Raw genomic sequence first — 115,343 nt, 5'->3', positions numbered from 1 at the left:
AGTTGTACGCATAGAGGCATTTGGTTTGTTCAGTTAATATACCAATAAAACCTTAGGTATCCTCATAATACCATCCTGAAAATGGTATTAATATACGTATGAAGTAGCAAAATCGAATGGTTATGTATATTATTTAGTAAAATATACTTGACATAATGGAATGTATATTTTACATTTGATCAAACAAACTAGATATAACCATGAAAAATCAATTTCTTCTTCCTGCAAAGTTTCGCCTTATCGGCTGGATTACATTTTTGCTTTTCTTTGCGTTAGGTATCCTTACGGAATCTTATGGGTACGACATCCCCGGTTTTCAAATCTATTACCCTAAAGAAGGTAGTTTTGCCGGATATAATTTAACTAATGAGTTCGCATTTTTGGGTACCATAATTGGTTTACTTATGATTTCGTTTGCCAGGCATATCAATGAAGATGAGCTGATTAGTAAAATTAGACTAGAGTCATGGAAATGGGCTGTTCTTATAAACTACGCAATTTTATTAATTTTGAATTTTACATCATATGGTCTTGGCTTTGTATTTATAGTTACTTATAATGTTCTTACACTTTTGCTTGTTTACATTATAAGATTCTACTACAGCTTGTATTTGTTGAATAAAAACTTAAAAAATAGTGAAGACTAATAATTAGCTATGAAAAATTCAATACGAGTGCAACGGGCAATAAAAAACATAACTCAAGCCGAATTAGCCGAGCTGGTAAATGTGTCCAGGCAAACTATTAATACCATGGAATCTGGTAAGTATATCCCTTCAACAGTATTGGCCTTGAAGATTGCTGCTATCTTCGGGGTTTCTGTAGAGGCAGTATTTGAATTGGAAGAAGGGGATTAAAATAGCTCATTTATCACTTAAGCTTATTTTAGGTTCGTATCTATTTTTCCAAACGGAGACTTTCCTTATGTATTGCATTCATTATTTCGGTGATGAACTCAGCAGACAAACCCTCTTTTGTTCCTACTGATATTGTTTTGTTCAGGACCTGTTTAAAACGATCTGGCTGTAATGGAGGGATGTTGTTGTTCTTTTTATAGATTCCTATTTCTCTAACAACACGTTGGCGACTGCCTAATACCTCTATAAGTAATTTATCTAAAGAATCTATTTTTTTTCGGCTGCTACTTAATTCGGTGTCAATTGTGGCCTTACTTTTAGTTTGTGAAAAGGCGTATGAACATACACCAAGACTGGTTAGTAAGCCAACTATAAAAGTTTTTTTATGTATCATACTTGTTTAGATGGTTGATAAATAAAAAACGGAATATTTAATTGGTTATTACTCTTCGCACCGGTCAGAGGTCTCTGGAAGTTCTTAAATTATTTCCATTTCCAGTCTAAATGACTTGTTGTATCAATCTTGTAAGCCGAAATCATATCTTTCATTTCAGTATTTAGCTCAGGCGATACTTTGGGAATAATTAGCACCGGTCCTGGACCAATGCGAATAAAATAGTGGTTACCAGTCTCATCAATCTTCCGAATCTCTTGTATTTTAAGTTTACTTTCGCCTGTCCTATCCTCGATATTAATTACCTCCCTATCAATCTCGAAAGTAGCATGCTCAGTGTCACTATCTTTAAAATTGTTCTCCACATGTTTAACATAATGTCGTTTATGCCTCCACCTCAAATACAGCTCACCAAAAAATATAGACAGTAGTGAGCAAAACAATGCATAATAAAAGAGGAAAGTATGCTGCCCCAGGTAACTGATTATCATTAAACAAACCCCAATAATAATCAACGAATAATAACTTCTTTTGCGGGCTTTCTTTTTTAAAGGATTTGTGGAAGCTTCGTACAATTGAAAAGCTATATGATCTTCCTTGGTAATAGTGAGCATATGTTTCATTATTATTGATTCAATGTGAGCGTTCAGGCAATAAATATGCACATAAGCTTTAATAATTGATAACTAAAATATACAATTCACTGCCTTATTTTTACGACACCAATTTTGAATATATAGATTTGCAGGAAAAATTGACCCCAACTACCGACTTTTACTTCTATAATCTATTTAAATATTGCGAGGTGTTAATAGTAACGCTTTACTTTAGTTGTACACTTTTGATCTTTGCCTTGCCATCATTCAAAAATTTAATCTTTAAATTTTTCATTGCTCCCGTATATCCTTTTATATCTGACAGATTGATCCGGTACTTTTTACTTGTGCCATCAGCAGCAATCTTATGCTGTAAGAAAATAGCCGGACTTTCGGGAAAACTTGCTGCTTTTGTTTTCCTTTCATTTTCTACAACATGTTCTCCTTCTGTCCAATTTAACCAATCTGTTAAATCTGATTTACCTGTGGGCTGAATTTCTACTTCTATTAATAATTCTTTATTAAAGGTGTTTATCTCTCCTTCTATTTCTAAATAAGGTGTTTCGGATGCTCTCCAAAAGGTTACAGGGCTTACCAGAGCAGAATTTTTCTTAAATGTAATATCTAATCCTCCTTTTAAAGGAAATCCGGAATCTGTCATATCGCCGTAGTAATACCAATTATCTCTGCTATTTTTAAAGTTCCAATGCGGGTTGGCCGCTATCTGCCAATGTTTTTTTGCATATCCGCGGATATCTTTAAGTGTTCCCAGTATAAATGATGTTTCGTAAGCCCATTTAATGTTATAATCCAGAATTTGTTGTCCAATTGGAGCTATATGACCTGTCTGAACATCTTTTTCACTGCCAAATCCCTTAAGTGAATCATTTGAATGAAATCCACTGTTAAAGGTCATTACCTGCGGTTGAAAAACTCCAATTCCATATCCTTTATCGTCCAGTAATGCTACCCAGTTTTCAGGAGTATAAAAATGCACCCATGGCCAGCCTTTTTTATCCGTTTTATCTACAATAGTTGTTGTCGGCTTTCCTTCAAAAGGTTTATCTCCCAAATAAGACACAATCTTGTACCAATTGCCATTGGTATAAACGGCAGGCATTTCTTGTGGACATGACGCATATTGTGTCTTATCCGACCGGTTATTTATAATAGTAGCTTTCATGGTTACCACATTACCTTTTAAAGTATACAGGCATTCAAAAACGCACTCGCCCGGAACACCTGTTTTATGAGGCCATTGCATTGGGATACTCTTTACCAGCATTGAGTAATTGCCTATTTTTTCAAAAGAAATTATTTTGGACCTATATCCTCCGGCATCACCTGACTGGATCGGATTCCAACCTAAACCCTCCCACTCAGGAGTTGGTTTTTCGCCGTTTGGACCAATATAAGGCCATGGCCCGCTATAATAGGACATTTGAATTTGTCGGCCCCAGTCGAAACTGTTAATCATATTTTTACCACCATTTGCGTGGTCTGACAGATAGGTTACTGCCCCACCTAACGCTAAATCTATTCCCAGTTTTATCCGGTCGTTTGAAATGTAGCGCATAGATGATTCTTCCTTTACGGCATAGCAATCTGCCGTTACAACTAGTGTAATCAAAAATATAAGAGCTGCTAATTTTTTCATATACGTGTTAAATAACACTTTTAATTTACGCTATATTTATAACTTAATCTACCAATTTGACCGTCGGAGCTTATCCCTTCTAATACAACCCGATAATTCCCTGTTTGATCTGAATTGAAAAAGCTGATTTCTGTTTTACCTTCTTTTTGAACAATGATTGATGGGTTCCAGTAAATTGTAGTTCTTAGATCAGCCAAGGGGTCATTTTTTTCGGGCTTATCGTATCTTGGCGAATAAAATTCTTTAACAGCATTGTATCCTTTTGGTTTATATGTTACAACTGAAGGATCTTGAACCTTACGAAAATTTCCACTTTTTGTATAAATTGCCATAACGGCGTTTCCGCCATCTCCTCTTCCAACTACCCCACTCATTAACTTGATACTTATCGCTTTGCTCTCGTGTGAAAAGTATATTTTCTCTACATCTGACGAATTACTTTCGAAAAATGATTGATAATCACACGGGGCAATAGACATATCATCAATTATTACTGCAAACCTTTCCTTTTGGTACATTGGCACCCATAAAGAACCACATTCCGGATCTGCTGTCATTAAAAATCGGACTCTGGAACCTTTCATTTCTTCAATGCACTCCCTCAATGTTTTACAAGGCATTCTGCTATCAGGCCTGAAAACTTCATCAGCCTGACTCTCCTTAATCTTGTTCCCAAAACCCAAGGCTTTGCTTGCTCTTATTTTAACTTCTTGTAATTGTTGAGTACGACTTTGAATGGCATGTTTTTCAAGTTGTTGCTCCTGCTTTCGGCTATTCTCCATTGATACCTTAACCAGGTGTGGAATATCTGAATTCATATCGCCAATATTCAGATTAGAAGTTACCTCTGGTTGAGTCATATTGTCCACCACAATATTTAAACGCTTACTATTTTTTTCATTTCTTCCCTGCAAACTAAATTGCATGCCATTTAATATCATCAGATTTCCAAATTTGAACCTGCCATTTTGATCTGTTATTGTATCTAATATTAGGCCCTGTTTGTTATTTACAAGTTTAACTTTGCCATTTACCACAGGTTTATTATTAAACGTAGTGAGAACCCCTGTGATGTTGTTAACCAACTTTTCGGCTTTATAAGAGGGCTTATTTTGCTTAACATCCAGTATCTGGCTCCAAAGAAATCTCCTATATCCCTGTGTTAACATTAAAATATCCAGATCACTTTTAGTAGTTTGCGAAGGGTTGTGAAAATAGTAATTTGGCTTTTCAATATAGCCTTTAATGTCAGAATTCAGGAGCAGTTGTGAGAAGATAGATCGCTCATTAACCTCATCTGTTGGTGAAGCATCTTCACTGATTACAGACATGGAAAAATTGCCAACAACCGGCTTTCCGCCGGCATCTTTTGCATCCAGTTGGAGAACAACTTTGTCTCGTCGATGATGGGCCTTTTTTTCTATTTCATCTAGTTTAAGCTGCAATTGGTCATTATTTTGTATAAACACAATACGCTCATTAAGAGGAGAGCCAGACGAAGAAAAAAGGGTAAACTGCAATATACCAGATGGAACATCTTTAACGGGTATGTAAATTGAGGTCATAGTTTTATTGACCTGTATATCCATTGCAGCATATATAGTTCCGCCAGCTTGGGCTATAAGACTTATTTGTTGTGTACCTTTTTGTAAGGTTGTCTGGTTTGTATTGATGCGAACCAGAACAGAGTCGGCTTGCAACTGCTTGTCAATACTCTCTAAACTGTTATAAACTGAAAGTACATATCCTTCTGTTTTCTGTTCTGGTAATTTTATTATCATTTCGGAATTAAGGGAATCCCTAATTCTGGCAGTATAGCTGTTTCCAGCCTTAGGTATAAAACTAAAGTAGCCCATTCCCAAATGATTACTTTCTATTTTAGCTACTTCATTTTGTTCATTATCAAATATTACTCCTTTTATTTGCATACCAAGACCATCTGGGCCAACAGCTTTAAAAGCTAACTTGCTCTTAACATTATTTACAAGGCACCCTCCTTCTGGAAAAAATTGCACATCTGGCTGTTTAGTTGTTGGCTTTATGGGAAAGGTTTTTGGCACTATGATATCTTTGGCAGGATTTAATTTTGTTAGCAAGTAAGTACTTTGTGTAGTTGCGGCATTACGCAGAGGAAGATTAACACTAATTTGGCCATATGCATTTGTTTTACCTTGGCCGGAGGTTATTATTTTATAACCCTCCTTTAAATCGTATGTAACCTCTTTATCTGCATATGGAGCACCTTTTTCGTCAGTAAATTTTATAAGTGCTTTGATTTTTTTGTTATCATCACTTTCTGAAAATTCATAAATTATATTGGCAAATACAGTGTTCACTACAGAATTACCTATACTGAAAGTTTGATCATAGAAGTAGTCTGAACCGGTATTTCGCATCCATTGTGTGTATGCTCTAATTCTATAGTTGCCCTCACGGCTTGTACTGTCGTCCAGAACAAAATCTCCCTTAGCCATTCCCGCAGTTAAAGGAAGTTTAAGTGATTTAGTCACTGAATCTTCTTCGTTAATTAGATCGACATAAAGTGCCCCACTTAATGCTGAAAGTTGATGTTTGCTTCCTATGGTTACGTAGGCTTTAAACCATATAGTGTCTCCAACCAGGTAATATGGCCTATCAGTATGCAGGTATACTTTTTCTTGCGGATTAGTCTGTACCCAGCTTTCTAAAGAGGAAATTATCTTCTCAATTGGGCTATCATCTCTGGGGATGAAAGCCAGAAAAATAATCGTAATTACAGATATGAAAATTGCATGAGAGCGCTTCATACTATCAGAGATATTTGATTAATTAAAACTAATGGAAAAACTACGACAAATGTCAAGGTAATGAGTTTGTTACGCTTTGTGGGTACCAATAAGTTACTACTATGTTGGCTTAGGTTTAACTATTGAATTTTAAGTTGTAGATTTAGTTAGTTCATTAAAAATTACATGTGGAAATAAGCCGTTATTATAAGCCTGAATTGGACGTACTTCGTTTTTGTGCATTCCTTTTTGTTTTTTTTGTTCATCGATTAGATTTAGCACCTATTGACGTAAATGAATATTATTGGGGATACCATTTAAGTTTAATTGGCAATTATGGTGTACCTCTTTTTTTCTTTCTAAGCGCATTTTTAATCACAGAATTACTTACACGAGAAGACGTTCATTTTGGAAAGATAAATATCAAATCATTTTATATTAGACGTATTTTACGGATTTGGCCTCTATACTTTACGTTCTTTTTTGGTATGGTATTGCTAACCTCTACTACTGATTTTTTTGGAACCGTTATTCCGGGACAAGCACAATTAGCATTTACGCTATTTTCCGGGAATTGGTATATCACATTTAAGGAGTGGCAATCGTATTGTATTAATCCCTTATGGAGTGTATCTGTAGAGGAACAGCTTTATATTTTGCTTCCATTAGTTTTATTCTTTGCTGGAAAAAAAGGGTTAAAGATTTTCTCAGTTTTTTCAATTGTTATTGCGTATGGTACGATAATTTACTACGCTCAAAGACCAACAAGTGGGTTTAGTGGACAATGGACAAATAGCTTTGTACAATTTCAGTTTTTTGCTGCCGGAATATTGCTCTCAACCTATTTAAAGGGCTGGGAACCTAAATGGAATGCAGCACTGCGTATTGGTTTATTTATTACAGGCATACTCTGCTGGTTAATTGCATCGATGGTTTGCGAAATTAATGCAGATGCCCCCCATCTCGCTACAATCCTACAATCAGTTATTGGATGGTTTTTGATACTTATTGGAGTTATGGCGATGTTTTTATCACTTTATGGGGCACCTGTAAAGTATATGCCTTCTAAATTAGCTTATCTCGGTCGTATATCATATGGTATGTATGTTTTCCATATCACTATGTATTGGATTGTTTTTAGTATTTTCAAAAATGAGTTAGCGACCTTTAGCGAAAGTATAGGTTTATCTGAATGGAAAAACGGAGTGGGAGCTGTAATTGCTTTCATCGCTACAACACTATTAACAATGTTGTCTTACAATTTTTTTGAAAAGCCATTTTTAAAGTTGAAGGGCCGTTTTACTTTAGTACCTTCAAGAGATTAGGTTTGAATAACTCTAATTGATTAACTTTTTAGCGCAATCATCCAATGCCAAATATAAATAGTCGCCTGTTCATCTTTCTTTTGTTATTAGGGTTAGCGAGCTGCAAACCCACATCTTCTGAGCAAAAAACAACAGCTATTGCTAAGTTGACGATTCGCTATATGAATGAAAACAAGCCAGACAGTGTTTATTTACTATTTGGAGAAGCTCTCCGGAAACAAATTCCAGTAGTTAGATGGGCCAGTATTTACAAAAAACAGATCTCTGGATTGCTACCTTTAAGAGATCTAAGTTTGGTAACCTGGAAAGATTCAATCGGGATATACAAAGTGACCGGAAAAATACCTTTGCAGATTATGTTTGGCAACATGGATAAGAACGGCAAGATGAATACATTTGCTGCAGTGCCTTCCACGGAAACTGCAAAGAAAATGTACAAGGTATCTACCGACAATAAACTTATCAACCACTTGGATAGTACAGTTGATAAAGTGGTTTCTGCATACATCCAAACCAAAGGTAATGTTGGGATAAGTACAGCTGTTTTTTATAAAAGGAATAGTTACTTTTATAACTACGGTGAGCGTAAAATAGGCACAAAAAGTCTGCCTGACAATCATACAGTATATGATATTGGTTCCATAACAAAGACCTTTACCTCTACCCTGCTTGCTCTGGCTGTTCATCAGCAAAAGCTAACTTTGGAAACATCAATTACCAAGTTTCTGCCCGATTCTGTGGCTCAAAATCAAGCGTTGAAGAATATCACGTTTAAAGAACTTGCCAATCACACCTCTGGCTTACCGAGGGATGCTGACAACTTGGGATCTACGGTTATTGATGCAAATCAGCCTTATGGTAATTATAGGATTAAGGACTTGTTTTCCCTTTTAAGGCATTTTAAACAAACAACAATGCCTGGCGTAAAGTATGGATATAGCAATATAGGTGTTGGGCTGATGGGTGTATTGTTAGAAAGGGTTTATCAAAGGTCTTATCGGGAACTTCTACAGCAGTATATTACTGCACCACTGGAAATGAATGAAACTGTCTGCTCCATTGACACTACTAAATTTAATAACCTTGCTGAAGGTTATAATAATTTCTATCAACCAGTTGCTTTTTATCACTTGCAGGCAGTTGAGGCGGCGGGTGCAATTAAAAGCTCAACATTTGATCTTATAAATTATGTAAAAGCTCAAATATTAACTTCCGATCCTGATCTTGATTTAGCGATAAAACTAACTCATCAGGTAACTTTTGATAAAAAACCTGATATAGTTGGGTTAGGATGGCATTATTTACCAGACGCTAAGAATGTTATAACCCATTCTGGAGGCACAGGAGGTTATTCCAGCAGTATCTGCATAGATTTAAATAAGCAAATAGCCGTGGTTGTTTTAACAAACAACACAAGTACTGGCTATATTGTGGCTAAAGATTTAATCAATTTAATTCACTAATAATAGCCCCGGATAGATCTACTCCCACGCCTTTTAGTGCAGCATAGGTAAGTTTATCCATTATCGCCCCATCAAAGTGTATGGTTTTTAACTGTCGGTAATATTTATTGGTTAGTGCGTACTGCGCACGGAAAGACACATTTTGTAATGTTGCGCCTTTAAATGACGCACCTGTTAGTGCAGTATTGTGAAATTTTACGCCTTTAAATATTTGCCTGTCAAAACATACACCACTCAGATCGGAATACTTAAAATCTACACCTTCGAAAACACAGTTTTCAAATATTGTTGTTCTAAGATCGGCCTTGGTCAACTTTGCACCGATCAGTTTGGCATCAGTAAACTTTACTCTTTCCAGACTGGACTTGCTGAATTCAGTGCGTGTTAATATTGTTTTATTGAAACTCCCATCCGTCAGATCCAGTGCAGAAAAGGTACAATCGGTAAGGTTGGCACCATTGAAATTGGCTCCACGCAAATCACTGGCAACAAAAAGACTACCTGTTAAATCTGCCTTTGAAAAATCGGAACCGCCCAGGGCACTACCTTTAAATTTCCTTTTATGTGCTATAATGCCTGCAAAATCAGTATCAGGCAGATTACTCCCACTAAAATTGACCAATTCGTTTGCCTCTGATGAGCGGGACGTAATTGAAATTTCGGGTTGTATTACATGGCTGGCAGATTCAAAATCTTCTGAAAAGTAATTCAAGTCTACACCCAAAATCTTTGCCAGCCTGTTAAATGTAATCAGGTCGGGAATCGACTCACCACGCTCCCATTTCCCAACAGCTTGCGGGCTGATAAATAAGCGTTGTGCCAGTTCTGCCTGAGACAGATTTAGTTGTTTTCGTGCTTCGGCAATTTTACTGCCTATCATATTCATTTCCATAACACCGTCTTTTTATTGTTCTTTTCGACAGATCAAAGGTAGTGGGTCGGTTGTCTGGACCATTAAAATTACGGCTACTGTTAGTTGTTTAGATCGCTACTTGTAGTTGTATTAGGCAACTACAAGTAGCGATCTAAACAAGCTACGGCCAGGGAACAGGCTGTTGATTACTTTTTAGTGTTGGCATTTGAGCATCATAGCTCTTAAGTTTTTGCGAAAGTAATAATGAAAGTTGATCAACCTTTCCAGGGTATTTATCAGATAGATCATGTTGTTCACCAATGTCTGTTTTCAGGTTGTATAATTCCTTTGCCTGTGTTTTCATATTATAAATCAACTTCCAATCGCCCTGGCGTATAGCACTTCTGTAGTTTATGCCAAATTCATCTTTCGCGATCCATTTATTTGGGAAGTGCCAGATTAATGGTCTGGTGTAGTTATTTTTCTTATTACTTTTTAAACTACCTACAAAACTTATCCCATCAATTTGCTGTGGTGGTTTATTATTTTTTGCACCTGCTATTTCTAATATTGTTGGAAAAAAATCTTCAATGATCAGATATTGATCAGTTACCGATCCGGCTTTTGTTATACCGGGCCATTTCACCAGCATAGGTACTCTTATGCCTCCTTCATAAACGGAACCCTTCCCTGCTTTAAGCGGGAGGTTTTGAGTGTGGGGTTTTCCACTCCTTGGAGGAGCCTGACTAAAACCACCATTGTCGCTCATAAATAGGATAACTGTGTTTTTATCTATATTCTTTTCTTTCAGGTAATCCATAATATCTCCCAAACTTTTATCCATTCCCTCAAGCAAGGCAGCATATTCTGCTTCTTTTTGAGGAAGACCGGCATCCAGGTACTTTTGAATAAACCGTTTATCGGCCGCATAAGGCACATGCACTGCGTAATGCGACATGTATAAAAAGAATGGTTTGTTATCGGCTACTGGCTTTTTCAATGCTTTTAAAGCTTCTATGGTTAGCGCTTCGGTAAGAAATGTATTGGTACCATAATATGCCTGCAGCCCGGGCACACCCCAGGGTTCTTTCGGCTTGTCTTTTTCGTTGCCATAATTTTCTTCCCCAAGAAAACTTCCCGGGCCACCGGCTGCATGACCAGCGATATTGACGTCGAATCCTATATTAATTGGATCTTCAGCAGGTGTTGAGATTGCTCCAAAATGCGCCTTTCCACAGTGTATAGTGTAATAGCCTGACTGCTTTAGCAATTGAGGAAGTGCTGTAGCATGAACTGCATTTGCAATACCGGCAACAGGCGATAATCCATTTACATTCCACTGTGGTGGTGTTAGTAAAGAATCTGGTGCATCAACACTGGCATCTTTTTGTAATGTCCAGTTTGTTACTTTATGTCGTGCGGCATTCATACCTGTCATCAGACTAATGCGACTTGGGGAACACACTGGTGTAGCATAAGCATTGGTAAATTTCATACCCTCTTTAGCCAATCGTTCCATATTGGGTGTATGGTAGCGTTGGTTAAATGGGGTAGTTTTTGTCCAAAAAGGAACTGAGGTGTCTTGCCAGCCCATATCATCAACCAGAAAAACAATGATATTTGGCTTACTCTGAGCGTAAAGACTCGATTGACCAGTTATGATCAAGAAAAAAACTATTCCTATTTTTTTAAAGAAATATTTCATGCTATTATAAAGTTATTTACTTAGGATTATTTTTGGTGTATCACAACTCTCTCTTCATCATAATATCAACTTGCTCATCGTCTCCCATTTTGAATATATGTTTATCAAAGGCAATAAACCCATTCTTTTCGTAAAATCTTATTGCCCGCGGATTTTTTTCCCATACACCCAGCCATAAATAAGAATTATTTTTTTGCAGAGCCACATCCAGAGCTTTCTCGTAAAGAAGCTGGCCAACTTTTTTACCAAGATGGCTACTTTTCACATAAATACGTTCAATTTCTAATGCTTTTTGATCTTGCAGTTCTGTTTGGGCTATTCCGGTATTTAATTTTAAGTAGCCAACCGGCTTGTCATCTTCCCAGGCAATGTAAAACAATGAATCTGGATTATTCAATTCATCTGTCAACCTACTATCACTAAAGCTGTTTTCAAGATACTTGCTCATATCCTCTTCTGTGTTGCTATCGGCAAATGTTTCAATAAAAGTTTCTCTACCAATATGCTGAACTGTAAATAAGTCGTATGTAGTGGCTTTCTTAATCTGTATGTATTCCATTCAATTTATTTTGGTTTACTAATTTATTAAATAATTCACAGAAGCAGATTCACGGGATCAGCAAGCTTATCTATACTTAGCAAACGCATAGGGTAATCTTTGTATATTTACTTATGAAAAAAATAGGATTTCTATCGTTTGGACATTGGTCTAACCATCCTGCTTATAATACCCGTACAGCAGGCGATACCTTGCTTCAATCAATTGATCTGGCAGTTGCTGCCGAAGAGATTGGCGTAGACGGGGCATATTTTCGGGTACATCATTTTGCTTCCCAGTTAGCATCACCATTTCCCTTACTTTCGGCTATCGGTGCTAAAACAAGTAAAATAGAAATTGGTACTGGTGTAATTGATATGCGTTACGAAAATCCGCTGTATATGGTAGAAGATGCCGGAGCTGCTGATTTAATTTCGGAAGGACGATTGCAGCTGGGCATCAGCAGAGGTTCGCCTGAACAGGTAATTGATGGGTGGCGCTATTTTGGATATGCACCACAGGAAGGGGAAACCGATGCGGAGATGGGCCGCCGAAAAGCACTGGAATTTTTGGATAGGCTAAGTGGTGAAGGGTTTGCAGAGCCGAATCCGTATCCTATGTTCCCTAACCCCCCAGGCTTATTGCATTTGGAACCGCACTCGGAAGGATTGCGGGAACGTATTTGGTGGGGAGCTGCATCCAATGCTACCGCTGTTTGGGCAGCCGAAAATGCAATGCACCTTCAAAGTTCTACACTTAAGTTTGATGAAAGCGGTAAGCCCTTCCATGTACAACAAGCTGAACAGATAAGGCTATACAAAGAAGCATGGAAAAACGCGGGACATGAACGTGAACCCAGGGTATCTGTAAGCCGATCTATTTTTGCATTAGTAAACGATCAGGACCGCCGTTTTTTTGGTCAGGAAGCCAACCGGACTGATCACTTTGGAATGATTGAACCGGGTAAAAACGCCATTTTTGGAAGAAGCTATGCCGCAGAGCCTGATCAACTTATAAAGGAATTGGCTGAAGACGAGGCTATTCAGGAAGCGGACACGCTGCTTTTAACGATACCGAACACATTAGGTGTTGACTATAATGTGCACGTACTCTCTTCTGTAATAGAGCATGTTGCACCCGGCTTAGGCTGGCGTTAAATTTTAACCCCAACCACTTTTGTATTTAAGGCAAAGATAGTTGGGGTTATTACTTTATTTAAAAATTGCCGTTGGAGCCACCCCTGTCCATGATGCAGGAATATCCTTTAAGCCAAATATTTTAGCTAGGACCAAAGAGGTATTTTTATTGCTGTTAAAAAAGCTATTGGTTACACCTAGATTTTTGATTTTTTTACCGGTAATTGCCCAAGGTATTTGCATTTCATTCATACTTACACCACCATGCCCTTTTTTAATGCCACCATGATCTGTAATGAGTAGAAAATAGGTGTCATTATAAAGGTTTTGTTCTTTAAGCTTATCTATAAAACTACCAATTTCAACATCAACCTCTTCTATTGCAGCTATATATTGCGGCGACATCCATCCAAACCCATGACCTGCATGATCTGTATGTACACTGTAAAGAAATACCAATGTAGGATCGTTTCTATTTTGCTCAATAAATTTGAGTGCCTTGGCATAATTTGCCTGATACTGATCTCCTTCTTCAAAAGAAATTTCATTTAAGTATTTTTTATTAATGGGATTAATTAGTTCAGCCCAGTTATAATAAAATGCTGTTTTAGCGCTTGGCTTTTTATCTTTCAGCAATTTGAAGATTGAAGGGCTATAGCCATCCTGATCAATTTCTATTGCTTTTAAGGGGTGATTACTCAAAGTCCAATCGTTAGCTGTTATCCCATGCTCTTCAGGTCCCTGTCCGGTTAAATGGCTTGTCCAGTTCGGCAAAGTTACTGACGGCATTACCGGCCTGTTTGTTAAGGTAATGAGTCCTTTTTCAAAAAGCTTATCTATATTGGGATGCTTTGTTGCTTTAAACCCCTCGGTACTAAAACCATCAAGACCAACTATAACAACCCTTTGGGCATATAAACCTGTGTGTGCTAATACCAGCAGCGATACGATTAAAGCTTTTATTTTCATCTGATTAAGGTGCTGCAGATAGTATAAAAATCCCAGCGCACTAAAATTAAAGATTTATTATTGTTTAGCAAAACTAAACTTTATTTACTAACAATAAAACAACCTGATATTAGGTTATCCCAATCTTCCTACATAAAAAAAGAGAAGCTGAGAGATATCCGCTATACACTTTCAACCAAAAACAATAAAAAATACACCAAAAATAACAATAAAAACAGTACACAAAACTAAAATGACATAAAAAAACTTACATAATATAAGTATTTTAAATAAAAAACGCTAAAAAATAACACAAAATATAATAAAAACAAATAAAATAATCAAAAATATATGATTTATATCATTATATTTGACAATAAACATTAAGAAAACAATAAAATAAACAAAAAAAAGTGTAAAACATAAATATGAATGGATATACGAAAGCAATAACTACAATTATCGGATATTTCATTCTATTTACCTGGACATCTATTAGCACCTCTCCTTACCAATTAAAATACCCTGTCAATTTTGGAAACCGGATCTCTGTTCCAAAAGACAACCCTACAACAAAAGAAGGCGTTTACCTTGGCCGATTACTTTTCTACGAACCTTTGCTTTCAGCAAATAACAAAATATCATGCAACAGCTGCCATGAGCAAAATAGGGCTTTTACAGACAGCGAAGCCTTTAGTATTGGAGTAGATAGAACCTTAACTAATCAAGGCTTTCCTGAGGCTGAAAGAAATTACTTTTTAAATTTAGTTTTCAATAATCTATAAGCACATGAAATGTTTTAAACCAACATTACCCCTTAGCCTGCTGATTGTATTAATAGCCTTTACAAGGCTATCCGCCCAAGATCTGACAAAACAGGCTGCAGCAGCTATTAAAGGTGAGGTTAAGACTGAGCTGATATTGACTGTGACAGATGTAGACAAATTGCCCAAAACTACAATCATCCAAAAAGACCGTGCAGATAAAGAATATACTTATAGCGGTGTTGAACTGGGTATTGTTCTTAAAAATGCAGGTGTTACAATGGCTGAAGAGCTGAAAGGGAAAAACCTTAGTAAATATCTTTTAGTTGAAGCCAGTGATGGATATCAGGTAGTTTTTTCATTAGCAGAGGTGGACCCGTCGTTCACCTCTCGCAAGATTATTCTGGCCAACAGAAAGGATGGCTACTTACTATCACCTGAAGAAGGTCCCTTTCACATTATTATTGAAGGGGAAAAAAGAAAACCTAGAAATGCAAGACAGGTAATTTCGCTGACTATAAAATTTACGGATTAAAACCGGAATAGCATGCTATTCCGGTTTTAATTAAACTAGTTGACTTTAATGGCTTGCAATGCCTTGCCATTTAATGAAACTGTTGCTTTATCAGAGAGGTTGTAATGTGTTTTAGTAACGTTTGGATCCATCAAATCCAGACTTCCTTCGCCAGGAATATTAAAATCTGCAGTATTGATCTGGTTTGCAGAAGAAATGACCAGACTGGCATTGGCCTTATCTTTATTGCCTATCACTGCATTTAACTTGCCCAATTTTAATTTGTCTAAAAACGCTGTCGTATATTTACCCAAATCCAGCTGCATAGCCTCCTGCTCAAAACCGGAAATATTGATGCCACCGGAAATGTGGGCTCTTTTTTCTTCTTCTTTATCTTTATGGTAAGCACGGCTAGTCAGCTTAACAGTACTTGGCATAATCAGGATCAACTCATTGTCCCATATCTGAAAACCGTCGTCTTTTGCTGCCTTTGTCAGGTCAATTTTTATGGTATTTCCATTTTTTGTCCATACCAGATTTCCCTTAAGTCTGTCTTTTAACCATAGGCCCGGGTTTTTCCCCTTCTCAATGCGGATGGTAATTCTATTCGCCGACTGCAAATCTACTTCGTTTACATCTTTAACAGAATTAAACGTAAACCCATAAAACGGATTTTTATAATCTCCTTTTAAAAATGATGCCTTAAGGCTAAAATTATAGGCGGTAAGGCCAATAAATGTGGCAACCACTGCTGCTATTATAAACATTGTACTGGTTTTCATAACTATTTGGTTTGGTAGTTTTGTGCTTTAAAAATTTCAAATCGCTCTGCAATATCTTCTATGCTAATGCCAAGCAGATACATACTTTTGAATAACTCTGGCAGCTCCTGCCCCAGAAAACGCTCCTTGCTATAGTTCTTTACTTTCTGTACTGCATCTCCTGCAATAAAAAAACCTATGCCCCTTTTATTGGCAATTACCTCTTTCCCCTGCAAAAACTCATATGCCCTTACAACAGTTAGCGGGTTCACCTGCAGGTCGGCAGCCAACTCACGTACTGAGGGTAGCTTTTCTTCAGGCAACCATTTTTGCAGCATAATATTTTCAGTTACGTAACCTGCTATCTGCATGTATATCGCTTCGTTCTCTCTAAATTCCATCTTACACTTGTTTTTCTTTTAGCCTGAAATAGGTACTTATCCAAAGGATTACCGAAATCAAAATGGCTATGGTTGCTGCAATAATATAGCTTGTTTGTGTTGGCTCAACATATATATTTTCCTTATTTATGATAAGGCCTACCATGTTAAAGGGAATTCCATTTTCAATCTCGGCCTGAAATATAGTATGAAGTAAAACCGGATTTAACATGCAAAGCGCCATAATAAAAATAAAAAAACTGAATGCCGTTTTAATAAAATGTAGCTTCTCAAAAAATACCGCGCCCAGAAAACAGATGGAATGTAAAATGGCAAATACTAAAAATGATACCCATACTTTTCTATCGGGAGAAAACACATTAATAACCTCTATTTTATCCGGAGAGTTTGCATTCCCAATAGTGATCACCAGGTAATCAATAGCATAAAAGCACCCCAGAAAAACCAATTGAAATATCACATAAGAGTATAACCAGGCCACCAGGTATTTTTCGAAATGAGAAGCCGGGAGAGCTAAAGTAGATATAGATTTCTTTCTATCGCCCAGATCGGTAAAGATCAGACTGGTAAAAATAGTTCCTGCAAAAAACAGGAAATTGACAAACATAGCACCCTGTATAACGGGTCCCATATGTCCGCGGGTATTATAAGATATAAAGCCCAGGATTAAGATTAACACCCCAATTAGTACACCTGTCGATATTAAATACGTTTTATATTGCTCAGCAGTGTGCTTCTTAAATAGATTAAGAAAACGGGTAAAGTTGAAAGTTTCGTTCATGACGGTTTATTTTAAAGGCTCAAGTACTGTAGTATAATCATCTATTATTGCGTTAAAAAGCAGCTCCATATCAACCTTATTATGGTGTCCGTGGTTATTGATGCTAATGGTATTATTACCAATAGCATTAGATGCAGTGTATAATACCCCATCTTTATTGGCATTACCGGAAGTACTGAAAAGTAAGCGCTCGCCAATATCATCCAGACTCTTATTCAGTACAATTTCTTTTTTATGAAGGACAAGTAAGGTATCAATCAAACTGTCGAGATCCCTTACCTGATGCGTAGATATGATCATACAGCGGTCTTCTGTAATTGAAGAAGCCATAATTCTTCTGAACTGGACTTTTGAAGGAATATCAAGTCCGTTTGTAGGCTCATCCATAATCAGCAATGAGGTATTGGAGGCCAGACCAAAAGTGATCATTACTTTTTTCTGCTGTCCAAACGACAACTGGTTTAAATTAGCATCAGGGCTAACATCAAACTCAGCCAGTACTTTATAGAATTGGGCATGATCAAATTTTGGGTAAAAATGAGCAGTGCGGCGAACAAATTCTTTACCCGAAAGCGATGGCAATTCCATCTCTTCCGGAATAAAAAACAATTCTTGTAAAAATGAAGGTAAGCGCTTTGCCGCATTATGGCCATTTACCTTGCAGACACCTTCTGTTGGAAATACCAGACCCGCAATGTTTTTAAGTAAGGTTGATTTACCAGCTCCATTTTTCCCTAACAAGCCATAGATATGGCCAGCTTCCAGATTAAGGTTAAGATTCCAAAATAATAGAGGCTTTTTACTGTATCCAAAACTAAGATTTGTTAATTCGATCATAGCGTTATAAATTAAGTAGTACTGTATTACATGTGTAGTACAGTGCAAATGTAAATATAGTATTTACATTTCCAAATTAATTCGAAATAATTTTCAATCGGATAATTCATGTAATTAGCCATTTAGTCTATTTCTTATATTAGCTACCTAACTTAATTTAGCTATTTAAAAATCATAAAACAGATAATGTAAAACTTATGAAGAAGCATATAATTATAACTTTTTTAATGACTTTGGCTTTTAATTGCTGTATTGCCCAGCTATTGATTCCGTCTACAAAGCCCAATTCGGCTCAGCAGGCTATGATTAAAAGAGGTTACGGTATGTTTATCCATTTTGGTATTAATACTTTTAACAACACTGAATGGTCTGATGGAACTTTGCCACTAGAGAGTTATAACCCTACAAATCTTGACCCTGACCAATGGGTACTTACTGCAAAAAAGGCCGGGTTTAGATATGTATTGCTGGTTACCAAGCATCATGATGGCTTCTGTTTATGGGATAGTAAGTATACAACTTACGATGTGGCTTCATCACCGGTAAAAATGGATATTGTAAAAGCTGTATCGGATGCCTGCAAAAAATATGGAATCCAGTTTGCTGTTTATTATTCATTATGGGACAGGAAAGAGCCATCATATAAGGATAAAGACCCTCAAAAATACATTGACTATATGCTTAACCAGTTAACCGAATTGTTTACTAATTATGGTTCAATTGGTGAATTATGGCTGGATGGCGGATGGGATAAAAAGCCATCAGACTGGGGTATTGATCAGGTTTATGGTTTGGTTAAAAGATATAATCCTAATTGTGCTGTGAGTGTAAACCATACCATAGTAAATGAGGAGGGAAAACGTAACTATACCCCTCCGGCAAATATGACTGTTGACAATAAGTTTTTCTTTCAATATTTCCCTTCTGATTTTCGTTTGTGGGATCCGGAATTAGCTGCAAAATCAGATAAGAAACAATACCTGCACAATGGTAAATCATACTACCTTCCTTTTGAGCATACCATTTGCATTAGTAAAAGATTGAATTGGTTTGAAAAATCGGAGCCATTGCCAACCAGAGATCTAGATGAATTGGAAGAATTGTTTTACTGGAGCACAGACAATGATAATTGCCTGGTAATGAATGTACCTCCTGACCAAACCGGACGCATACGAGAGTATGTGGCCAACACTGCAATAAACCTGGGTAAAAGACTTGGCTTATCTTTAAATAAACCTCTACCTCGGAACGGTAAATTTATTTCGGTGGATAAGCCTGTTTCTGCAAATAGTGTTTGGGATGATAAAAACAACCAATATGCGGGCAATGCGATTAATGATGGCAAAATGAATAGTCGCTGGGCAGCTAAAGATACATTGGCTGCTATTGAAATGGAGCTAAATCCCTCCGAATCATTTAATAAAATCAGCATTTTTGAATATCAGGACACTAAAAGGTTGCCCGATGGTTTTTCTCAGATAAGAGTTCCGCGCATACAAAAATATAGCATTGATATTATGCAGAATGGACAATGGCAAACCATTTACCTTTCTGATGAGCCTATGGGAGATTGTAAGGTGATTAGATTGCCTTTGAGCTATAATACCGGCAAACTGCGGCTTAAGGTGCTAAAAGCTACTGCCCCACCCTCAATTTATGAATTGAGTGTAATTAATATGCCCGCAAAAATTTAATAAAAAAATTCATCAGATTGTCTTGTACTAAAAATGGTTATTTTCAGTACAAGACAATTTAGACTCTACTTATTGTAAATATCTATTGCATTTTCCAACTTCTGTTTCGCTGAGTGAGTTTTTAGGTAACCCCCTGTTATTAATCCTAACCCCAAGGCCCCTAAACCAACCCCTATAGTAAAACTAGATGTCGAGTAAGCATTTTTTTTACCCATGTAAACAGCAAATGCCCCTGCAATAGACGCAGCCCCGGCCACATAAAGGGATGTGGATACAATTTTACTTCTTCTGTAAGCAGCAAGCATATCCATACTCTGCGGATTATTGGCCATATCTCTGTTCAGATTAGCATAATTTAATTTCTTCAAATCGGCATAGCCTATATTGTAATACATGTTGGTGTTAATTGATTGCGTGGGTGCATAATATGTTTCTGGGACATGGTACGGATCGTAGGCAAAGGGAGGATACGATAGTGGTCTTTCCTGAAAAACATTGATCCGTCCTTCAATAATTCGCTCTGCAAATTCTCCTGTACGCATAATTCCCATTTTTCTGGTGTTCGCAAAAAAACCATCTCTACTATTAAAAAATTTCACTTGCCCTATTGGAACACTTCTGGAGTCGACTAGAATTCGTAAGTTCCCTGAAAAGTCGGGCCGTAGTTTAATGTCTTTGGCATAAATAATAGAGTCAGAATAGAGGTATAAAAAGTTCCTGGATTCGCGCATCTGTGCACGAGCGCTCAGGCCATAGCAAGCCATTGCGATAATAAGTAATTTTTTCATATCGGTTAAATTTGTGTGTACCTAATATTACACAAATTCTGGCCCAAAATTGAATTGTAAACAACAAAATACACGAATAAATTAGTGCTCGTTTTTTGCTCTGATGAGTATAAATTATACTATCTTACTCCGGTTTTTTTAACGCTTAATTATGAAACGTACCCTTACCCTACTCCTACTATCCAGCATCAATTTTCTGGCTATAGCACAAGAGAATAATAAACCTGTAGATGCCCGTTTACAGGGCATTGACACCTTACTAAATAAAGTTTTAAAAGATCAGAATATAGCAGGCTTTTCCGTAGCAGTTGTAGATGGCGATAAGGTAATTTACAGCAAAGGTTTTGGCTACCGGGATGTAGAGAACAAAAAGCCGGTAACGCCAAATACTCTTTTTTCGATAGGCTCTAGCAGTAAAGCATTTACTTCGGCATTATTAGGGATATTGCAAAAGGAAGGAAAACTTTCTCTTGATGGTAATGCGGTATCATACCTGCCACAGTTACGTTTCTTTAATGACAATATGAATAACCAGATTACCGTGCGGGACATGATGACTCATAGAACGGGCTTGTCTCGTTATGACGCCTCGTGGTATATATTTAACACCAGTAATCGTGATAGTATTATTAACAGAGTGAGGTACATGGAACCAAATGCCGGACTGCGCGAGAAGTGGCAGTACAACAATTATATGTTTTTGGCGCAAGGTATGATCGCAGAAAAGCTGACCGGTAAAACCTGGGAACAGAACATAAAGGAAAGGTTCTTTTTACCTTTAGATATGAAACGTTCAAATACTTCAATAACCGAATTCCAAAAGGATCCTGATGCCTCCCTTCCCTATCAGCTGGATGGAGATGTTATTAAAAAAATGGACTATTATAATATTGATGGCATGGGGCCGGCTGGCAGCATAAATAGTAGTGCAAATGACATAGCAAACTGGATAAAAGTATGGATATCTGGCGGGCATTATAACGGAAAAGAAATTATATCTTCTGATTATATCGCCCAGGCGGCAAGTCCACAGATGGTTATGGGTGGTGGGCTACCTGGATCAGAAACTGACATTTACATGTCCAGCTACGGCTTAGGCTGGATGATTAGCTCGTACAGAGGACATTACATGGTTGAGCATGGAGGAAATATTGATGGTTTTAGTGCGAGTGTTTCCTTTTTTCCGACAGATAAGCTTGGGGTTGTTGTATTAACAAATCAAAACACGTCTGCAGTTCCATCTATTGTGTTAAATAGTATTGCCGATAGGTTGTTTAAATTAAAGCCTATCGACTGGAACAATAAGACAATGGAAGCCAGAAGAATAGCTAAAGAGAAAAGTGCCGGCATTAAAAAAGAGGCCGATTTAAAACAAATTCTAAATACAAAACCATCTCATTCATTAAAAGAATACACTGGGGCGTTTACTAATCCCGGATACGGATTATTGGATATTTTCGGTAAAAATGACTCCCTATTTGTAAAAGCCGGAAAGTATACTGCATGGTTAAAGCATTATCATTATGATGTGTTTGAGTGGAGGGAGATTAACAAGGATGGGAAACCAGACACCTCCAGAAGTAACATTAAATTTAATTTTCTGACCAGTACTGATGGCAAAATAGAAAGTTTATCCGCCTCGTTCGAACCTGGCATGAAACCGCCGGTTTTTACCTTAAAACCTAAAGTGGTTAATGTAGACATGAAAACGCTTGAGCAGTATGTTGGCGAGTATACTCTTGGAACTATGCAGGTTAAGGTATCAGTTAGAAATAAGGTATTGTATGTATTTGTACCTGGCCAACAGGATTACGAAACAGTTGCTCTAGATGATTACAACTTTAACTTAAAAGCTCTGAATGGCTATAGTGTTAGATTTGAGGTAAAAGGCAAGGAAAAGGCTGAAAGTGTGCTGTTCATCCAGCCTAATGGAACTTTTAAAGCGAGCAGAAAAAACAAATAGATTTCAATGAGATGAAGCCCTCCATTTCTGAGGCGTTACATTGTACTCCTGCTTAAATACTCTTGCAAAATAGCCAGGATCCTCATAGCCACAATCCATAGCAACTGACGCAATGCTATTTGAAGGATCCTGCAATAATTCTTTTGCTTTTTTAAGTCTGATCATCCTAATAAATTTATTAGGAGAACATCCTGTAAGTGCATCGAGTTTTCGGTGCAGCTGCGAGTGGCTCATAAAAACAAGCTTACTTAACTTTTCAACCGTAAAACTTACATCTGTTAAGTTTTGCTCTACAGATTCCCTAACTCTTTTTACAAAGCCATCTTCTATTGCTTGTCCGTGTACTTTATCAGGCATAATCATGTACTCCATCAGCGTACCTACATGTATTCCGGCTTTCCTGAGGTAATGCTGTTGCAGATTTTTACGCATTTCCAGAAGCTTTTTTATTCTTACCAATAATTCCTTTTTATTGAATGGCTTTTCCAGATATACATCTGCACCATGCTGCAAGCCATCTATTTTACTGCCAATATCGGCTTTTGCTGTTAGCATAATGATAGGGATATGGCTGGTATTTTCGGTGTAACGTAATTTGGCGGTGAGCTCAAAGCCATCCATAATTGGCATCATAACATCGGTAATAATTAAATCGGGAGTCATTTCTGTAGCAATATCAAAACCTTCTCCCCCATCTTTGCCTACAACCAGCCTATATTCAGACAGGCAAGATGCGGTATAAGCAACTACGTCGGCATTGTCTTCAACCAATAGTATTAAAGGAACATTTGTATGATTTTCTTCATCAACTATTACAGGTAGGGCAATACTTGGTACCGGATCGGTTGAGGAGATTTGGTAATCATTATCAACATTAAATACATCTTCAGTTATGGTATCCACTTTCTTTAAAGGAAGCGACACGGTAAACTCACTACCTGTGAGTGCCCCTTTAGGTGGGCTTTTTACAGTAATATCTCCACCCATAAGCTTAACCAGTTCTTTAGTTAGAGCCAGGCCAATACCAGTACCTTCCATTTTACGGGTATGACTGTTGTCTAACTGATAGAAACGATCAAAAACATATTGTAATTGATCTGCAGGAATACCAATACCTGTATCTTTTACCTTAATAATTAGCGCAGAGCTGCCAATATTGGCTACTTGCATATTTTCGGCTACACTGATATAAATATTTCCTTTTTCGGGAGTGAACTTAATGGCATTCGAGAGCAGATTGGAAACAATCTGTCTTAATTTCTCCAGGTCATTCTCCATGTACAGTGTATCAATATCCGTTAGAAAATGTAGTTGCTTTTGCTGACTCTCTGCCAACGAATGAAAGGATTCCACTACATACCGTAAAAAATGAATAACATCACCATTTGACAATTGTAACTTCATTTTTCCGGTTTCAAGCTTAGAGAGATCCAGCATTTGATTTACCAGGTTCAGCAAACTGCGACCATTACGCACAATCATATCCATACGGTTCTCGAAAAGTTCCCCGGGTTTTTCTATTACCTGCTGGGCCATCCCAAGTATAACGGTAATTGGTGTGCGAAATTCATGAGTAATATTGGTATATAATTGCGTTTTAATAGAGTCTAACTCTTTCATTCTTTTGGCTTCCAACTGCTCGTAGTTTAATTGCGATTGCAGTTTTGCCTTATTTATATTGAATTTAAGATACCTTCTGATAGACAGTGCAACAATTAAAGCATAGGCTAAATAAGCCCACCAGCTTAACCACCATGGGGGCAGCACCTGTATTTTTAATTGAGCTATTTTAGTACTCCATATTCCCTGGCTATTGCTGCCCTGAACCTTAAAGGTATAATTACCGGCGGGCAAATGCAGATAAGTTGCCGAACGACGGGTGCCACTCTCAACCCACTCCTTATCTATCCCTACAAGTTGGTAGCGATACTTGTTCTGCTGTGGTGCTGTAAAATCGAGTGATGAAAATTCAAGGGTAACAACGTCTTGTAAATAACTGAGTGTAATAGATCTTGTATTTTCAATGGTTTCCTTTAACACTTTTGTTTGATCATAAGGCACAAGTATTTTATTCCCGATCTGAATGCTGGTAATAAAGACGTTGGGTGTAAAACTGGCATCAAGAACTTTCTGCGGATTAAAAATATTAATACCGTTTACACCTCCAAATGCAAGATCGCCATTGTCTAATTTACAAATTGCATTGGTATTAAACTCATCAGCCTGTAATCCATCGCTGGTATTGAATATTCTAAAATCGGCCCCTGCATTATTCTCCTTTTTGGCGGCAAGCATACAGAATAATCCGCGGTTGGTACTTCCCCAAATATTTCCAGCTTTATCGGTTAGCGTGCCATACACTACATCATTAGGTAGTCCTTCTTTGCTTGTGTAATGAACGAAATTACCGGTTGATTTTTGCATCCGGTTTAAGCCACCACCTTTGGTACTAACCCATAGATAATTGGGATTAACAGGGTCATCCATAAACCATGACACGTAATTATAGCTTAATGAATTTCCATTTCCAGGTATGTTTTTAAACCATTTCATCTTAGGCCCGGTAGCATCACCGGCAAATTGGAGTCGGGCAAAACCATGTTCGGTAGCTAACCAGAAAATACCCTTCGTATCTTCGTAAAAAGCAGTAGTTTGGGTAAGTGCCGAAGTGCCGGTATATTGTTTAATGTTTATTGAAAACTTTAATAGTTTGCCCGTATTTGGATCAATTCTTGCCAGTGTACCATTAGCTCCGCAAAGCCATACACGATGACTGCGGTCTTCAATTATAGGTTGAAGCTGCTCGGTAGGTGTTACATTTACTTGTTGAGCGTAAGTTGCCATCAATTTCCTATCAGCATTATACCTGAATAGCTTACCAATGCCATTCCAATATACCCAATAGTCTCCTTTTTTGGTTTTCAGTACGTTTGTATGTGCATTAAATATGAAGGGTTTAACTGGATTAATGATCTCCTTTCCTGCTGAGTTTATTAATTTTGCATCCCTCCACCCTTGCACATAAATCATATCAGTATCCCAAATTGTTAGCCGCTGTACACTCAGGCTTGGCAGGATGTGATTAAAGCGATTATTCCGAATGCGAAATTTGTAAATGCCATGCCCCATTGTTCCTACCCATAACACGCCTGACCGATCTAACAACAGACACCTAATATTTTGATCCTTAACATTAGTTTTTAAATTGCGGGCGTAGACATCCTTCATGCTATCACCAACTTTTATTCCAGTGAAATCGTAATGATTACAACCAGACGCCCCCATTTTGAGGGGAAAGCGGTTACCAATAATTAACTCACCTTTTCTGCCTTTACCAATCATATTAGCATTCAATTGGCCCAAGGAATCAATTAATTCTTCACGAATAGGTGGTATAATAAAGGGATCTAATCCCTGACTAAATTTTGCTGAGATAAATCTGCCTGTTTTTTCGATAAGGTTGGTAAAATGCTTTCCATCATATAAAGGTGATAAACCGAGGGTAGATGGATTAAAAATATAGATACTATAATCTGTAAAACCGACCCAAATAAACCCCTTGTCATCTTTCCCTATCGAGAAAACCGTTCGGTTTTCTGGGACCCTCAATGTAATTATTGCTAATTTACCAGCATCTGACAGTGAAATAATGCTAAGTCTACCTCCATCCGGGTAAAGCAATATCTTGCCATCAGGCAATTCAGCCATGGCAGATACGATACGATTACTGGAAAGGCCTAAAGAATTACCGGATTTTTGAACAATCCGGAAAAAGTGCCCTGTTTTTTTATTGTACACATTCACACCTCCATCATAGGTACCTACCCAAAGCCTGCCTTTACTGTCTTCCAGCAAATTGCTGGTAGAATTGCTACTGATTGAATTGTCATCCTGCGGATCTGTTGTGAATGTTTTAAAAGTGTATCCATCATACCTATTGAGCCCACCTTTTGTTGCTATCCAGATAAAGCCTTCTTTATCTTGCAACATATCATTAATGAGTCCCTGAGAGAGTCCTTGTGTGGTTGAGATGAGCTCAAATCCAGAATTTGTTTGCGCGGAAACAGGGCTTCTGAAAACAGAAACAACCAAAAATAGAAAAGTTAAAAGAGTTTGAGGCTTAGACATTTGACTATAAAGATAGCCTGCTTTCTCTTTTTTCTGTGTGAAAGAAGTATACAATTTTACACTTTTAGATAAGAATGCTGAATTTATCCTGTTGATGCACAATTTGTCCGATAAAAAAGCTGAAAATATAGCATTAAAGGCTGAAAAATTCCTCACAAAGAGACCATTTACTTCGGAACTTTAGCAGATCAATTAAGTCTGCTCATGCTAGCTTCATGACCATTAAAAACTAAGTATCATGAAAACCACAATACTACTCCTTTTAACTGCAAACTGCTTTTGGGGTTGTGATCAAACATCAAAATTTCCTGAATCGTTTACAGAAAACTCCATTGATACTGCCTGGAAAATCAAAACGGATAATACAAAGATGATAGTGGTGGATGGCAAGTACAACATATGGACAAAAAAAGTTGGCGAAGGTAAAATCAAGGTATTGCTATTACCTGGAGAACCAGGGTTTACCCAGGACTACTTTGAGTGCTTTGAAGAATTTTTGCCAAAAGAAGGGATTGAATTTTATTATTATGACCAATTGGGCACTGGCAATTCGGATATCCCTACCGACTCTGTGCTTTTAAACACCTCACGTTTTGTTGAAGAAATAGAACATGTAAGAAAGGGACTTAAACTGGATAACTTTTACATACTAGGACATTTTTGGGGTGGTGTGTTGGCAATGGAATATTTACAGAAGTATCAAAACCATGTAAAAGCTGCAATACTTTCGAGCATGACTGCTGGGGTTAAAAGCTATGCTCCTTACTCAGGGCAACTAAAGAAAAAAACTTTTACTGAACAGGACATAAAAACTTATGATTCATTAGACAGGTTAAAGCTCCATGATTCTCCCGAATACCAGGATCTGTTAGTAAACAAATTATACGCCTGGAACAGGTTGCCAAATATAAAGGTCCCTACACTTGTTATTGGTGGGATGTACGAAGAAAGAAATCCGGAAGATATAAAGAAGGAAGGAAAACTTATTCCTAATAGCCGAACTTATTTGTGCCCCGATGGAAGTCATTTAAGTATATATGACGACCAACAAAACTATTTTTCAAACCTTGTTGCGTTTTTAAAGGATGTTGAAAACAATAAGTTTGTTGCTGATAAGAAATAAGTTATCCGACTATTAAAAAAGCTTTTCTTGTGGTGGTTTTACTCCTGCCAAACGAAGATAAACTGTTGTTTGCCCTCTGTGGTGTGCTTGATGTTCAAAGGCCTTAGCCAGAGCCATTCTTTTGGTCATATCGAACCTCCCAAACAATTTGGTTGTTTCATCCAGCTGTGCTTCTGTCATCTTTTTGATATTTTCGATCACAAAATCATAACTACCAAGAACTAATTTGGTCACATTAGCTTTGGATTTATCGCTGGTTTTTTCCAATTCACCCTGACCAAACGGACTTTTAGTCCCTGTAGCTGCTGAAGTAAAACCATAATTGGCATCTGACAGATGCAATACCTGCTCTGCAAAAGATCGCATTTCTGGGGTAGGTTTTAAGGCATATCCACTTTCAGGCATAGCATCAAGATATTCCTGAGTATAGGCTTTTGACCTTTCCCATTCTTTTACCATATCCGTTACTGTTACTTGTGCCTTTACTAATTGACTGCCTGCTATTAAACATAGTGCAATTACTAAACTTTTAAGTTTCATATTTTTATATTTTAAATGACAATACTAATTTACAAGTAATTCTGTTTATAAGAACAGGTTAAAATAGACATTATCTCGGGCTGATTTGGACGTACAATTATTTATCAGGCAATGAAAATGCTATATAAACGTCACTTGATTTCCCACCCCACTTTGATCCTCCACAAGCAATTGCAACATATTGTTTTCCATTTACAGTATAAACTGCCGGAGTGGCAACACCCGGTGCAGGTAAATCAGTTTCTAGCAGAATCTTTCCGGTTTTTTTATTAATAGCTCTAAATTTGCCATCTGCAGTGGCACCTATAAATATTAATCCTCCAGCAGTTACTACCGGGCCACCATAATTTTCCCGTCCGGTTGGTGGCACTCCTTTTTTCTTTAGTTCTTCAAATTCCCCAAGCGGAATTTTCCACACATACTTACCAGTATTCAGATTAATGGCATTAAGGGTACCCCAAGGTGGGCTGATAGCAGGATAACCTTCTTTAGTCAGGAATTTATTATAACCTGTTGAGCCATAAGAAGGCTTTGGGGGTTTCTGCAAATTGTTTTTTAGTTCCGAAGGTCCATTATAAGTCTTTACCTGCTCATTCTTTAAATCCAGAATAAATGATCCAATGGCTACTTTCTCTTCTTTTGTAATATGACCAAATCCGGGCATCATTCTTCTTCCTGTTGAAAGCAACTCGATAAATTGCGGCAGGTTATATTTCTTTCCTGCACCAATAATTGATGGATAATCTCCTGCCCCTAAGCGTTCAGGGCCATGGCATACCATGCAGTGTTTGTTGTATAATGCTGCCCCCGCTTCCAGATTTGTTCTGACAACAGACTTAGGTTGTTGATTTTCTACCAGATTTAATACCCAGGCCATCTCGTTAGCGTTTACATAAAGTATGTTTGTCTCTGGATCAAAAGCTGGGCCTCCCCATTCTCCACCGCCATCATAGCCTGGAAAAATAATGGTTCCTTCTTTAGTTGGGGGAGTGTAAATTCCCTCCGACCGATACATTTTAAAACGCTTTTTAATATCCTGATAGGAAGAATCGCTAACCAGTGTATTTAGATCTTTTTCTGTCAGAATTTGCCTGGCAAAGGGTTTAGGCAGGACAGGAAAAGGCTGTGTGGTCCAAAGCTTCTCTCCTTTGATTGATGTGTTTGTGGATACTTTTCTTTCAACAATTGGATAAAGTGGTTTTCCTGTAGTTCTTTCAAAAACAAAAATAAGTCCTGTTTTTGTTGTCTGGGTAACCGCATCTATTTTCTTACCTTTTTGCATAACAGTAGTCAATATCGGCGGACTTGAAAGATCCATGTCCCATACATCGTGATGGACTGTTTGAAAATGCCACTTTAATTTCCCACTTAAGGCATCTATTGCAAGCACACAATTTCCATAAAGCCCCTTTCCTAAACGATCTCCGCCATAGAAATCATTAGTTGGATTACCTGTGCCTGCAAAGAGTATTCCTCGTTTCTCATCTAAAGTAAATCCAGACCAACTATTAGTTGAGCCCATATCCTTGTATGCTTTTTTATCCTCCCAGGTTTCATATCCGGGTTCTCCCGGTTTAGGAATTGTATGAAAAATCCATTTTTGCAGCCCGGTTTTAACATCAAACGCCCTGATATGTCCTGGCGTTTGTTCTCCAACATAGCCACTTAAAAAAAATAAATTCTTATAAATCATTAAAGGAGAGGTGGGGGCAACGAAAGCTTTGCTTTCATCAATTCCTAAACCCTTTCGCAAATCCACTCCACCACATTTCCCAAAGCTATTAACGAGCTTTCCATTTATTGCATTTACAGAGAAAACAATTGGTCCAACGGAGTAAATGATCCTCTTGTCATTACCCTCTTCCCAATAAGTCACACCCCTGTTCATATTTACACTGTTACGATACCAGGTTTTATTACCAATGGAGTCTGCCGGATTAAAAGACCACTTTCTTTTGCCCGTTGCGGCATCAATAGCAAATAATTTTAGTTTCGGAGATACGCCATACATCACTCCATCAATCACAATTGGATTACACTGAATGGGGCCAAATTTGGCGCTATCATTGCTTTCTGAATGGTATATCCAGGCAACTTGTAAACGATTTACGTTGAGCGTATCAATTTGTTTCAGACTTGAATATTTAATATTTCCTTTGCTCCCTCCTGTTACCTTCCAGTGTCCGTACTTATCAATTGTATCAGCATAATTTGCAAAATTTGTTTTAAAGGATGAAATAGTTTCAATTTTATCACTTTTATAAGATAGGAATACACCTAAAAAAACGAGTAATCCAAAGAAAACCGTCCTGCCTCCCTTATTGTGCTTCATAATGTATAGCAATTGATTTAATAGTATCAGATTTCAATATAAATTGTGTCTCCCTAATATACTGTAAAAAATCATTATTGAAGCTTTAGTCATTAGGTACGCTATGCTTTTGAACTGCGGTTAATGTTGAATGAGAATTATTATATTGCAAAATGAATAATAATACAAGAGTTTATAAAATGTCTTTTGCAGGTGTTTACCCGCATTACATTCAAAAGGCAGAGAAAAAGGGACGCACTAAAGATGAAGTTGATGAAATCATATTCTGGCTTACAGGATATGATAAACACACCTTGCAATATCATCTTGATAACAAAACTGATTTTGAAAACTTTTTTGCCATGGCACCCCAAATAAATCCAAATGTTTCAAAAATTACCGGTGTAATCTGTGGTTATCGTGTAGAAGAAATTGAAGACCAACTAATACAAAAGGTGCGTTATCTGGATAAATTGATTGATGAATTGGCTAAAGGAAAAGCAATGGCTAAGATTTTAAGGAGTTAACTGGTTAATAAGCTCCTCAATGATTTCTACTCCACTCACTCCAGCTACCCACATACAGTTTGGGAATTTCTAAACCGGCATAATCCATAGCTAAAAGTGTATGGCAGGCAGTTACACCAGAACCACAGTGCACAATTACATTTTCATTTTTATAATCAGATAAAGCATTTGAATATTTTTCCTCTAATATTTCCGGAGCTAAAAAAGCTCCGTTTGCATCCAGGTTCTCAGTAAATGGAATATTTATAGCACCAGGGATATGACCGGCAATTAAATCAATTGGTTCAGTTAAACCCGCATAGCGATTTGCATCACGTACATCGATTACTACGTGGTTATCGCTTTTAGCCGCAATTTCAACTTCATCCATTTCTGCCAATGGTAATTTCCATTCGGCTATTTGATAAGGCTCTGATGCTTTAGCATACGGAACCTCAGAATTCACGACATATCCCACTTCAATTGCCGCATTATATCCTCCATTTAAAACCTGAACCTTTTGGTGCCCTATTGATTTTAGCATCCACCAAAATCTGGCAGCAGCATTTGATCCATTTTTATCATCGTAAACAATTATATGGCTATCCTTTGTAATTCCATGCTTTGCTAAAACTTCGGCAAAATGTTCAAAAGTAGGTAAAGGATGTCTACCACCCACAGCAAAATCTTTAATATCAGCCAGATCAGTATTTAAATCCAAATAAAAAGCGCCATCCAAATGCTGCGCATCATACCTTGCTTTAGATCCGGCACTCACATCAAATAAGATAAAATCATTTTTACTTAGTAAAAGTAATTCCTGCGGTTGTATTATAGATGATAATTTCATAGTCTTTTAAAATTGTGAATATATGAAATCTACCTCAACATTACCTTTGGAAAAGTAATTGTAAAAGTTGAGCCCTGCTTAACCGCAGATGCGACTTTAATATCGATATTATGATATAATGCAATACTTTTAACTATCGAAAGCCCTAGCCCGTAGCCTACATTTTCAGATAAATTAGCTTTTCTGAACCGATCAAAAATAAAGTCAATATCCTCGCTGGCAATGCCAATTCCTGTATCTTTAATGAAGATCTGATATTCACCTTGCTTATTAAATGCCTCAGTAATAGTAACACTACCTTGTTCAACATTATATTTAATTGCATTATTTATTAAATTGTAAAACAGTTGAAAAAGTAAGTCATGATTCACATTTTTGAGGGTAATCTGATTTTTAACATCAATGTTCAGTGTAAGACTCTTATCTTCCAGCCTATGACTAATTTCCTCATTTATATCAGCAAGTAAATCAATCAGTTTAACAGAGGCCAGCTTTACAAACTGATCATTCTCAATCCTGGAAATGAACAGTAAAGAAGAAGATATTTTCTTTAACCGATCAAGCGTTTTCATCATTCCTACAATTCGCAATGCAACATCTTCAGTAGTCTGATCATCGGCAAGCAGATTTTCCATCTTATTTTGGAGGATACTTATGGGTGTCATCAACTCGTGTGATGCATTGGCAGTAAATTCCCGTTCTTTCTCAAAGTCTATATTGATCTGATCCATCAAACTAATCAGTGACTCGTCCAGGTATTTAAAATCCTGAGTGGTGGTTTTTATAGGTTCGCGTTGATCCTTAAATGGAAATTTACGATTTACCAGTTTACTTTCTATAATTTTCCCAAGCGGTCTTATTAAAACCCTGGTAAATACGAGGTCTATTATGATTGTTAATGCTATTAAACCCATTAGCACATACAGCGCAATACGTTGCAGGGGCTTATTATATTCATTGATGCTGCCTACTGTTTTTCCTATCTCCAGCAGGTAGTTTTTATCTTTAATTTTAAAAGTATGACTAAGCACGCGATAACTCAATGTATCCCGTTCAATAATACGTCTTACAGTTTTTATGGTATCAATAAGTAACCCGGGTGCAGCAGGTTCAAGAGCAATATATTCTTGTTTAAGCATAGTATAACCCCCGTAACTATCATCACCTTGTAGATAATATTCCATACCATTTTTATGTACATCATTAATCACCTTTTTCTGCTGATCTCTTAAGGAGTAATTCGTATATTCTGAAGCAATCCTTGCAACTAAAAAAGGCATAGAAAGCACAAATAACAGCACTACAGCTAGTTTAGATCCGGTAATGAAGTAAATAAGTTTGGCAGATAATTTCACGTTTAATTTTTTATTCTATAGCCTACGCCACGAACAGTTTCAAGCCACTCGGTAGGCGCACATGAATTTAACTTTTTTCTGATGTTTTTAATATGAGCATCAATATAATTCGAATCATAATCATCATCGGCAAAAGTTCCCCAGATATGTTCACTGAGCTGCATTCTTGTTAAAACCCGATTCTTATGTAAAAACAGATAACTTAACAAATCATATTCCTTACGCGACAGTTCAATCTGCTGATCTTTGTATTGCACAAGTCTTTTTTGAACATCAATACTAAACTCTCCCAGAGGAATAGCTTCTTCCTTTACATTAAATTTACGACGGGCAATAGCTTGCATTCTTGATTGAAGTTCAAGCAATGAAAAAGGTTTTGCTAAATAATCATCAGCTCCAAGATCTAGTCCTGTTATCCTATCTTCAAGATTACCACGGGCCGTTAAAATAATATATGCCGCTTCAGGGTTATACTTTTTTGCTTTTGGCAGCAACGACAATCCATCACCATCCGGCAAACCAAGATCTAACAGGATAAAATCATAGCTGTTCATTTCAATTTTTTCTAAACCCTGGGCTACAGTATGTGCCAGATCGCACAGATAAAAAGCCTTTTTTAAAAAGGTTTCCATTTCGTAGGCTAACGTTTTTTCATCTTCAACTATAAGTACTTTCATTTTTGCAATTGAAATTAAAATTGATAATAAAAACCAAGGCTAATAAAAGATTGCTGCCGCTTAGCTTCAGTAATGGCATTTGCACCTAACACAGAAAACTGATAGCTAACTTCGGCCATATAATTTGCTCTGCTATAACTTAATGGTATTTTAAAATTATACGATAAAAGCTCGAAACTTGTTGCCGGCAAAGTAGTAGTGATGGTGCTATTGCCGTTACCGTTTCCATTCCCTTTACCATTATTCTTTTTGTTCTTCTGCTCCGTATAGGTTTTTAAAAAGTGTTGTGTACCTGCTACTATTTCGATGGATGGCTCTATTGATATTTGATTTTTCTGGTTAAATAGCGTACCAAGCTCTATCAGTTTCGAGTTAGTTAGGCCAGTAAAAAGATCACTTTCCTGTCCAAAAGCATAATCTACTGATAAAGAACTTTTAAACCATGGCCAATAATAATCAGTTGTTAGATTCACATTATTCTCATTTGATGCTTGAAGCAGCGGAGAATTTTTAGGATAAAAAGACCTGCTATAGCCAATTCCCGCAGTAAATCTTTCACTAAAATCATGATCATACCCAATGCCCAAATCAGTTTCAGAAATACCCGACCCTACATTTAAAAGCTTATAAGAACCTGCTGAAAAATAAAGGCTAACAGGCAACCTTACAGTTACATTGGCCAACACATAGGGCAGCTTTTCAGCTGTTGTTTGACCATAGTAATTAACATTATTACTGTATAAAGCAGCTGCAGTTATAGTAGTTTTTTTTGTTTTTGTTGAGTCAGTATCATTTTGAGCTCTAACCTTTATACTAAACAAGCAAATAATTACACCAAGGGATAGTACTCTCATACTGGCTAGTGTTTTTTAATTTTGGGGCGATTTATTTTTATGGGTTTAACATCGGGCCTCCCTTTGGGTTTAACAACTTCTGGTTTTGGTTGTTTTCTTGATTTTGGCACCTCCTTCACATCTGGTCTTTGTCTGTCGCCTTTTGAACGATCTGCCTGTTCAGATTTACCTTTTTTTTTCTGATAATAAAATTTCAAAAATGAGGCCCCTGTAGTATTAGATACTGCAGGCGAAACAAGTAAAAACATAACTATAGTTACTGTTAGTAAGCGTCTGACCATTGTTTGAAAATATATTGAAATGCTCATCATGTAAATATAAAGAAAGTTTGCCTCTTTCGAGACAAACTTTCAGCCCTCCTAAAACATATTCATGTTCATCTGCGCCACTCAATATCTATTTCAAAGTTGATTATGCAACATGAAATTCAGATGAAATTTGAAAAAAAATTAAAAAAATTGAAATATCTTTTGAATTTCATGTTGTTTTCATGTTCAGGATTGAGCTTTGAGTTATTAAATGAGAAACTAAAGACTCTACTATTATGAAAAACAAAACAATTTATGCAACTCTGATAGCCTTGGTTATTGCAATAACCGCGTTTACAGGTTGCAAAAAGGACACTCAGACATCTGGAACTACAAAGGTAGAGATCAGGATGACTGATGCTCCGGGAGATTTTGATGCTATCAATTTAAACGTAAAACAGGTTATTCTGGTTTCAGGTGGCAAACCTTATACTTTTGAAGTTGATCATGGAATATTTAATATCCTTGATTTCCGCATCGGAACAAGTAGTCCGGATATTTTAGTGGCTTCTGGTGATATGCCGTCTGGCGAGATCAACGAGATCAGACTTGTACTTTACGACAATAACACCATTGTTGTAGATGGCAAGGTACAGGACTTAAAAACACCTAGTGCACAAAGCTCTGGATGGAAGGTAAAACTTACTGAAAATCCGGAATTGGTACCTGGAGTTACTTACACCCTGCTTCTGGATTTTGATGCAGCAAAATCTATTGTTGCAACAGGAAATGGAAAGTACATACTAAAACCTGTTGTTAGAGGTATTACCGCCGCAACATCTGGTTTAATTTCAGGTACTGTGCTACCAATTGGAAGTCACCCTGAGGTTTTGGTTATTAACGGAACTGATACTGTAGGAACCGTAACCGATATGATTACAGGTAAGTTTACTGTTGGAGGGTTAGCCACAGGAAATTATACTGTAAAAATATTACCTGTTGAGGGTTTTGCAGAAACTACAATCCCGAATGTTGCTGTTACTGTTGGACAGAATACCAGCATAGGTATAGTTACACTGCAATAATCATCATCACCATTTTTTAACACACAAATAAAACATCAGGTTATGAAAAAGTTAGTATTTTTAGCATTACTTGGGGCAATTGGGTTATTGCCAAACAAGTCGAACGCTCAGGTTAGCCTTAGCGTAAACATAGGTTCTCAGCCTGCGTGGGGGCCTTCAGGTTATGATCATGCAGATTATTATTATATGCCTGATATCGAAAGTTATTATTACGTTCCTACCAGACAGTTTATTTACTTAAGCAATGGAAACTGGACTTTCTCTGCGGGCTTACCACCAAGGTACAGAGATTATGATTTGTACAATGGATATAAAGTTGTAATTAACTCGCCTGAGCCATATCGTTATTATAGAGAGCACAGAGTAAGATATGCCAGATACAGATCATATCATTCTCAACCGGTTCGTTACAGTCGTGAGGTTCGTTACGTAGATAGAGGTTATGACAGACACGATTCTTACAAGTATAAAAAATACAAAGACAATGACAGAGGCTGGAAAGGCGATCGCGGCCATGGTAAAGGTCATGGCAATGGCAATGGCCGTGGACACGGAAGACATTAGAATTCCATTTTTTTAGTTGAAAGGCTTTGAACCGGATGGTTCAAAGCCTTTTTTATTTAGTTAAACATTTCTCAAAAATGCTAATCTGGTTGATTATTTTGCTAAATGTAGATAGTAGAATTCACTCAATTATTACTCAATTGCATATCCACTATTAACAATAAACACTTATAACATCTACAAAATGAGCCAAAACAAAAATATATTAAATGTATTTTATCTTACTCTAATAGGCTTGTGCCTGTTTATCTACACAGTTATAACTTCTTTTAAAAATGATACACTGTGGAACTCCAGGTTTCTTACCATAAACAAGGATAGCAGTATTACCTACGTTCCTGACGAAAAAGGAAATATCATCCCTGATTTTAGTAATGTAGGATACCATCATGGATTCTCACAAATCCCCAATATAAAAGTCGTTAAAATTGTTAATCCCTTACAAGGCGATGCGGGTAAAGTAATTCAGCAGGCCATTGATGAGGTTGCAGCTATTGCGCCAGATAAAGATGGTTATAGGGGTGCCATATTACTTAAAAAAGGCAGCTATCTTATTGCAGCAAATATATCCATACAAACAGGTGGCATCGTTTTACGCGGAGAAGGAGAAGATACAAAACTCATTGCAACCGGAAAAGGACAACGATCTTTAATTAAAGTAAGTGGACAAGGAAAGATTACAGAGTTAAAAAACAGCAGAGTAAAAATCACAGACGATTATGTACCTACAGGTGCAAAATCATTTAATATTACCTCAGCCAAAGCCTTAAAAAAAGGCGACCGTATAATTGTTTTCAGACCAGGTACCGATAACTGGATTCATGATTTAAAAATGGATCAGATCATTGCCAGAGAAGGAACAAAACAATGGACAGCAAAAGAATACAATCTTAGTTACGAACGACAAATAACAGCTATTGAGGGCAACAAAGTTTTTATAGATAATCCTATCGTTATGTCAATGGATAAAAAATATGGCGGTGGCGAGGTATTTAAATATACATATGCAGGTAGATTAGCTGAAAATGGTATAGAGAATATGCGCTTTGAATCAGAATTTATCAGTGATACAGACGAAGATCATGCCTGGGTTGCTGTTGAATTTGATCACATTGAAAATGGTTGGGTAAGAAATGTAAGCGCTTATTATTTTGGGAACTCTTGTGTGAGTCTTAGGCAGGGAGCTAAAAACATAACAGTAACTGGTTCAAAATGCTTTGATGCAAAATCTATCATTACGGGAGGCAGAAGGTATTCCTTTAACAACGAAGGCCAGCAAAACCTTTTCATAAACCTTGAAACTACTGAAGGGCGTCATGATTATGTTACCGGAGCCCGTGTTAACGGGCCTAATGTTTTTTACAACTGTAAATCAAGAAAAACCCATGCTGATATTGGCCCACACCATAGATGGGCAAGCGGAACATTATACGACAATATAGACACCGATGGCGAGATCAACGTACAGGATCGTGGTAATTGGGGTAGCGGCCATGGTTGGGCTGGTGTAACACAGGTATTATGGAATTGCAAGGCATCGGGTGCGGCAGTACAAAACCCCTGGGTTTCAGGAAAAAACTATGTAATTGGTTTACGAGGAAAACAATTAAAAGGTAGGTTGGATGGTAAAGAAAATGGTGAATGGGAGGGCAATGATAAAACTGGCCTCCAACCATCCTCCTTATACGAAGCACAATTGAAGGCCAGAAAAAACTAAGAAGTTACCCTCACTCAATAATTTTCTTACTATTGATGCGGCTTGAATACAAAATTAAAGTGTTTTCGCTTTTGCCAAACAGGTCCAATAGAATCCAATTTTGATGTAAATACCTCTGGAAGCTTATCCAGCCTGGCTCCGTTTGTGAATTTATTGTTCTTAAGTTTAACAACTACAGTAGTATCATACCATTTTATGGCAGCATTTGCAGGTATTATTACATTATCAGCAAAAGTGGTATTTAATGCAGGCAGGTTCCTTTCAGGATTATAGCCCGCACCAACTGCAAACGGCTCTTTACAAGCCACGATTTTATTGTTGGTTATGATGGCATTTTTAACTTGCCAATGGCTTGTTAAAACAGGATTAGGTAAGCCAGCCATTACTGAAATTGCAGCACTTACACCCGTCCCCGTTAAGCCGTAGAAATAGTTGTCGTGTACTTTATGGTCCTCTCCTATTATCCTCACACCTCCGGTCCCTTCCCTAAAGTTGCCAATAAAATAGTTACCATATACATCAGATCCATTTCCATGGCGCAAAGTTAAAGTAGCCCTGGTTTCATAAAACAGGTTATTACGGATGGTATTCTTGCATGATTTGACAGACACGGCTTCTAACTCACCATCGCAATGGTCAAAGATGTTATCCTCTACTATAGTATACGAATCGTGAAAAGACCAGGTGCTGGTACCTATCCTTATTGTTTCTCCGCCATTTCTCCCGAGCTCAGGTCTGGGGCCGAAATAATTATGATCTATTTTATGATAATTCGGCTTATCCGTAAGCCATACTACCAGCGTAACTCCCTGATGGTTCTTGCCTTGTAACATACAATGATCTACACGGTTATTAAATCCATTCAGAGACACCCATCTGTAATCAGCCTTACCATTTGGGTTATTAAAATTAACAACTGAAGTATTTGTTAGCCTGCACCACGTTGATTTAGGGCTGAACTGGATCACGTCGCCATGTTCAATAAATCCATCTGTAAATGAAAGCCCGTCGGCAATAAGCCATGTACCATCTATTACCAGCGTTGAATTTCCGCTAAGTATAGTTTTACCGGGGAATTCAACACCAAGGGTAATTGGTTTTTCTTTTGTCCCTTTACCTTTAAAAATCAGTTGCTGATCTTTCCATAGCTCGCCTAGCATAATTACCTTATCACCGGATTTTAAACTCAGTGTGTTAAGTTCATTTGCATTCTTTATTTTATAATCTTTTGCATGTAATACTGCCTTTGTGCTACATAAAAGCACAAAGGCAATAAGGATGACCTTGTTCATTATCTTTAATCTAAAGCACCGGTTTTCATTTCTTTTTTAGGAATGTCATGAACCTGATTTTCTATGATTCCTTTAAACTCTACTTTAATTACACTGGCAACAGCATCGGGGGCCTTTGATGGCAAACTAATTTCCAGATCATTGTTTGATGTATTTGTTTTAAGCTTCGTTTTTGTAGCCAGTAAAGTAGCAGAGACCACTTTGTTTGTGATATTCGGAATACTTATTTTTTGATCAGCAGGCCAGTCGAACACCGTAAAATAAAGGGTAGTACCATTACTCGTTTGCTTTTTTGTGCAACGCCCCCACAACAATGGATTTAGCGGACTTGACTTGGTGCTATAAATGGCCTCGCTGTTTACCTTCATCCACTTTTCTATTGCCTTTAGCCTGTCAATACTTTCCTGAGGGAATGTTCCATCGGGTTTAGGCCCTATGTTCAACAGGTAGTTCCCACCTTTTGAAGCTATATCCACAAGATTTCTAATAAGAGTTTCGCTCGATTTCCATTTCTGATCTGATGTTCTAAAGCCCCAGGTCCCATTCATTGTCATACAGGTTTCCCAGTCCATTCCATCCAATTCAGCCTGGTTTGGTATTTTTTGTTCCGGAGTTTTTGTATCTCCTGGAAAGTTCGGACGCTTTAAACGGTCGTTGGTAATTATCTGAGGCTGTGTTTTTAGTGCAGCCTGTAATTTTAACGCCGCTTCATCTGTCATATTTGTAGGGGTATCCCACCAAAGTACAGCAATATCACCATAATTGGTCATCAGCTCTTTAACCTGAGGTACCGCCACATCATCAATATATTGGTCAAAAGATTTGGTTTCCTGTGCAGGGTCCCAATGGCCATGATGTGCAGCTGTGTAAGCATCAATTTTTGCCGAGTCGGGATTTAACCACCCCTCGTTCATTACTTTTCTTGCTGCCGACCCACCAGGATTATTCCAGTCCTGTGCCTGCGAATAATAAAAGCCCAGTTTAATACCCTGCTTTTTACAAGCTTCGGCTAGGGGTTTTAACAGATCTTTGCCATATGGAGTAGCATCGGCTATATCCCATTTGCTGGCTTTTGAGTTAAATAAGGCAAAGCCGTCATGATGTTTAGCGGTAATAATAATATATTTCATACCTGCATCTTTAGCCATCTTTACCCATGCATCCGGATCATATTTTACAGGATTAAAACTTTTGGCCATTTCCTGATATTCGGCAACAGGGATTTTAGAACGATTCATAATCCATTCGGCACCACCCCTACGCTGCTCATGCCCTTTATAAACACCTGCAAATTGGGCATAAACTCCCCAGTGAATGAACATCCCGAACTTAGCCTCCCGCCACCATTTCATCCGTTCATCTTTAGACATCTGTTTTTGACTATAGCCTGTCTGAAACAGAAAAAGAAGCGCCAATGGTATTAAGAATAGTATTTTACGCATGTTATATTTGTTTTATTGTGCTGCATCTGCATAGGTAGATGCAATTCTTATTTTTTTTACAAAGTGAGTTACTTGTGAGGCATCTCCACCATAAACACCCCATTTTGGATCACAGTAATCGACATCTAATGTTCTGCAATACAAACGCTGACTACCATTCGAAAGGGTTTGTTTTACACCATTGTACCAAAATTCGATATAGCCGACTGAAGGGTTACGAGACACTTTCATACAAATTACGAATTTAAGCCATGTACTTACAGAAAGTGGTGTAGACCACGGAACTGTTGCCACATGGTTGTCATCGAAATGTTGCAGTTCAAGGTTTCCTGATTTCGTCCGGAGCATCAGAGGATGGTTTTGTAAAGAGCCTGCTGTTGGGTAAGATTTCCATTGAAACAACGCTTCTGTTTTTAGCGCAACAGGCATATAGATCTTACTTGTCCAGCCAATATAGATCACATCGCCATCAGCCGCTTCATAGTTTTTAGCACCGTGCCCCTCGGTACGATGACTATCTGCAGGTTTTAAAAATTTCCAGGTTAACGTCCCTGTTTCATCATTTACAGTCGTTACGGTTCCGGCACCCTCAATATTAATGTCCTTCCAAACATTAGCTGATCCGTTTGCAGCATCTCCATTAAACAGGACGGACATAATTTGCACCGGTGCATTAAATGTTGAAGATGAAAGTTCTTTTTTACTTGTGTTTACACTTGTTTCTTTTTTACAGCTCAATAGAAAGGCGTATACACAAATCAGTGCAACAGCAATTAATTTAGTCTTTTTCATGGTTTAAGGTTTAGGTTATGATTTATCTCTAAATTAATCATCAATAGTTAGTTAATACTCTCTGCTGTTAGCCTGTTATTCAACCTTATTAGCTTGTTTATTTAATGCATTACATCTTAAGAGTGCTTCCAGATAATAATAATCTGCATAAGAAAGCGGCACATCTACTTCGCTATTTGAGGGTTTGGAACCTGTACTGTGAAGCAAAATAAAGCCCCTGTTTTCGCTTTTTGGGGATATATATTTTGTACTTAAACTCTGCATCATCAGGTCGGCTTTACTTTTATATAACTTCTTGTTACTGCTATATCCGCTTAGCTCATAAAGACCAGATGCAATAACTGCAGCAGCAGAAGCATCCCGAGGCTCATTAGGTATCTCCGGTGCATCAAAATCCCAGTAAGGCACCAGGTCTTTTGGCATGTTTTTATGATTTAGAATAAAGGCAGCAACATGCTCAGCCTGATTTAAATATGCAGGATCTTTAGTATAGCGATAACACATGGTATAACCGTACAGCGCCCATGCCTGACCTCTTGCCCAGGCCGACTCATGACTATATCCCTGATGGGTATTCTTTTTTAAAACCACTCCTGTATTTGGATCATAATCAATTACGTGATATGAACTATAATCAGAACGGAAATGATTTTTCATAGTTGTATTGGCATGACTTACCGCAATTTTATAGAATGATGAATCGCCAGTAAGCTTAGTGGCTTCAAAAAGCAATTCCAGATTCATCATATTGTCTATAATTACCGGATTTATCCACTTATCTGTGCTATGGTCCCATGATCTGATTACTCCTGTTTTAGGATTGAATCTTTTACTTAATGTCTGCGCAGATTCGATGAGTACTTCTTTATAATGCGGATCTTTGGTAATCCTGTAACCCATACCTATACTGCAGTATACCTTAAAACCCATATCGTGGGTTACACCATTTAACTTTTCCTTTTCTATATCGGCTGAGAATTTCTTTGCCTGTACTAACCAGTTTTCCTTACCTGTGTATTCGTATAAAAACCATAGTTCACCCGGAAAAAAACCACTTGTCCAGTCTTTAGAGGCTACCAGTTTTAAATTACCATGATCTAAGGTTCTGGGCGAAACAAGCTCCGGTTTACCCGATGCTGCTTTTGCAAGGTCTACCTCTTTAAGCATCAGCTCTGATTGTTGTGTTGCATGCTCAAATGCCTTTTTTACATTGACATTTTGTGCAAAGGACGGGAACTGAAAAGCAGATAAAATAAGTGCTGCAGAAAGATATTTATTCATATTTGGTCAGTGCTTTAAAGTTTAATTGAGCCATATTAATGGGTTTCTTACAGGCAGATTTCTGATTACTTCTTCTACTTTAGGATCATGTTCCAGCTTTAGCCAGGTATTTAACCATTCTGTTTTATGAAATGCCTGTGCACCGAATATCAGTGCAGGTTGTGCCACAGGCCAGTTTTCCCAATACATCACATCAGGCTTTAAAGTCCATTTGCTCTTATCGGCCAAAAAAGGATATAGATAGCCAATACCTTTCTCAATAGACTTACCGTCAGCTGTTTTATACTCCCATAGATTATCGGTTTTAGTTGAAAGTATCTGACAAAGTGTGGTCATCGCATCTAAATTAAAAATAGAATAACCGTATGGTTTTGTTCTCGACAATTCCCTTGGAAAACTCCCATCAACTGCCATTTGATCTGGCAGCAACACTGTTTTATATCTTTCACGACAGAAATTAAGCAGCTTCTCATCACCCGTTAGCTTTGCAAATGATGCTACCTGCATGGTAAAACAGGTTCCATGATTATTCTGTGCATTCATTTCGGCTTTTCCATAAGGGTGGCTCATTAACCAGCCAAGGTATTCCGTAAACCATTTCCTTGATCCGGATAATATTTTTGGATCTAATACCCGCTCCATTACAATAATGCCCTGTGCAACCTCCATTAGCTGGATGGTATCTATTATTCCTATTCCCCGACCTGTAAACCTGCCCTTAATTGCCTGTGCATATTGCAGGTTTGCATTCATTAAAGTAGCAGGGTTAATAAACCAGGCTTCTAAATGATCCATTGCCTGTTTTACATATTTCTCATCTCCGGTTATCTTGTAAGCAGATGCCAGGGCACCAATGATCTTACTGAACCTGATCATCGCTAACCTATGAGCTACAAAATTATCCGGATTGGTCATTCCATCTTTTTGGATATAAGGTGCATTGGAATCTTTAGGATCAGGCCACCAGTAGTCGCCTTCCGAATAAAAATCATGCTTACCTCCAGCACTTCTCAACGATGTTTCGGCTGTAACGGTAACAGGTTGCTGTTGCATCGCCCAATCAGCCTGCTCCATGACCTGCTTTTTTAATGCATTAACAGGAGCTTTTTTAAGGGAAGAGCAGGATTGCTGTGCCATCATTACCACTATGGCCGCAAAAAAAGTAAACATGTATTTTCTGATCATTATTCTTAATTCGTCATTGCTTTAAAAGTTACCTTATTAATGGTATTCGGCTTTCCGTTTTCAGCTTTCGAAATACTGGTTTTCAGTTTACCATCAGTTGTTTTAGAAATATTGATCTCTCTAAAACTATACGCTCCCTTTTCATAATTAAAAGTCTCACCATCATCGTCATAAAGCTGGTATTTAGCTGGCTTGCTGCCATAGTATCTGATTTCCAGATTTACCTTTTCGTTAGGCTTAGGTGCATGCATTAACGCAGGCCCCATTGGGATAACACCACCGTCTTTTACATAAACAGGTATTTTATCTAGTCCTGGTGTTACAGTAATTACCTCTCCGTCACCTGCATATTTACCGGTATAGAAATCGAACCATTTGCCTTTGGGAAGTATTACTGTACGGGTTTGCTTTCCGGTAAACATAGGTGCGACTAACAGATACTCGCCCGCCATGTACTGATCTTTAACTTCTTTACTCAAAGCTTCTACATATGGGTTATCTTCAAGATTGGTGCTTTTAACTTCTTTTTTAACATCAGCCTGATATCCTTCCTCAAGGTTCATTGCCCTAAAAGGAGGAATTCCCTGAAAGTGATACTTCGCAAATTCACTATACCAGTAAGGCATCATTTGCATGCGTAACAGTGCCATGTCTTTTACCTGCTGTTCTACTTCAGGATACGACCAGGGCTTTGTACCGCTGGACCATGCATTGATCATGGCCATTGGCGAGAAAACTACTGATTGCATACGGCGCAGCCATTCCTCTGCAGTTTTAGATACTCTTGCTTCAGGAGTCCACAGTACTCCTGCAAAACTGCTGTTTATTAAAGCGGTAATAAAATCTTCATGATTATAATAGTCATTGTAAATCACATAAGGTAATGAACTCCCGCCACCATTAGAAGCCCTTACCAATCCGTAAGTACGTTGATTACGTTCATGATATAAGGCAGCACTGTAACGCTGAATAAGCAGACCATAAGTTTGGCGCAACTGCTCTGCACTTTTACCCGACGGAAATATGGTTACATCAGGCCAGAGATAATGATCATAACCATCTACCTCATCAAATTTATATCCGCTTATGCCAATGTCAACCTGGCTCTTTTTAAGTTGCCCAAAGAAAATATCGCGGGCCTCAGGCATAGTCAGATCAGGAACTGCACCTACCCAAACGGTATGATCGGCAGTAAAGGGCTTAATATCCTTATAAATCGATGCCTGAGGCGAAACATAGGGATTAGTCCACAAATTAAGTCTGATGCCCTTACCAAGCATATCTTTCACAAAAGCAGCAGGCTCAGGATAACGGCTGGTATCCCACTCAAATGTGCATGGGTAAGACCTGCTCTGCCATCCTGGCTCCAGCCCTATAAAATCCAGTGGAAAACCTTTATCCTGAAATGCTTTAGCCTCGTCTTCTACATCTTTAGAAGTGAACAGGGTTTTAACACGTTGCGTAAAACCTAAACCCCAGCGCGGAGGCAGCACCCCGCCTCCATTAAGCAGGTTATACCTGCGCACGGCATCTAATGGTTTCGGGCCAGCAAATACGTAAAACTCTACTCCTTCTGCGGGAACAAGAATCTCCACCCCATCAGAATAAGGGCGGGCCGGCCAGCTTTTATCTGTATTTCGGTCTTTTGCTTCTGGCACATTTGTACCATCTCTTTTAACAGACGACCCTGCGAAAACTTTTAAATAACGTGCAGAATTTACAAAAACACCATATCCATTAGATGAAACATAAAATGGTGTTGGCGCATGCGTACGTCCGTTGTCTTTACCTCCATAATGATCTACATGAAGCTCTAGGATTTTACCTCGCTGATGTACCGTTTGGAAGTTTAACCCAAAGCCATACAGCTGTTCTTTTTTATCTAATGGAAATCGCAGATAGGTTTTACCATCTGATAACTTTCCGGTGATTTCACTTTTTTCAAAAGGGAATGGTGCATCGCCCATATTTTTTAGTCTATCAACAGATGGGGTAGCACCCGAAGCGATTAACAGGTTATAGGCTTCTGGTTTGCCAACTGTTCCTTTCCATACACCGGGAGCTACGGCTTCCCATTTAATATCCTGCGCAGCTAAATCAGTAGTTAAAAGCAAGAGCAACAGATATATCGGGTATTTAAATATTTTGTTCATCAAGGCAATTTTAGAGGGTAATAATTTTATAGGTTTTCCCTTTTTCTGTTTTAAAGTCTACTACGTAGCCCTGCTGTACGGGAACAGATTGCAAAGCAGATTTTGCATTATTTTTATATTGCGGTTTGTACGGCAACTGTGTCAACGAATTTGGATTTGAGCCATTTACAGGCCTTGCATCAACACCTACGACCATCACTTTTTGTATTGTCCTTAACCAGCAATTACCCCCAATTTCTGATTTTATTAATGCTTGTGTAAGCTTTCCGTTCTTCCAGTCTAAATTTACAATAAAATTACCCCTTGCTCTTATCCCTTTTATACTCCCTTCTTTCCAGGCATCGGGCAATGCCGGCAATAGGTTCAGCATCCCATCCTGACTTTGTAAAAGCATTTCGGTGATCCCAGCGGTGGCACCAAAGTTTCCATCAATCTGAAATGGAGGGTGGGCATCAAACAGATTGGGGTAAGTTCCTCCTCCGCTCATTTGTGCCTTTTCTTTGGTAGGGTCTATATATGCAAATGCATCTTCCAGTATTTTATAAGCATGATTACCATCCTGTAACCTGGCCCACCAGTTAATTTTCCAGGCCATAGACCATCCTGTGCTTACATCGCCCCTGTATATCAAAGATTGTTTTGCAGCGCTTGCCAGTTCTGGAGTTTCAAATACAGAGATTTGATTTCCAGGATATAAACTAAACAAATGAGAGACATGACGGTGAGTATCTTTTGGATCATCCCAATCCTGAAACCATTCCTGTAACTGACCATATTGACCAATATGGAATGGATATAGTTTTTCACGAGCAGCGATCAGTTCTACCCTAAAATCTGCATCTTCATTTAAGGCTTCCGAAGAAGCAATAATATCTGTAAAAAGCTGTCGCAGAATAGACATATCCATCGTTGAAGCCATAGACAGTTGATATTCTTTTCCTTTTATTTTAACAGTATTTTCCGGAGAAGTAGATGGGCAGGTAATTAAATAATTACTATTGGGATCTTTAATCAGCCATTGCAGCATAAACTCAGCAGCCCCTTTCATTAATGGGTATGCAGTCTTTTTTAAGAAAACCTTATCGCCAGTAAACTGATAATGCTCATATAAATGAGTGCTAAACCAGGCGCCGCTCATTGGCCATGCAGACCACCTGGGCATCCCCTTTGGGTCTGTATCATAACCACCTGGAGGGGAACTTTTAGCCCAAAGGTCGGAATTGTGATGCGCTACCCAACCCTTGTTTATACCATAATTAACTTTGGCTGTTTTGGCTCCATTTACTGCCAGTTCCTGCATAAAATTAAACAATGGCTCATGACATTCAGAAAGGTTTGTGTTTTCTGCCAGCCAGTAATTCATCTCTGTATTAATATTTGTAGTGTAATTACTGCCCCACGGCGGTTGTACCATATCATTCCAGATTCCCTGTAAATTCGAAGGTCGTGAGCCTGGTCTGGACGCTGCAATCATTAAATACCTGCCAAACTGATAATATAATGTTTGTAAACCCTGGTCATTTTTATTCTTTACATATTGAAGCAAACGTTCATCCGTAGCTTGCTGCTCTGCCACAGGATTGGCTTTTAGCTCAAACCCTACCCTTTGAAACAGATGCTGATAATCAGCAATATGATTAGCTTTTAAAGCTTTATATGTTTTTGCATAAACCTTTTCCAGATTTGATTTAGCTTCAACTGAAGGATCTTTGCCATCTAAACCGGGGGATTTATCAAAACCATTAAAACTGGTTGCCTCAGAAAGGTATATTGTTACCGCATTTGCATTAGCTACCTCTACCTGCTGGTTATTAATTTTCACGGTACCACCTTCATTTTTTACTTTAATACGAATCTCGAAATTCATCCCCTCTCCCGATTGCTCATCATATTCAATTTGTTTCGGATCGTAGGCTCTGTTAGCTACGTACTTTGGGGCTTTCCCTGTAAGTACAAGGCCATTCTGGCCCATACCATTAATATTAAACCGCAGCTTACTTTCTAAGCCTGCTTTAAAGCTTATAGTACCCGGTTTGCTGGAGCTTATCCTAACCAGCAAGGCTTTATCCGGATAGCTGGTAAAAACCTCTCTTTTATAAGTTACTCCATCAATGGTATAATTTACAGCAGAAACCGCCGTATTAATATCCAGTTCTCTTTTGTACCAAGTTGCAATACTATCCCTGCGATTATCAAGTATATAAAGCTCACCTAACGGCAGGTACCTGGCAGAATATGGTCCCTGCATCTTTTTCCAGAGTACGGCTGCTTGATCATAATCTCCTTCAAAAATTGCCTTACGAACCTGAGGTAAAACCTGCGGACCCTTGGTGTTATTACCATCGTCCGGAAAACCAGACCAAAGCGTATTGTCGTTCAACTGAATCCGCTCCCGGTTTACTCGACCGTAAACCATTGCCCCTGTTTTACCATTCCCCAGTGGCAGCGCTTCCTCCCAGGCCTTTGCCGGTTTATTATACCACAATTTAAGGTTATTTGTTTGGGCCTCTGCACCAAAACTCAGTAAAATAGCACCAGATAATAAGGCCTGCTTCAATTTCATTACACTCATTTAAAGTTCTATAAAAGCAGAAGGTATTCCAACAGCTTTAACACTGACAACACTTTTTCCGCCATGTAGGTTTACATTAATCACTGCATGCCCATTGCTTAACTGCACCTTTCTTGATCCGCTGGAAGTTCCCTGATTATCGATCAAACTTCCCTCTCCTGTTAAACCAAAGGTGATATAACTTGCAGCATCCAAACACAAGATACCTTTATCATCCATCAGTTTCACCTGAATAGTAGCAATCCCTTCTTTTTCTTTTAGTTTCTCCAATATCATTTTTGCCGGTTTAGCCCATTTTGCAGTTTGATATTGCTGGCTGATCTCGTCCGTTACCGTTTTGTCGTCTTTAGTAGCCACTACTTTAAAGTTATTGGTTCCTTCATTTAGTTTTACCATCCATCTTAAACCTATTGCCGGAAAACTCTTAAGGTTTCGCTTTTTCTTACCCACACTTATTCCATTTACAAAAAGCTCAGCTTCGTCACAGTTAGAATATACTTTAACCATCTTTTCCTCTCCTGCATCTCCCCATCTTACCGGCCACGAATGTCCGTAAATATGTGCCATAGGTGTTTTTGTCCAATATGCCTGAAAAACATAATAAGATTCCTTTTTTGTAAAGTCTCTTTCAACTACCCCTTTTTGATTTACATAAGGAACAGGATTATCAGGGCGAATTGGAGTTGAAAAATCTTTAAACGGCCAGTATGCCGTACCGGTTAGCCATGTCATAGATTCCTGCTCTTTTAAATGCCAGTCTATCAGGTTCACAATATAGCTTTCACTCCAATCTCCATCCTTAGACACCCTTGCACTACCTCCATATAATGAGGCATCACCTTCTCTTTCATCTGCTCCTACACCTGTTTTAATCAAGCTTAAAGCTTTATCAGGACTCTCAGAGTGGCGACCAGCATGACTATCACCACCCCACTCTACATGCAAAAACCGATCAACGCTTTCAAATTCTTTTTTAGAAGCTTCTTTATACTCCGTATAGATGCCCCGGTACCAGCCTGCCCATATAGAAGGCGAATAAACATCTACAATGTCTTTACAAAAATCGCATCTTCTGATGGCCGTTTTTCTAGATGGATCCAGCTTGTGCGAAAGGTCATTTAACTCCTTCATAAAAGCCCTGATCTTGTCCTTGTCAAACTCAGCAAAATCACCCGGCCAGTCGTTTTCATTACCAAGCCCCCAGATGATTATTGAAGCATGATTGTAATGCTGCTCAATCATATTGGTAAGCATTCTGCGTGCCTGAGCTTTATAAGTATCACCACCTAAACCGCCCCTGCACCATGGAATCTCTTCCCATACTAATATCCCTAAGCTGTCGCAGAGATCAAGCACTATTCTTGATTGCTGATAGTGGCCCAGGCGAATAAAGTTTACCCCCATTTCCTTCATCATCAGCATTTCCTGCTTTATCATGTCCTCCGTCATTGCCTGCGCAACTCCGGCATGGTCCTCGTGCCTGTGAGTCCCCCTTAACAGCAACCTTTTGCCATTGAGCATAAAAGGTCCCTTCTTAACAAATTCAAAATTCCTGAAACCAATCTTTTCCTGATGAACGCTACTTTCTCCTTTAGCGCTCACAGTAGTTTCAACGGTATAAAGCGTAGGTTGTTCGGTCGCCCAAAGTTTCGGGCTTTTAACCACTGTATCCCAAAGTACCTTATCGCCCGTAAAAGCCCTCATTTCATTTTTCCAACTCGAAATTACCTTCCCCTCCGGATCTTTGAGGTCTACCTTTACTGTAATGGTATCGATACCATCCGGATTTAATAATCTGGCCGATACGGTCAATTTACCCAAATTCCCTTTTGCATCTACACTCGCATTGGCAAATACTTTATCTAAAGATAACTGCGGGGCATAAATAAGATTAACATACCTGTACAAACCACCATATACATTAAAATCAGATAAGCTGGAAGGGATCATTTCCAGATCCCTTGAATTGTCGCAGCGTATTTCCACAGGGATTTTACCTTTAAACTCTTTTTGAAAGGCTTCATTTTTTTTGAAAGCCTCTACCTCATCAGTAATATCAACCGTAAACTCATCATAACCGCCAACATGATCACCTACTTTTTTGTTGTAAATATAAACCTGAGTTTTTTGTCCGGCACCCTCAAAGTGAAGCAATGTTCTGCCCTTTTGGTAAGGGTTGGCAATTGTTAATTGTGTGCGGTACCAGCCAGGTCCCTGATAGTAATTCATATCCGGGTCAACTGCATCCGTAGCATTAAAACAGTGTGGCAAATTAACTTTTTGCCAAACGGGCACACTTTCCGGATTGCCTTCCTTTACTGGCCTTACTGCTTCCCATACGCCTCCCAAATCGCCATTTAAATACTCCCAATTTTCGGTTAAACGTTGTTTTTGTTGTGCAAATAAATTATTAAAAAGGATCGTGCAAATAAAGATTATAATAAGTTTTCTCATAAGGTTGTATTTATCTGAAAGGCTGTACACTGTCTTTATTTCCAAAAACATGTACTATTGCATTGGTAGCTATATAGCCCCCAGATCTGTCATTAGTTTTATCATTAATCTGGATAGGTGCCAAATCATTATTGTTAACGATTTTAAAGTTGATTTTCCCTTCCTGATCAAACCCTTTACCTTCATTAAGGTAACCAAGCATTGATTTTTTGCTGGCTACTGCACCGGCTGGCAATAAAGTTTGAGCAGTAGTATTGCTTAGGGTTAACTTATCAAAATTATAATTACCCTTAACCATCAGATACAGGAAATAATTCCTTACATCTTCAACACTATAATCGCTCCAGCTGGTTGCAGGTCTTGTTTTAGGAATATTGGTTACCGGATCAACACCAGTTACTATAGGATAATCAAACCAAAGGCCTGCCGTAACTTTCTTTGCTTTGGCATCCCATACCCTAACACCATCATTATGAAGAAAAATAAAGGTCATCCCTTGTTTTTCATATTCCGAAAGGTCTATTTGTGCATACTCCAGTCCTTTTCGCATCCACTTAAATACCGTATCCTTGGTATTAGTGGCCGACTCGTACGATCTGTTTTCAAGGAATTGCCTTGCCGTTATATTAATATGCGGGTCAAGAGTTTTGTGCTCATAATCGTAATCCTTTTGCAGTTCCATGTCAAACAAAGAACATCCGGAAAACATTAGCGCCAACAACAATAATGGAGAATACTTTTTCAATGAATATATGATTCTGTTCATGACATTTTATTTTTAGTCTGTGTAACCAGGGTTTTGAGTTAATTTAGGATTGGAGTTTAAAACATTTCTGTTTAGCGGCCAGTACACGCGGGTTTCAGGCTCAATAAATCCAGGTGCTTCAAGATTACCTGCTTCCAATTGTCTTCTTTTCAGTATAGGGTCCATAACCTGTTTTACATGATTCGTGCGCACAAGGTCAAACCACCTTTTTCCTTCTCCAAACAATTCCATTTGCCTTTCATTAAGAATAGCATTTTCCATATCTACTTTAGATGCTACCAATGGATCGGCTGCATCGTATACAGGCAAACCGGCTCTTTTTCTAACAAAGTTGAGGTACTTTAAAGCGGTTGCCATATCACCATTACCGTTCGATGCCTCTGCATATAATAAATAAATGTCGGCCAGGCGGTACATGGTAATGTATACCGGTATCATCTCATTGGTGGCAGGCCATGGATCTGACGCTGTAGGGTTTGCCACTGTAGGGTACCATTTAATGAACCTATCTCTTTTATTATTAGGTAAACCCGTAAATACATCTAGCGTTTGTCTTGGTCTGATATCGGCATTACGTTCAGGAGTAGTTTGCGGCTGAAACCATGAAGCCCATATACCCTCATCTACTATGATCTGTTTGTTATTTGCAGTCCATGATGTTTCCATGCATGCACATCCGTTTTTGGTATAATCCCAGTGTATGCTCCAAATCGTCTCTTTGCTATCTTTTGGATTGGTAAAAATACTTTTCCATGTATCTGCCGATTGAAGATTGCTTTCATTTGTGCCTGCATACGCAGAACCGGCGGGAGATTTGGCAAGGAATAGATTTGTCATCCATTTTAATGCATTTGGATAATCCTTCTTCCACATATAAGCATCGGCCAGCATAGCGCAGATGGCTCCCTCGCCTATGTTCCATACTACTGGTTTATCGCCCTTTTTAATCAAACTATAAGCCTTTTCCAGATCAGGTATAACAACTGTATTAAGCACTTGATCTTTTGATTCCCGTGGGCGTTCAGAAGGAGATTTCAAATCCTCATAAGGCTCAGTCCAGATTGGGGCATCACCCCAAACCCTTACAATGTAAAAATAGCTGATAGCCCGCATTGCATAGGCCTGCGCCAAATAGTTGTCTTTAAGCTCTGGAGTTATCCTGCTGTCCAGCTCTGCTGCCCTTGGGATATACTTTATATTATTATTAGCCTTACCAATAATGGCATAAAGACCTGTCCAGTCCGAAAACCTGTTCGTAGGTGTTAAGCTATTCAACATCATTTCATCAATATAATCTTTAGTATAAATCAGAAACCTGTCGAAGTTATCAGAACGATATTCTCCCCAGAAAAGGTAATTTTCAGTGTACTGAGATCTGCCTACCATTTCTACCTGGAATTCAGAATACATGCCCGCCATAGCTGCATCTACATCATATTTGTTCTTATAGAACTGATCTAAAGCTACCTGGGCAAGCGGCTTCTCATCCAAAAACTTTTTACAGCCTCCCAATAAAATAAGGATGCTTAAAACGGATATATTAATTAATTTCTTCATTGCCTTTACTTTTAAAAATTAACATTTAAACCAAAACCCAGTTCTCTTCTTCTTGGATATTTACCACCGTCATCACCTGGGGTAAGTGGGTTGCTTGTACTAAACTCCGGATCGTATCCCCTATAATTTGTCCATGTAAGCAGGTTTGTTCCATAAACGTATGCGGTAACTCCTTTTAGCCATACCTTTTTTGCCCATTCAGGACTTAAGGTATAAGAGAACCTCGCACTTGATAGCCTGATAAATGATCCATCTTCAACATACAAGCTGTTCTGATTGGTTTTTCTGTTACCACGGTTATCCTTTTCTATGTAATAAGGGTATTTTGCCATATCACCAGGTTTTCTCCATGAGTTATAAACCATGTCTGGAGAACCGGCACCTGTGTTTGACGGATAGTTTTGTTTTTCAAGAAGGGTATTGTAAACTTCTCTGCCAAACGATCCATTAAACATAAATGTTAAAGAAAATTGCTTATAGGTAAATGTATTGATAATCCCCATATAAAAATCGGGCGTTGCATTGCCTAGAGTCTGGCGATCGGCGTCGTCTATTATACCATCTTCTCTAACCTCTTCCCATTCCGAATCACCTCCTTTTAACTTACCATCAGGAGCACGTTTGCTTTTAACCTCTCCGGTATAAGGTTGTCCGTTTAGGGTATAAACTGGTTTACCATCTACATATTTAGGTTGCCCGTTTTCAAGCTCAACTGTTAGTTTTTCCCAGTTCTGGTTGTAAGCATTTGATTCATCCCATTGATAAACACCAAGGTTTTTCCATCCGTAGAAATTACCAATTTTACTACCCTCCTGTACATACCACTTGTTACCCGCAAAGAATGGAATTCCGTTCGCCAGTTTTAAAACTTTACCTCTTTCAAACGAAACGTTAGCGTTTACACTCCATTCAAAATTTTTACTTAAAACAGGTACTCCACTCACTACAAATTCAAAACCTTTAGCCTGTATAGAGCCTAAATTTATTTGCACCTTACTAAAACCCGTCTCCTTTGCAAGTTCTCTGGCATAAAGCAAATCGGTGGTAGTTTTATCATAATAGTCGGCCGTAAAACCTAATCGTCCCTTAAAGAAGCTTAAATCAAGTCCCAGGTTTTTCTGGGTAGTCATTTCCCATTTAATAAATTCGTTGCCAAAAGTGGTATTTAAACCGGCACCACCGATTCCATTATAATTCCCACTAAATCCAACTTTAGTATACGACTCATAATCGCCTATTTTGTCGTTACCCAACTGTCCAAAACTATATCTTAACTTGGCATCCTCAAGAAATGATTTAGCCCATCCCATAAATTTCTCATCAGAGAATCTCCAGGCTGCTGATCCGGAAAAGAAATTACCCCAGCGATTCTCAGGTCCAAACCTTGATGACCCATCTCTACGATACGTTCCTTGTAAAATATACCGCCCCAGATAATTATACCCTAAACGTCCAAACAGAGACACAGTTGAATTTGCCGTAGCATCAGTATAAGTATCCTTTGCAACCAGGTTATCAGGGAAGGTTACAAAAATCTCTTCATTCACACTGTTTTCATATTCAGTATGATTGCGATCAAAACGTCTTCTATCAGCGCTAAAACCAAGAAGCCCTGTGACATTATGGTCTTTCAGTATGTTTTTCTGGTAATTTAAAAAAGCCTGGTATTCCCAGCTAAAGTTCTTTGTAAGTTCGTTACTCCCACTGTTCTGATCTTTATTTGCCGATATAAATCTTGGTGAAAAGAATGTATTCTGAACATTATCAAGCTTTGCATTGAATAAGGTTGTAAACTTAAGGTCTTTGTAAAACTGGTAATCAAGCTGGTTATTAAATTGACCCGAATATTCTTCTTCCAGATTTTTTTCAAATAATGCCGAAGCAATAGGATTTCTTTTTGAACCAATGTAACTGGTTAACGAGCCATCAGGATAATAGATTAAAGAATAGGCTGGCCTATCTACAAGCACCCCAACAGTAGTTCCAATTGGTATAGTGTTACCCTTTTCCCAAGCAAATGAAATGTTATTTGAGTACTTAAGTTTATCTGATACCTGATAGGTTACATTTATACGAGATTGCAGACGTTTTGCATAACTATTTAAAATAATCGACTTGTCATCCAGATAATTCAAACTTGTATAGTAAGTTAGTCCTTTCTGACCACCACTTACCCCCAGTTTAACTTCCTTTTTCTGAGCTAGGTTCCCTAAAAGTAAATCCTGAAGGTTGTTATCCGCGTTAAAACTAGGATTAATAGAATCTGTTGCAGTGCCTCTTCCCTGAATATTTCTAAATTCCCTAACCTCTGCCGAATTACTTACAGGAATGCTGTGCGCCAACCTGCCAAATACATGGTTATAGGTTAAGTTAACCATAGGCTTTCCTTCCTGCCCTCTTTTAGTAGTTATAAGGATTACACCATTTGCAGCTCTAGACCCATAAATAGAGGCAGATGCTGCATCTTTCAATACTTCAACACCTGCAATATCAGCCGGATTAATATTAGCACCATCAGGGTTGATAATACCATCAACAACATATAAGGGCCCATTACCTCCGTTCAAAGTAGATGCACCACGGATTTGGATGGATCCGGTAGCACCAGGAGCACCACCACCATCATTTACAATCAAAACCCCTGCTGCCTGCCCCTGCAAAGCATCAAATAAATTAATTGGTTGGCGTTTTTCTATGTCCTTTGAACTTACAGAAGATATAGCTCCGGTCAGATCACGTTTTTTTGCTACACCACCATAACCTGTAACAACAACCTCATCAAGACTACTCTGATCTTCAAGCAAAACAACATTCAGTTGTGTTTTATTACCAAGCGGAACCTCTTGTGTAATATAACCGATATAGGTAAATACAAGAACCGGGGCCGATCCCTGCACATTAATGGTAAACAGGCCCTCGCCATTTGTTACCGTACCGGTTGCCGTACCTTTAATTTTAATGCCAACACCCGGCATTGGTGCTCCCTTGTTGTCTTTAACAGATCCTTTAATGCTGCTTGCCTTCTGGGCAAAAGATGGAATGTTCAATAAAATTCCAAAAGCAAAAATTAAGAGTGCACAATAGTGCTTAATGTTACTGATACTCCATTTGCTAAGCAAACAGGACTCCTTAGTATAAATTTCATTCATACTTCTTTTCTAAAAATGAGTTAATATTTTAATTTGTGATATTAGGGATGATGCCAGCTGCCCTGGCTCAGATTAGAATCATGAAGGCACTATACATCCATGATAAATTGTAGTTTTAAACGTTTTCATACTGTTTGGTTAGGTTTATATTGGTTTTGTTAGGTTATTATTAAATGTTCAGGCAAAATGCGCTACAAATTCCTTTTGATAACACAGCGGGCTTCTTCCCGTAATCTTTTTAAAACACTTATAAAAGCTCGCAAAGTTATTAAAGCCACAATCATAACATACTTGTTTTAAATTAAGGCTACGTTCAATTAACAGCTCGCAAGCTCTACCCACCTTAATTTCTATTAAGAATTGAGAATAGGTTTTTCTTGTACGCGATTTAAAGTACCTGCAAAATGAATTGGGGCTAATCTTAGCCACATCTGCTATTTCTTCTAAAGTGATCTTGTTTTTAAAATTGGCATAAGAATAATTGTAGATATCATTGATGCGGTCTTTCTCGTGGGGCTCCATTTCGTGCTGAAAACCAATTGATGAAAACGTTTCCAATTTTTCACATTTAGAGATTTCTGCAAGCACTTGCATCAAAATAATCATCCTGTCAATGCCCTCTGCATTGGGCATTTCAGAAATCAAATCAGCAATATGCTCCCTATTTTTGCCCTTTATCTTTAAGCCTCTTCTTGATTTCTCCAGAACAGATTTTAAGAGCTTATTTTCAGGTAAGTTCAAAAAAGAATCGCCCCACATATTCTCAGAAAAATGGACAACTCTTATATCCGGATTAGATGCAGGATCATTGTCTTTAAAATATACCTCATCAAATCTCCAATAGTGCGGCAATTGAGGACCAACCAGAACAATATCGCCCTGATTAAACCTGCTGATATTATCGCCAATAAATTGAGTTCCTTTTCCTTTACTGAAATAAACCAATTCAAGCTCGGGGTGATAATGCCATTTGTTATTAACAGATGGAGCCACATCCTTCCTGACACTAAATGATTGAGCAGGAGACATAGGTACTTTTAGTAACTGTGCTTTCATAGTCATACACGGTAAATTCACATATTTGGTTTAGCTAATGTAAGCGCCAATAAAATGTAAAAGGGGCTAAAATCTTAAAGAAAGAGGGTGATTTTTTTAAATTCTAAATAAAAATCAATTCAAACTGTACTCTGAGGGGGTTTGCCCAAATTGTTTGGCAAATTCTTTACTAAAATATTTGCTATCACTAAAACCCACCATATAGGCAACCTCATAAACCGTATACACATCTTGTTTTAGTAATTGGGCAGCCCGCTTTAAACGAACAGACTTAATAAAATTATTTACCGTAAGATCAGTAAGCACTTTAATTTTCTTATATAAAATTGGCGTGCTCATTCCTACTTCGGTGGCAAGTGTATTTACGCTAAAATCTTCATTGTTAAAATTGGCCTCTATAAGTCCCATTATTTTATTCAGGAATTCCTCATCAGCCGATTCAATTAAAATATTAGTTGGCTGAAGCGTTATCTGCTGACTAAATTTTCTGCGCATATTAGCCTGCAAGGTTAGCAGGTTATAAATATTAAGCTGTAAACTGTTAATGCTAAAAGGCTTTGTAATGTATGCCTCAGCTCCTGTTTTAAGCCCGTTTACTTCGTGGATGTTACCAGAACGTGCAGTAAGTAAAATAATGGGGATATGGCTGGTGCGTGCATCTGTTTTAAGCGTACGGCAAAGCTCCAGGCCATCCATAACCGGCATCATTACATCACTAACAATAATATCAGGAATCTTCTCAATAGCCATTTTCACACCCGCTTCGCCATTATTAGCTTCTATTACATGGTACGATTGTTTTAAAGATTGAGTTATAAAACTTCTCACCTCATCATTATCTTCTACTATTAAAACGGTTACCCCATCTTCTGTTTTCTCTGTCGGCTCATAAAGCTTTGCAGGTTCAATTTCTGATACCTGTTGGTAAAGAATTGGATTTTCACTACTTATATACTGTTCAATAAGCTCATCTTTTTTAAAATGCGCTTTACCCAACTTAAGTCTCAAACAAAAACAAGTATGAACATCCTTGTCCTTTAGCTCTTCATTATTTATTAACGACAATTGCCCATGATGTAAACCAGTGATCTTTTCAGCCAGTGCCAGGCCAATTCCTGTTCCTGTAGTTCCTGAACGATGGTCTCTAACCTGATAAAAATTAGTAAATATCTTATTTCTGCTTTCTTCAGGAATCCCCTTTCCGTTATCGGCTACCCTTATTTCAACATGGTTGTCGCCAGTTTTAATAATATCCAGACAAACAATCCCATACTCAGGTGTAAATTTAAACGCGTTAGAAAGCAGGTTAAATAATACTTTCTCTAATTGTTCACTATCAAAATATACCTCTATAACATCCTCATTGCAGTTAAAACGATAGTCGATATGATTCTTAAGTGCCACATAAGTAAATGAAATATAAATCTCCTTAGCAAAGCTCACAATATTACCGGGCGCCACATTAAGCTCCATACTACCCGATTCAGCTTTTCTAAAATCCATAAGTTCGTTCACCAATCTTGTTAACCTCCCTGCATTTTTCTTTACAGTAAGAAGCTTCCTGTTTAATGCAGGCGATTCCTTTGTTTCATCTACCAGATGCTCCAACGGCCCAACAATAAGGGTTAATGGCGTTCTAATTTCATGAGATACATTGGTAAAAAAATCAAGCTTCATCTGATAAATCTCGTGTTCTTTCCTTAGCAATGTTCTGATCCATAAAAACCTTAGAATAAGGAATATCAGCCCCGAAATGCAGAGAACATAAATAAGATACGCCCACCATGTTTTCCAAAACGGCGGTTTTACATTTATAATCAGTTCTTCGGGTTTACTAGTCCACACCCCATCATTATTTGCCCCTTTAATTAAAAGCACATAACGGCCTGCAGGTAAATTGGTAAACGTAGCCTGTGGATTGGTAACATAATTCCACTCTTTTTCGAACCCCTTAAGCTGATAAGCATACCTGTTTTTTTCAGATTTTATATAGTTTAGAACAGCAAAATCAATGGAAAAGATATTCTGATGATAAGAAAAAGTCAACTCCCGGGTTAAACCAATATCCCGGGTTAACAGACCTGTTTTGTCATTAATATTTACGGGTTTATTAAATAACCTTAATCTTGTAAATATAGCTTTGGGCACCTTTTTGTTATCTCTGATCTGATCAGGAAAGAAACTTACAAGGCCATTATAACCTCCAAAAAACATCTCATCCCTGCTGTCCTTAAAAAATGAGTTATAATTAAAAACGTTGCCTGGCAAACCGTCCTCAACAGTATAGCTCTTAAATAATTTACCATCGAATTTAGATAAACCATTAGAAGTACTTATCCACAAATTACCCTTTCTGTCTTCAAGCAACCCAACCGCATTATTACTTGGCAAACCATCATCTATTGTATAAAACCTGCTGGTCTCTTTATTTTTATCATACTTAATTAAGCCCGAATCATAGCTCCCAATCCAAATGGTGCCTTTTGAATCTTCTCTAATAAAATTGATATCATCAAATTTGAAATCGCTGCTCCTGCTCACGAACCTTTTAATCTGATTAGAATTCGCCGAAACAATATAAATACCCGAATTGGTAGCAATCCATATGTTTTTATCAGCATCCTCATAAAAGGTTCTTACAAATTTTAAGTCCTGATTATAAAGCGGACTGCTTAGTAATGTAAAATTATCCCTTGTTTCATTGTAAAGAAAAACGCCCTGTGCACGTGTACCAACCCACAATCTGCCCCTGCTGTCGTGCAGTAAACAAACAATTCTGTTAGAATTTAAAGCATGCGGATCGGCGCTGTTTGGTTTATAATGCTTAAATGTTTCTGAGCCTGGCAAATACATATCCAGATTGCCTTCGTATGTAGCCACCCAAACTCTTCCCCTTTTATCAATTGAGATGGCCTTTACAAGATTAGAACTTAAAGAATTAGGGTTCCCTATCTCATTTTTAATGGTTTTAAATACCCCTGTAGTTCGGTTATAATAATTCAGGCCTTCAGCCTCAGTACCAATCCATAGGTTATGATGTTCATCCTCAACAATAGAACTGATTACATTACTGCTGATACCATTACCACCCAAATTGGTTTTATACTCTCTGAAAGGGGTAGAATTGGCATGGTATACATTTACACCACCATAGTAAGTACCCACCCACATAGAGCCTGCTGCATCTTTCAGAATATCGTAAGTAGAGTTCTGATTAAGGGTTAAAGGATCATTTGGGATGTGGTTAAGCACAGTAAACTTTCCTGTTTTAACATCAAAAATATCTATCCCGTTTAAAGTAGAAATCCAGAGTCTGCCGTCTTTATCTACTTTTATTTTACGGATTACATTGCTGCTTAAGCCATCGCTTTGTCCGGATTTAGCAGAATAGTGTTTAAAAGTGCCGTTGGCCCTATCCATTAACTCCAGCCCGTCATTATGAGTACCTATCCATAAATTATGGTATGCATCTTCAAAAACAGCGCTAAGGTCATTATTAATTAAACTTGCGGGATTGTTAGGCTTGTGAAAGTACGACTGAAAAACATATTTTCCATTTTTCTTTGTCATACTGGTAAGCCCCTGAAGTGTGGCTACCCAAAGTACACCATTATGATCCTGATGAATGGCTTTAATTAACGAATGTGCCAAACCTTGACCATTCCTACCACTATAAAAACGCTGAAATTTATCTGGGCCAACCAGCTTGTTTAACCCGTTATCTGTGCCAATCCAAATATTCCCCTCTTTATCTTCAAAAAGGTTCCTTATGATATTATGACTGATGCTGTTCTTATTCTTTGGGTTGTGCAGAAACCTTTTAAAAGAATTGCTTTCAGGCAGGTAAAGGTTAAGCCCTTTCTGGGTAGCTACCCATAAGTTGCCCTTTCTATCTGTAAGCAGCGCATTGATATTTTGGCTACTGCTTAAAGAAGCGTTGTTGTTCTTGTCGTGCTTAAATACTTCAAATCTTTGTGTATTGAATTTATTAAGCCCGTCTTTAGTTCCAAACCACATAAACCCCATACTATCCTGCGCAATAGAAAGCACGCTGCTTTGTGAGAGGCCATCCTCAACCGTAAGGTGATTAAAGTTTATGTTATTCTTTTGAGCATCGGCATCTAAGCCGCAAAAAAGCAGTGATAGCAATAATGCACTGTTAATTAAGCGGCACAATAATTTATTACGGTTCATATTTGGATTTAGCCCTATCCTTTTTTAACAAAGGCGAAACAACTAGATTTGCCCTAAAAATACGATTATTAATTCAACCTTAACTTTTGTTTTTGTTTTAACAACTGAGCCTCCAGTTTTTTGTATGCCACCTGCTGCACATTTACACCATCATTTATAGCTAATACAGCAGCAGTTGCAGCCGATTCGCCGAGGATCATAAAAACAGGCTCCATCCTTACAGATCCATAGGCAATATGAGAACTGGAAACACAAACCGGCACCAGCAAATTACCACATTCTCCTTTTTTAGGCACTATTGAACCGTATGATATACTATATGGCTTAGGCGCATGTACACCTATATCACCTTCATTCTGCACAAAGCCCCTACTGGTTACATATCGTTGCGTATTGTGCGAATCTAAAGCATAAGAGCCCATCCCGATAGGTTGTGGCACTTCTTTTCTGCCTAAGGTTTCGTTTTCCGTAAGTACATAATCACTTACCATTCTTCTGGCTTCTCTTACATAGATTTGGTGCGGCCAGTTGCCATTATCTCTAAATTCATCTTTAGATAAACCCCATGTTTGCAGTCTTTTTTGCAGATCTGCTGGAACGCGCGGATCTGTTATCATGAAATACATTAGTCCTTTCTGATAATCTTCATGTTGTTTAATGATTTGCTTACGTTTTTCATAAGATGCCTCCGGATAATCGTAATTCATACCAATAAAATCTGTACTAAAAGGACCATGATTATTGGTATCCGTTTTATGATTAGGAATGTCATCGAATTTATTAAACAATTCATTCCATCCGCTCTGAAATACCCTTGCCAGCAGTTCGTAATTTGCAGGGTTATAATTATCGGGTTTTGGAAATACAATCCTGTTCTCGGCTTTGTTGGTAAGGCACATCCTAAAACAATAGGCTTGCAACTTGCTGTCGCCCTCTCCTTTTATTCCCGGTTCCTGATCAGATATTCCGGCAAGTAAGCCACTGCTTTTATCACCCTGAACTTTATATGGGTCTATATTTGTTTTAAAATGATGACCATGATGAAAAACTTCTGTCTGCACACCATTCCAGGTTTCGTTATACACACTGTTTGCTTCGCGGCCTACGTGGTAGCTAACCTTTGCCGCAGCCATTAAATCACCTTCATAAGTAGCATCAATAAACATTTTTCCACTAAACTGCTTGCCACTTAATGTAGTGATGGAGGTAATTTTACCGTCTTTCATCTCCACACCACCTTTACGGTTCAGCCATTCATTGCGATAAACTTTAATATTGCTTTCCTTAATAAAATCTTCCATGATTTTTTCGGCAACATGAGGTTCAAATATCCACATCGTGCGATCTTTACCATCAATTGCAGGTGTTCCCTGCCCTTTATTACCATATTCTTCCTTTTTTTGCCATTTCCAGGCTGTATCTTGCTGGTAATGTAAATAAACACGGTGATAAAAATCGCGCGATAAACCTCCTATTACTTCCTTATTTCCGGTATCTGTAAAGCCCAATCCACCGGATGACAAACCTCCAAGATGAACATCCGGAGAAACTACAATAACAGTTTTACCAAGTTTAATGGCAGCTACAGCAGCTGTTACAGCTGCCGATGTTCCACCATAAATTATAATATCTGCCTGATATGGGTTTTTATTGGCAGCCTGCAGACTAAAAATGGAAAATATTAATATAAAAGATGTAATTATTGTTTTATACCTCATTTTACTATCAATAGGGTTAGACATTTATTTGGTTTGACCAGCAAAATACATTTTTTATATCAATTGAGATAGCAAGATCCGTATGCGAGATCATTGGCAGGGCGTTCAGAGAGCTTTGATAGGGCCTTGGTAGGGCTAAAGACCCTATCAAGGCCCTACCGAAGCTCTATTTAAACTTAACAATAGGTCTCAATAATCAGAACCTTATACCAACACTTGCAGAACATGTAAACATTCGTGCATCGAGGTTATCTCCCTGATCAGATACGGAACGGCTAAAAACTGGCAGAAGCATGTAACTAAGCCTAAAATCGCCAAAGAGGTTAATTTTAAAAGGCGTATTATCACCTACTTTAATACCGACAAGCAAGCTATTATTAAAATGATTTACATATTTTAAAGGAAGTGTTTCGTTTCGGCCTCTGCCACCATCTCCGTCTAACCCATCTTGATACCTTAATTTCGTTTTTGAATTAACAGCAATAGCCGGTGCCATACCCGCGTAAGTAGATAAGAAAAGCCTGTATGCACTTGGTTTAAAATTGTAACTGATCAGGATTGGGAATTCCACATAGTCTATATTGTAGTTAAAGTTATTATAAGCCTGTTGTTCCTGCCCATCGTCATCAACAATAATTACATAATTATTCTTCTCTCTGTAAACCATCCCTCTTGAATTAAAGAGCAGCTCGGCACCTAAAGTAATTCGATCTGTTAATTGCCCGTCAACAGTTAATCCTGCAAGAGCAGAGGCTCGAAAATAGCGGTTAAAATAACTGAGATCAGTTCTATTTCCGTTTGCTGTAGGTGTTACGTTGCGTGTAAAAAGAGAGCCGTTAATGCCTGTTTTAACACCAAACCTTACCTTTTTCTGAAAATCAGGCTGTTCCTGAGCCTGAACATACAGCCCATAGAAGAGCAGTATGAAAAAACATAAATTAGATTTCATAACGTGTTTTATTTGTGTGTACTCTAATTTATGAAATATAATCCGTTAGTACTACTCCATTTCCTGAAGTTCTTCGGGGCGTATTTTGCGTTCGGGACGATAGCCGATCAAAGCAAGATTGATCTCGTCCTGTTTGTTGGGATTGATTAGGCGTGAGCAATAGGAATCACCGTTTTCGTAACAAAAACTAATTACCACACGTTCCTTTGGGTGTTCTATTTCGGGCAATGTTTCCAAAACCCCGTAAAGGCCGTTAAGTGCCTGGTTAACATCATCGGCTTCTGGTAAAACAAAGAGGATTTCATCTCTTTTAGCATCAAAATAAGTAATTGAGCGCCAGTTGCGGCCAAGATAATGTGCTTTTAGGTTTAGTAAAAGTTCTGATTTATAAGGGTGGTCCATTTAATAGTTTGCTTGCTTCGGCTAATATAAGAGTTTCGGCATAATACAATAGTTATTTTGCAAATTAATGATGGAACAAATCGGGCACGATGATAACATCGTGCCCGATTTCGGTATGCTACTATTTCACTAAAATAACATCGTCGAAATAAAAGCTTTCATCTTGTTTCTCTGGACCTTCTATCCAGAAACCTAATTGTTTCATCGGACCTTTTTTCCAAAGCTCAAGTGTTGTCATCGGGATTTTAAAATAGGTCCATACGTTGGCTGGTACTGTTATTGGAACGCTTCTGTCAGAGTTTCCATATCCCCCTGCCCTTGCATCACCGGTTACATAAAGTGTATAATCGGCCGATGCACCTTTAACCCAGAACGACAAGTAGTTATATTCTGGCATACTGGCTACACCATTCCAGTTTGCAAAACCATCGGCACTCCAGTTTCCTTTGTTATATCCTGCTTTAAAGGATTTGGTTCCGCTTTTAGCAAAATCGGATGATATTGAGGCCGGCCCCCATGATCCGTTTTCAAAACCATTGCCATAATCATCTGTAAAGATCTTATATGCTTTATCCAGATTCACAAATACCTGACTAGTGGTTATTGGTCCTGTGGAATTTGTAAGTGTAAGTTTTGCAGTGTTTACTGTAGTTGCGGGCATTTTAATAACCAGTTCTTTTTTGGATTGAGACACTATTGTTGCCTCGGCTGCAGCACCATCAAGAGCTATGCTTGTTACATCCTGCAGGTTATTTCCGATAAGGGTAATCTCTGTGCCTTCAATAAAATTGTAATTAGAAGCACTATTTACCAATGGCAAAGCCACCACATTAAATGGCACTTTTAGCTGAACCCCAAGTCTGTTAGTTAAAACGATGTTTTGAGCTCCTCCATTTGCTGTATCGGGAACTCTGAATATCAATGCATTATCTGTATTTAGAGTTGGGTTAAAAGAGGCTGGCACGTTCCCATTCTCGAAAACAATGCTTGTCATATCGCCCAGGCCGCTTCCGGTTAATGTAAGTACAGTATTCCCGCTCGCCCTTTCAGGATCGAGTTTGTTTGCTACCGGATTATTGGACGCTTTACTGTTCGACTGCTCTTCTTTTGTGCAGCCTGCTATGGTTAATGCTCCTGCCATACATGCCAGCAGGAATACCTTTAGATTTTTAATAGTTTTCATATCTATTTATAATAAGCTACTGCAGGTTCAAGCAGTAAGGGATTAATAACTGTTTCTGGTTGTGGTACAGGCAAGTATAACTGCTTTGCTGAACTGAGCGTGGCTTTGAAGCTGGTTAACTGACCGTTACCTCCTAATGTACCACGCTCTTGTGCAGCTATCATCTGTTGTGCTTTAGCAAATCCTTGTCTTTGGATGTCAAACCAATAATCGCCTTCAAATGCAAATTCTACTTTGCGTTCATGCAAAATATCATCAAGTGTAATACTTGTTAAACTTACCAGTCCGGCACGGTTATGTACTTCGTTGAAAGCGCTTAATGCGGTTGCATCACTTGTAGATCCGCCCCCGGCCAGCACAGCCTCTGCATAGATCAGCAATACATCGGCATAACGCAAAATATAGGTTGAGATACTGTTATGGCTATCAGAAGTTACTACCTCTGAGCTTCTGTTTGGCCCTACAACATATTTCTGGATACTGGAACGCGTGCCTGTTTGAATTTTAAAATCGCTGGTTATACCGGTAGTATCATAAGTAAACCCATTAGGGAAATTATCATTTATCCAATCGGCTTTATGAAAACCCTGTTGCATTACAGACCATCCTTTTCTTAAGTCGCCTGTGGCATAACCTGTTGAAGCATTGAGCATATCAAATGATGGAACTACTGCCGAATAACCGTTTCCACCAGTTGGCTTCGGTTTTAACAAGGGCTGCGGGCCTACATAAAGCATATATCTGTTTCCTCCGTTCCATCCCATGGCTGCCAACCATCTTAATGAAAACAACATTTCTTTATTGTTTTTGTTGGCGATGTCTGATGAAGTAAACATGCCCTGAAAATCGGGATTTAAGCCTATTCTTTTTGTTGATGTTGCATAATCAATAACTTCTTTGGCTTTTAACCGGGCGTTTTCATAATCTTTTAAGTAAAGATAAACCTTGGCCATCATGCCTTTGGCCGAGTATTTATTAACGCGCCCATCCTGGGTAGCTATTTCGGGTAGGTTTTCTTCCGCAAATTTAAGGTCCTCAAGTGCAAACCTTAATACATCTTTTTGCAAATACTTTGGAGTTTTGGGAGCACCGGCTTTGGTTAGATCAACCGGATTTTCGACAATTGGTGCATCTCCAAAGGCACGGCCAATATAAAAATATGCAAACCCGCGGATGAATTTAGCTTCGGCAATACCTACATCCAGATAAGCAGGATCGGTTACCTGAGTTTTTTTATTCATGAAAGTATGAATCAATACAGATGCTTGTCCGGCTGCCTTGTAGCAAGACTTCCAGGTATCCATTACCAAACCATCGGTACTTTGTATGTTAAAATTATAAAATGAGTTGTACTGCGCGTTGCCCTGCACTCCGGTTACGGTACCGCCCAATACATCGCCTACAGATATAAAGGCTTTGTCAGACCAGTCGTTCCATACTGAATTATACAGAAGCCCGGTAGCACCATTTACCTGGGCTGCAGTGGTATAATAGTTTTCGGTGGTTGGCCCTGTTTCAGACGGGTTATCCAGAAAGCTCTTTTTACAGGAAACTCCAATTAAAGCTGCTGCAAAAAATATGATGATGAGATTTGTTTTCATTACTTTAATTTTTAGAGGTTAGAATTCAATGTTGGTTCCTATGGTAAATGTTCTTGGAACCGGATAATGACCATTGTCGATATTCATGAACCTGATGTTGTTATTAAGCGCACCCAGCTCTGGGTCGTAACCAGAGTAATTGGTAAATGTATACAGGTTTTGTACGGAAACATAGAACCTGGCATTGCTCACTTTTATTTTATTTATTAAAGATTTTGGCAAGTTGTAGCCTAAGGCCACGTTCTGTATCCTGAGGTAAGATCCGTCTTCAATATATCTGTCAGAGATTCTGTTATTGTTGTTGTGCCATTGGTTGTAGCGTGGCAAATCTCCATTAGGATTATTTGCTGAATACCTGTTAAGAACCGTAGTAAGCTGGTTGTTGTAAGGAGAGGTTAGGCCTTCTGTTTGGCGACGGCTGTAGTTAAATATATCACCTCCCTGACTGCCATATATGAATATTGAAAGATCTATTCCTTTGTAGCTAAAGGTATTTGTAAAACCATAGGTAAAATCTGGATTAGGATTACCGATAACGGTTACATCCTTATCGTCGACCACTTTATCGCCATTCAAATCTTTAAACCTGATATCGCCTAACCATAAACTGCCGGGAGCGATTGATAGCCCGTAATCTATACCGTTGTTTAGTTCAGCTTGCGACCTGAACAAACCATCTGTAACGTAGCCATAAAACGCGCCAAGTGGGCGGCCTTGCTGTGATAAGGTTACTAATGATTTGGTACCGTATTCATCAAAAGTACCTGGTAAGGTAGCGTTGGGTTCGTTCATCCTGTTAAGGATATTTTTATACTTACTGAATATGATATTGGTTTTCCATGTGAAGTTGTTATTTTGAATGTTGTAAGATGTTAGGCCAATATCGAAACCGGTATTTGTCATGCGGCCATCGTTTGTTGTTGGAGTTTTGATGTCGTTCCAGGCAGTTCCTAAGCCAGAGTAAGCACCTAGCTGGGTAGCCAATAGCATATCAGAGGTTACTTTTTTATAGGCATCGAAACTGAATTCCAATCTTTTATTCCAGGTGGTAAGGTCTAAACCTGCATTGTAGGTGTTGGTAGACTGCCATGTGATTAACAGGTTATCTACATTGTCTGGTAATCCGCCCGGACCAAATGGTGCAATTGGGAACAACCTGATATTTGCTGCGTAAAGGTTACCTGAGCCGGCATCCTGACCTCCAACTTCTCCATATCCGAGTCTTAGTTTCAGGTAATTAACATACTTATTGTCTTTTAAGAAAGATTCATTACTTGCTGTCCACGATGCCGAAACTGCCGGGAAAGTACCCCATTTGTGGCCCGGGCCAAAGTTAGATGATCCGTCTCTTCTTATTGTTCCACTAATAGCGTATCTGTTATCGTAGTTATAGTTTAAGCGTGCAAATACAGATTCCATACTCCATGTTGCTGCACCCGATCCTATACCTTGCGTATCGCCTGCATCACCCGCATTTAGATTTGGGATGTTAAGTACAAGGTTATCTCTGTTGGCATTAATGTAATCGTATTTTGATCTTTGTGCTTCGTGACCTAATGTGGCGGCTATGTTATGTTTGCCAAAGGTTTTATTATAATTAGCGTAGTTTTTAATGGCCCAGTAAAGGCTGTTGTTTCTTTGCTCTCTAAGCCTTGCGGGCGAAATAATAACTGCCTTTGTTTCCGCATTTTGTACATATGGCTGAAATGCTTTATCACTGCTCAGGTTAAAATCAAAGTTACCTTCTGATCGGATAGTTAGCCCATCTATAATATTCAGGTCTGCATATACAGTTCCAAAGGCTTTAGAAGATTGATTACTCACATCACGTAATGCTGCTAATGCCACAGGATTATTTGGATTTCCGAAGGTGCTACCTCCTATTACATTGGTTGAAATATAATTGCCAAAAACATCTTTAACCGGAGTTACGGGACTGTTATAAAGTACGGTACTGGTAACGGCATCAAAACCATCAGAAAGGCCAATTTGCTGGTTGGTTCTGGATAGGTTTGCGGTGATGCCTGTTTTTAGCCATTTGGTTGCCTGATGGTCTATATTAGCCCTTAGGGTTATTCTTTTAAAACCTGTTTTGATTAGTGTTCCTTCCTGATTAAGATAGCCACCAGAGAAATAGAATTGTGTTTTTTCTGTTCCTCCTGAAAAGCCAAGCTGGTGGCTCTGGGTAAACCCTCTTCGGTAGATTGCATCCTGCCAATCGGTACCTGCACCTAATAAAGATGGATTTTTAAACTCGGCAATACTATCCATTCCACTTCCCGGAACTCCTCTTACTTCTAAAACAAGAGAGTTCATATATTCTGCATTTTGACGCAGGTTCATTACTGAAAGTTTTTTGGGGATTTCTGAAATACCAACATAAGAGTCGTAGGTGATTTTACCTTGATTTGCCCTACCTCTTTTAGTATTGATTAGGACTACCCCATTTGCGCCTCTGGCACCATAAATAGCCTGGGCCGATGCGTCTTTTAAGATATCGATGGTTTCAATATCGGCAGAATTTAAGGTAGCCAGTACGCTTTGTCCGGTTTGTCCGGAACCACCTCCTAAAAAGTTTTGTTCAAGAGAACTACTTTTTGAGTTCATGGGAACGCCGTCTATTACATACAAGGGTTCATTATTTTCGCCTGTTGAGGTTAGTCCTCTGATCCTTACAGAAACACCTCCTCCGGGCTGGCCGCCATTGTTATTTATAGTAACACCTGCTACTTTACCCTGCAAGGCCTGATCTACACCGGCAACAGGTAAATTTTTAATGTCTTTTTGAGAAACAGAAGAAATTGCTGATGTAACTTCTGATTTACGCAAGGTACCGTAACCGATAACTACTACATCTGCTAAGGTTGATGTAGAGGATTGCAGGCTTGCGTTAATTACAGAATTTGAACCTACAGTAACTTCCTTTGAAGTCATCCCCACGTAGGAAAATACAAGTACACTTGCATTGGATGCAACCATAATGGAATACTTACCATCGTTATTGGTTAATGCTGTTGTTTTGGTTCCTTTTACCACTACAGATGCACCGGGCAAGGTTGTTCCGCTTTCGTCGGCAACAACTCCCGTAATGATTCTGTTGGCAGTACTTTGAGAGTAACCGGATTTGGTAATACCGGTAAGTGTAAAGATCATGAACAGGATAAAAATCCATTCATTACAACTCGTTCTTGTCGTTTTCATGTTTGGTTGTCATATTTGGTTTAGTTTAGATTCCCTAAGGATGGGTTTCCATTTGATAAAACTAGATACATCTGTGTCCTCTATTGCTAAAAAAGGGGTACGCAAATGTTAACCCTTAACAAAAAAGGCTACAAAGCAGTAATATCCTTGTTTTCGGTGTATTTGGAAGGAAGTACATCAAATTCTTCTTTAAAGGATTTGACAAAATTCTTAGTGGTTTTAAAACCTACCTTATAACAGATCTGCGAAACGGTTAATTTTCCTTGTTCAAGAAGTTGCGCTGCCCTTTTTAGTCGGTACGATTTAATAAACTCAAGTGGGGTTTTACCCGTAAGTGCAACAATTCTTTTATATAGGGTTACGCGGCTTACCAGCATCAGGTTGCTAAGTATATCAACAGAGAAATTGCTATTGTCTATATTCTTTTCTATTTCCTGAAGTACCTGTTGCAGAAATTGCTCGTCGGGACTTTCCACCTCTACGGTAGCAGGCTGAACCTCTACCTGCTTCTGGTAGAGTTTTCTGAAGGATTCCTGTTGAATAAGTATGTTGCGTATTTTAGAGTTCAGGATTTCGAAGCTGAAAGGTTTGGTCATGTAATCATTAGCTCCGGTTTCAAGACCGGTTAGCTCTTGCTCTTCGCCGGTTAAGGCAGTTAATAACACTACAGGTATTTGGGTTGTTCTGGAGTCGGTTTTTATCTTTTTGCAAAGCTCTATACCTGTCATTTCGGGCATGGAAATATCGCTGACAATGATATTTGGATGGTAGAATAATGCTTTTTGCCAGCCATCTTTTCCATTGCCTGCTTCTATTACATTAAAATCTTCCTTTAAGTTATCTTTAAGGTAAAAGCGCAGGTCGGCATCATCTTCTACAAGTAATACGGTTGCTTTTTTAGAAGAGATAGTAACGTTTGCATGCTGGTTATTTAATGCTTCATCATCAGCAATTACATTGTCAATAAAGTTATCTTTTGGATTGCTTTGATTTCTGAGTTCCTCGAAAGGAAGTAAAATGGTAAAGCAACTGCCAATATTTTCATCGCTTTCTAAAAAGATCTCGCCCCCATGCAGCTTTACAAACTCTTTGGTTATTGCCAACCCTATTCCACTACCCTGATTAATAATTGATTCGGGAATATCATTCTGAAAAAAGCTCTCAAATATTTTCTCCTGTTTCTCTTTTGGTATGCCTATTCCGGTATCGCGGACTTTAATCTCAACCATGTACTGATCAATCATAATGCAGTCTGCTGAAACGTTTACTTTTCCATTATCTAAAGTAAATTTAAAGCTGTTTGAAAGTAGATTGAATAGAATACGCTCTATTTTATCATGGTCAAAATTTACATCGAGTTTCTCGTAACCTGCATTAAAGGTGAGCTGAATATTTTTCTGTTCGGCAAGGTCTTTAAAAGAATAAGTGATGTCTCTGATAAATGAAATGATATCGCCAGGTCTTTTTTGCAATTTGATTTCTTTGAGTTCCATTTTCCTGAAATCGAGTAGCTGGTTTACCAGGTTAAGCAAGCGCCTGGCATTTTTTTGTATCAGAGAAACCTGCTCTTTAATCAGGTTATCTGATGAGCCTTTCAGGATTTTATCTATCGGAGCCAGGATTAAGGATAGCGGCGTTCTAAATTCATGACTCACATTGGTTAAGAATTTGATTTTCATAGCATCCAGATCTCTGTACCTCATAGCTTCGAGACGTTCATTATCAAGCAAACGCTGCGACTCTATTTTCTCTTGTTCTATTAGTCTTTGAACTTTTTGTTTTTCCTGTTCTGCAGCAAATTGCTGTTTTAGGTTTTGGATACCACGATACCTGAAATAGTACAATGCGCCACCAATGGCAAGAAAATAGAGGATATAGGCCAAGGTAGAGGTATACCAGGGGTTTAGTATTCTGATTTTTAAGGTTACAGGTTTAGCATCAGAAATATTCTCTGTACTTGATGCCCTTACCTTAAAAACATAATCTCCGGGTGCAAGGTTAGTATAAGTTGCTTTGCGCAAAGTATTATCTGCAGAGATCCATGTTTTATCGAAACCCTCCAACATGTACTGGTGTTTCACTTTGTGTGGACCAATGTAATTTAATGAAGCAAATTCAATAGTAAATACATTCTGATCGTGATTTAAGGTGAGTTCTTTAGTGTCAAAAATTGATTTTTTGAGTATCACCCTGCCGTCGATAGCAGTGTTTGCTGTTACACTTTTATTGAACAGCTGAAAATCGGTAATGAAGGACTTAAAGTTTTGGTTATATGACTTAATTGAGGATGGCTGAAAGATGTTTATACCATCTGGTCCTCCAAATGCCAGCTCCCCGGTTTTTAGTTTTACTGAAGCGATCCGGTTAAATTCTTTACCCTGCAAGCCATCATTTTCATCGAAGTTCTTGAAAATGAGGTGAAGGTTCTTGTTATAGGTAATGGATATTTTTGACAATCCGTTTGATGTACTTACCCAGAAGTCACCTTGATTATCTTCCTGAATATCCATAATGTTATTATCAGGCAGTCCATTTTCGATTGTATAATTGTAAAAGGTTTTGGTTTTAGGGTTGTAAATGCTCAGGCCATCTCTTGTTCCTATCCAGAGGTAGCCCCTGCTGTCTTCAATAAAGCTGTTAATGTTGTCGTTGATCAGGCTGTTATCGTTTTTTGGATCATTTACTATTTTGATAAACTTTGTGCTTCCTTTAGGCAGTATATTCATACCGTAAGAGGTACCTGCCCAAATGTTTTGATGCGAATCCTCCAGTACCTTAAATACATAATCGGAACTAATTAGACTCAGGTTCTGCGTATATCTTTTAAATTTCTTTGTGGTCCTGTTAAAAAGATTTAACCCTCCGCCCATAGTACTTACCCAAAAACGGTTGGATGAATCTTCCAGAAAATCAGACACTTTATTATCGCTTAAACTTTCAGGATCTAATGCGTTGTATTTGTAGTGGGTAAACTTGCCATTATCCAGGTAATCAAAGCCTCCGGTATAGGTACCTATCCATAATTTCTCAAATCGATCTATGTAAATGGCTACAATTGCATCATGAGAGAGGCTATTGTTGTTTGAAGGATCGTGCCTATAAGAAGTAAATTTATGGGTACTCCTGTTATAATAAACCAGCCCTTTTCCATTGGTACCAATCCATATGTTACCTGCTTTATCCTCAACCATTCTATTAACATCACTGTGTATTAAACTATTAGGATCAGAAGAGTGCTTAATAAGGTTAAACTTAATGATATTAGGATGGTAAAAATTGATCCCTTTTCTGAAAGTACCTATCCAAACCATACCCAGGTTATCATAGTAGATACTGGATATACTATTCTGGCTTAAGCTTTTATTATCGTTCTCGTTATTGAGAATATACCTAATACTGAAATTTTTCTTATCGATAAGGTTAATACCTCCGTGATCAGTACCTATCCATATGTTATTGTTATTGTCTTGAATAATGCCGGTAACAATATCAGAGTTTAGCTTAAGTACAGGTGAATTTTTACTGATCTTATTTAAGACATTCTTTACCGGATCGAAATAGTAAATACCTGTTGAGGTTGAAATATCGTAGATCCAGATTAACCCCTGCCTATCTATAAAGAGTTTGTAGGTATCACTTTCTTTGTTCGAGAACTTGGTTGACAAATCTATTCTATGAACAACAAGATCTGTATGCTTATCAAGCAATTCCAATTTCCCATCAGAGTGAATAAGCCACGCGTTTCCACTTTTATCTTCTGCCAGATCTATAATTGGACTTGCCGACAAGCTGCTTTCTTTTCGGACTTTATGTGAAATGTAGTTTGTTTTCCGTGTTACCGGATCGTATTTATATAATCCTGATGTTGGAGATATGAACCAGAATGCTCCTGAAGGACCTTTCTTTAAGGCTCTTATGCTGGTTCCGGGGACTCCATATTTTGAAAGTTCCGGTTGTATATTGTGATCAAATAATTCGGTAACAGGATCATACACATCCATTCCGGCTCTAGTTTCTATCCACAGCTTGTGGTCGGGACCCTGGGTTATGGAACGAACATCACTATCACTTAAGGTAGATCTGTTTTTTATTCTGTGCCTATATATTTTAAAGCTATACCCATCAAATCGGGCAAGGCCGGCTAGCGTACCAAACCATACAAATCCTTTATCGTCTTTATAAAAGCAATTTACATCGTTATGTGGCAAGCCATTATCGATATCTAGATGGGAAAACTGGTACTGATTATATTGCGCGTACGAAGATAAACTTGTAAACAAAAGGCCTATTCCTACTAAAAGCAGTATTTTCAGATTATGTCCCATTCTTTCTATTCGGCCACTATTACAGTTTTAAAGCTGCTTGTTAATATACAAATACTTATTTATAAATGTCTTTCAGGTCTTTCTCAAAAAGGGTATATGGATCTTCATAAAATTTCTGAAAATCAGAAACGCTTGGATGACCGGGATAGGGTGCATAAAAATGAGTAGCGCTTTTGGCATCATTACGCCACACCAACACATAACTCATTCTTATTTTATCACTTTTCATCACTTTTAGCAACACATCATTCCACCAGTTTGGATTCTTCAATGATTCCAATCCTGTTTCTGTAAATGCCGCAAGCTTACCATTTTTTTGAGCATATGCGGAAACAATACGCAGTTTCTTTATAGCGGCATCAAGATTGTATTTCCCATCTCGGCCCATATCGCCATAATTATCCATTCCAAGCATATCTACCCATTCATTTCCCGGAAAACGTTCCAGATATTGCTGTTCAGTATTGAATAGGTTATCGGGAGAAAACGCATATATAAAGTTGTGTACACCTGCAGTATCACGCAAATAAGAAACAGTGAACTTCCACAGAGATTTAAATTCGTCGGTAGTACAGTGCGATTTCCCCCACCAGAACCAATCTCCATCGAACTCATGGTAAGGCCTGAAAATTACCGGGACAAGATTTCCATCTGCAGCTTTAAGGCTTTTTGCCCAATCGGCTATATCATTAAGAATTTCAACATATTTACCGTGGCCTTGCCCTCCCGGAATTATATATTTTACAGCAGGTAACGAAACTGAATCTTTCCAGTAGAATCCTCCTTCTGAAACAGGGTTGGAGAAATGCCAGGCTACAGTAGTAACACCGCCCCTATTATAGGTATCTATAACATTCTTTTTTAAATGTGCCTTGGCTTTATCAACCTGTGCTTTTGGCTGTCCTGACAATTCTGAAAGGTCGATACCAATAACTGCCGGATGAGAGTTAACAACGGATTTAACGTCTGACCGGTCGGCATCGCCAAACCAGCCGTGACCATATTCTGTAGCATGCTGATGGCCGAATAAGGTATGCTTTTCAGACAATTTGTATAGGTTTTTGAAAAGAGCTTTAGTCTCTTTTGTTGCTAAAGGATCGATTAACTTACGCTGTTGGGCAGTTACCACATTTACAAACAGTACCGGAAAGAAGATAAAGAAATAGTTCAGTTTCATAGAATTTTAGCTTACTGGTTTTTTAAAGAGGGCATCTCATCTAATGTAATTACATAGTTACTGGCAAACATCTTTTTCCATAACTCTAAAGAATTATGGGTTCCTGACCTTACAAAATCTCCATACCATGGCATAAACCAAGACCATGCGGCTGCATCTTTGGTTAGGTTATCTACATCAGGCATAGACCCGCACTCACTTATTGTAATCATCTTTTTATTGTTGTAAAGATTGGTTAATGTACTAAATTCTGGCACTTGTGAAGTGTGATCGCCTTGTTTATAGATGTCTCTCCCTACAATATCTACATATTCATCTCCAGGATACCAGGCATCATCATTGGGTTCTCTGGTCCACACCCAGATAAGGTTGTTTAATTTGTGATAGTTCACCATTCTGTCGAACATGAGCTGGTAAAGCTTTTTGCACGGGGCCGCCCCTTTTGCACCCCACCAAAACCAGGTTCCTGCTGCTTCATGTAAGGGGCGCCATATAACAGGTACATTGTCTTTTTGCAGCTCTTTTAATAGGCCTGCTACATAATCTATATCGCTTAACATTGCTTTATATTCAACCGACTGGGGATCATTAATCTTTGAAATATCAAAGCTTGTTTTGTTTGAATAGAATTCTTCTGTTGCTCTTGAGGGGTCTCTCCAGTGCCATACCATTACCGGAATACCATTTTTAAGCCAATAATCTTTAGCATCTTTAATTGGTGCTTTATCGTTGTACCAGGTGTAACCGCGGTTGCAATGCATAAAATCAAGGCCTACAATTGCAGGCTCTTTTCCGGTATTTGCTTTAAGCCAGTTGGTCTCGTCAAAACTGTCGAGAGTCATTACTCCAGAAAGTATTTTCTTTCCATAGTTTTCGCGAAGGAACTGATATAGTTTGCCTGCTTCCGGACTAGGATTGGGCGTTACAAGATTGGAATTGATATTAAACCGATCGGCAACTACCGGTGGTTGTATTTTTTCCTCCGCACTTCCTGCTTTTTTGCAGGCAAATATTAAAAAACAAAAAATGCAGGCAACCATTGCTTTTTGCAGCACATTCAAATCCATGTTTACATTGGTTAGTTCAACTATGAATACGTAAAAGTATTGTACTGAATATTCCTTAATGCTAAAAAATGGGGTTGCAAATGTTAAGCTATGAGCTAAAACTGGTTTATTTTAAAATAATTCCTGCACCTGTGCTTTATTTTCGACTTTAATGTTAACGATTGCCTGTTTAGGTTTATGCTTCCATCTGCGATGACTCCATAACCAATACGGAGGGTTAGCTATTATCATTTCCTCCAGAAATTGAGTATGCAATCTGGTTATTTCAAATTCTTCAGTTTCTGCAGGGTTTAAACAAAGTGGTACACAATCAACCTCATAATACCCTCTTTTTATAACATTGATTTTAAAGTAAAAAATGGGACGATTGGTACTCCTTGCAATTTTTTCTATTCCCAATTGAATGTATGCCGGTTGATTTAGAAATGTTCGCCAATGATGCAATTCATTTACTGATGGAGACTGGTCATTACCAAAACTAAAAATACTTGGTGTGTTTTTACTTGCCTGAAGCGCTCTTAAAGTTTGACGCATTGGAATGAGTTGGTTTCCAAACTTGCACCGGATTTGACGGAACCATTTATCGAATATAGAATTGTTTAATGGCTTATAAATTGGATAATGAGAGGCAGAAAAGTTCAACCCAATCCCTAGAGTTCCCCATTCCCAATTACCATAATGTGCCGAACAAACAAGTACACTTTGCCCTTTATTCAGATATTCATTTACCTGATCTTTATTTTTAAAAACAAAGCGCTTTCTTATCTCCTTTTCGGAGATACTGCTCATTTTAATAACTTCAAATATTAATGAAGTCAAATACCTGTAGTACTTTTTCTCAATTTCAATAATTTGTGCCAGGGACTTTTGGGGAAAGGAATTAAGTAAATTCTCTCTTACTACTTGCCTACGATATTGGAAGACATAGTAAAGTAAGAGGTAAGCTGCATCTGCCAGGAGATATAGAACTGATATTGGCAGTAGAGATAATACAGCTAAAAAAAACGTCCCGAAATGAGAAATGCCTTTTTTAAACATACTACAACGATTTTCCACAAAGTTAAAGGCTAAACCAAAAGGTTTTGCCATAAAAATGTTAGATTTTAAATAACTCGTGGCAGTTTACCAAGCTTAAATTAAACCAGGCAGGTAGGTTCAGTCTTTTGAGCCAGCATGACTAATACACTTTCTAAATTATAGTTCAATTTATGATAGATCAGACTTTCGCCATACTCCTTATGAGTAATAAAACTGATCAGATCTTTAAATTGAATAACTCCAATTTGCCTTGTGTTATAAAAAACCGGCATCGTATATAATTCTTTTTTAAGCATTATATCAATTACATCAACCACCAATTGCTCAGAATGCAGCCTGATTTGTTCATCAGACCCCCATTCCGAGAAGAATACTTCTTTTCCTTGAATAAAAATCTCCATTACTATGATAAATTTGACATTATTATCAAATTATTCTACAATAATAAAACGCCAAATACAAAAACAAGGCCCCAATAAGATCTAAAAACATCTAATCAGGACTTTTTTAGGTAAACCAACAAATACCAGGACGTGATTAAAGGAAAAAAAAAACGATATTTATTGATTTGAGGATGAAAGAAGTAGTTTACCATTTTAGCACCGACACAAAGTGGGCAGAAGAATTGGCAATTAGCCTCGGCGGATTTACGCAGGGCAATTTTACAACTGTACCAGCTAATGTATTTACTGGAACCCATTATACACTTAAAATAAGTGAAAACATTTCTGCTGTGATGGCAGATGTAACTTACCATCAGGATGTATTATTTAAGGTAAGAAATAAGGAGAATGATTTTGCATTGGTATTTTTTAACCTTACCGAAGGAAAATTAATTCACATTATGGATGACGTTTCAAGATCTGTAGGTCGTTGGATTTATAATCTGGCAATTGTTGATAGTGAACTTGATATCGATTTTCTGATAAAATCCGGAAGCAAATCGTACGGTATTTCTATTCTAATTAAGAAAGATATTCTAAGGGAATACCTTTCTAAAGCAGGTATTCTGACAGAGATACTTAACAAAGTCTTTGATCAGAAGCAAAATACAGTTTTACATTATACTCAAATGAGTAGTAACAGTTGGCATATTATTAATGAATTTAGAAAAAACACTGCTGGGAGCCTCTCTTTTGATCTTCTTTTATCTGCGCTGGTTTATAACCTGCTGGCTGATTGCCTTGATGATATTATGAAGAAAGAGATTACAATTAGCAAAGTACTTCGTTCTGATATTACAATGATCTTCATTTCACAATCTAATCTGGTTAAGAAACAAGAGGGCTTATTTCCGGGTATAACTGCATTGGCTGCTGAAGCTAATATGTCGGAAACAAAATACAAGCAGCTTTATAAAAAAATTACCGGTCAAACCCCTAATGCATTTTTCTTAAATAACAAATTAGAGCTGGCAAGAGATTTATTGGCTTCAGGACAATACACTATCGGAGAATTGGCCGAAAAATTGAGTTTCACAAATGCATCACATTTATCAGGACAATTTAAAGCCTGTTTTGGGATGTCGCCAAAAGAGTATATAGCCTCGTTGTAATGAAATCCGGAAAAAAAATATCATTTACAAAGGATAAGAACCAATTAGTACTACCAGATGATATAGTTTTGGGATGTTCTTATTTTATGGAAGTGATGCCGGGATTAGTGGCCATTATTGTAGATTCTAATTTACAAATGGAGGCGAAAGAACGTAAAGTGATAGACATTGAGGATCATTATATTGCTTGTTATGATTTAAATAATGAAATTAATATTCATCCAGGTAAAAATAAAAAGGTCAACTACAAATCGACACTGGGTTTGATTGTTGCAGACGCGACTTTAAAGAGTAGCTGCACTCCTTTTCAGAAAGCATATTCTTTCTGGCTGCTGATATCAAAATCATTACTTCAAAAATATGTGACAGAAACCTCACATGATTCTGCAAATAGAAATGAGGCCAATAACACGATATTTTTTTCGAGTCATATTGATAGTCGTACCCGCCTTTGCATCCTTAAGCTCACCCGAAAATATAATAACCCATCATTTGAGCTAACTTTTCGTGGAACTTCGCTGCAGGTTTTTGCTTATTTGGTTGAGCGTATTAATGAAAATGGCCTTGTATTAGGCAAACTTTCTGAATCAGATACCACGCAAATTATCAAGACCCAGACTTACCTGATGGAGCAGCTTTTGGGAGGATTTCCTGGAATAGATTTTCTGGCTGAGATGGCAGGTATGTCTGTATCTAAATATAAAAAGTTGTTTAAAAGGATGTTCAAGGAAAGTCCTAATGGCTTCTTTCTTCGCGAAAAACTAAATTTAGCACAGGAACTTCTGAAAAGTGGAAATTTTAAGGCTATTAATGAAGTAGCGTATGAATTAGGATATGTAAAACCGGGATACTTTGCCTCAAAGTACAAAAAACAATTTGGCCAATTACCAGGAGAAGTTTTCATTAAAAACAAGGCATAAACCTAAAATTAGGCTAACTTTGTACCATGACAGCAGAAGAATTTGAAGCAGAATTTGAAGGGTTAGAATTACCCCCGGAAATAGAATTAGGGCCGGGAGCTACGATTAAAGATGTGCCTTCTTTCTTAAAAAAAGAGTTGACTATTCTTAAAACGAGCCAGCATCAAAGAATAAAGGAGCCTGTAATTTACAGATTGAACCTGGTGCTGGAAATTATTAAAGCAAAAGCCCTATAACAAAAGCCCAAATGAATATAGAAATACATCAAACAGAAAAAACAAGAATTGCAGAGGTAATTTCTGATGAGGTTCTGATTAAAAACCCTGAAGAAGGATTACAATTGCTTGCAGATCTATATTATCAGAATTTTGATAAAGTTATTCTAAAGGAACAAAACATATGTGCCGAGTTCTTTGATCTGAAAAGTGGTATTGCAGGGGAAATTCTTCAGAAATTTTCTAATTATAGAATGCCCCTGTCTATTGTAGGTGATTTCAGCAAATACCAAAGCAAAAGCATCAAAGACTTTATTTACGAAAGTAATAAAGGTAAACTGGTAAACTTTGTAGGCAGCCGTGAGGAAGCAATTGCAAAATTCATATGAAAGGTTTTATACAGGTTTTATGTTTAATTATTTTTTTAGCAATATATGGGTGTTCGGGTGCCAACGTAGAGAAAAATAATGCAAAAACATTATACAGCGCGGTAAGCAAAGATGATACCGCTACTTTTAATATAAACCTGACTGATAAGGAGTTTTTTGGACAGCTTGAAATAAACTATCATGGAGCTTATAAAGATTCTGGCGATGTAACCGGAATAGTAAAAGGAGATACCCTAAAAGGGACTTATCGTTTTCAGCATTATGGAATAGAAGCATGGAACAGAACTCCAATAGCGCTATTAAAAAAAGACGGCAAACTAATTATGGGTGAAGGCGCTATGGAAATTTATATGAACATTCGCTACTTCAAAAAGAATGTTCCAATTAATTACGACAATCCAAAATTTGTTTTTGAAAAGGCACAGTAAGAGTAAGCCTTAATCTTCTGTGCGTTTTTCCAGATCTTTTATGCTAACTGTAATCATTTTACCTATTGGCTTATTGTTATGATAAGTTAATACCCTTAAATGATCAGCACCTTTAGGTATAGAAAGCGTATCGGTATACCTTGGAGAAAAATTATCAGGAAAAGTGTTATCAAATGTATAATAGATATCCAGCTTCTTTATCTCTGTACTCAATGCAATGCGCATTGTTTTATTAACAGAGTCTTTTAAAGGTTTAATTGTTGCATCGTATACACTTCTTGCATAGTTTATATTTGCCACATCATATCTTTCCAAATTGCGCTCCATCCGGGAGATAAAGCCATCCCATCCTTTACGCTCTTTTTGCGACCAGAATACTTCGGCTAAAGCAAAAGCACGTGGCCAGGTCATGTATTCTGCATGGCGGTAATTTGGAACAGATTCTGTCCACAAATTACCCTGTCCCCCTAATATTAGCGAAGGATCAGGTATTTCGGACGGAATAGGTTCAAAATTATAACAGCTGGATAAAGTAAGCATGGAATAAGTTGGGGGTTCTGCAGCTGGATCGCCCTGATAAAGGTCAAGATAACAGTTGTCGGCTGGGGTCATTACTACATGGTGATTCATTTTTGCAGCTTCAATACCGCCTTTCATTCCTCTCCAACTCATTACAGTAGCCTCAGGTGCCAGCCCGCCTTCCAGTATTTCATCCCATCCCATCATTTTTTTCCCTTTAGACTTCACAATGTTTTCCATACGCCTGATGAAATAGCTTTGCAGCTCCTCTGGAGTGTTTAGTTTTTCATCTTTCATTCTTTTCTGGCATTTCTTACAGTCTTTCCAAAACCCTTTAAAACACTCATCACCACCAATATGAATATACTGACCAGGAAAAAGCGCTGCCACCTCTCCAAGTACTTTTTCCATAAAGCTGAAACTTTCTTCGTTCCCCGGACATAGTGCATTGTCATCAACACCATAAAAGGTATTGCCAACATTGACCTTAAAAGGCCCGCCCGTGCATGACAAATCAGGATAAGCAGCAAGCGCAGCAAGGCTATGCCCGGGAACATCTATTTCGGGCAAAATGGTTACAAAGCGCTGCTGAGCATATTTAACTATTTCCTTAACATCTTCCTGAGTATAGTATCCACCATAGTCTGCCACTTCATTGGCTGCCTGTGGATCACGTTTCCACCACAGCCCCACTCTTGGTGCTCGCCAGGCCCCTATCGCTGTAAGTTGCGGCAAGCTTTTAATTTCTATTCTCCATCCCTGGTCATCGGTTAAATGCCAGTGAAATACATTCATTTTGTATTTGGCGAGCTGGTTAATATATTTTTTAACTACCTCCTTTGGAAAATAGTGCCGGCTTACATCAAGCATTAAGCCTCTCCAGCCGAACCTAGGGTAGTCTATTATTTTAACACATGGAACAGACCATATTTTGTTTTTAACAACGTTGGGACTTTCTATTTCCTTTGGAAGGAGTTGCATTAGGGTTTGCATGCCATAAAAAAGCCCTGCCGGAAGATTGGCTATAATTGTAGTTTTAGATGGCTTTACCTCTAAAGTATAACCTTCGCTACCTATCTGCTTATTGTAAGTTTTATTGATAACCAATTGAATAGCTGAAGTTCCACCGGCTGTATTACCTAATGTAAAGCCTGTTGGTGCTTTAATCATAGCGGAAAACAGCTCTGCTATTTCTTTATTTTCCGTGTTTGCAATAAGTCTGGTACCCTTGGTTATTTTAAAGCTACCTGGTAATTTTTGAAGCTTTACTGGTTGCGGAATAAGAGCTGGACCATCTTCTGCCGCAAATACGTTTATGGAGAACAGCATGCAAATTGTAAATATTGCGGTCCTGAAGAATCTGAAATTCATGTTTGGTTGTGTGTATATTAAAGCTAAGATAATTATTTACGCTTCAAATATCACATACTAAATACCCTGATACATTCGATTCCTTAAGAGTTAACAATTTAGCAACTTGATATTTAATTAAACTAAACATATGCTTAGTAATTATACACTTTAAAATTTAAGCATCATGAAAGGAAATATTATCGTTTTTGAAGGTCAGGGACATAAGCTCTAATAGCAAGAGAGAGAAATACCTTCTCTTAAATCTGGAGAGATATTATACTGCAGCAATGTGTAGAGTGGCCGGAGCAATAGATAAAACAGCAAATGGTAATATAGCTTAATAAACGGATAATATTAGCACTTGAGTCACACTATACAAATTGTATTTTTACCTCCTTAGCTTAACTAAATGAAAAAAACAATTATTACATCAGCCTTACTGGCTGCACTATACTTAAATGCAGATGCACAAAGCAATACAATAAAATTTCAAAATACTATCCCTGTTTTAACAAACGACACAAAAGCTACTATTATAGCTAAGGCAGCTCATGTGGTTCCAACTACTAATCAATTAAATGCCTTAAAAAATGAATTTATAGCCTTTATACATTTTGGCCCAAATACTTTTACCCGTATGGAATGGGGTAATGGCAAGGAAGATCCAAAAATTTTCGGCTTAAAGGAACTACATACCGACCAGTGGTGCAAGGCCATGAAAACAGCAGGTATGAAAATGGTAATCCTGACTGTAAAACACCATGATGGTTTTGTGCTTTGGCAAAGCCGTTACACTACTCATGGAATCATGTCAGCCGGCTTCCAGAATGGTAAAGGTGATATTTTAAAAGAATTGTCAGCATCTTGCAAAAAGTATGGTTTAAAGCTGGGAATTTATTTATCGCCTGCCGATCTGTTTCAAATCGAAAGTCCTACAGGTTTATACGGTAATTTAAGCAAAGTTAACAAGCGTACTATTCCACGTCAGGTCTCAGGCAGACCATTTGCCAACAAAACCAGATTTGAATTTGAGGTTGATGATTATAACGAATATTTCCTTAACCAGCTGTTTGAGGTTTTAACAGAGTATGGCCAGGTTGATGAAGTTTGGTTTGATGGGGCCCATCCAAAAACAAAAGGAGGACAAAAATACAATTATGCAGCATGGAAGAAACTAATTCATACTTTAGCGCCTAAAGCTGTAATTTTTGGACGGGAAGATATTCGTTGGTGTGGCAATGAGGCTGGTGCAACAAGAAGTACCGAATGGAATATTATTCCATATCCCGAAAACCCCAATACGGCCTCTAACTTTCCAGATTTAACCCAGGAATCACTCGGAAGCAGAGAAGATCTCTATAAAGGAAAGTATTTACATTACCAGCAAGCTGAAACAAATACTTCTATACGTGAGGGATGGTTTTACCGTGATGATGAAAAACAAAAAGTGCGTAGTACAGATGACGTTTTTGATATTTACGAAAGAGCTGTTGGTGGCAATTCTACTTTTTTACTCAACATCCCTCCAAACCGGGAAGGAAAATTCTCTTCGGAAGATGTAGAAGTACTCGCTGAAGTAGGTAAACGTATAAATGAAACTTACGGCAAAAATCTATTTATTAATGCAAAGGGGCCAAAGCCGGTGCTAGATAAAAGCTTAGATACTTATCTGTTGCTCTCAAAACCAGAAAAAAGTGTAGAAATTGCAACCGTTACCCCAGTTACTATAAATAGAATTGTTTTACAGGAAGCTATAGGTTCTCATAGTGAACGGGTAGAAGAACATATACTTGAGGCCTGGATTGAAAACAAATGGAAGAAAATTGCTTCCGCAACAAATATTGGCTATAAACGGATATTACGTTTCCCTGATGTTACGGCTTCAAAATTCAGACTAAAAGTACTTTCTTCCAGAGCTGCCCCAGCCATTGCTACAATAGAAGCACATTATTACCGTACCAAACCACCACAATTACAGCTTGATAGAGATATTAATGGCTTATTGACCATTTCCCCTAAAACACATGAATTTGGATGGAATCCACATGGACAAAATGCTACCGAAAATCTGAGTAATGGAACTGAAATCTATTATACTACCGATGGGACTGAGCCATCTGTAACTTCAAAAAAATACACTGGACCTATCTCAGTTATTAGTTCTGAAGTTAAAGCAATTGCCATAGCCAATAATGACAAAGGAAGTGTAGTTAAAGAAATATTTGGCTTGCTAAAGAAAGACTGGAAATTGTTAACCGTAAGTAGCGAAACAAATAAAAATAAGGGAGCAATGGCGCTTGATGCTAACAAACAGACCTATTGGCTATCTGAACCTAATGATGAAAAACATCAGATCGCTATAGATTTGGGTTCTGTACATAAATTAACAGCGTTTGTATACACTCCTCCAAAGTCCTTTTTTGACGGTATGATGGAAAAAGGAATAGTCCAGATTAGTGATGACGGTAAAAACTGGAAGACTATAGAAAGTTTTGAATTTGGCAACCTCATTAATGACCCAACTGCCAGAACCCATTATTTTAAGAATATCATTTCGGCAAGGTATATACAGTTACAGGCTACAGGTATTGCCGCAAACAAGAAATCATTGGCTATTGCCGAACTGGATTTCCTGGAAAAGTAAAAACTTCTAAACAGGGTGTTCTAAACGGACACCCTGTAATAATGTTATCGTTGCAAAATTACTATTCCTTGCTTCTATTATTAATATGCCCTCTATATTGTGAAGGTTTCATCCCAGTTATTTGCTTAAAGAATTTGTTAAAATTTGTAAGATTATTGTATCCGCTCGCGTAACAAACCTCTGAAATTGAATAATCCGCACTCTGCAAGAGTTTACAAGCATGACCAATTCTAATTTCATTTACAAACTGAGTAAGTGATTTTTGAGCCCTATCTTTAAAAAACCTGCAAAAAGAATTTGTTGTCATATTACATAAGTCAGCCACCTCACTTAAATTTATATCCCTTTGAAAGTTCTGCATTAAAAACTGGTATACCTTATTAATCCTATTGGTATCCTTTTCATCATATGGATTTTTAAAGCTAATGCTTGCCAGGTATTCATATTCGTTTGAAGATGCTAGAATATCTGCAATCTGCAGGAAGGATATAACCTGATCAACGCCTTTTTTTTGTGGAAGTTTGGCAAGAATTCGGGTAACTTCTCTGTTAGTTTTTCCATAAAACCTTAGTCCTCTCGACGCCCTTCTAACCATATCGTCCATTAAGTTTAGGACACCCTTGTCTTCTGTCAATGCTGTAAGAAAATCTGAAGGAAAGTAAATTACAGTTGATTTAACCTTGTTCTTTTCTTCAGCTAAAAAGTTATTATCACTTTGCCAGATATGCGGCAGATCCGGCCCCATTAAAACAAGATCATGATCTTCGAAACTACCTATATGATCACCTACAATCCGCTTTCCATAACTCTTTTCAATCCACACCAACTCACACAAATCATGAAAATGAAAAGATGCTATCAGGCAATTTGTTTCAAGCCGTTTAACTCTAACAGCTTTAGTACCTAAAGGATTTATTTCAATCAGTTCTGGTTTCATTTCCAATTAAACTAAATTAAAGATTTACCACAAAAGTAGACTAATTGCGGTAAAATAGTTTAACATCCGAAGAGTTACCTCCAATTAAAATAGTAAACAAGCTTGTTGGTTCAAAAACTTTCCTCATCTCTGTATTAATAATAGATAAATCTGATTCAGTTAATTTAAATTCGATTGTTTTTGATTCTCCTACTTTAAGATGTACTCTTTCAAATTTCTTTAATTGCTTTACAGGCTGAGATACCGAGGCAAATTGATTTCTAAGGTATAGCTGAACAACTTCATCTCCCTCATATTTTCCGGTATTTGCAACACTGAAGGAAACCATAAAGGATTTATTATCAACACCTTTCACCACTTTTAAATCTTTATAATCGAATGTCGAATAACTTTTCCCATAGCCAAATGCATATAGTGGAGTAGCGACTTCTTCTACGTAACTATGATCAAGAGGGCTCTTCCTATTGTAATGAACTGGTAACTGCCCAACATTTCGCGGCACAGAAACTGGCATTCTTCCTCCAGGATTGTAGGCTCCAAATAATACATCAGCAATTGCTGCTCCTCCTTCTTGCCCCGGATACCACGCACATAATAATGCATCAGCATTTTCAGAGGCCCAGTTCATATTTAGCGGACGGCCCTGGATATAAATTACAATAAGAGGTTTACCAGTTTTCTTCAGTTCCTTTAGTAAGTCCATCTGTTTGCCCAACAAATCCAGATTAGACCTATCAAATCCCTCCCCACTCTCCATATCACTCTTATTTTCTTTTGATGCAACTGCAGCACCTGTGGCTATATATTCTGTTTTAAAATCCCGCGCACTTGAGCCTCCTACAACAGCAACAACCACATCTGCTTTCTCCGCAGCGGTAACTGCTTCTTTAATACTTAAATCTGTAGTATCACGAATTGCACATCCTTTAACATAAGTAACCTGATCATTAGTTAAATTTGCTTTAATTCCATTCAGAACGGTAATTACATCACCATCACGTTGCGGAGCTGTGTAATCACCAAGCATGTTATATACATTATCTGCATTCGGCCCAACTACAGCTACCTTAATATTTTTTGTTAGCGGAAGGATTTCTTTTTTATTTTCTAGTAATACAATAGATTCTCTGGCCACCTGTCTGGCAGTTGCAATGTTATCAGGAGTTTTCACTTCTTGTTTGGCTTTCTTCACATCTACATACGGTTTTTCAAACAATCCCATTTCAAATTTTAATGCTAACACCCGGTAAACCGCAGTATCTATTATGTTTTCATTAACTTCACCCGCCTTAACTGCTTCAATTAAGTTTACAAACGCGTTTCCGCCCAGATCGGCATCAAGACCAGCTTGAGCTGCCAATATAGCTGCCTGTTTATTATCCTTAGCTACGCGATGGCTTCCTTTAATGCCTTCTATACTTCCCAGATCAGAAACAGTAAAGCCACCAAACCCCCATTCGTTGCGAAGTATATTGGTAAGTAGAAATTTATTGGATGAACAGGGAATTCCATCAATAGAGTTGTAGGCTGCCATTATAGATTTAGCACCGGCATCTATTGCAGCTTTAAATGATGGCAAGAAATACTCTCTTAACTCTCGTTCTCCTAAACTGGCAGCACTTCCATTATGGCCACTTTCAGGGATTCCATAGGCTACAAAATGCTTCAACGTAGCAATGGTAGCATGCGGATTGCTCAACTTGCCTGCACCTGTTCCTTTAACAATAGCCGCTGCCAGATTACCAGTTAGCACAGGGTCTTCTCCATACCCCTCTTCAACTCTTGACCATCTAGGGTCTCTGGAAAGGTCTAATACAGGCCCATAGCTAATATGAGCTCCTTGGACACGTATTTCCTTAGCTACAATTCCTCCCATTTTCTCAAGCAGCATCGGATTCCAGGTTGATGCCTGTCCAATGCCGGTTGGAAAAACAGTTGTTCCAATGGCCATATGTCCATGAGGTGCTTCTTCAGCTAAAAAAACAGGAATACCCAAACGCGTGTTTTCAATAACATAACGCTGAAGTGCATTTCCTGCTTTTGCTGCTAATTCCGGATTTAATCCATTAGCTATGGTTTTTTGAGTCCAGGGATCTGCCCGATAGGTTGCCCATAACATACCTATATGCTTTTGAGCTACAATATCTTTAAATTTTTGAGAAACTGTTACTATACCCCCTTTTCGTTCATACATTTCCCATCCCAACGGACATAACAATTGGCCTACTTTTTCATCCAGTGTCATTCTCTTAATCAGGTCCTTTGTACGTGCAGATACTGGTTGCTTTGGGTCCTTATATATAACATTTTGTGCCAGTGAATTAAGCCCAAATAACATCAATACGAAACAAACAGAAACTGAAGTTTTCTTCATAAATAAACTTTTAAATTAACAGGGGGGAGCGATAGCAAAAGTAATAAGGAAAATTTATAGCACCTAATTTTAAATTGCAGCGGTTTGCCTGCCTGTAAAAAATACAAGTACCACCGCTATTGCAAATCAGGCGGATCAGTCAAATCATATGTACTTGCTTATTTACGCGTCTTGCATCAATGCATTTCTCCCTCCGTCAACCAGGTAAGTAGTACCTGATGCAAAAGCAGCATATTCACTTGCCAGAAAAGCACACCAGCCCCCTATTTCCTCAGGAGTTCCCAGGTTCTTTACCGGGTGCAGTTCAATAGTTTTCTGCTTTTCCAGAGCGGGATCCAAAAAAGAATCGAACCACAATTGATTACCTGGAGTATCAATAAAACCAGGTGCAATTCCTACAGTTCTGATTTTAGGCCCCCACTCAATCGCTAAACTCCTTACCAGACCAGTTAGAGCTGTTTTTGTAATATTATAAGGAAAACAACCCGGCAATGTTGAATAGGCATGATTGGAACTTATCACAATAATAACCCCATTATTTTTCTCCAGATAGGGCTTACTAAACTTTGTAATACGCCAGTGGGATGCTAGATTAAGGTTCATGTTAAAATCCCAGTCCATTTCACTACATCCTTCAGGTCTGTCAAATACGTTTTTACCTGCGTTTGAAACAAGAATATTTATCTTTCCTCCTTCACGTTCAGCTATAGTCTCAACAAATGTCCTGATTTCTTCAGGATTCCGCATATCAGCCTTAACATAACTTACGCGCTCACCTATGGCTCCAACCGTTTCCAAAAAAACCTTTGCCTGCGGGCTTTCCTCTGAGTATTCTGCACACCCAGCAACGATACAGCCAGCTTCTGCTAAAATTTTTGCAACCCCTAAACCTATTCCAGAAGTAACCCCGGTAATAAGGGCAACCCTTCCTTTTAAGTTAATTTCTAAAGCCATAATTATACTAACTATTTTAATAACCTTTATATATAAAATCCGGGTCTTGCCATTAAAACTCCCGGATGTTTTTCCATTTCTGATTCAACAAGATCAACACCTAACCCTGGACGGTCACTTAACAGCAAATGTCCACCGTTAATCATTTCTTTTATTGGATGATCAATAACGGTATCTCTCCAGGGCACATCATTAAACATGAACTCTTGTCTAAAAAAATTAGGTACAGAAGCACATACATGAGCCGAAGCCAAAGTAGAAAGTGGCCCATTAGGATTATGCGGGGCAAGTAAAACATTATAAGCCTCCATCATGGTTGCCATTCTTTTCATTTCTGACGGACCGCCGCAACGAGTGATATCAGGCATCATAATATCACATACATGTTTCTCTAATATGTCTCTTATACCGTGACGAGTGTAGTGTCTCTCACCCACACAGATAGAAACATTTGATGGAATACGCTCGCGCATAGCTCGTAAGGTATTTGCATTTTCTGGCCCCGCGGGCTCCTCATACCAGGTAATATTTAATTCCGATAACCGCTGTGCCATTTTTACAGCTACACTGTAATTCAACATGGCGTGTGTCTCTATCATAATGTCAAAATTAGGCCCCACAGCTTCTCTAACAGCCCTGCTTACCTCAAATGCCAAATCCTGCTGCTCTACAGTAAGTTGCAGATTAGGTGATAAATCCTCACCATACAAATAATTTGTATGCGCAAAAGGATCAAATTTAAGTCCGGTAAATCCAGCTTCCTTTACTTTCCTTGCTTGTGCAGTATAATCTTCAGCATTATGTTCTCCCCCCGTAAACCAATAGTTTGCATATAGCAATATATCTTTCCTAAAAGCACCACCCAGTAGTTCATAACATGGTGCGCCCAGTACCTTTCCTTTCAAATCCAACAGAGCCATATCAATTCCACTAATAGCACACATACTGGCACCAAATGGCCCCATCCAGTTCAGATCTCGATATAGTTTAGTCCAGATAAAATCTGTTTTCATTGGATCAAGTCCTATAATCCTTTCCGCTACATGTTTAGCCGCATGATATACAATCGGGCTTCCCGGCCAGTTTGTGGCTTCGCCAACCCCTGTATGCCCCGTGTCAGTATAAATTTTTAATAAAGTCCAGTTGTATTTAACGCCTTCAACCAGCCATACCTTTACATCTGTAATTTTCATCTTTATAAAATTATTTGTTAACGTAACCTAAAAGTCACACTTCCTTTCAATTGCTTATCCTTAATACTTACGCTCTGATCAGTGAATGGAGAACCATAAAAAGGTTCTGAACCATTATTACTATAATCAGCAATCAGAAACTGAATATTACCATCCTGCAACCAGCTTCTAGACGATTGAGTTTCATCCGAAAGCACCTTAATTCCTTTATTATTTCTATTTTTAAGTTCAGCGTAAACAATGTGCTGCTTTGTAGACCTAAAGTCGTTTGAACCCAGCTCGTTTGCATCGTCCTTCCATAAGATGGCGGGCATTTTACCAGGTTCTTCTACTGATGATATCCATTTGGCATTTAATTTTGCAGTGCCATTATCTCGTGAAATGTCGTCAGGAGAATAAACCGTAAAATCTCCACGCCGCTTCCAGTTTAATTCATCAAATTCACGCGGTAACTGAAACAACATACCATATTGATAAGGATTAGAAATAGTCAAATTATTAGTTTTAACACTATAATCTACCTTTACATTGCCATTTTTCATAAAAGAGTACTTAATGTTTCCACTGGCATTGGAGTAAGAAGTTTCCATTGTAATTACAATAGCATCATCTGATTCCTGAGCGACAATATTTTTTGCAAACAAGGTATATAAGGGATAATTTTTTAGTGGATATATGTTATTTTGATAAGTCTCGCCAGCTACATTAGGCTTCCCACCATCCTCGCTATTCATTGGTATTACACAAAATACAGGTCCTTGTTCAAGAATACGCTCACCATGACTTTCTGCCTTTGATATTAAACCAGTTCTTTTATCAATTGTATAAGTGATTTCTCCCTGCTCAACAAAATAAGCTCCGGCATTCTCCTTCATTAAAAGTGATGCAACTGGCTCATATTGCATTACCGGTGTTTTACTTAAACCAATACGTTCTTCATTAGCAATAAACCCAGCCGGATCTTTAAAAGTAATATATACTTCAGTAGTTTGCTTATTTACTGGAATTTTTAAAAAGCCACTTTTATGCGGACCAATAAACGACTTAACTTCACCTTCATCATTATTGGTTTTATATGCAATAGAAACATCTTTTAACGAGATAAAATCATAACGGTTTTCTACCTCGAGCATTAAATGATTGTTTTGAATTTTTCGTTCATTCAAATTTTGAACTACTACAGGCGCATAGGCTTTTTTCATACCCCAGTACTCTGGTTTAAGTCTACGCCAGCCATCAATCGGCCCCCAAGGCCCATATCCTACTATTGTTCCATTAGGTAAATGAAAAGTATCATCAATACCACTCCATATGGCACCTCCTACATTTCCCTTGTGGTAATAAATGGAATCATACATTTTTACTAATGGAGGCCCATAAGCGCTTCTAATACCGGGATCGGTAACTAGCTCTCTTCTATTATAAGTACTTATGTGCGCATACTCACCAAATAAAGTGGGTCGGCTCATAGTATCCGTTGCTGCAGGCCCATTAATTCCAGGGTAATGATAATTGGCAATGTCTGCCTTACTGCCTGCATTATTAAAACCACCCCAACACTGATCGTGAAAAGAGGTTGGTCGCGTATCATCAAATTCTTTCACCTTATCCAACACTTTCTTCCAAAGCGGACTCCACATCGATTCATTGCCTAACGACCAAATGATAACCGAAGGATGGTTTTTTGATGCCTGCATTTTTTCCAGATTTGCCGAGATCATATAAGGTAAGAATTTTTCGTCTTTATAATTCCATAGCTTCCACATTGGCGAGGCATGATGCTGAATCCAAGTTAATGATGATTCATTTTCAACAAAGAGACCAATTTTATCAGCCTCTTCTAAAAATTCTTCAGATGGAGGATAATGAGAGGTGCGGATATAATTGCAATTGGCCTGCTTAAAAAGTTCAGCATCCTTTATTTCAAGTTCTTTACTAATAGTTCTGCCGGTAAGCGGATGAACAGAATGCCTGTTAACGCCCCTTAGCTTAACCACACTTCCATTCACAAAAAGCTGATTTCCTTTGATCTCAACCTGCCTGAAACCGATTTTTTGATTATTCTGTTGAGTAACCTTACCGTCAATAAGCAGTTCTGTAGTTAAATTATACAAGTACGGACGCTCAGTGTTCCATTGTCTTGGATTTTTAACAAAAAAACTCTTCTCAGAAACAATTGATTCTCCTGCAGTAAGGGCTTTGTTTAATGGGAATGCTTTGTTTAAGATAACTTTACCCTCTTTATCAGTTAATAGGTAACGAAGTCCAACAGTTGAATTCATTTTAGATTCATTGATCAATTTAGCTTTAAGCTTAAGGGTTGAATTCTTATAATTTGCATCAAAACTTGTACTTACCGTAAGGTCTGCAATATTTATTTCGGGCAAAACAAATAAGGTTACTTTACGCAATATTCCACCCACTGTGTGCGCCGCATATTGAGATGTACAAGCCAAAATATCACTGATTGTTAATGCCTGAACTTCAACCTCCAGTATATTATCCCCTGATTTAAGGAAATCTGTAACATCACTTTCAAAAGGAACAAAACTTCCTTCATGTTCAGCTACCTTATTACCATTAACTTTCACCAAAGCATGAGAACTCACGCCATCAAATTTTAATTTTACACGCTTACTTTTCCATGAGCCAGGTATTGTAAAAGATCTGCTGTAGGTCACGGTTTCTCCCGCTGCTACATTGTGTCCTTGCATGGCCCATTCTCCTGGTACCTGAATGGGAGTATTCTTTGTGCCCTGTTTAAACCTCCATTCTCCATTTAGATAAATTTTCAGGGTTTTATCTGCAGGAACCGGCGATAAACGTGCAATTTCAATATTCTTATTACCAGCAACCGGAAAGGCTATTTTTTGAATTTGGCCGCTCACACTGTTTGCCAAACAAAATAAACTGACAAAAATTATGTTGTATAATGTTTTCATTCTCAATCTTCTTAATTTGACATTCTGACTTACTGACACTTACATAATCCCATACTTCTCAAACGCTTCTGTGGCACTCATTCCCTCCTGAATTTTAACCTGAACCAGTTTCTCCCCTCTTGCTTTCTCAATCGCATGGGTTAAGATTTCAACCTCCTTATTTTGGGGAACTATGCAAACTCCATCAATATCACCTACTACAATGTCTCCAGGATTAATTTTTACACCTCTGATTTCTATTGGCACTCTAAAATCAATTACTTTTCCTCTTGGAGCCTGATCTTGAGCATAACTACCATATGAAAATGTGGGAAAATTCAATTCTAGAATTCCTTTTGTATCTCTTGAATATCCATCCACAACTGCTCCTGCAGCACCAAGTTTCATAGCCCTTGTGCTCATTAATTCTCCCCATAAAGCATAGCGTGGTGAAGCGCCACCGCAGATATATACCTCATCCTTTTTTAAATCATCCAAAGCCTCAAGCATGAGACCAAATGAACGTTTTAAAATAGAATTATTTCCCTCATAACCAGCCGACTCCAGTACATCCGCCTCTAATACAGGCATTGCTCTTCCGGCAACAAACATGTTTTTCTGAAGAGGTTGTATTTCAGCTGGCAGAAACTGATGTAACAATCCCAATTTATCCATTATATCACCAATTACTGCAGTATAAAGCTCAGTTCGTATGATCTCGAAAAGTTCATCATCGTTATACCATTTCATATTGTCTCAATCTTTAAACAAAAATCAACAATTGAAGGCTACAATTCTGCACCGTATTTATCCTCTAGTTGAACTTTTTTACCATTTTTTAATTAAAAAAGACAACGATTTGGCATATACAATTAAAAAATAGCGATACACTGATAGCTAATGGAGTCTTAAAAATTTAGAGCTATTTGTTATCTAATAATTTTGTGATGGTTGGTTTCAATGCCTGTGCCCAGGCCCTGTAGCCTTCAGCTTGTAGGTGAATACCATCCGATCCATATTTTACAGGATCCAAATCGCCATTTGGCAACATAAAAGGCTCATTTATTGGCAGGTAAACAAACGACTTATTTGACACTTTTGTTAGTAAAACATGAATCTGATTATATTTTTTTCTTCTCTCTTCGTTTTTTTTAATACCCGTTGGCAGAGGACCGGTTAATACCAATTTGGTAGCGGGCATATTTATATTAACCCAATTAACAATAGAAAGGATGCCAGATGCAATTTCATCAGCATCGTCATTATCGATAAAATTATTCACACCAATGGTTAATACCATCACTTTTGGCCTGGCTTTCGCATACGCACCATTTTGAAGTCGCCAAAGAACATTTTGAGTACGATCTCCGGCTATACCTGCACTCTCCCATTTAAAATTACCAAATACCTGGTTAAAGGCATCAAATCCTGGCCTATATAATAGTCTGGTTCTATGGCCGCCAGTACCTTGCGTTATTGAATTCCCCAAGAAAAGAACATCAAGGGGTGCTTTTAGCATCATTACACTATCAATATTATCAAACTGAGCCCACCAATCATCCTTACCTGTCCAGCCTGCGCCTGAACGGTATTCAGCACCGGGCGCAGGGATTTTGGCAAAATTTACTTTATAACCGGTAGCATGTAATATAAAATTCGTGATTGGCGTGGGATTCGGCAAGCTATGCGGATGGTGATTTATTGTTGGTTTATGTATCACCTGTATATTGCCCCCTGCTACAAGAACCTGCTGTTCAAATGGCGTCGTATTTTCTGCAATAGGCACAACATCATCAACGTCTCCTACAACGTGTAACATTGGAAATCCCAGTTTTGCAATTTCTTTAGCCCGATCTAATGGGTTATTCTTAAAATTAATTGCCTGTTCTTCGCTAAGGTTATAATCCTTTTTAAAATCTTCCCAAGGCTCCCGGGCTCCTGCACTTTTTTGGCCACCCGGCCAGCTTTTTAAATCGAGCACTGGTGCATCTGCATAAATGCAAGCTACCTTTCCCGGATTAGCTAAAGCCCAATTGTATATATAGACACCGCCTCTGCTCATTCCCTCTAACACTGCTTTCTTTGAAAGACCACATTGTTGCATCAGATTATAAAATTTGTTCCACAAATTTATAGCCTCAGTATTGCCAAACAACTCCGCTACATCGCAATAAACAACATGAAAACCTCTTTCCAATAATGACACATCAGTTTGGGGTTCATGTCCCCAAAAACGAGCTCTCCAAACCCATGGTTTACCAATAGCAGTTACTTTAGGCTTTACCACTTTGCATGCTCTGCCACTAAAAGTAAAATCTGCACATTCAAAACCATTAAATGAGCTGATCTTTTTATCTTCTTTTAATAACGAAAAAATATCATATGCTCCTTTTTCATTTAATTTAACTGCTTCATATAAGCGTTTCGCAATTATTGTTGCTCCTAACGAGGATGGATGAATTTTATCAGGCAAAAGATCTGATTGATCTAGAAACAGGGAATAAAGATCAATAATCTCTGACTTGGTTTGATAAGCAACAGTCTTTATTCGAGGTATAATCTGCTGTTTAATAACTGGATCATAAATTGAGTTACTATCTGCCAAGAAAGAAGGTATCGGAAGTAACAGAACAATTCTGGGATGGATTCCTGATTCGCTAAATGATTTAATAAGTTCTTTATAATCACTCTCAAACTCATTGTAAAAAGATCTGTTTATGAATTTACTGTCGTTTGTTCCCAACTTAATAAACACTATATCGGGTTTACTTTCAAGAGCCTTTTTATAGGCAATTGTATTCCAATATGGGTTGTTACCCTTTTTGAGTAATGTTGTTCCACTTACCCCAAAATTCATAACCTGATAATTGTTGCCTAGCATGGCTTGCAACTGTGCCGGATAAGCATTCTTTTCTCTATTAACTACACCTGCACCATAAGTAATGCTATTTCCTACACAGGCTATTTTAATTTTCTGAGCAGAAAGAGTTGTCCACAAAAGGATAAAAAGAAAAATTGGTAAAATACTTTTGTTCATAATATTTGGTGGCTTAGACTATTATAATTTCAATGTGCAGACGAAAACTGATTAAATCGAAAAAGGCCTATCCATAAGATAGGCCTTTAACCTAATTAACCAACTACTATCTGGCTAGCAAAATGTATAAATTCTTAGCTCTATAATACTCAGTTTCATCCCTCAACTGAGTACTTTATTAATTAGAGTCTTCCTTTATTACTGAGCTCAACCAAAATAACAATAACCTTGAATAATAACAAAAATAACATCCTTGAAATACTCATTCAATGGACAATACAGCAAAATACATGCATTATTCTATTGTAAACCAACTGAAGCCACCTGCAGGTATATTTACAGTAATAAAAGCTTCCTGTTTTTCATTTAATTCTAAATTGCTGGCTTTACCATTTTGATCTGTTAATTTAGCTGTTCCTTTAATTCCGGTATAATACAATGGCACTTTCATCTGTTTGGTAATTCCTTTATCTGTGGGATTAAAAACAATTAACATTCCTTTTTCATCTAGCTCTGCATTTACATGCAACATTGCATCCAAATCTCTTCCTGTTGGGCGGGCAACATGAATAATATCTGATGTAAGAATACCTCTATGTTTTTTAAACCAGTTTACCCATTTACTTACCATTGCTTTCGTTTCAGGTGTATCATAAAGTCGGTTGCCCCTTACTGTAAACTGGCAACCACTTGCTAAATGCTGAAATAAGCCAACCTCATACCTATCCAGATTTTGAGATAAGGGTTCTAAGCCTACCCTGGCATCATTGGTATAAAAGCCTACCAACTGTAATGTCATCCAACCCATTGTTGGAGTTTTGTGCCAGGTACCATCGTAGATGTACTGACGCCCTAATAACAATTGCTGTTGTGGGGTTAAATTTGCACTGGCTTCACGATACCCCATACCTGTTGCAGATTGCCCATTTAAAAAATACCAATCTGGAATTGGCACGTACATATTACGACGCTGAAGTTCGTGAAGAACGCGTACCTGCTGCTTCCATTGTTGCCACTGAGAATCGTAAAAATTAGTATGATGTGGGTGGCTTGTTGATGCACAAACATCACCATGATAAGGTCCATCCATATTAAAGGTCATCAGCCCTGTTTGATCAAAGAACTTCCACATATTGGTGTAATACTTGTCTTGCCAATCACTTGCAATACAAACACTTTGTCCAAATAAACTACCAGGCTTATTGGTAATCGGATCAATACAATCCACATCAGCCCCTCTTCCTCTTGAAGCAACCTGCAATTCGTATCCTCCCATTACAATTCCTTTCGTAGCTGCATAAGATGATATGCCTTTCCATAAAGAAACATAACCAGTATCCAGATTATCATGAGAAATACCTGGCCATGCCATAATATCTAATCTTTCAAATCCCAATTCGCCCATTTGATCAATAAAGCCTTTCAGCTTTGTTTTGTCATGAGAAGTAATACCGCCAGTAATTAAAGACTCTGTTACTTGTGGGGCTAACTTTCTGTAGAATCTACGATGTGCCAAACTTTGGCGTTCTCTATCATCATTGTCATGTAATAGCTCGAAAGTAGTAAATGAGGTGAATTTTTGTTTTGATTTTACGGTTTCAGAAGGTCCCATTGGTACCCTGCTTACTAACAAGTTATGATGTGGAAATCCTAGAAATTTATCTTCTGCCTGATTATGTGATGCCCATGTATTGTACTCACTATCTGTTCTCCATGTGGTAGTACTTTGTCCTGTTTGGTAAGCCGGAGGCGTTCCTTTATAATGCATCAAAGCTGATCCTTCTTTATCTGCATTAGCCAGTGCAAAAGAATAGTCACTTTCAACATGTATACGCTTTACCTGATCCTGATTTACAGCTAAAACTTCGCATTCAGTTTCACGAACAACAAAAGATGAATTGGTATTGTTATCAATAGTTAACCATTTAGCAATAACAGGTATTCCTTCGTATAGCTCATAATGCACTGTAACCTGTACTGTATTTTGCCAGTTGTTCTTATTTAATGGCGCTTTATAGTGCATTAAAACATGTAGGCCCTTAGGTGGCCAGTCTGTATGAGCAGCGTTATATTTTTGTTGCCAGGGATAGCGTGCAGTAGGCTGCATTATCTCAATACCAGTAAAACGGAATGCCGAAGGCTCCGCTATCAAATTGCTATACCAGCTCTCTAACAAGTATGATTTTTCTGGCTGTCCGCTAAATCCGCCTATATCATACCAGGTGCTATCTATCATCACTCGTGCTTCTGGTTTTACAGCCCTCAGGTATTGAGCATCTGTGTTTTCATTTTTAAACCCTACACAAGCTAAGTTATCTGATACATAAAATTCACGGCTAAGCAAACCATTAGTTAATAATAGTTTCGCCGACATTTGACCAGGGTCTTTTTGCAATAATAATTGTACAGGGGCTTTAACCTGGCTAATCAACCAGTCCTTTGAATCTCCAGTAGAAGCAGGAAACGACTGTACTTTAACAATTGATTTATTGGCTTCTAATGCAGCTATTAATGCACGTTGCTCATCGGTAGCTTGCTTTTGTTTTTTTGCAAGTTGTTTGGCATTAAACAACAAATGTTTAGCTGCATCAAACTTTATCTTATTTAATGAAGTAAACCTTACTTCATATATTAATCCATTAAAATAATTCCCTTTACCTAAAGCTCCTATAGAGAAATTAGAAGCTACAGTTTTAGCTGCGGGCAAACCGGTCAATGTTTTTACTCCATTGGCAAGCGCAGAAATAGCCTTGCCATCATTTACTATAGCTATATGAATCCATTCACCAGGAATTGCCTTTGCAATAGGCTTACCATTTTCTTTTCCATCTATCAATACCACCCACTGATCTTCTTTTTGGGATAAAACATACCCACTTTTATCATCGCCATAAGCGACCACCACACCAGTACTTCTTCCTTTGTCGTTTGCTCCTTGTCTGCTATTCGTCTGAAACCAGCCTTCAAATACAAATGGTATAGCTGCTTTACCAAAATTATCTGCAATACTATAACTACCACGGTCTTTGAATGAAATAGCACCTTCCCCGTTTAATTTTTTATCTGCGGGTGCATCAGCAAAAAAAACAGGCTGTCCATTTCGCTTTAAATCATGATTAAGGCCACTCAAATCTTTCAATACCTCGGGAGAGGTAGCGTAGGTAACTGCTCCTGAGCGTCCCATATTGTAATGAGCTACTGTCTGTTGGGCCTTAGCCTGACTAAAAAGAAAAAGTACTGCAAATACACAGCATATACTCCTGTAAAAATTTTTAAAATCTTGAATCACAAATAAGTTCATTTTAGTGTTTAGCTTTATTTTATATTTTTAGATTTACCTAACCGGAGTAAATCTAAAAATATAAAAACCCTAATACTGCCACTAAATTGACAAAAACCGATGCTTTATTTTCCCGGTTACTTTATGGCATTTACTTTACCAGACCTTTATTCTTTGCTTACCACTCTCTTCAAACGAGAAATAATCTTTTCCCGTTTGTAAATCTATTTTTATAGGGTTTGCTTCTAGCAGGTTGCGCAAGTGTTTTCCGTAATTACTCTTATGTTCTTCAAAAGCTTTCTCAAAAGATTGATAATACTGTCCTAAAAAAAGTAAATTATACTTAGCAAGCGCTTTTGCCTGCTCCTCTCTTTCAACAGCATCAAAAGGAACTGGTGCTTCAACACCATCGTACCCTGCCTCCTTTACCTTTCGGCAAAAAGCATCATAAGTTTCATGTTCCTGTCCCCATTTTGGGCAAAAAAACTGTAAGATCATTTTATTTGGTTGCATACTATTCTTTATTTTAGATATGAAAAGGTTACTAATACCCAACAGCTCTTTTTAATTTCACAAACATTTTTTTGTTCGAACCATCTCTATTTGTCTTGTATAAGTTCCAATTATTAGCATCAACACTTTCCAAATGAAATGATTGCGAAGGGTCTGACAGCTGATCTTTTACCCATATTGGAAACGCATTGGCAGCTCTGGCATCTTCCCATGTTCTTATTGCTTTAAAGATAGCATCTTTCTGAGGGCAACTTTCAACATCCTTTTGGTTTAATCTCAAACTGTATGTTGTACCAACCCCTACTGAAATGGCTTGTATATGCTCATATTCTTCAACTTTAGATTTGGCGTTGATTGGGAAATTGCCACCCATACCCACAGGAAAATAGTTGGCATAAGTTACATCACGCAGATCTTTTCCCTGACTTGTTGAACTGCCCCATTCGCGGGTTTCAGCATCATACAAATTCTTTCCACCACCAACATTCCAAATACTTTGATAATGCCATGATCCTTCAGATAAAGTTGCACCTGTGAAACGGATATATGGAACACCTAACTTCTTTGCTTTTTCAAACATTTTACCAAAGAAACGTTTGGTCGAATAATAACCATGTCCGGTATTAAACAAAAACTCCTGCCCATCAAAATCGTAATAAGATAGGCCATTGATTTTACAAATCTCAGCAAAGTGCTCAGCTATTTTGTCTTGCAATTGTATATTCGGTACAAGCCCATCATAACCACCGCCAACTGTAACCTGAAGTTTATAAATGGTATCTCTGTTAGCATGATTTGAAGGAGTAGTCTTCCAATATCCGCGCTTTACATTTAAAAGTCGGTATGGTTTGTCTTTCGATACCCCCTTATAATAGATAAGTTCTTTACCAATTTTAACCATATTTAAGTGAGCACTGTGGCCTTCCCAACTGGCAATCTCCTCAAGATAGGTTGGGTCGTCAACAAGAATAACTGTATCCGTTACACTGATACTTTTTACGAGTAAGCGTTTTTGCTGATAGCACAAACTATCACTTGGCATTGGACTGGCATCCATAGTACCTGGGGCTAAAGAATTAGTAATCGGGGTTCTCCCTATCATGATACCTTTTTTAGCTGCCATATCCGAAAACTCTTTATGCGAAACATTTCCAGTTGTTAGTTTTATTGGTTTTCTCTCAAAATTCTTTCCGTCAATATATCCATTGTTCCCACGATCAGCTCTTAAAAAGCCTTGATCATATAAACTTATAGTTTTAAAGCCTAATCTTGATGTATAAGAGATAATACTATCATTTAAATTACCACTTGTAAGGGCATCAGGAACGAAAGCAGCAGGATCTTTTACCCATTTCCCATTAATAGTTGGATGAGGAAGCTTTTCAGCCAAAACAATTTTTTGAATCACGTCCAACAAAGCTGTGCTATCCGGACTTCCCCATAGCGCTACAGATGATCCAATATAATTTACTGGCAATGGTTGCACTTGCAGGTGGTTTGGTTTGTTAGCCTCCATAAGCGGCATAAGTGAAAAATAGATTTCTCTTTCAGAAGATCTGTCTCTTGATTGATAAGCAATAGATATCTGGCCCTTTTTGTCCACTAAGGCTGCATTACCATACATAATTCTATACCATGGTTCTTTGTGCGCGTAAAAAGCAACATCACTAATACCATCTCCACCCAGTGTAAAAATTTGTCCTTCATGAAGATCTTTAGGCAAAGGAAAACGCTTGGCATCTGGCGTATGTATTATGTATTGAAAAGGAGCTGCATCGCCAACAGTTTCGGCTAGTCCACTTATGGTCTTGTCGTTCAGGGCAAACATACCAATGGCATAATTAACCGTTTTGCTGGTATCACGGGCAACACCAATAATTTCACCCATTAGATTGGTAATATTTGTATGATAGTTACCCCACTGGATAACATCGATACCATTACGAGGTGAGAGCGATTGCAGGGTAAGTTTAAAATATTTCTTTTTGGGCTCAATACTGATTGTGGCAACTGACCCATTTGGATATTTAAGTACCATTGTTTGGCTGGCTTTGGTATAGGTTGCGTTGGTTGGCTGATAATAAACATTCTTTTTACTATCGTATAAACTCATCACCGGCGAAGGCTTATCTGTAGGACTAAATTCACGATTAGGTTTAACCGTGATATTTTTCATACTGGTGATCCAGCCTTTATTGCTAATCTGGATTTTGAAATAATCGGTGCTAAAATTGTACTGCGCAAAAACCGATATTGGAATTGTTGTAATAAAAAAGACAATTACGATTTTAATAAAGTTTAGTTTCATATTGGATTGGCTGTTTCAGTTGTGTGTGTTGTATATATAAATCTACTATTTTGACTAAAATTGATTGATTATTTGTATAAAATATAAAATCATGGCAGGAATTTCTTCCGGCCATGATTGGAGCGCTAACTGATATTTTTAGAATGAATTAACTGTTTAAAAAACTATTGTAATGGATCAAAAGTACCGCCCCATTCTTTGTTTTGCTTTAAAACATCTTTTGATTGAGAAATATGAGCTGGATTAATTGCAAAAAACCAGTGGTTTGTGGTAAAATTATATTTATAATCTGCATCACCGTCGATATTATCAATATATGCCGCTCTAAACTTCGACCTTACTGAGGCCGACTTCACAATATTATCTAGAGGAGTTGGTCTATCAGCAACATTTTTCAAGGTTATATATAACCCATGACGAGCACCTTGATTATTTAAAATATCAAAACGTTTCAATCGTCTTAAATTCTCAAACCGTTTATTTTCAAAGGCAAATTCAACCTGACTTTCTTTAATATACGCTTCTCTTATTTCCGTTTGAGTTGAAGCCACTATACCATAATTCCCACCCGAACCTGCAGTAATTCCTGCACGTTTTCTAATGGTTTTTAACACTTCTAAAGCCTCCGTTGATTTACCTACTTCATTTGCACATTCACCGTAATTCATAAGTAATTCAGCATAACGCATCTCTACCCAGTCAGTTTGTCCCCTATCAACCAGAGCTGCCACCAATGTAGTATCAAGTCCTTTACGTTGAAAAAAACCAGTACAACCTGACCCTGAAATGCCTGGATGGATTTTATTGGTGGCCATTAGGTACTTACTAGTAGCCGCATCTTGTTCCCAAACAATCCAGTAACTATTTCCTTTTAAATAACTTGGAGGAGAATCATCAGGCGTAGGGTAAGGTGTACCACCACACCAAACAGTAGCAAAAAATCTATCGTCACGATTAGTATAAAAATCAGTTAAAAACTGTTCATTATAGGTAGGATCCGAAAGCATTTCCTTATTAAACTGTATAGGAGACCCATCCTTTTTCGGGAAAGCCAATAATAAACTTAGTAAAGGCTGATTATTATTAGTTGATCCCGAAGTCAAAGGCATTGGACGAATTGCAGCAAAGTTAACGGCGTGTCCAGGATCAAAAAACTGATTTACCATAACCACTTCCTTATTTCTCTCCTCAGTCCAGATTTTACTATAATTAGGATGTAACGTATGTCCTTGTGTTGCGCCAAAATCAACTGCTGCTTTGCAAGCGTCATAGGCTGCCTGCCAACGTGCAGGGTCATTAGATGGATTAAACAACGGACTTGCATAAGTAAGTAATACCCTTCCTTTCATAGCCATGGCAGCAACTTTGGTAATGCGTCCATAATCTGCGCCTGCATTAGCGTAAACACCTGGTAATAACAAAATAGCACTATCCAAATCTTTAACAATTTGGGCAACACATTCAGATGTTTTATTACGTGGCTTGAACAATCCAGGTACATCATTAAAATTCTGTTTATGCAAAATAAGAGGCACCCCCCCTACGCGATTTACCATACCCCAATATGACCATGCCCTCCAGAATTTGGCTTCACCAGTGTATTGTTTGTTCAATTCTTCTGAGAGAACAGTAGTCGGAACTGCTGCTAATTCGTCCAGAAAAAAGTTAACCTTATCAATTATGTCGTACTTAAGATCTAGTTTCGTACCAGCTTCAGAAATAATACCACGTGCATAATCTGGGAATTGTCTTGGTTCTACAATTGCTTCATCCGTTTCCGAACCGTTAATTGGCCAACCCGGCATTGACTTACCATAAACATCATTAAGGTAAGCCTTTATCATTTGGGGATCACCCCACACAGCTTCAGGAACGATTACACTATTATTATCATAATCCAGTCCTTTCTTGCAAGATGAGACCAATGATAGTATCAACATATTAGCAAGAAATAGCTTAAAAAATTTATTATTCAGTTTCATATATTCAGAATTTATAATTATTAAAGCGAAACATTAATCCCGAAATTGAAATTCTTCATAACAGGATAACTAAAGCCATCGCCTAATTGTGGATCGTAATATTTTTTATTGAACTTGCTAATTACAAACAAATTAGACCCGCTGAAATAAAGCTTCACACCGTTAATACCAATTTTATTCGTAATGCTGGTAGGGATTGAATATCCAACGTTCAACAATCGCATACGTAAGAAACTTGCATTCTTTAACCAAAAAGTACTTTCAGTATTAGTCACGGTTCTAACGTTATCATTTGCTGAATAACGTCTAGGTAACGTGGCATTTGGATTTTCAGGCGTCCATGCATCATTAGCCCATGGTTTCCACATGCGATTCCATTCCACATTTCCATCCACCAGATTATTTATATATTTATAATTACGGAAACTACCATCAAAACTTGCATCAATACTAAACCCTTTCCATTCAGCTCCAAAGTTTAAGCCTAATAAAACTGGGTTATTGTTTTTCTTTATGATAGTTTTATCCCAATCATCTACAATACCATCTGGTTTACCATCTTTACCGCTCAAATCAGCATAGGTTAATTGACCTAAGGCAGGTGCAATACCTTTAAATTTATAATTTGGATTCGCAGCAACAAAAGCATCCAGATCAGCCTGTGTACGGATCATCCCTGTTTGAACAAAGGCTACTATCTTTGATGCGGAACGATTTACATCAACTTCCCAAGGATAAGTAACCACTTTATCTCTAACAAGTGGTGTTGCAGCTGCATAACTGGCATTGATATTTGCATAATAATTCAACTGATTCGTTTTGTTGCGATAACCAAATGTCATTTCAACACCTTCTGATTTATATTCGCCATAGTTTGATGTTGGCAACTTACGACTAAACGTAGGTGGCACCTGAGCAACCCTGTCAACAAGAATATCATAAGTCTTTGCATTAAAATACTCCACACTGCCACTAAAATGCTTTAAGAAATTGATATCAATACCTATATTATAATTCCGCGATTTTTCCCAGGTGATATCAGGATTAACAAGTGATCCGTAAGAAATACCAACATTTGTAACAGGAGTGCTTCCAAAATAAGCTGAAGTACCAGGATCATAGCTTTGTTGATATTGCCAGGCATTAATATTATCGGCACTAGTAGTACCCGCTGTAGCTCTTATTTTTAACAGTTCAATTCCATTTACATTACTGAAAAAGTTTTCACGAGAAATTACCCAACCCAATGAACCTGAAGGAAAGAATCCCCAGCGTTTGTCTCCAGAAAACTTATATGATCCATCATAACGATAGGTAAAACTCGCCAAATATTTACTGTCATAATCATAGAAGAACTGGCCAACGTAAGATTTACGTCCAACAGTCTGCTCTGCGCCCCTATTGAAATCACTGTCTCCTTGAGCCCATGAATCAAGACGGTCACCACTAGCAGCCCACCATTGATCTGTTTGATAAACGGGGAATTTCTCACGTCCTGCTTTGAAACCACCTCCTTTAGTTTCTGCACGCTCATAAGTAAGCCATCCCTGTACGTGATGTACATTTCCAAACGTATGATCATAGTTCAACTGGAAATTCAATTGCTCATTATCATTCCATCTGTAAGACTCTTCCAGGTAATTATTACCAATCTGTGATGATTTTTTCAGAGAAAGTAAATCTTCATCACGAGTACTAATTTGACGGCTCGAACCTAGAAGTTTCATTACCCACATATCATATTTCGTGAAATAATTTTTCTTTCGGTTGTTTGCAATAGTCCTGATGTATTGTGATGAAACACTCAATCCCTCCACAAAAGGAATTTTATATGTGCCTTTCAGGTTTATTACCGGTTTAAAATTATTTTCTTTATTGTATCCACCTTCTCCATTCACTTCTGCACCCACATTACCAATCCAGCCATAGTCAATCGGCTTACCACCATCAGTCCACACCGGTTGCTCTGGTTGCCAAAGTAATTGTTTACGGTAAATACCATTTTCATCTCCTACTCCGGTACTAGGAAGCCTGTCACTAACATTATTATTGGCAGAAACACCCGCAAATACAGTAAAATTCTTGGCTATATCAGCTGTAATGTTAGCTCTGAAATTATAGTTTTTGTAACTAGAATTCTTCTGAAAAGCACCTTGTTTTGTATAAGAGCCCCCAATAAAATATGTAATCTTATCACCGCCACCCGTTGCACTAAGATTATGGGTTGTAGTATAAGGATCTTGCCATACCTGAGCCAACTGATCATATCCCCAACCGTTGTTGATATTTTTGAAATAGTCAAAATCAGACTGAGTCCAAGGATTATTTGTAGGATTCATCCGGTTATAGATTTGTCCTGTTTCAATCGCGCTCGTTAAATCAGCATTCCTCCCTCGCTTATCAAATCCTGAATTGAACGAATAATTGATTTTAGCTTTCTCATTTTTAGATCCACGTCTGGTCGTAACAACAATTACACCACCCGAAGCACGTGCACCATAAGCTGCTGTTGTTGCAGCATCTTTAAGCACTGTTACTTTGTCGATGTCATTCGGGCTAAGATTATTAAAATCGGCAGAGTTATCAGTAACCAACCCATCAATGACATATAATACATTTTGATCATTAAAGGATGTTTTTGTACGGATCGAAATACCTGGGGCCGTTCCAGGACGACCTGCAGGAACACCCACCTTTACACCTGCCATTTGACCCGCCAGTAAATTCCCTAACGATGTTGTTGGTGAATTCCTTCTAGTATCTTCCATTGTCATTGTTACAATAGAACCGGTTACTAAATCTTTTTTCTGCGTTCCGTAACCTACTATGACTACATCATCAAGATTCACCGCCGAAAAAACCAACTCTACTACCATTCCACGAGAAGCAATAACTTCCTGTGCATCATAACCTGTCATAGAGATTTTAAGCTTACTACCTGCTTCTACGTTAATTTCAAACTTACCATTTTCGTCTGTTTTTGACTTTCCACTACCATCTTGTAAGATAATGGTAGCACCTGGTAAGGGGGTTTTATCCTTAGCATCTATTACTGTTCCCGAAATTTTGCCTTGTGCAAAGGCAGAATGTGATTGCAGTAAGAGCCAGATAATTCCGAGCACTCTGAAGTGCATTTTTAATACCTGTTTCATAATTTATTTAAATTGGTTTTGGTTCTTTGATTATTTAATCTATTAAAAAAAACAATCGATTGCTTAAATGGTAAATCTCTTAACAATACTTAGTTACAACTACTGTTAATTTGATTAATTACAATGTTTTTTTTGCACCAAACCTTTATATCTAAACATAAATAGACTATATTTAGAGCATAAACTATTCTAATTAGCTTTATACATTACACCAAATAAACCACTGATATGCAATACATTTACGAGAACTTTACCTTTCCGCCTGACCAATCATTTACCGTACGATCAGAAATTCTGGAGGTAAAAAAGTATACGTCGTTAAAGTCTCATGTTAATTTTGAGATTGCATTAATTGAAAATTGTTTTGGTAAACGATTTGTTGGAGATCATATCGAAGATTTTAAAGGAACGGAACTCGTCCTTCTCGGAAGTTATTTACCACACTGCTGGCAATACTATAATACTATAGACGAGAAAGTACAGCCTCAAGCAGTTGTTGTGCACTTTTTTCCGGATTTTCTAGGCAAAGATTTACTTGCTAAACCTGAAGCAGCACTCCTAAACCATCTTTTTGAAAATGCTTCAAAAGGAATTTTATTTTCTGGGCCTACAGTAGCAAGAGCAAAAATAATTCTGAACCAAATGTTATTTGAATCTGGATTATCACGTGCTGCATTAATGCTCCAACTTCTGGATGTTCTGGCTCAATCCACCTCTTGTAAAAGCCTGTCATCTCCTTCATTTAATATCGTTGAAACATCAACTGAAGCAAACAAGATTAACCGTGTGTTTGATTATATATTCAATAATTTCAAAGAGGATATTTCTTTGCAGGATGTGGCTTCAATTATCCCTATGTCAACAGCTGCTTTCTGCAGGTTCTTTAAACTTAAAACCAACAGAACTTTAGTTGAATTTATAAAAGAGATAAGGGTTGGGCACGCAGCTAAGTTGTTAATGGAAGGTAACCACAATGTAACCGAAACCTGTTACAAAAGTGGCTATAATAATATATCAAACTTTAACAAGCACTTTAAAGAAGTAAAGGGTTTATCTCCGAGAGACTTTATTAAGCAATATAAAATTACTGCTTAAACTTGTAAAAAGGAGTTACCTCAACCCACTTCTGTCCTTCGGCAGTGCCATTAACACCTTTTTGGTAAGTATTCATTAATTTATTCCATTCAACACAACGGGGACTATAAGACTCTGCTAACTTTCCCATTTCATTTAAATCTGCGTTTTCAGGTACCGTGATCCTCATAACAATCAGATCATTGAAACGATAAAGTGTAATACTTTTATAGCCCGCTTTTTTAAACCCGGCTTCTACCTCAGGCCAAATTTGCTTATGGTATTCTAGATATTCGTTCAATTTTTTATCATTATCCACAGTATTTACCACAAATACTTTTTCTACAGATTCGGGTTCTTTATGATCAGAATTAGCTGGATTACACATCATAAAAGAACAAGTAAAAATTACGAATGCTAACTGCAGGAATATTTTTTTCATCGAAATATTAGTTAAAAAGTAAATAAATTAAAACCATTACAGATGCCAGTCCTAGCCAAACCAACCAAATAGGTCTGGAATGATATGCTTCCTCCCCCACGGGTTTATTTTTGGATTCAAGAAGCGAAGGTACTACCGGATTTATTGCAGGTTTTGTAATTAATGTTACCGCTACAATTACTAAGCTTAGCGCAACAAATAAATAAAATGAAAGTAAAAGGAAATGTGGCCAATAGCCCTTATAAGGGTAATTTAACACATGGCATGCACCCAATATTAAGCAAACGAACCCACCTCCATAAAGCACTATTTCTACCGAAATACTATTTACACGTTTCCACATAACGCCGGCAAGGAAAACAACAGACAGTGGTGGGGCAAGTATAGAAACCAAGCCTTGGCTTAATTCAAAAAAGTTTTTCCCCGAATAAGAGAAAACCATCGCAATACCTACACCTACTATTGCAGCAATAATGGTAATCCATCTCCCCATTTTTACCTGTTGCTTCTTATTAAGCACTTTAACCTGCGAAACAACATCCAGCGTAAATACGGTACAAAAAGAATTTAAACTAGATGATACCGTATCAATCAACGATGCGATTAATGCAGCAATACTTAAACCTAGTAAGCCATGAGGCATTAATTCTTTAATCATAGTAATGTAGGCATTATCGGGCTGAGCTACATCCCTAAACAAAACATAACACATAATACCCGGAAGAATAAATATTAAAGGCATTATTATTTTAAGTGCTCCAACAAACAAGGCGCCATATTGTCCCTCTTTCAGGTTCTCTGCTGCAAGTACTTTTTGTACAATCGTTTGATCAGCACACCAATAATAAATAGCCACAACGGGGTAGCCCAAAACAATAGCTATCCATGAATATTCCGGATGTGATGCAGGCAGAAACAACTTCCAATACGATTCAGGTGTTTGGCTAACCATCAAGTCTACACTACCAATTTTTTGAAAGCCCAAAAAAGTAAGCAGTATCGAAGAAACGATAATAATAATAGATTGAAAAACTCCGGTACGAACTACAGCTTTTAGCCCTCCAATGGCAGTAAAACTAGTCGCAATCAAAGCAATTATTACCAGTGCCGTAAACAAAGAACAACCAAATATCCCTGAAATTAATAAGCCTCCGGCATACAATGCACTCCCTAACCATACCACCAAAATTGAAATCAAGCTATATATAACCAGAAAATTATAAGAACGTTTACCAAAACGAATTAATAAAAATTGTGGAATCGTACTTATTTTAGTTTTTAGGTAATAGGGTAAAAAAACCATGCCCAGCAGCATTAAAAATACCCATGCTAGTAATTCGAAATTACTGCCAACAATACCATGCGAAAAACCAACACCTGCAAAACCAATTAACATAATAGGCCCTGCATTGGCACTAAACATAGAGAAACCAATTTGCCACCACTTCAATGATCTTCCACCCAAAAATATATCTTCCTGATTTTTCTCCTTTTTACCGGAGCGAAAACCAATAAAAAACAAAGCAAGGGCATATAGCCCTAAAATTAGATAATCGATATAATTGAATGATAAACTCAAATTTGGTCCCTTAGTTACATAGACACAACAGGGTTATATTTTGAAACATCTTGTTTTTCCCATAACCGTTCTTGTACTATCTTATTTTCCTTATAACAGTAATCCCAATCAATCCTTACAGGTAGTCCTTCTATTTCAGATAAATAGAACCTACCGTTTTCCCATAATGGCTTAACTAAAAAGTATTTTTCCAGGCCATACATAAGAGGATACAAATATTCGATCATGCAATCTCTATTTGCAGATGTCATGAGAAAGGCTGAATATAGGGAATATCCACCAGAAGATAATTGCAAATTTTGATTTTCACAAAGGTCTCTTATTTCCATCCACTCCTTCATCCCACCCAATTGTGTGGGTACCGGTTGTAAATGTCTAACTCCAGAATTGACAAGAGTTGGGAATATTTTTGATGTCCGTTCCGATTCCCCGTAGGCCACCGTAACCGATATTTTTTTACAAAGCTGTTCTATTTGATCATAAGACGCTGAGTGTATGGGCTCTTCTAACCAACACAAGCTCTCTTCTCCAACGGCATCAAGAAATTTGAATACATCATTACAATTCCAAATCTGGTTTACATCAGCTGCAATTTCCATTCTGTTACCAACCAGTTGTTTTACAAATTTCACTCTTTCAATGTCCTCATTTATTTTTGTTCCAAAATTTTTCCCAACCTTCATTTTGTAACAGTCCACTCCTTTATCCATCAAGAAAGTTACTTCACTTTCCAGTTCCTTCAGCGTATAATTCGTTCCTCCCCCACAGCCATACATTTTCACGTCATTATGAGTACCTCCAATATATCTATAAAGGGGCACTTTTCTACGTCTGGCTGCCAAATCATACAAAGCCATATCAATTTGCCCCAATATGGCACCAGCTGCACCTTTAAATCCCTCATTTCTAATAGCCCAATATAACTTTGGATAAAACTCTATATACGGCACAGAGTGGCTATGAAAAAGTATTGGGAAAAGACAGGTTTCCAAAATATTCATATAGCTGTTGTAAACCGGGGCTTCTCCCAGATTTCCATCCTCATCCTCTATTGTAATAATTGATATTCCAAACTTTGGAAAAGGTCCCATGGTAGCATCCTGAAAAGGAATTACCGCATCCACCTGTTCTAAAACCCTTATTCTAATTCTATTTATATTAAAAATCTCATTATCTATATTGTACATCTATTTTTCATTAAGCGTTAGTAGAATCTCATTATAAATTTCGGAAGGCAATTCACCCAATTTCATTGCATCAAGAGTACCAGTTAACTGCATCCTATCTGCAGCGCCAATTACAATTTTAAACTGAGCCGGAATGGTTAAAAGAAATCGATGGGCAAGTACCTGTAGCGAAAGATTATGCTCGTATGCTATACTATTCACTCTTCTTGCCTGTTCTATACTCTTTAATTCGAGCCAATTTGGAGGAGAATTGGTAAATTCCGAAAAATTGCAGCCTAACAATCCCATATTTAAAGGACTGGCAGCATAATATTCCTTATCATTTTCTCTGCAAACAGGAATAGTAGTATCCAATGCATCAATAGAACAAGCATTTAGCCTGTTATACTCCATAATTACATCAAATAGGTTGGTCTTTAAATAAGGTTCAAACCATTCGGGTGCATTTCCGCCCAAACCTATTTTTTTTGTATAACCATTATGCTTAAAAAATTCCATTTGCTTTAATACACCTTCCATAGCCGATTGAGGAATTGCAGCAGGGTCGTGTAGAAAAAGAATATCTACAACAGGAATATTTAGTGTTTTCAAGCTGTTTTCGACACTCCTTTTCATTCCATCGGCACTGTAATCGTAATGTGCTTCATCGACCTTATAGCCTTTCAAACGACCTACCTTAGTACTGATCAAAGGCCTTTTACCAGACCACTGACCTAAAGCTTTGCCTACAAGCTGTTCTGCATCTCCATACGCAGGCGCAGTATCTATAGCTGTAATTCCTTGCTTAAGGGCACTAAAAACTGTCATTATTGATTCCTCGGTATCTACTTCTCTCCAAATCCCACCCAATCCGACAGTACCCAAAACCAATTTATTTATCTCTTTTAACATAATTACAAAACAGTTAGGCCATTAGCGGGGTTAACTTTTATCTTTATAGTCTCACCGGTTTTAACCTTAACTTTGGGCCATCCTAAAAATGCCGTATAGCTTAATGGTTTTATAGCCTGCTTATCCGTTTCGGCCATTACCGATACATTTGCATCATACCCCGTTGTATTTGTGAGTTGAAGGGTAATCCCTGATTTATCACTCAACAATATTTGGGCTTTAACATGATCAAAAACATATAATT

General features: G+C 37.9%; 85 protein-coding genes (2 of these 85 only partly in view). 21 read left to right on the top strand and 64 right to left on the bottom strand.

Features of this window, described 5'->3' with window-relative positions; genetic code table 11:
* Positions 1-12, bottom strand: partial view of a hypothetical protein gene (locus tag CPT03_RS04680; protein ID WP_099437758.1) — the 5' end (the start) only. The gene continues 843 nt to the left of window position 1, outside the view; 12 of the gene's 855 nt are visible here — the first part of the coding sequence; the start codon lies at positions 10-12; its stop codon lies beyond the left edge, outside the window.
* Between the two features lie 188 nt (positions 13-200).
* On the opposite strand from CPT03_RS04680, the gene CPT03_RS04675 reads away from it, so the two are divergent.
* Complete coding sequence (locus CPT03_RS04675) at positions 201-647, top strand: hypothetical protein (protein ID WP_099437757.1); 447 nt, start codon at positions 201-203, stop codon at positions 645-647.
* A 9-nt stretch (positions 648-656) separates the two neighbouring features.
* The gene (locus tag CPT03_RS04670; protein ID WP_099437756.1) at positions 657-857 is read left to right on the top strand and encodes a helix-turn-helix transcriptional regulator; all 201 of its coding nucleotides are present in this window, start codon (positions 657-659) and stop codon (positions 855-857) included.
* Positions 858-897: 40 nt separating this feature from the next.
* Here the strand turns inward: CPT03_RS04670 and CPT03_RS04665 are convergent, their stop codons facing one another.
* From CPT03_RS04665 to CPT03_RS04650, 4 genes are all read right to left on the bottom strand, one after another.
* Complete coding sequence (locus CPT03_RS04665) at positions 898-1,251, bottom strand: chorismate mutase (RefSeq protein ID WP_099437755.1); 354 nt, start codon at positions 1,249-1,251, stop codon at positions 898-900.
* Between the two features lie 89 nt (positions 1,252-1,340).
* Complete coding sequence (locus tag CPT03_RS04660) at positions 1,341-1,874, bottom strand: YcxB family protein (protein WP_099437754.1); 534 nt, start codon at positions 1,872-1,874, stop codon at positions 1,341-1,343.
* Positions 1,875-2,073: 199 nt separating this feature from the next.
* Complete coding sequence (locus CPT03_RS04655) at positions 2,074-3,504, bottom strand: hypothetical protein (RefSeq protein WP_099437753.1); 1,431 nt, start codon at positions 3,502-3,504, stop codon at positions 2,074-2,076.
* A gap of 20 nt (positions 3,505-3,524) precedes the next feature.
* Complete coding sequence (locus tag CPT03_RS04650; protein WP_099437752.1) at positions 3,525-6,290, bottom strand: carboxypeptidase-like regulatory domain-containing protein; 2,766 nt, start codon at positions 6,288-6,290, stop codon at positions 3,525-3,527.
* A 167-nt stretch (positions 6,291-6,457) separates the two neighbouring features.
* On the opposite strand from CPT03_RS04650, the gene CPT03_RS04645 reads away from it, so the two are divergent.
* Both CPT03_RS04645 and CPT03_RS04640 read left to right on the top strand, forming a co-directional pair.
* The gene (locus CPT03_RS04645; protein WP_099437751.1) at positions 6,458-7,594 is read left to right on the top strand and encodes an acyltransferase family protein; all 1,137 of its coding nucleotides are present in this window, start codon (positions 6,458-6,460) and stop codon (positions 7,592-7,594) included.
* Between the two features lie 161 nt (positions 7,595-7,755).
* Positions 7,756-9,057 carry a serine hydrolase domain-containing protein gene (locus tag CPT03_RS04640; RefSeq protein WP_157766355.1) on the top strand — a complete coding sequence of 434 codons (1,302 nt, stop codon included), beginning with the start codon at positions 7,756-7,758 and terminating at the stop codon, positions 9,055-9,057.
* On the opposite strand, the gene CPT03_RS04635 is transcribed toward CPT03_RS04640, so the two are convergent.
* From CPT03_RS04635 to CPT03_RS04625, 3 genes are all read right to left on the bottom strand, one after another.
* On the bottom strand, positions 9,041-9,949 hold the full coding sequence (locus CPT03_RS04635) for a pentapeptide repeat-containing protein (RefSeq protein ID WP_099437749.1): 909 nt from the start codon (positions 9,947-9,949) through the stop codon (positions 9,041-9,043). The genes CPT03_RS04640 and CPT03_RS04635 overlap by 17 nt on opposite strands.
* Before the next feature lie 142 nt (positions 9,950-10,091).
* The gene (locus CPT03_RS04630; RefSeq protein ID WP_099437748.1) at positions 10,092-11,615 is read right to left on the bottom strand and encodes a sulfatase; all 1,524 of its coding nucleotides are present in this window, start codon (positions 11,613-11,615) and stop codon (positions 10,092-10,094) included.
* A gap of 40 nt (positions 11,616-11,655) precedes the next feature.
* Positions 11,656-12,174, bottom strand: coding sequence for a GNAT family N-acetyltransferase (locus CPT03_RS04625; protein WP_099437747.1), 519 nt, complete (start codon positions 12,172-12,174; stop codon positions 11,656-11,658).
* A gap of 113 nt (positions 12,175-12,287) precedes the next feature.
* Here CPT03_RS04625 and CPT03_RS04620 point away from each other — a divergent pair, with 113 nt between their 5' ends.
* The gene (locus CPT03_RS04620) at positions 12,288-13,310 is read left to right on the top strand and encodes an LLM class flavin-dependent oxidoreductase (protein ID WP_099437746.1); all 1,023 of its coding nucleotides are present in this window, start codon (positions 12,288-12,290) and stop codon (positions 13,308-13,310) included.
* A gap of 54 nt (positions 13,311-13,364) precedes the next feature.
* Here the strand turns inward: CPT03_RS04620 and CPT03_RS04615 are convergent, their stop codons facing one another.
* Positions 13,365-14,258 (bottom strand): alkaline phosphatase family protein, encoded by an 894-nt coding sequence (locus tag CPT03_RS04615; protein WP_099437745.1) that lies wholly within the window; start codon positions 14,256-14,258, stop codon positions 13,365-13,367.
* A gap of 407 nt (positions 14,259-14,665) precedes the next feature.
* On the opposite strand from CPT03_RS04615, the gene CPT03_RS04610 reads away from it, so the two are divergent.
* Both CPT03_RS04610 and CPT03_RS04605 read left to right on the top strand, forming a co-directional pair.
* Positions 14,666-15,022, top strand: a complete 357-nt coding sequence (locus tag CPT03_RS04610; protein WP_099437744.1) for a cytochrome-c peroxidase — start codon at positions 14,666-14,668, stop codon at positions 15,020-15,022.
* 4 nt (positions 15,023-15,026) lie between these two features.
* Positions 15,027-15,536 (top strand): molybdopterin-binding protein, encoded by a 510-nt coding sequence (locus CPT03_RS04605; RefSeq protein WP_099437743.1) that lies wholly within the window; start codon positions 15,027-15,029, stop codon positions 15,534-15,536.
* A gap of 35 nt (positions 15,537-15,571) precedes the next feature.
* On the opposite strand, the gene CPT03_RS04600 is transcribed toward CPT03_RS04605, so the two are convergent.
* Genes CPT03_RS04600 through CPT03_RS04585 form a run of 4 tightly spaced genes read right to left on the bottom strand, consistent with a single transcriptional unit; the run spans position 15,572 to position 18,295 of the window.
* Positions 15,572-16,297, bottom strand: coding sequence for a hypothetical protein (locus CPT03_RS04600; protein WP_099437742.1), 726 nt, complete (start codon positions 16,295-16,297; stop codon positions 15,572-15,574).
* A 2-nt stretch (positions 16,298-16,299) separates the two neighbouring features.
* On the bottom strand, positions 16,300-16,677 hold the full coding sequence (locus CPT03_RS04595; protein WP_099437741.1) for a GntR family transcriptional regulator: 378 nt from the start codon (positions 16,675-16,677) through the stop codon (positions 16,300-16,302).
* Between the two features lies 1 nt (position 16,678).
* On the bottom strand, positions 16,679-17,458 hold the full coding sequence (locus CPT03_RS04590) for a hypothetical protein (protein WP_099437740.1): 780 nt from the start codon (positions 17,456-17,458) through the stop codon (positions 16,679-16,681).
* 6 nt (positions 17,459-17,464) lie between these two features.
* The gene (locus tag CPT03_RS04585) at positions 17,465-18,295 is read right to left on the bottom strand and encodes an ATP-binding cassette domain-containing protein (RefSeq protein ID WP_099437739.1); all 831 of its coding nucleotides are present in this window, start codon (positions 18,293-18,295) and stop codon (positions 17,465-17,467) included.
* A gap of 197 nt (positions 18,296-18,492) precedes the next feature.
* Between CPT03_RS04585 and CPT03_RS04580 the strand changes: the two genes are divergently transcribed.
* Positions 18,493-19,989: an alpha-L-fucosidase gene (locus CPT03_RS04580; RefSeq protein ID WP_099437738.1), complete on the top strand. Its 1,497-nt coding sequence runs from the start codon at positions 18,493-18,495 to the stop codon at positions 19,987-19,989.
* Positions 19,990-20,054: 65 nt separating this feature from the next.
* On the opposite strand, the gene CPT03_RS04575 is transcribed toward CPT03_RS04580, so the two are convergent.
* Positions 20,055-20,777 carry a hypothetical protein gene (locus tag CPT03_RS04575; protein ID WP_099437737.1) on the bottom strand — a complete coding sequence of 241 codons (723 nt, stop codon included), beginning with the start codon at positions 20,775-20,777 and terminating at the stop codon, positions 20,055-20,057.
* A gap of 151 nt (positions 20,778-20,928) precedes the next feature.
* Between CPT03_RS04575 and CPT03_RS04570 the strand changes: the two genes are divergently transcribed.
* Positions 20,929-22,740: a serine hydrolase gene (locus CPT03_RS04570; RefSeq protein ID WP_099437736.1), complete on the top strand. Its 1,812-nt coding sequence runs from the start codon at positions 20,929-20,931 to the stop codon at positions 22,738-22,740.
* A gap of 3 nt (positions 22,741-22,743) precedes the next feature.
* Here the strand turns inward: CPT03_RS04570 and CPT03_RS04565 are convergent, their stop codons facing one another.
* The gene (locus CPT03_RS04565; protein WP_157766354.1) at positions 22,744-26,868 is read right to left on the bottom strand and encodes an ATP-binding protein; all 4,125 of its coding nucleotides are present in this window, start codon (positions 26,866-26,868) and stop codon (positions 22,744-22,746) included.
* A 238-nt stretch (positions 26,869-27,106) separates the two neighbouring features.
* Between CPT03_RS04565 and CPT03_RS04560 the strand changes: the two genes are divergently transcribed.
* Positions 27,107-27,991 (top strand): alpha/beta fold hydrolase, encoded by an 885-nt coding sequence (locus tag CPT03_RS04560; protein WP_099437734.1) that lies wholly within the window; start codon positions 27,107-27,109, stop codon positions 27,989-27,991.
* Between the two features lie 12 nt (positions 27,992-28,003).
* On the opposite strand, the gene CPT03_RS04555 is transcribed toward CPT03_RS04560, so the two are convergent.
* Positions 28,004-28,531, bottom strand: a complete 528-nt coding sequence (locus CPT03_RS04555; protein WP_099437733.1) for a DinB family protein — start codon at positions 28,529-28,531, stop codon at positions 28,004-28,006.
* Between the two features lie 97 nt (positions 28,532-28,628).
* The gene (locus tag CPT03_RS04550) at positions 28,629-30,863 is read right to left on the bottom strand and encodes a PQQ-binding-like beta-propeller repeat protein (RefSeq protein WP_099437732.1); all 2,235 of its coding nucleotides are present in this window, start codon (positions 30,861-30,863) and stop codon (positions 28,629-28,631) included.
* Between the two features lie 152 nt (positions 30,864-31,015).
* On the opposite strand from CPT03_RS04550, the gene CPT03_RS04545 reads away from it, so the two are divergent.
* A complete protein-coding gene (locus CPT03_RS04545) occupies positions 31,016-31,369 on the top strand; it encodes a DUF2200 domain-containing protein (RefSeq protein ID WP_099437731.1) in 354 nt (117 codons plus the stop codon).
* Between the two features lie 16 nt (positions 31,370-31,385).
* Here CPT03_RS04545 and CPT03_RS04540 read toward each other — a convergent pair whose 3' ends face one another.
* Genes CPT03_RS04540 through CPT03_RS04520 form a run of 5 tightly spaced genes read right to left on the bottom strand, consistent with a single transcriptional unit; the run spans position 31,386 to position 35,365 of the window.
* On the bottom strand, positions 31,386-32,198 hold the full coding sequence (locus tag CPT03_RS04540; RefSeq protein WP_099437730.1) for a sulfurtransferase: 813 nt from the start codon (positions 32,196-32,198) through the stop codon (positions 31,386-31,388).
* A 29-nt stretch (positions 32,199-32,227) separates the two neighbouring features.
* On the bottom strand, positions 32,228-33,553 hold the full coding sequence (locus tag CPT03_RS04535; RefSeq protein ID WP_099437729.1) for a sensor histidine kinase: 1,326 nt from the start codon (positions 33,551-33,553) through the stop codon (positions 32,228-32,230).
* A 2-nt stretch (positions 33,554-33,555) separates the two neighbouring features.
* Positions 33,556-34,230, bottom strand: a complete 675-nt coding sequence (locus CPT03_RS04530) for a response regulator transcription factor (RefSeq protein ID WP_099437728.1) — start codon at positions 34,228-34,230, stop codon at positions 33,556-33,558.
* Between the two features lie 14 nt (positions 34,231-34,244).
* The gene (locus tag CPT03_RS04525; protein WP_245869974.1) at positions 34,245-35,084 is read right to left on the bottom strand and encodes a hypothetical protein; all 840 of its coding nucleotides are present in this window, start codon (positions 35,082-35,084) and stop codon (positions 34,245-34,247) included.
* Positions 35,085-35,089: 5 nt separating this feature from the next.
* The gene (locus CPT03_RS04520) at positions 35,090-35,365 is read right to left on the bottom strand and encodes a hypothetical protein (RefSeq protein WP_157766353.1); all 276 of its coding nucleotides are present in this window, start codon (positions 35,363-35,365) and stop codon (positions 35,090-35,092) included.
* 263 nt (positions 35,366-35,628) lie between these two features.
* Between CPT03_RS04520 and CPT03_RS04515 the strand changes: the two genes are divergently transcribed.
* The 3 genes from CPT03_RS04515 (at position 35,629) to CPT03_RS04505 (ending at position 38,698) form a co-directional block, all read left to right on the top strand.
* Positions 35,629-36,417, top strand: coding sequence for a DUF4382 domain-containing protein (locus CPT03_RS04515; protein ID WP_099437726.1), 789 nt, complete (start codon positions 35,629-35,631; stop codon positions 36,415-36,417).
* A gap of 42 nt (positions 36,418-36,459) precedes the next feature.
* On the top strand, positions 36,460-36,981 hold the full coding sequence (locus CPT03_RS04510; RefSeq protein WP_099437725.1) for a hypothetical protein: 522 nt from the start codon (positions 36,460-36,462) through the stop codon (positions 36,979-36,981).
* A gap of 184 nt (positions 36,982-37,165) precedes the next feature.
* On the top strand, positions 37,166-38,698 hold the full coding sequence (locus tag CPT03_RS04505) for a hypothetical protein (RefSeq protein ID WP_245869973.1): 1,533 nt from the start codon (positions 37,166-37,168) through the stop codon (positions 38,696-38,698).
* A gap of 29 nt (positions 38,699-38,727) precedes the next feature.
* Here the strand turns inward: CPT03_RS04505 and CPT03_RS04500 are convergent, their stop codons facing one another.
* The 24 genes from CPT03_RS04500 to CPT03_RS04385 form a co-directional block, all read right to left on the bottom strand.
* Positions 38,728-39,990, bottom strand: a complete 1,263-nt coding sequence (locus CPT03_RS04500) for a polysaccharide lyase 6 family protein (RefSeq protein WP_099437724.1) — start codon at positions 39,988-39,990, stop codon at positions 38,728-38,730.
* 5 nt (positions 39,991-39,995) lie between these two features.
* Positions 39,996-41,432: an alpha-L-fucosidase gene (locus CPT03_RS04495; RefSeq protein WP_099437723.1), complete on the bottom strand. Its 1,437-nt coding sequence runs from the start codon at positions 41,430-41,432 to the stop codon at positions 39,996-39,998.
* 12 nt (positions 41,433-41,444) lie between these two features.
* The gene (locus CPT03_RS04490) at positions 41,445-42,224 is read right to left on the bottom strand and encodes a heparin lyase I family protein (protein ID WP_099437722.1); all 780 of its coding nucleotides are present in this window, start codon (positions 42,222-42,224) and stop codon (positions 41,445-41,447) included.
* A 75-nt stretch (positions 42,225-42,299) separates the two neighbouring features.
* A complete protein-coding gene (locus CPT03_RS04485; protein WP_099437721.1) occupies positions 42,300-43,505 on the bottom strand; it encodes a glycoside hydrolase family 88 protein in 1,206 nt (401 codons plus the stop codon).
* Positions 43,506-43,526: 21 nt separating this feature from the next.
* Entirely contained in the window at positions 43,527-44,690 is a 1,164-nt protein-coding gene (locus tag CPT03_RS04480) for an alginate lyase family protein (protein ID WP_099437720.1), read from the bottom strand.
* A 5-nt stretch (positions 44,691-44,695) separates the two neighbouring features.
* Positions 44,696-46,843: a TIM-barrel domain-containing protein gene (locus tag CPT03_RS04475; protein ID WP_099437719.1), complete on the bottom strand. Its 2,148-nt coding sequence runs from the start codon at positions 46,841-46,843 to the stop codon at positions 44,696-44,698.
* A gap of 10 nt (positions 46,844-46,853) precedes the next feature.
* Positions 46,854-49,406, bottom strand: coding sequence for a glycosyl hydrolase family 95 catalytic domain-containing protein (locus tag CPT03_RS04470; RefSeq protein ID WP_099441008.1), 2,553 nt, complete (start codon positions 49,404-49,406; stop codon positions 46,854-46,856).
* 9 nt (positions 49,407-49,415) lie between these two features.
* Entirely contained in the window at positions 49,416-51,869 is a 2,454-nt protein-coding gene (locus tag CPT03_RS04465; protein WP_099441007.1) for a glycoside hydrolase family 2 protein, read from the bottom strand.
* A gap of 10 nt (positions 51,870-51,879) precedes the next feature.
* Positions 51,880-52,635, bottom strand: a complete 756-nt coding sequence (locus CPT03_RS04460) for a hypothetical protein (RefSeq protein ID WP_157766352.1) — start codon at positions 52,633-52,635, stop codon at positions 51,880-51,882.
* A gap of 12 nt (positions 52,636-52,647) precedes the next feature.
* On the bottom strand, positions 52,648-54,192 hold the full coding sequence (locus tag CPT03_RS04455; protein WP_099437717.1) for a RagB/SusD family nutrient uptake outer membrane protein: 1,545 nt from the start codon (positions 54,190-54,192) through the stop codon (positions 52,648-52,650).
* An 11-nt stretch (positions 54,193-54,203) separates the two neighbouring features.
* Positions 54,204-57,341 carry a SusC/RagA family TonB-linked outer membrane protein gene (locus tag CPT03_RS04450; RefSeq protein ID WP_099437716.1) on the bottom strand — a complete coding sequence of 1,046 codons (3,138 nt, stop codon included), beginning with the start codon at positions 57,339-57,341 and terminating at the stop codon, positions 54,204-54,206.
* Positions 57,342-57,518: 177 nt separating this feature from the next.
* On the bottom strand, positions 57,519-58,397 hold the full coding sequence (locus tag CPT03_RS04445; RefSeq protein WP_099437715.1) for an AraC family transcriptional regulator: 879 nt from the start codon (positions 58,395-58,397) through the stop codon (positions 57,519-57,521).
* A 114-nt stretch (positions 58,398-58,511) separates the two neighbouring features.
* Positions 58,512-62,591, bottom strand: coding sequence for a hybrid sensor histidine kinase/response regulator transcription factor (locus CPT03_RS04440; protein WP_099437714.1), 4,080 nt, complete (start codon positions 62,589-62,591; stop codon positions 58,512-58,514).
* Positions 62,592-62,659: 68 nt separating this feature from the next.
* Positions 62,660-64,333, bottom strand: coding sequence for an FAD-dependent oxidoreductase (locus tag CPT03_RS04435; protein WP_245869972.1), 1,674 nt, complete (start codon positions 64,331-64,333; stop codon positions 62,660-62,662).
* 172 nt (positions 64,334-64,505) lie between these two features.
* A complete protein-coding gene (locus tag CPT03_RS04430) occupies positions 64,506-65,258 on the bottom strand; it encodes a porin family protein (RefSeq protein WP_099437713.1) in 753 nt (250 codons plus the stop codon).
* Positions 65,259-65,309: 51 nt separating this feature from the next.
* Positions 65,310-65,660 (bottom strand): hypothetical protein, encoded by a 351-nt coding sequence (locus CPT03_RS04425; protein WP_099437712.1) that lies wholly within the window; start codon positions 65,658-65,660, stop codon positions 65,310-65,312.
* 121 nt (positions 65,661-65,781) lie between these two features.
* Entirely contained in the window at positions 65,782-66,843 is a 1,062-nt protein-coding gene (locus CPT03_RS04420; protein WP_099437711.1) for an IPT/TIG domain-containing protein, read from the bottom strand.
* A gap of 2 nt (positions 66,844-66,845) precedes the next feature.
* Positions 66,846-68,444: a RagB/SusD family nutrient uptake outer membrane protein gene (locus CPT03_RS04415; RefSeq protein ID WP_099437710.1), complete on the bottom strand. Its 1,599-nt coding sequence runs from the start codon at positions 68,442-68,444 to the stop codon at positions 66,846-66,848.
* A gap of 18 nt (positions 68,445-68,462) precedes the next feature.
* Positions 68,463-71,645, bottom strand: a complete 3,183-nt coding sequence (locus tag CPT03_RS04410; RefSeq protein WP_245869971.1) for a SusC/RagA family TonB-linked outer membrane protein — start codon at positions 71,643-71,645, stop codon at positions 68,463-68,465.
* A 128-nt stretch (positions 71,646-71,773) separates the two neighbouring features.
* The gene (locus tag CPT03_RS04405) at positions 71,774-75,970 is read right to left on the bottom strand and encodes a hybrid sensor histidine kinase/response regulator transcription factor (RefSeq protein ID WP_099437708.1); all 4,197 of its coding nucleotides are present in this window, start codon (positions 75,968-75,970) and stop codon (positions 71,774-71,776) included.
* Between the two features lie 55 nt (positions 75,971-76,025).
* Positions 76,026-77,147 carry a glycoside hydrolase family 26 protein gene (locus tag CPT03_RS04400; RefSeq protein ID WP_099437707.1) on the bottom strand — a complete coding sequence of 374 codons (1,122 nt, stop codon included), beginning with the start codon at positions 77,145-77,147 and terminating at the stop codon, positions 76,026-76,028.
* 11 nt (positions 77,148-77,158) lie between these two features.
* Positions 77,159-78,214, bottom strand: a complete 1,056-nt coding sequence (locus CPT03_RS04395; protein ID WP_099437706.1) for a glycosyl hydrolase — start codon at positions 78,212-78,214, stop codon at positions 77,159-77,161.
* Between the two features lie 111 nt (positions 78,215-78,325).
* Complete coding sequence (locus tag CPT03_RS04390) at positions 78,326-79,303, bottom strand: lysophospholipid acyltransferase family protein (protein WP_245869970.1); 978 nt, start codon at positions 79,301-79,303, stop codon at positions 78,326-78,328.
* Positions 79,304-79,350: 47 nt separating this feature from the next.
* Complete coding sequence (locus tag CPT03_RS04385; protein ID WP_099437705.1) at positions 79,351-79,653, bottom strand: hypothetical protein; 303 nt, start codon at positions 79,651-79,653, stop codon at positions 79,351-79,353.
* Between the two features lie 173 nt (positions 79,654-79,826).
* Here CPT03_RS04385 and CPT03_RS04380 point away from each other — a divergent pair, with 173 nt between their 5' ends.
* From CPT03_RS04380 to CPT03_RS04360, 5 genes are read left to right on the top strand one after another with little or no spacing between them, the layout of a single operon-like run.
* Positions 79,827-80,807 carry a helix-turn-helix domain-containing protein gene (locus CPT03_RS04380; protein WP_099437704.1) on the top strand — a complete coding sequence of 327 codons (981 nt, stop codon included), beginning with the start codon at positions 79,827-79,829 and terminating at the stop codon, positions 80,805-80,807.
* Positions 80,807-81,727 (top strand): helix-turn-helix transcriptional regulator, encoded by a 921-nt coding sequence (locus tag CPT03_RS04375; RefSeq protein WP_099437703.1) that lies wholly within the window; start codon positions 80,807-80,809, stop codon positions 81,725-81,727. The genes CPT03_RS04380 and CPT03_RS04375 overlap by 1 nt, the downstream gene beginning before the upstream one ends.
* Positions 81,728-81,753: 26 nt before the next feature.
* A complete protein-coding gene (locus tag CPT03_RS04370) occupies positions 81,754-81,963 on the top strand; it encodes a DUF6965 family protein (RefSeq protein WP_099437702.1) in 210 nt (69 codons plus the stop codon).
* A gap of 11 nt (positions 81,964-81,974) precedes the next feature.
* Complete coding sequence (locus tag CPT03_RS04365) at positions 81,975-82,331, top strand: DUF4180 domain-containing protein (protein WP_099437701.1); 357 nt, start codon at positions 81,975-81,977, stop codon at positions 82,329-82,331.
* Positions 82,328-82,759: a hypothetical protein gene (locus CPT03_RS04360; protein ID WP_099437700.1), complete on the top strand. Its 432-nt coding sequence runs from the start codon at positions 82,328-82,330 to the stop codon at positions 82,757-82,759. The genes CPT03_RS04365 and CPT03_RS04360 overlap by 4 nt, the downstream gene beginning before the upstream one ends.
* A 9-nt stretch (positions 82,760-82,768) precedes the next feature.
* Here the strand turns inward: CPT03_RS04360 and CPT03_RS04355 are convergent, their stop codons facing one another.
* A complete protein-coding gene (locus CPT03_RS04355; protein ID WP_099437699.1) occupies positions 82,769-84,649 on the bottom strand; it encodes a beta-N-acetylhexosaminidase in 1,881 nt (626 codons plus the stop codon).
* A gap of 391 nt (positions 84,650-85,040) precedes the next feature.
* Between CPT03_RS04355 and CPT03_RS04350 the strand changes: the two genes are divergently transcribed.
* Complete coding sequence (locus CPT03_RS04350) at positions 85,041-87,275, top strand: alpha-L-fucosidase (protein ID WP_099437698.1); 2,235 nt, start codon at positions 85,041-85,043, stop codon at positions 87,273-87,275.
* Between the two features lie 61 nt (positions 87,276-87,336).
* On the opposite strand, the gene CPT03_RS04345 is transcribed toward CPT03_RS04350, so the two are convergent.
* The 12 genes from CPT03_RS04345 to CPT03_RS04290 all read right to left on the bottom strand — a co-directional run bounded on the left by CPT03_RS04345 (position 87,337) and on the right by CPT03_RS04290 (position 109,926).
* Positions 87,337-88,212: an AraC family transcriptional regulator gene (locus CPT03_RS04345; RefSeq protein ID WP_099437697.1), complete on the bottom strand. Its 876-nt coding sequence runs from the start codon at positions 88,210-88,212 to the stop codon at positions 87,337-87,339.
* Positions 88,213-88,252: 40 nt separating this feature from the next.
* Positions 88,253-90,586: a glycoside hydrolase family 3 N-terminal domain-containing protein gene (locus CPT03_RS04340; RefSeq protein ID WP_099437696.1), complete on the bottom strand. Its 2,334-nt coding sequence runs from the start codon at positions 90,584-90,586 to the stop codon at positions 88,253-88,255.
* A 162-nt stretch (positions 90,587-90,748) separates the two neighbouring features.
* Positions 90,749-91,540, bottom strand: coding sequence for an SDR family NAD(P)-dependent oxidoreductase (locus CPT03_RS04335; RefSeq protein WP_099437695.1), 792 nt, complete (start codon positions 91,538-91,540; stop codon positions 90,749-90,751).
* A 26-nt stretch (positions 91,541-91,566) separates the two neighbouring features.
* Positions 91,567-92,733: a mandelate racemase/muconate lactonizing enzyme family protein gene (locus CPT03_RS04330; RefSeq protein WP_099437694.1), complete on the bottom strand. Its 1,167-nt coding sequence runs from the start codon at positions 92,731-92,733 to the stop codon at positions 91,567-91,569.
* 17 nt (positions 92,734-92,750) lie between these two features.
* Positions 92,751-95,675: a glycoside hydrolase family 2 TIM barrel-domain containing protein gene (locus CPT03_RS04325; protein WP_099437693.1), complete on the bottom strand. Its 2,925-nt coding sequence runs from the start codon at positions 95,673-95,675 to the stop codon at positions 92,751-92,753.
* Positions 95,676-95,714: 39 nt separating this feature from the next.
* Positions 95,715-96,404 carry an RraA family protein gene (locus tag CPT03_RS04320; RefSeq protein WP_099437692.1) on the bottom strand — a complete coding sequence of 230 codons (690 nt, stop codon included), beginning with the start codon at positions 96,402-96,404 and terminating at the stop codon, positions 95,715-95,717.
* Positions 96,405-96,576: 172 nt separating this feature from the next.
* Positions 96,577-98,691: a GDSL-type esterase/lipase family protein gene (locus tag CPT03_RS04315; RefSeq protein WP_099437691.1), complete on the bottom strand. Its 2,115-nt coding sequence runs from the start codon at positions 98,689-98,691 to the stop codon at positions 96,577-96,579.
* 295 nt (positions 98,692-98,986) lie between these two features.
* Positions 98,987-101,992 carry a LamG-like jellyroll fold domain-containing protein gene (locus CPT03_RS04310; protein ID WP_099437690.1) on the bottom strand — a complete coding sequence of 1,002 codons (3,006 nt, stop codon included), beginning with the start codon at positions 101,990-101,992 and terminating at the stop codon, positions 98,987-98,989.
* Positions 101,993-102,127: 135 nt separating this feature from the next.
* Positions 102,128-102,484: a hypothetical protein gene (locus CPT03_RS04305; protein ID WP_099437689.1), complete on the bottom strand. Its 357-nt coding sequence runs from the start codon at positions 102,482-102,484 to the stop codon at positions 102,128-102,130.
* 31 nt (positions 102,485-102,515) lie between these two features.
* Positions 102,516-104,792 (bottom strand): hypothetical protein, encoded by a 2,277-nt coding sequence (locus tag CPT03_RS04300; protein ID WP_099437688.1) that lies wholly within the window; start codon positions 104,790-104,792, stop codon positions 102,516-102,518.
* Between the two features lie 164 nt (positions 104,793-104,956).
* Complete coding sequence (locus CPT03_RS04295; RefSeq protein ID WP_099437687.1) at positions 104,957-106,774, bottom strand: RagB/SusD family nutrient uptake outer membrane protein; 1,818 nt, start codon at positions 106,772-106,774, stop codon at positions 104,957-104,959.
* Between the two features lie 20 nt (positions 106,775-106,794).
* On the bottom strand, positions 106,795-109,926 hold the full coding sequence (locus CPT03_RS04290; RefSeq protein ID WP_099437686.1) for a SusC/RagA family TonB-linked outer membrane protein: 3,132 nt from the start codon (positions 109,924-109,926) through the stop codon (positions 106,795-106,797).
* Positions 109,927-110,154: 228 nt separating this feature from the next.
* Between CPT03_RS04290 and CPT03_RS04285 the strand changes: the two genes are divergently transcribed.
* The gene (locus tag CPT03_RS04285; protein ID WP_099437685.1) at positions 110,155-111,021 is read left to right on the top strand and encodes a helix-turn-helix domain-containing protein; all 867 of its coding nucleotides are present in this window, start codon (positions 110,155-110,157) and stop codon (positions 111,019-111,021) included.
* Here the strand turns inward: CPT03_RS04285 and CPT03_RS04280 are convergent.
* The 5 genes in view from CPT03_RS04280 to CPT03_RS04260 are tightly spaced (at most 14 nt apart) and all read right to left on the bottom strand, a layout consistent with a single transcriptional unit that may run on beyond the window.
* A complete protein-coding gene (locus CPT03_RS04280) occupies positions 111,011-111,442 on the bottom strand; it encodes an L-rhamnose mutarotase (protein WP_099437684.1) in 432 nt (143 codons plus the stop codon). The two genes, CPT03_RS04285 and CPT03_RS04280, sit on opposite strands and share 11 nt — an antisense overlap.
* 7 nt (positions 111,443-111,449) lie before the next feature.
* Positions 111,450-113,021 (bottom strand): SLC5 family protein, encoded by a 1,572-nt coding sequence (locus CPT03_RS04275; RefSeq protein WP_099437683.1) that lies wholly within the window; start codon positions 113,019-113,021, stop codon positions 111,450-111,452.
* A 14-nt stretch (positions 113,022-113,035) separates the two neighbouring features.
* Positions 113,036-114,208: an enolase C-terminal domain-like protein gene (locus CPT03_RS04270; RefSeq protein ID WP_099437682.1), complete on the bottom strand. Its 1,173-nt coding sequence runs from the start codon at positions 114,206-114,208 to the stop codon at positions 113,036-113,038.
* Complete coding sequence (locus tag CPT03_RS04265) at positions 114,209-115,099, bottom strand: aldo/keto reductase (protein WP_099437681.1); 891 nt, start codon at positions 115,097-115,099, stop codon at positions 114,209-114,211.
* A gap of 2 nt (positions 115,100-115,101) precedes the next feature.
* Positions 115,102-115,343, bottom strand: the 3' portion of a protein-coding gene (locus CPT03_RS04260; protein WP_157766351.1) for a hypothetical protein. The gene runs 2,080 nt beyond the window's last position; only the last 242 of its 2,322 coding nucleotides appear in the window; the start codon falls outside the window, past its right edge; it ends in the stop codon at positions 115,102-115,104.

It is taken from the genome of Pedobacter ginsengisoli, from assembly GCF_002736205.1.
In the GTDB taxonomy this organism is placed as follows: Bacteria; Bacteroidota; Bacteroidia; order Sphingobacteriales; family Sphingobacteriaceae; genus Pedobacter; species Pedobacter ginsengisoli_A.
Note: the sequence above shows the minus strand (reverse complement) of the source record. Positions and strands in the feature narration are given on the sequence as shown.

Coding starts and splice junctions, on each gene's coding strand:
- CPT03_RS04385 (WP_099437705.1), bottom strand. CDS start 79,653: ATGGAGATTTTTATTCAAGGAAAAGAAGTATTCTTCTCGGAATGGGGG.
- CPT03_RS04490 (WP_099437722.1), bottom strand. CDS start 42,224: ATGAAAAAGACTAAATTAATTGCTGTTGCACTGATTTGTGTATACGCC.
- CPT03_RS04620 (WP_099437746.1), top strand. CDS start 12,288: ATGAAAAAAATAGGATTTCTATCGTTTGGACATTGGTCTAACCATCCT.
- CPT03_RS04595 (WP_099437741.1), bottom strand. CDS start 16,677: ATGGAATTTAGAGAGAACGAAGCGATATACATGCAGATAGCAGGTTAC.
- CPT03_RS04495 (WP_099437723.1), bottom strand. CDS start 41,432: ATGCGTAAAATACTATTCTTAATACCATTGGCGCTTCTTTTTCTGTTT.
- CPT03_RS04640 (WP_157766355.1), top strand. CDS start 7,756: ATGAATGAAAACAAGCCAGACAGTGTTTATTTACTATTTGGAGAAGCT.
- CPT03_RS04460 (WP_157766352.1), bottom strand. CDS start 52,635: ATGAACAGAATCATATATTCATTGAAAAAGTATTCTCCATTATTGTTG.
- CPT03_RS04485 (WP_099437721.1), bottom strand. CDS start 43,505: ATGAATAAATATCTTTCTGCAGCACTTATTTTATCTGCTTTTCAGTTC.
- CPT03_RS04465 (WP_099441007.1), bottom strand. CDS start 51,869: ATGAGAAAACTTATTATAATCTTTATTTGCACGATCCTTTTTAATAAT.
- CPT03_RS04375 (WP_099437703.1), top strand. CDS start 80,807: ATGAAATCCGGAAAAAAAATATCATTTACAAAGGATAAGAACCAATTA.
- CPT03_RS04305 (WP_099437689.1), bottom strand. CDS start 102,484: ATGCAACCAAATAAAATGATCTTACAGTTTTTTTGCCCAAAATGGGGA.
- CPT03_RS04280 (WP_099437684.1), bottom strand. CDS start 111,442: ATGAAAAAAATATTCCTGCAGTTAGCATTCGTAATTTTTACTTGTTCT.
- CPT03_RS04530 (WP_099437728.1), bottom strand. CDS start 34,230: ATGAAAGTACTTATAGTTGAAGATGAAAAAACGTTAGCCTACGAAATG.
- CPT03_RS04670 (WP_099437756.1), top strand. CDS start 657: ATGAAAAATTCAATACGAGTGCAACGGGCAATAAAAAACATAACTCAA.
- CPT03_RS04340 (WP_099437696.1), bottom strand. CDS start 90,586: ATGAAGAAAACTTCAGTTTCTGTTTGTTTCGTATTGATGTTATTTGGG.
- CPT03_RS04420 (WP_099437711.1), bottom strand. CDS start 66,843: ATGAAAACTATTAAAAATCTAAAGGTATTCCTGCTGGCATGTATGGCA.
- CPT03_RS04330 (WP_099437694.1), bottom strand. CDS start 92,733: ATGAAAATTACAGATGTAAAGGTATGGCTGGTTGAAGGCGTTAAATAC.
- CPT03_RS04390 (WP_245869970.1), bottom strand. CDS start 79,303: ATGGCAAAACCTTTTGGTTTAGCCTTTAACTTTGTGGAAAATCGTTGT.
- CPT03_RS04580 (WP_099437738.1), top strand. CDS start 18,493: ATGAAGAAGCATATAATTATAACTTTTTTAATGACTTTGGCTTTTAAT.
- CPT03_RS04555 (WP_099437733.1), bottom strand. CDS start 28,531: ATGAAACTTAAAAGTTTAGTAATTGCACTATGTTTAATAGCAGGCAGT.
- CPT03_RS04425 (WP_099437712.1), bottom strand. CDS start 65,660: ATGGACCACCCTTATAAATCAGAACTTTTACTAAACCTAAAAGCACAT.
- CPT03_RS04450 (WP_099437716.1), bottom strand. CDS start 57,341: ATGAATGAAATTTATACTAAGGAGTCCTGTTTGCTTAGCAAATGGAGT.
- CPT03_RS04440 (WP_099437714.1), bottom strand. CDS start 62,591: ATGAACCGTAATAAATTATTGTGCCGCTTAATTAACAGTGCATTATTG.
- CPT03_RS04515 (WP_099437726.1), top strand. CDS start 35,629: ATGAAAAACAAAACAATTTATGCAACTCTGATAGCCTTGGTTATTGCA.
- CPT03_RS04430 (WP_099437713.1), bottom strand. CDS start 65,258: ATGAAATCTAATTTATGTTTTTTCATACTGCTCTTCTATGGGCTGTAT.
- CPT03_RS04370 (WP_099437702.1), top strand. CDS start 81,754: ATGACAGCAGAAGAATTTGAAGCAGAATTTGAAGGGTTAGAATTACCC.
- CPT03_RS04335 (WP_099437695.1), bottom strand. CDS start 91,540: ATGGCTTTAGAAATTAACTTAAAAGGAAGGGTTGCCCTTATTACCGGG.
- CPT03_RS04345 (WP_099437697.1), bottom strand. CDS start 88,212: ATGAAACCAGAACTGATTGAAATAAATCCTTTAGGTACTAAAGCTGTT.
- CPT03_RS04605 (WP_099437743.1), top strand. CDS start 15,027: ATGAAATGTTTTAAACCAACATTACCCCTTAGCCTGCTGATTGTATTA.
- CPT03_RS04435 (WP_245869972.1), bottom strand. CDS start 64,333: ATGTCTAACCCTATTGATAGTAAAATGAGGTATAAAACAATAATTACA.
- CPT03_RS04365 (WP_099437701.1), top strand. CDS start 81,975: ATGAATATAGAAATACATCAAACAGAAAAAACAAGAATTGCAGAGGTA.
- CPT03_RS04665 (WP_099437755.1), bottom strand. CDS start 1,251: ATGATACATAAAAAAACTTTTATAGTTGGCTTACTAACCAGTCTTGGT.
- CPT03_RS04525 (WP_245869974.1), bottom strand. CDS start 35,084: ATGAGAGTACTATCCCTTGGTGTAATTATTTGCTTGTTTAGTATAAAG.
- CPT03_RS04650 (WP_099437752.1), bottom strand. CDS start 6,290: ATGAAGCGCTCTCATGCAATTTTCATATCTGTAATTACGATTATTTTT.
- CPT03_RS04315 (WP_099437691.1), bottom strand. CDS start 98,691: ATGAACAAAAGTATTTTACCAATTTTTCTTTTTATCCTTTTGTGGACA.
- CPT03_RS04480 (WP_099437720.1), bottom strand. CDS start 44,690: ATGATCAGAAAATACATGTTTACTTTTTTTGCGGCCATAGTGGTAATG.
- CPT03_RS04300 (WP_099437688.1), bottom strand. CDS start 104,792: ATGAAACTAAACTTTATTAAAATCGTAATTGTCTTTTTTATTACAACA.
- CPT03_RS04410 (WP_245869971.1), bottom strand. CDS start 71,645: ATGAAAACGACAAGAACGAGTTGTAATGAATGGATTTTTATCCTGTTC.
- CPT03_RS04570 (WP_099437736.1), top strand. CDS start 20,929: ATGAAACGTACCCTTACCCTACTCCTACTATCCAGCATCAATTTTCTG.
- CPT03_RS04505 (WP_245869973.1), top strand. CDS start 37,166: ATGAGCCAAAACAAAAATATATTAAATGTATTTTATCTTACTCTAATA.
- CPT03_RS04565 (WP_157766354.1), bottom strand. CDS start 26,868: ATGTCTAAGCCTCAAACTCTTTTAACTTTTCTATTTTTGGTTGTTTCT.
- CPT03_RS04355 (WP_099437699.1), bottom strand. CDS start 84,649: ATGAATTTCAGATTCTTCAGGACCGCAATATTTACAATTTGCATGCTG.
- CPT03_RS04470 (WP_099441008.1), bottom strand. CDS start 49,406: ATGAAATTGAAGCAGGCCTTATTATCTGGTGCTATTTTACTGAGTTTT.
- CPT03_RS04575 (WP_099437737.1), bottom strand. CDS start 20,777: ATGAAAAAATTACTTATTATCGCAATGGCTTGCTATGGCCTGAGCGCT.
- CPT03_RS04295 (WP_099437687.1), bottom strand. CDS start 106,774: ATGAAACTGAATAATAAATTTTTTAAGCTATTTCTTGCTAATATGTTG.
- CPT03_RS04545 (WP_099437731.1), top strand. CDS start 31,016: ATGAATAATAATACAAGAGTTTATAAAATGTCTTTTGCAGGTGTTTAC.
- CPT03_RS04475 (WP_099437719.1), bottom strand. CDS start 46,843: ATGAACAAAATATTTAAATACCCGATATATCTGTTGCTCTTGCTTTTA.
- CPT03_RS04560 (WP_099437734.1), top strand. CDS start 27,107: ATGAAAACCACAATACTACTCCTTTTAACTGCAAACTGCTTTTGGGGT.
- CPT03_RS04635 (WP_099437749.1), bottom strand. CDS start 9,949: ATGGAAATGAATATGATAGGCAGTAAAATTGCCGAAGCACGAAAACAA.
- CPT03_RS04400 (WP_099437707.1), bottom strand. CDS start 77,147: ATGAAACTGAACTATTTCTTTATCTTCTTTCCGGTACTGTTTGTAAAT.
- CPT03_RS04310 (WP_099437690.1), bottom strand. CDS start 101,992: ATGAACTTATTTGTGATTCAAGATTTTAAAAATTTTTACAGGAGTATA.
- CPT03_RS04285 (WP_099437685.1), top strand. CDS start 110,155: ATGCAATACATTTACGAGAACTTTACCTTTCCGCCTGACCAATCATTT.
- CPT03_RS04600 (WP_099437742.1), bottom strand. CDS start 16,297: ATGAAAACCAGTACAATGTTTATAATAGCAGCAGTGGTTGCCACATTT.
- CPT03_RS04455 (WP_099437717.1), bottom strand. CDS start 54,192: ATGAAGAAATTAATTAATATATCCGTTTTAAGCATCCTTATTTTATTG.
- CPT03_RS04660 (WP_099437754.1), bottom strand. CDS start 1,874: ATGAAACATATGCTCACTATTACCAAGGAAGATCATATAGCTTTTCAA.
- CPT03_RS04380 (WP_099437704.1), top strand. CDS start 79,827: ATGAAAGAAGTAGTTTACCATTTTAGCACCGACACAAAGTGGGCAGAA.
- CPT03_RS04395 (WP_099437706.1), bottom strand. CDS start 78,214: ATGGATTTGAATGTGCTGCAAAAAGCAATGGTTGCCTGCATTTTTTGT.
- CPT03_RS04290 (WP_099437686.1), bottom strand. CDS start 109,926: ATGAAACAGGTATTAAAAATGCACTTCAGAGTGCTCGGAATTATCTGG.
- CPT03_RS04585 (WP_099437739.1), bottom strand. CDS start 18,295: ATGATCGAATTAACAAATCTTAGTTTTGGATACAGTAAAAAGCCTCTA.
- CPT03_RS04350 (WP_099437698.1), top strand. CDS start 85,041: ATGAAAAAAACAATTATTACATCAGCCTTACTGGCTGCACTATACTTA.
- CPT03_RS04500 (WP_099437724.1), bottom strand. CDS start 39,990: ATGAACAAGGTCATCCTTATTGCCTTTGTGCTTTTATGTAGCACAAAG.
- CPT03_RS04655 (WP_099437753.1), bottom strand. CDS start 3,504: ATGAAAAAATTAGCAGCTCTTATATTTTTGATTACACTAGTTGTAACG.
- CPT03_RS04445 (WP_099437715.1), bottom strand. CDS start 58,397: ATGAAAGCACAGTTACTAAAAGTACCTATGTCTCCTGCTCAATCATTT.
- CPT03_RS04675 (WP_099437757.1), top strand. CDS start 201: ATGAAAAATCAATTTCTTCTTCCTGCAAAGTTTCGCCTTATCGGCTGG.
- CPT03_RS04510 (WP_099437725.1), top strand. CDS start 36,460: ATGAAAAAGTTAGTATTTTTAGCATTACTTGGGGCAATTGGGTTATTG.
- CPT03_RS04590 (WP_099437740.1), bottom strand. CDS start 17,458: ATGAACGAAACTTTCAACTTTACCCGTTTTCTTAATCTATTTAAGAAG.
- CPT03_RS04520 (WP_157766353.1), bottom strand. CDS start 35,365: ATGGTCAGACGCTTACTAACAGTAACTATAGTTATGTTTTTACTTGTT.
- CPT03_RS04405 (WP_099437708.1), bottom strand. CDS start 75,970: ATGGGACATAATCTGAAAATACTGCTTTTAGTAGGAATAGGCCTTTTG.
- CPT03_RS04415 (WP_099437710.1), bottom strand. CDS start 68,444: ATGAAAACAAATCTCATCATCATATTTTTTGCAGCAGCTTTAATTGGA.
- CPT03_RS04360 (WP_099437700.1), top strand. CDS start 82,328: ATGAAAGGTTTTATACAGGTTTTATGTTTAATTATTTTTTTAGCAATA.
- CPT03_RS04550 (WP_099437732.1), bottom strand. CDS start 30,863: ATGAAGCACAATAAGGGAGGCAGGACGGTTTTCTTTGGATTACTCGTT.
- CPT03_RS04320 (WP_099437692.1), bottom strand. CDS start 96,404: ATGAAATGGTATAACGATGATGAACTTTTCGAGATCATACGAACTGAG.
- CPT03_RS04265 (WP_099437681.1), bottom strand. CDS start 115,099: ATGTTAAAAGAGATAAATAAATTGGTTTTGGGTACTGTCGGATTGGGT.
- CPT03_RS04270 (WP_099437682.1), bottom strand. CDS start 114,208: ATGTACAATATAGATAATGAGATTTTTAATATAAATAGAATTAGAATA.
- CPT03_RS04540 (WP_099437730.1), bottom strand. CDS start 32,198: ATGAAATTATCATCTATAATACAACCGCAGGAATTACTTTTACTAAGT.
- CPT03_RS04610 (WP_099437744.1), top strand. CDS start 14,666: ATGAATGGATATACGAAAGCAATAACTACAATTATCGGATATTTCATT.
- CPT03_RS04325 (WP_099437693.1), bottom strand. CDS start 95,675: ATGAAAACATTATACAACATAATTTTTGTCAGTTTATTTTGTTTGGCA.
- CPT03_RS04625 (WP_099437747.1), bottom strand. CDS start 12,174: ATGGAATACATACAGATTAAGAAAGCCACTACATACGACTTATTTACA.
- CPT03_RS04630 (WP_099437748.1), bottom strand. CDS start 11,615: ATGAAATATTTCTTTAAAAAAATAGGAATAGTTTTTTTCTTGATCATA.
- CPT03_RS04615 (WP_099437745.1), bottom strand. CDS start 14,258: ATGAAAATAAAAGCTTTAATCGTATCGCTGCTGGTATTAGCACACACA.